This is a genomic window from Paraburkholderia gardini, assembly GCF_907164575.1.
Lineage (GTDB): Bacteria > Pseudomonadota > Gammaproteobacteria > Burkholderiales > Burkholderiaceae > Paraburkholderia > Paraburkholderia gardini.
Genome location: NZ_CAJQYY010000013.1, coordinates 1 through 115,343, shown reverse-complemented (window position 1 = coordinate 115,343; position 115,343 = coordinate 1). Strand labels below are relative to the sequence as shown.

92 protein-coding genes, 1 tRNA gene and 2 riboswitches (1 of these 95 running past the window's edge) are annotated in these 115,343 nt (G+C 62.6%); of the genes, 73 read left to right on the top strand and 20 right to left on the bottom strand.

The genetic code is table 11. The features are described from left to right. The 3 genes from LPA34_RS13005 to LPA34_RS12995 all read left to right on the top strand — a co-directional run. Nucleotides 1-639, top strand: the 3' portion of a protein-coding gene (locus tag LPA34_RS13005) for a glutamine amidotransferase (RefSeq protein ID WP_228978682.1). 78 nt of this gene lie to the left of the window's left edge; the window shows 639 of its 717 coding nt (coding positions 79-717); its start codon lies off the left edge, out of view; its stop codon occupies nt 637-639. Between the two features lie 225 nt (nt 640-864). Next, complete coding sequence (locus LPA34_RS13000) at nt 865-1,977, top strand: NADH:flavin oxidoreductase/NADH oxidase (protein WP_228978680.1); 1,113 nt, start codon at nt 865-867, stop codon at nt 1,975-1,977. A 215-nt stretch (nt 1,978-2,192) separates the two neighbouring features. Continuing rightward, a complete protein-coding gene (locus LPA34_RS12995; protein ID WP_228978678.1) occupies nt 2,193-2,672 on the top strand; it encodes an SET domain-containing protein in 480 nt (159 codons plus the stop codon). 38 nt (nt 2,673-2,710) lie between these two features. Here the strand turns inward: LPA34_RS12995 and LPA34_RS12990 are convergent, their stop codons facing one another. Together LPA34_RS12990 and LPA34_RS12985 are read right to left on the bottom strand one after the other, a co-directional pair. Beyond that, the gene (locus LPA34_RS12990) at nt 2,711-4,210 is read right to left on the bottom strand and encodes a sensor histidine kinase (RefSeq protein ID WP_228978676.1); all 1,500 of its coding nucleotides are present in this window, start codon (nt 4,208-4,210) and stop codon (nt 2,711-2,713) included. Between the two features lie 138 nt (nt 4,211-4,348). Continuing rightward, nucleotides 4,349-5,035: a response regulator transcription factor gene (locus LPA34_RS12985; RefSeq protein WP_133661401.1), complete on the bottom strand. Its 687-nt coding sequence runs from the start codon at nt 5,033-5,035 to the stop codon at nt 4,349-4,351. A 117-nt stretch (nt 5,036-5,152) separates the two neighbouring features. Between LPA34_RS12985 and LPA34_RS12980 the strand changes: the two genes are divergently transcribed. Continuing rightward, a complete protein-coding gene (locus LPA34_RS12980) occupies nt 5,153-5,377 on the top strand; it encodes a DUF3717 domain-containing protein (protein WP_228879868.1) in 225 nt (74 codons plus the stop codon). 97 nt (nt 5,378-5,474) lie between these two features. Here LPA34_RS12980 and LPA34_RS12975 read toward each other — a convergent pair whose 3' ends face one another. Then, a complete protein-coding gene (locus LPA34_RS12975) occupies nt 5,475-5,801 on the bottom strand; it encodes a 4a-hydroxytetrahydrobiopterin dehydratase (RefSeq protein WP_267478212.1) in 327 nt (108 codons plus the stop codon). A 196-nt stretch (nt 5,802-5,997) separates the two neighbouring features. On the opposite strand from LPA34_RS12975, the gene LPA34_RS12970 reads away from it, so the two are divergent. Next, entirely contained in the window at nt 5,998-6,498 is a 501-nt protein-coding gene (locus LPA34_RS12970; protein WP_228978672.1) for an Lrp/AsnC family transcriptional regulator, read from the top strand. A gap of 44 nt (nt 6,499-6,542) precedes the next feature. On the opposite strand, the gene LPA34_RS12965 is transcribed toward LPA34_RS12970, so the two are convergent. Together LPA34_RS12965 and LPA34_RS12960 are read right to left on the bottom strand one after the other, a co-directional pair. Beyond that, on the bottom strand, nt 6,543-7,091 hold the full coding sequence (locus tag LPA34_RS12965) for a class IV adenylate cyclase (RefSeq protein ID WP_228978670.1): 549 nt from the start codon (nt 7,089-7,091) through the stop codon (nt 6,543-6,545). A gap of 188 nt (nt 7,092-7,279) precedes the next feature. Then, nucleotides 7,280-8,179, bottom strand: a complete 900-nt coding sequence (locus tag LPA34_RS12960) for a LysR family transcriptional regulator (RefSeq protein ID WP_228978667.1) — start codon at nt 8,177-8,179, stop codon at nt 7,280-7,282. Nucleotides 8,180-8,309: 130 nt separating this feature from the next. Here LPA34_RS12960 and LPA34_RS12955 point away from each other — a divergent pair, with 130 nt between their 5' ends. The 27 genes from LPA34_RS12955 (at nt 8,310) to LPA34_RS12825 (ending at nt 39,996) form a co-directional block, all read left to right on the top strand. Next, a complete protein-coding gene (locus LPA34_RS12955; RefSeq protein ID WP_228978665.1) occupies nt 8,310-9,830 on the top strand; it encodes a CoA-acylating methylmalonate-semialdehyde dehydrogenase in 1,521 nt (506 codons plus the stop codon). A 740-nt stretch (nt 9,831-10,570) separates the two neighbouring features. Next, nucleotides 10,571-12,271 (top strand): GMC family oxidoreductase, encoded by a 1,701-nt coding sequence (locus LPA34_RS12950; RefSeq protein ID WP_228978664.1) that lies wholly within the window; start codon nt 10,571-10,573, stop codon nt 12,269-12,271. 240 nt (nt 12,272-12,511) lie between these two features. Continuing rightward, entirely contained in the window at nt 12,512-13,291 is a 780-nt protein-coding gene (locus LPA34_RS12945; RefSeq protein WP_228978661.1) for an ABC transporter ATP-binding protein, read from the top strand. Then, complete coding sequence (locus LPA34_RS12940) at nt 13,288-14,046, top strand: ABC transporter ATP-binding protein (RefSeq protein WP_228978658.1); 759 nt, start codon at nt 13,288-13,290, stop codon at nt 14,044-14,046. The genes LPA34_RS12945 and LPA34_RS12940 overlap by 4 nt, the downstream gene beginning before the upstream one ends. Nucleotides 14,047-14,113: 67 nt before the next feature. Beyond that, nucleotides 14,114-15,322: an ABC transporter substrate-binding protein gene (locus LPA34_RS12935; RefSeq protein WP_228978656.1), complete on the top strand. Its 1,209-nt coding sequence runs from the start codon at nt 14,114-14,116 to the stop codon at nt 15,320-15,322. A 149-nt stretch (nt 15,323-15,471) separates the two neighbouring features. Further along, nucleotides 15,472-16,356 (top strand): branched-chain amino acid ABC transporter permease, encoded by an 885-nt coding sequence (locus LPA34_RS12930; RefSeq protein ID WP_228978651.1) that lies wholly within the window; start codon nt 15,472-15,474, stop codon nt 16,354-16,356. Then, a complete protein-coding gene (locus LPA34_RS12925) occupies nt 16,356-17,327 on the top strand; it encodes a branched-chain amino acid ABC transporter permease (protein ID WP_228978748.1) in 972 nt (323 codons plus the stop codon). The genes LPA34_RS12930 and LPA34_RS12925 overlap by 1 nt, the downstream gene beginning before the upstream one ends. Before the next feature lie 544 nt (nt 17,328-17,871). Then, the gene (locus tag LPA34_RS12920; RefSeq protein ID WP_228978649.1) at nt 17,872-19,038 is read left to right on the top strand and encodes an ABC transporter substrate-binding protein; all 1,167 of its coding nucleotides are present in this window, start codon (nt 17,872-17,874) and stop codon (nt 19,036-19,038) included. Nucleotides 19,039-19,251: 213 nt separating this feature from the next. Next, nucleotides 19,252-20,412 carry an ABC transporter substrate-binding protein gene (locus LPA34_RS12915; protein ID WP_228978647.1) on the top strand — a complete coding sequence of 387 codons (1,161 nt, stop codon included), beginning with the start codon at nt 19,252-19,254 and terminating at the stop codon, nt 20,410-20,412. 206 nt (nt 20,413-20,618) lie between these two features. Beyond that, nucleotides 20,619-21,674 carry a branched-chain amino acid ABC transporter permease gene (locus tag LPA34_RS12910; RefSeq protein ID WP_228978645.1) on the top strand — a complete coding sequence of 352 codons (1,056 nt, stop codon included), beginning with the start codon at nt 20,619-20,621 and terminating at the stop codon, nt 21,672-21,674. A gap of 4 nt (nt 21,675-21,678) precedes the next feature. Continuing rightward, nucleotides 21,679-23,463, top strand: coding sequence for a branched-chain amino acid ABC transporter ATP-binding protein/permease (locus LPA34_RS12905; RefSeq protein ID WP_228978643.1), 1,785 nt, complete (start codon nt 21,679-21,681; stop codon nt 23,461-23,463). Nucleotides 23,464-23,468: 5 nt separating this feature from the next. After that, complete coding sequence (locus LPA34_RS12900; RefSeq protein WP_228978641.1) at nt 23,469-24,227, top strand: ABC transporter ATP-binding protein; 759 nt, start codon at nt 23,469-23,471, stop codon at nt 24,225-24,227. 174 nt (nt 24,228-24,401) lie between these two features. Beyond that, a complete protein-coding gene (mnmG, locus tag LPA34_RS12895) occupies nt 24,402-26,360 on the top strand; it encodes a tRNA uridine-5-carboxymethylaminomethyl(34) synthesis enzyme MnmG (protein ID WP_228978639.1) in 1,959 nt (652 codons plus the stop codon). After that, nucleotides 26,357-27,046: a 16S rRNA (guanine(527)-N(7))-methyltransferase RsmG gene (gene rsmG / locus LPA34_RS12890; protein WP_228978636.1), complete on the top strand. Its 690-nt coding sequence runs from the start codon at nt 26,357-26,359 to the stop codon at nt 27,044-27,046. The genes mnmG and rsmG overlap by 4 nt, the downstream gene beginning before the upstream one ends. Nucleotides 27,047-27,104: 58 nt before the next feature. After that, nucleotides 27,105-27,875, top strand: a complete 771-nt coding sequence (locus tag LPA34_RS12885) for a ParA family protein (protein ID WP_228978634.1) — start codon at nt 27,105-27,107, stop codon at nt 27,873-27,875. Nucleotides 27,876-27,957: 82 nt separating this feature from the next. Continuing rightward, nucleotides 27,958-28,848: a ParB/RepB/Spo0J family partition protein gene (locus LPA34_RS12880; protein WP_228978633.1), complete on the top strand. Its 891-nt coding sequence runs from the start codon at nt 27,958-27,960 to the stop codon at nt 28,846-28,848. An 18-nt stretch (nt 28,849-28,866) separates the two neighbouring features. Further along, nucleotides 28,867-30,009, top strand: coding sequence for an SLC13 family permease (locus LPA34_RS12875; protein WP_411178981.1), 1,143 nt, complete (start codon nt 28,867-28,869; stop codon nt 30,007-30,009). A gap of 284 nt (nt 30,010-30,293) precedes the next feature. Next, complete coding sequence (locus tag LPA34_RS12870) at nt 30,294-30,836, top strand: ATP synthase subunit I (RefSeq protein ID WP_228978631.1); 543 nt, start codon at nt 30,294-30,296, stop codon at nt 30,834-30,836. A gap of 143 nt (nt 30,837-30,979) precedes the next feature. Then, the gene (gene atpB / locus LPA34_RS12865; RefSeq protein WP_228978629.1) at nt 30,980-31,831 is read left to right on the top strand and encodes a F0F1 ATP synthase subunit A; all 852 of its coding nucleotides are present in this window, start codon (nt 30,980-30,982) and stop codon (nt 31,829-31,831) included. A gap of 82 nt (nt 31,832-31,913) precedes the next feature. Continuing rightward, nucleotides 31,914-32,183, top strand: coding sequence for a F0F1 ATP synthase subunit C (gene atpE / locus LPA34_RS12860; protein ID WP_007180033.1), 270 nt, complete (start codon nt 31,914-31,916; stop codon nt 32,181-32,183). Between the two features lie 137 nt (nt 32,184-32,320). Next, nucleotides 32,321-32,791, top strand: coding sequence for a F0F1 ATP synthase subunit B (locus tag LPA34_RS12855; protein WP_228978627.1), 471 nt, complete (start codon nt 32,321-32,323; stop codon nt 32,789-32,791). Between the two features lie 2 nt (nt 32,792-32,793). Continuing rightward, nucleotides 32,794-33,333 carry a F0F1 ATP synthase subunit delta gene (locus tag LPA34_RS12850; protein ID WP_228978624.1) on the top strand — a complete coding sequence of 180 codons (540 nt, stop codon included), beginning with the start codon at nt 32,794-32,796 and terminating at the stop codon, nt 33,331-33,333. A 58-nt stretch (nt 33,334-33,391) separates the two neighbouring features. Next, nucleotides 33,392-34,933, top strand: coding sequence for a F0F1 ATP synthase subunit alpha (gene atpA / locus LPA34_RS12845; RefSeq protein WP_228978622.1), 1,542 nt, complete (start codon nt 33,392-33,394; stop codon nt 34,931-34,933). A 187-nt stretch (nt 34,934-35,120) separates the two neighbouring features. Then, nucleotides 35,121-36,011: a F0F1 ATP synthase subunit gamma gene (gene atpG / locus LPA34_RS12840; protein ID WP_228978620.1), complete on the top strand. Its 891-nt coding sequence runs from the start codon at nt 35,121-35,123 to the stop codon at nt 36,009-36,011. Nucleotides 36,012-36,109: 98 nt separating this feature from the next. Further along, entirely contained in the window at nt 36,110-37,504 is a 1,395-nt protein-coding gene (gene atpD, locus LPA34_RS12835) for a F0F1 ATP synthase subunit beta (RefSeq protein WP_228978618.1), read from the top strand. Between the two features lie 90 nt (nt 37,505-37,594). Continuing rightward, nucleotides 37,595-38,020: a F0F1 ATP synthase subunit epsilon gene (locus tag LPA34_RS12830; protein ID WP_090535091.1), complete on the top strand. Its 426-nt coding sequence runs from the start codon at nt 37,595-37,597 to the stop codon at nt 38,018-38,020. 245 nt (nt 38,021-38,265) lie between these two features. Further along, the gene (locus LPA34_RS12825; RefSeq protein ID WP_228978614.1) at nt 38,266-39,996 is read left to right on the top strand and encodes an AMP-binding protein; all 1,731 of its coding nucleotides are present in this window, start codon (nt 38,266-38,268) and stop codon (nt 39,994-39,996) included. A 637-nt stretch (nt 39,997-40,633) separates the two neighbouring features. Here the strand turns inward: LPA34_RS12825 and LPA34_RS12820 are convergent. Then, nucleotides 40,634-41,452 (bottom strand): transporter substrate-binding domain-containing protein, encoded by an 819-nt coding sequence (locus tag LPA34_RS12820; protein ID WP_228978613.1) that lies wholly within the window; start codon nt 41,450-41,452, stop codon nt 40,634-40,636. 241 nt (nt 41,453-41,693) lie between these two features. Here LPA34_RS12820 and hemE point away from each other — a divergent pair, with 241 nt between their 5' ends. The 16 genes from hemE to LPA34_RS12740 all read left to right on the top strand — a co-directional run bounded on the left by hemE (nt 41,694) and on the right by LPA34_RS12740 (nt 65,585). Further along, the gene (hemE, locus tag LPA34_RS12815; RefSeq protein WP_228978611.1) at nt 41,694-42,791 is read left to right on the top strand and encodes a uroporphyrinogen decarboxylase; all 1,098 of its coding nucleotides are present in this window, start codon (nt 41,694-41,696) and stop codon (nt 42,789-42,791) included. Nucleotides 42,792-43,240: 449 nt separating this feature from the next. Continuing rightward, on the top strand, nt 43,241-45,484 hold the full coding sequence (locus tag LPA34_RS12810; RefSeq protein WP_228978609.1) for a primosomal protein N': 2,244 nt from the start codon (nt 43,241-43,243) through the stop codon (nt 45,482-45,484). A 188-nt stretch (nt 45,485-45,672) separates the two neighbouring features. Continuing rightward, nucleotides 45,673-47,103, top strand: coding sequence for a YeiH family protein (locus LPA34_RS12805; protein ID WP_228978608.1), 1,431 nt, complete (start codon nt 45,673-45,675; stop codon nt 47,101-47,103). Between the two features lie 2 nt (nt 47,104-47,105). Next, on the top strand, nt 47,106-47,372 hold the full coding sequence (locus LPA34_RS12800) for a hypothetical protein (protein ID WP_228978606.1): 267 nt from the start codon (nt 47,106-47,108) through the stop codon (nt 47,370-47,372). A gap of 464 nt (nt 47,373-47,836) precedes the next feature. Continuing rightward, nucleotides 47,837-51,778, top strand: coding sequence for a trifunctional transcriptional regulator/proline dehydrogenase/L-glutamate gamma-semialdehyde dehydrogenase (gene putA / locus LPA34_RS12795; RefSeq protein WP_228978604.1), 3,942 nt, complete (start codon nt 47,837-47,839; stop codon nt 51,776-51,778). Nucleotides 51,779-51,865: 87 nt separating this feature from the next. After that, nucleotides 51,866-53,014 (top strand): branched-chain amino acid ABC transporter substrate-binding protein, encoded by a 1,149-nt coding sequence (locus LPA34_RS12790; protein WP_228978602.1) that lies wholly within the window; start codon nt 51,866-51,868, stop codon nt 53,012-53,014. A 504-nt stretch (nt 53,015-53,518) separates the two neighbouring features. Then, nucleotides 53,519-56,461 (top strand): aminotransferase class III-fold pyridoxal phosphate-dependent enzyme, encoded by a 2,943-nt coding sequence (locus LPA34_RS12785; protein WP_228978599.1) that lies wholly within the window; start codon nt 53,519-53,521, stop codon nt 56,459-56,461. Nucleotides 56,462-56,498: 37 nt separating this feature from the next. Further along, nucleotides 56,499-58,328 carry a fatty acyl-AMP ligase gene (locus LPA34_RS12780; protein ID WP_228978598.1) on the top strand — a complete coding sequence of 610 codons (1,830 nt, stop codon included), beginning with the start codon at nt 56,499-56,501 and terminating at the stop codon, nt 58,326-58,328. Between the two features lie 40 nt (nt 58,329-58,368). Continuing rightward, nucleotides 58,369-59,607 carry a cytochrome P450 gene (locus tag LPA34_RS12775; RefSeq protein WP_228978595.1) on the top strand — a complete coding sequence of 413 codons (1,239 nt, stop codon included), beginning with the start codon at nt 58,369-58,371 and terminating at the stop codon, nt 59,605-59,607. A 13-nt stretch (nt 59,608-59,620) separates the two neighbouring features. Further along, nucleotides 59,621-60,265, top strand: coding sequence for a methyltransferase family protein (locus tag LPA34_RS12770; protein ID WP_228978594.1), 645 nt, complete (start codon nt 59,621-59,623; stop codon nt 60,263-60,265). Nucleotides 60,266-60,286: 21 nt separating this feature from the next. Further along, nucleotides 60,287-61,090, top strand: a complete 804-nt coding sequence (locus LPA34_RS12765) for a glutathione S-transferase family protein (protein ID WP_228978592.1) — start codon at nt 60,287-60,289, stop codon at nt 61,088-61,090. Nucleotides 61,091-61,101: 11 nt separating this feature from the next. After that, a complete protein-coding gene (locus LPA34_RS12760; protein WP_228978589.1) occupies nt 61,102-61,578 on the top strand; it encodes a hypothetical protein in 477 nt (158 codons plus the stop codon). Next, nucleotides 61,568-62,605: a DUF2156 domain-containing protein gene (locus LPA34_RS12755; protein ID WP_228978588.1), complete on the top strand. Its 1,038-nt coding sequence runs from the start codon at nt 61,568-61,570 to the stop codon at nt 62,603-62,605. The genes LPA34_RS12760 and LPA34_RS12755 overlap by 11 nt, the downstream gene beginning before the upstream one ends. Before the next feature lie 32 nt (nt 62,606-62,637). Beyond that, entirely contained in the window at nt 62,638-63,942 is a 1,305-nt protein-coding gene (locus LPA34_RS12750; RefSeq protein WP_228978586.1) for an NAD(P)/FAD-dependent oxidoreductase, read from the top strand. A 16-nt stretch (nt 63,943-63,958) separates the two neighbouring features. Further along, on the top strand, nt 63,959-65,122 hold the full coding sequence (locus tag LPA34_RS12745) for an acyl-CoA dehydrogenase family protein (protein WP_228978580.1): 1,164 nt from the start codon (nt 63,959-63,961) through the stop codon (nt 65,120-65,122). Nucleotides 65,123-65,204: 82 nt separating this feature from the next. Further along, a complete protein-coding gene (locus LPA34_RS12740; protein WP_228978579.1) occupies nt 65,205-65,585 on the top strand; it encodes a phosphopantetheine adenylyltransferase in 381 nt (126 codons plus the stop codon). A 54-nt stretch (nt 65,586-65,639) separates the two neighbouring features. On the opposite strand, the gene LPA34_RS12735 is transcribed toward LPA34_RS12740, so the two are convergent. From LPA34_RS12735 to LPA34_RS12705, 7 genes are all read right to left on the bottom strand, one after another. Next, on the bottom strand, nt 65,640-67,361 hold the full coding sequence (locus LPA34_RS12735; RefSeq protein ID WP_228978577.1) for a thiamine pyrophosphate-binding protein: 1,722 nt from the start codon (nt 67,359-67,361) through the stop codon (nt 65,640-65,642). Nucleotides 67,362-67,503: 142 nt separating this feature from the next. Next, on the bottom strand, nt 67,504-68,892 hold the full coding sequence (locus LPA34_RS12730) for an L-serine ammonia-lyase (RefSeq protein ID WP_228978574.1): 1,389 nt from the start codon (nt 68,890-68,892) through the stop codon (nt 67,504-67,506). A gap of 27 nt (nt 68,893-68,919) precedes the next feature. Further along, nucleotides 68,920-70,062 (bottom strand): alginate lyase family protein, encoded by a 1,143-nt coding sequence (locus tag LPA34_RS12725; RefSeq protein ID WP_228978573.1) that lies wholly within the window; start codon nt 70,060-70,062, stop codon nt 68,920-68,922. A gap of 115 nt (nt 70,063-70,177) precedes the next feature. Then, a complete protein-coding gene (gene gcvP, locus LPA34_RS12720; RefSeq protein WP_228978571.1) occupies nt 70,178-73,108 on the bottom strand; it encodes an aminomethyl-transferring glycine dehydrogenase in 2,931 nt (976 codons plus the stop codon). Between the two features lie 67 nt (nt 73,109-73,175). Further along, a complete protein-coding gene (gcvH, locus tag LPA34_RS12715; protein WP_228978570.1) occupies nt 73,176-73,556 on the bottom strand; it encodes a glycine cleavage system protein GcvH in 381 nt (126 codons plus the stop codon). A gap of 63 nt (nt 73,557-73,619) precedes the next feature. Then, nucleotides 73,620-74,738 carry a glycine cleavage system aminomethyltransferase GcvT gene (gcvT, locus tag LPA34_RS12710; protein WP_228978569.1) on the bottom strand — a complete coding sequence of 373 codons (1,119 nt, stop codon included), beginning with the start codon at nt 74,736-74,738 and terminating at the stop codon, nt 73,620-73,622. Between the two features lie 79 nt (nt 74,739-74,817). Further along, nucleotides 74,818-74,965: riboswitch (glycine riboswitch) on the bottom strand. Nucleotides 74,966-75,011: 46 nt separating this feature from the next. Next, nucleotides 75,012-75,112: riboswitch (glycine riboswitch) on the bottom strand. A gap of 162 nt (nt 75,113-75,274) precedes the next feature. Then, on the bottom strand, nt 75,275-76,336 hold the full coding sequence (locus tag LPA34_RS12705; protein WP_228978568.1) for an oxidoreductase: 1,062 nt from the start codon (nt 76,334-76,336) through the stop codon (nt 75,275-75,277). 261 nt (nt 76,337-76,597) lie between these two features. Between LPA34_RS12705 and LPA34_RS12700 the strand changes: the two genes are divergently transcribed. Then, entirely contained in the window at nt 76,598-78,682 is a 2,085-nt protein-coding gene (locus LPA34_RS12700; protein ID WP_228978567.1) for a UvrD-helicase domain-containing protein, read from the top strand. A gap of 134 nt (nt 78,683-78,816) precedes the next feature. Here LPA34_RS12700 and LPA34_RS12695 read toward each other — a convergent pair whose 3' ends face one another. Beyond that, the gene (locus LPA34_RS12695; protein ID WP_228978564.1) at nt 78,817-79,722 is read right to left on the bottom strand and encodes a c-type cytochrome; all 906 of its coding nucleotides are present in this window, start codon (nt 79,720-79,722) and stop codon (nt 78,817-78,819) included. Between the two features lie 295 nt (nt 79,723-80,017). Between LPA34_RS12695 and LPA34_RS12690 the strand changes: the two genes are divergently transcribed. Further along, nucleotides 80,018-80,093: transfer RNA gene (locus LPA34_RS12690), tRNA-Arg, on the top strand. A gap of 202 nt (nt 80,094-80,295) precedes the next feature. Here LPA34_RS12690 and LPA34_RS12685 read toward each other — a convergent pair. Then, a complete protein-coding gene (locus LPA34_RS12685; RefSeq protein ID WP_228978563.1) occupies nt 80,296-80,691 on the bottom strand; it encodes a type II toxin-antitoxin system VapC family toxin in 396 nt (131 codons plus the stop codon). Beyond that, nucleotides 80,691-80,903 (bottom strand): AbrB/MazE/SpoVT family DNA-binding domain-containing protein, encoded by a 213-nt coding sequence (locus tag LPA34_RS12680; protein ID WP_228978561.1) that lies wholly within the window; start codon nt 80,901-80,903, stop codon nt 80,691-80,693. Before LPA34_RS12680 ends, LPA34_RS12685 begins: the two co-directional genes overlap by 1 nt. Before the next feature lie 599 nt (nt 80,904-81,502). On the opposite strand from LPA34_RS12680, the gene LPA34_RS12675 reads away from it, so the two are divergent. The 8 genes from LPA34_RS12675 to LPA34_RS12640 all read left to right on the top strand — a co-directional run bounded on the left by LPA34_RS12675 (nt 81,503) and on the right by LPA34_RS12640 (nt 90,236). Beyond that, entirely contained in the window at nt 81,503-82,393 is an 891-nt protein-coding gene (locus LPA34_RS12675) for a nitrilase family protein (protein WP_228978559.1), read from the top strand. A 75-nt stretch (nt 82,394-82,468) separates the two neighbouring features. Next, the gene (locus tag LPA34_RS12670) at nt 82,469-83,641 is read left to right on the top strand and encodes a substrate-binding protein (protein ID WP_411178970.1); all 1,173 of its coding nucleotides are present in this window, start codon (nt 82,469-82,471) and stop codon (nt 83,639-83,641) included. A gap of 79 nt (nt 83,642-83,720) precedes the next feature. Further along, a complete protein-coding gene (locus LPA34_RS12665; protein ID WP_228978556.1) occupies nt 83,721-84,554 on the top strand; it encodes a branched-chain amino acid ABC transporter permease in 834 nt (277 codons plus the stop codon). Continuing rightward, nucleotides 84,547-86,403 (top strand): ABC transporter permease subunit, encoded by a 1,857-nt coding sequence (locus tag LPA34_RS12660; protein WP_411178968.1) that lies wholly within the window; start codon nt 84,547-84,549, stop codon nt 86,401-86,403. Before LPA34_RS12665 ends, LPA34_RS12660 begins: the two co-directional genes overlap by 8 nt. After that, nucleotides 86,400-87,107, top strand: coding sequence for a branched-chain amino acid ABC transporter ATP-binding protein (locus LPA34_RS12655; RefSeq protein ID WP_228978554.1), 708 nt, complete (start codon nt 86,400-86,402; stop codon nt 87,105-87,107). The genes LPA34_RS12660 and LPA34_RS12655 overlap by 4 nt, the downstream gene beginning before the upstream one ends. A gap of 26 nt (nt 87,108-87,133) precedes the next feature. Then, the gene (locus tag LPA34_RS12650) at nt 87,134-88,417 is read left to right on the top strand and encodes an amidase (RefSeq protein WP_228978553.1); all 1,284 of its coding nucleotides are present in this window, start codon (nt 87,134-87,136) and stop codon (nt 88,415-88,417) included. Nucleotides 88,418-88,449: 32 nt separating this feature from the next. Beyond that, nucleotides 88,450-89,625: a transporter substrate-binding domain-containing protein gene (locus tag LPA34_RS12645; protein ID WP_228978551.1), complete on the top strand. Its 1,176-nt coding sequence runs from the start codon at nt 88,450-88,452 to the stop codon at nt 89,623-89,625. Then, nucleotides 89,622-90,236, top strand: coding sequence for an ANTAR domain-containing response regulator (locus LPA34_RS12640; RefSeq protein ID WP_228978549.1), 615 nt, complete (start codon nt 89,622-89,624; stop codon nt 90,234-90,236). Before LPA34_RS12645 ends, LPA34_RS12640 begins: the two co-directional genes overlap by 4 nt. A 401-nt stretch (nt 90,237-90,637) precedes the next feature. Here LPA34_RS12640 and LPA34_RS12635 read toward each other — a convergent pair whose 3' ends face one another. After that, on the bottom strand, nt 90,638-91,063 hold the full coding sequence (locus LPA34_RS12635; RefSeq protein WP_228978547.1) for a hypothetical protein: 426 nt from the start codon (nt 91,061-91,063) through the stop codon (nt 90,638-90,640). Nucleotides 91,064-91,630: 567 nt separating this feature from the next. Here LPA34_RS12635 and LPA34_RS12630 point away from each other — a divergent pair. The 13 genes from LPA34_RS12630 (at nt 91,631) to LPA34_RS12570 (ending at nt 110,641) form a co-directional block, all read left to right on the top strand. Then, nucleotides 91,631-93,325: a methyltransferase domain-containing protein gene (locus LPA34_RS12630; RefSeq protein ID WP_228978545.1), complete on the top strand. Its 1,695-nt coding sequence runs from the start codon at nt 91,631-91,633 to the stop codon at nt 93,323-93,325. 188 nt (nt 93,326-93,513) lie between these two features. Beyond that, nucleotides 93,514-94,656, top strand: coding sequence for a DegT/DnrJ/EryC1/StrS family aminotransferase (locus LPA34_RS12625; protein ID WP_228978543.1), 1,143 nt, complete (start codon nt 93,514-93,516; stop codon nt 94,654-94,656). A gap of 39 nt (nt 94,657-94,695) precedes the next feature. Next, nucleotides 94,696-95,445 carry a class I SAM-dependent methyltransferase gene (locus tag LPA34_RS12620; protein ID WP_228978541.1) on the top strand — a complete coding sequence of 250 codons (750 nt, stop codon included), beginning with the start codon at nt 94,696-94,698 and terminating at the stop codon, nt 95,443-95,445. After that, entirely contained in the window at nt 95,442-96,629 is a 1,188-nt protein-coding gene (locus LPA34_RS12615; protein ID WP_228978539.1) for an aminotransferase class I/II-fold pyridoxal phosphate-dependent enzyme, read from the top strand. The genes LPA34_RS12620 and LPA34_RS12615 overlap by 4 nt, the downstream gene beginning before the upstream one ends. Beyond that, on the top strand, nt 96,626-97,777 hold the full coding sequence (locus tag LPA34_RS12610; protein WP_228978537.1) for a DegT/DnrJ/EryC1/StrS family aminotransferase: 1,152 nt from the start codon (nt 96,626-96,628) through the stop codon (nt 97,775-97,777). Before LPA34_RS12615 ends, LPA34_RS12610 begins: the two co-directional genes overlap by 4 nt. After that, the gene (locus LPA34_RS12605; protein ID WP_228978536.1) at nt 97,774-98,499 is read left to right on the top strand and encodes a WbqC family protein; all 726 of its coding nucleotides are present in this window, start codon (nt 97,774-97,776) and stop codon (nt 98,497-98,499) included. Before LPA34_RS12610 ends, LPA34_RS12605 begins: the two co-directional genes overlap by 4 nt. 154 nt (nt 98,500-98,653) lie before the next feature. Then, entirely contained in the window at nt 98,654-99,379 is a 726-nt protein-coding gene (locus tag LPA34_RS12600; RefSeq protein WP_228978534.1) for a glycosyltransferase family 2 protein, read from the top strand. A gap of 81 nt (nt 99,380-99,460) precedes the next feature. Further along, the gene (locus tag LPA34_RS12595; RefSeq protein ID WP_228978527.1) at nt 99,461-101,629 is read left to right on the top strand and encodes an O-linked N-acetylglucosamine transferase, SPINDLY family protein; all 2,169 of its coding nucleotides are present in this window, start codon (nt 99,461-99,463) and stop codon (nt 101,627-101,629) included. A gap of 26 nt (nt 101,630-101,655) precedes the next feature. Then, on the top strand, nt 101,656-103,476 hold the full coding sequence (locus tag LPA34_RS12590; protein WP_228978525.1) for an O-linked N-acetylglucosamine transferase, SPINDLY family protein: 1,821 nt from the start codon (nt 101,656-101,658) through the stop codon (nt 103,474-103,476). After that, the gene (locus tag LPA34_RS12585; RefSeq protein ID WP_228978523.1) at nt 103,473-104,414 is read left to right on the top strand and encodes a UDP-glucuronic acid decarboxylase family protein; all 942 of its coding nucleotides are present in this window, start codon (nt 103,473-103,475) and stop codon (nt 104,412-104,414) included. Before LPA34_RS12590 ends, LPA34_RS12585 begins: the two co-directional genes overlap by 4 nt. Further along, a complete protein-coding gene (locus tag LPA34_RS12580) occupies nt 104,411-105,625 on the top strand; it encodes a class I SAM-dependent methyltransferase (RefSeq protein WP_228978522.1) in 1,215 nt (404 codons plus the stop codon). Before LPA34_RS12585 ends, LPA34_RS12580 begins: the two co-directional genes overlap by 4 nt. A 54-nt stretch (nt 105,626-105,679) precedes the next feature. Continuing rightward, nucleotides 105,680-108,166, top strand: a complete 2,487-nt coding sequence (locus tag LPA34_RS12575) for a tetratricopeptide repeat protein (protein ID WP_228978520.1) — start codon at nt 105,680-105,682, stop codon at nt 108,164-108,166. A gap of 6 nt (nt 108,167-108,172) precedes the next feature. Next, on the top strand, nt 108,173-110,641 hold the full coding sequence (locus LPA34_RS12570) for a tetratricopeptide repeat protein (protein ID WP_228978519.1): 2,469 nt from the start codon (nt 108,173-108,175) through the stop codon (nt 110,639-110,641). A 170-nt stretch (nt 110,642-110,811) separates the two neighbouring features. On the opposite strand, the gene LPA34_RS12565 is transcribed toward LPA34_RS12570, so the two are convergent. The 3 genes from LPA34_RS12565 to LPA34_RS12555 all read right to left on the bottom strand — a co-directional run bounded on the left by LPA34_RS12565 (nt 110,812) and on the right by LPA34_RS12555 (nt 113,555). Continuing rightward, nucleotides 110,812-111,108, bottom strand: a complete 297-nt coding sequence (locus tag LPA34_RS12565) for a flagellar protein FliT (RefSeq protein WP_228978517.1) — start codon at nt 111,106-111,108, stop codon at nt 110,812-110,814. Nucleotides 111,109-111,144: 36 nt separating this feature from the next. Further along, nucleotides 111,145-112,563, bottom strand: a complete 1,419-nt coding sequence (gene fliD, locus LPA34_RS12560) for a flagellar filament capping protein FliD (protein ID WP_228978515.1) — start codon at nt 112,561-112,563, stop codon at nt 111,145-111,147. 173 nt (nt 112,564-112,736) lie between these two features. After that, nucleotides 112,737-113,555, bottom strand: coding sequence for a flagellin domain-containing protein (locus LPA34_RS12555; protein WP_228978512.1), 819 nt, complete (start codon nt 113,553-113,555; stop codon nt 112,737-112,739). A 250-nt stretch (nt 113,556-113,805) separates the two neighbouring features. Here LPA34_RS12555 and LPA34_RS12550 point away from each other — a divergent pair, with 250 nt between their 5' ends. Together LPA34_RS12550 and rpsU are read left to right on the top strand one after the other, a co-directional pair. Beyond that, nucleotides 113,806-114,750, top strand: a complete 945-nt coding sequence (locus LPA34_RS12550) for an aldo/keto reductase (RefSeq protein WP_228978510.1) — start codon at nt 113,806-113,808, stop codon at nt 114,748-114,750. A gap of 328 nt (nt 114,751-115,078) precedes the next feature. Continuing rightward, on the top strand, nt 115,079-115,291 hold the full coding sequence (gene rpsU / locus LPA34_RS12545) for a 30S ribosomal protein S21 (protein WP_074262890.1): 213 nt from the start codon (nt 115,079-115,081) through the stop codon (nt 115,289-115,291). Nucleotides 115,292-115,343 lie beyond the last annotated feature (52 nt).

Below are 115,343 nucleotides of genomic sequence, written 5' to 3'. Positions count from 1 at the left end.
GGGCGTCCGGTGCGCTATCTCGATGTCGGCCGTGGACGCATCGAGGCGCCGGATCCGGTGGCGTCTTCGCTGATGGTTATCCTCGGCGGCCCGATCAATGCATGTGACGACGCGCATTACCCGACGCTGATTCCGCTCGTATCGATGATCGAACGGCGCATCGCCGCCGGTCTGCCGACACTCGGCATCTGCCTTGGCGCGCAGCTGATCGCGCGGGTGCTGGGTGCGCGGGTCTACGCAGGCACCCGGCCTGAGATCGGCTGGGCACCGCTCGCGCTCACCGACGCCGGCCGCGCGTCGCCGGTTCGTCATCTGGACGGCGCGCAAACGTCGATGTTTCACTGGCACGGCGATACCTTCGATCTCCCCGCGGGCGCCACGCGTCTCGCTTCCACGCCTGACTGCGAAAACCAGGCGTTCGCGTGGGGCGGCCATGTGTTCGGCCTGCAATGTCATCCGGAAATTCGCGCCGACCGCTTCGAGCCATGGCTGATCGGCAACGCGTCGGAAATCGGTGGAACCGACGGCGTCGACGTGTTGCAGTTGCGCGCCGATACAGCCCGTTTTGGTCCGCGTCTTGAAGAAGCGTCGCGCGCGATGTTCAACGAGTGGCTCGACCACGTGGAGGCGAAATCATGAGCGGTGTTGTGGTTCGCGTCGATGCCGTGTTGACGGGCGTCATCGCGCCGCTCGGTGAGCATGGCAAAGAGCGCATGGTCGGCAAGGGCCAGGAGCACGACACCTGACGCCACGGCGGTAGCCGGGTTTCAGTCCGCTTTCTGCGTGGTCTGCTGTCTACCCCTCTGCAGCGAACGACACGCGGTGCTATGCTCGATCGCTCTTTGTCCTCCATCGCGAGAACCTATGAGTGCGCTCTTCTCTCCGCTCACGCTGCGTGGCGTGACGCTTCGTAACCGTATCGTCGTGTCCCCGATGTGTCAGTATTCCGCCGAACGCGGCGAGGCCAGCGAGTGGCACATGATCCATCTGGGCCACCTCGCGCTGTCCGGCGCAGGGCTCCTGTGTATCGAAGCGACCGCCGTCGAACCGGACGGTCGCATCACACCCGCCGATCTCGGATTGTGGGACGACGCCACCGAAGCCGCGCTCAAGCCCGTCCTCGCCGCAATCCGCAAGCACTCGCATGTGCCCGTCGCGATGCAGCTCTCGCATGCCGGCCGCAAGGCATCGAGCCATGTGCCATGGGCTGGCGGCCAGCTGATTCCGGTGGCCGAAGGCGGCTGGCTGCCGCATGCGCCTTCCGCGTTACCGCACAAGGCCGGCGAAGAGCCGCCGCTTTCGCTCGACAACGCAGGGCTCAACCGGATTCGCGAAGCGTTTGCCGCTTCGGCGCGTCGTGCGGCGCGACTCGGTATCGATGCGCTTGAAGTGCACGCGGCGCACGGCTATCTGCTGCACCAGTTTCTCTCACCGGTCGCGAACCAGCGTACCGATGAATACGGCGGTTCGCGCGAGAACCGCCGGCGTTTTCCGCTGGAGATTTTCGATATCGTGCGGGCTGCGTTTCCCGCCGACAAACCCGTCGGCATACGTGTGTCGGCAACCGACTGGGTTGAAGGCGGCATCACGCTCGAAGACACCATCGCGTTTGCGCACGAGTTGAAAAAGCGGGGTTGCGACTGGATCGATGTGTCGTCGGGCGGTGTGTCGCCGCTGCAGAAGATTCCGCTGGAACCGGGCTATCAGGTGCCGTTCGCGCAGGCCGTGAAGAAAGCCACGGGCCTGACGACGATCGCGGTCGGACTGATTACCGATGCGCGGCATGCCAGCGAACTCGTCGAATCGGGCGACGCCGATCTCGTCGCGATGGCGCGTGCGATGCTCTACGACCCGCGCTGGCCGTGGCATGCGGCCGCGCAACTCGGCGCGACCGTCGAGGCGCCGCCGCAATACTGGCGCTCGCAACCGCGCGACCAGAAGGCGCTCTTCGGCGAGACGACGCTCGGGCAACGCTGACCCGCAACGAAGACGAAGGACGATGGATGGTTTTTGGCGGTTGAACGAAGCCGTCTCTAACGTGTACGATGCCGGTTGTGGCGCATGGGCGTCGCAGGGCTACGCGGCGCCGGTATGGCGCCGCGTTTGCTATCCACGCCAGAAAAACCGGCAGATTCCCCGCTTTACGGGAGCAACTGCATGTTCACCTTCAGTTCTTCACAAGGATTCATTCAATGAGTTCACGCAGGATCGCTGTGCGCCGTTCGGGTGTGCACGGCAAAGGCGTGTTTGCCGTGGAAGCAATCGCTGCCGGCGAACGGTTGATCGAATACAAGGGTGAGCGGATCACGTGGAAAGAAGCGTTGCGTCGTCACCCGCACAATCCGGACGAACCGAATCACACGTTCTATTTCGCGCTCGATAGCGGCCGTGTGATCGACGGCAAGGTCGACGGCAACAGCGCGCGCTGGATCAACCATTCGTGCGCGCCGAACTGCGAAGCCGAGGAAATCGACGGCCACGTGTACGTTCACGCGCTGCGGGATATCGAGGCCGGCGAAGAACTGTTCTACGACTACGGCCTCGTGATCGACGCCCGTCAGACGAAGAAACTGAAGAAGGAATACGAATGCCGTTGCGGCGCGCGCAAGTGCCGCGGCACGATGCTGGCCGCGCCGGACAAGGCGGAAAAGAAAGCGAAGAAGAAAAAGTGAACGACGGGCGGCGCGACATCAGCGCGGCCGCCCGGCACTCACATATCGACCGGCGCCCTGTGCGCCGGTTTTTTTGTCACGCGCTCCGGCACGTCGCGTTCGCCGGCGACGGTATCGGCGACAACCGGAATGCGCACGATGAAGCGGGCGCCGCCCTCGTGCGCGTCTTCGTAATGCACGCCGCCGCCGTGCAGCACCATGATGTCGTGGACGATCGCGAGGCCCAGACCCGCGCCGCCGTCGACGCCCGTATCGCTCTGTCCGTCGCCGCGGAAAAACCGCTTGAAGAGTTCCGCCTGCTGTTTCGGCGGCACGCCCCCGCCGTTGTCTTCGACGACGATTTCCGCCATCGTCCTGCCGTCAACTCGTACCTGTGAGACGCTCACTGTGATGCGTCCGCCGTCATAACGCACAGGCGGAACGTATTTCAACGCGTTATCGAGCAGATTTGCGATCACTTCGTGCAGCAGCACCGGATTGCCGCGCGCGATCAGCGGGTGGTCGTTGGTCGGATCGTCCAGACGCTGAAAGCCGAGATCGACGTGAACCGCGAGTGCGCGCGGTACCCATTCCGCGCCGGTTTCGAACGCGAGCGCGGCCATGTCGACGTTCACGAAGCGCGCCGCCTGTTCGCCCGGCTCCGCGCGCGCGAGCGACAGCAGCTGGTTCGACAGCCGGACCGCGCGATTCGCGGCGGCGCGCAGTTCATGCACGGCGGCGAGCACCTGCTTCGGCTCACGCGCGATGGCGGCCTGCTCCGCGTGCAGCTTGACCGCAGTCAGCGGCGTGCGCAGCTGGTGTGCGGCGTCGGCGATGAATTTGCGCTGCGAATCGAGTGCGGTTTTCAGGCGGTCGAGCAGACCGTTCAGCGCGCTGGTGAGCGGCCGGATTTCGATCGGTACGAAGGTTTCGTCGACCGGTTCGAGCGATGTGTGCGTCTGCCGGTTCAGTGAATCGGCGAGATCGGTGAGCGGATTGAGCTGCTGGTTGACGACGCGCCACACGATCACCCAGCCGGCGAGCAGCAACAGCAGCAGCGGCATCATGATCGCGACGAGAAACTCAGCGGCGATGCGGAAACGATGATGGACCGGCTGGCCGACCTCGACGACGATCGGATTGCCCTGCGGCTGGTTCACGCGCACCTGCGCGACACGCACGCTCGTGCCCTCGTGCTGGGCCTCGAATACATACGCGTAGTGCAAGCGGCGTACGCTCGTGCCTTGCAGCGGCAGTTTGGGATCGCCGGCAATTTCGGTTTCGCCGTTGCTGATGCGATAGACGAGCTGTTCGACCGGATCGGAGAACATCGCCTGCGCGAGCGGCGGCACGGTGATCGACGCATCCGGGCCGGCGATCTGCACCTGACGCGAGATGGCCGTGGCAAGATCAGCGAGTGAACGGTCGACGACATGCTGCGTGTACTGCCATGCAAGCCAGTAAGCGATGAGCCCGCTCATCAGCGCGAGCAGCGAAAGAGGAGCAGCGAGGCGGCGCAGCAGCGAGCGCCGCAGGCTGTTCGCGACCGGATGGGGCATGGTCGAACGCGCAAAAGAGATCAACGCGGATCAGATTACTCCTCGTCCGCGAAAAAAGCCGGGTTTGGCCGGATGTCCCGATTCAACAGGACGCCCGGCGATCGGCCCGGCCCAGTCATGCCGCCCGAAAAAGCGCGGTTACGCAGCCTGGCGAATTTCCTGCAGCAGATAGCCGAAGCCGCGCACCGTGACGATTTCCACACGGCAGGCTTCGAGCTTTTTGCGCACCCGGTGCACGTAGACTTCGATCGCGGTGTCGCCGAGATCGCCGCCGAAGTGCGTCAGGTGATCCTGCAGTTGCGCCTTGCTGACCACGCGGCCGTGGCGCAGCAGCAGCATTTCCAGCACCGCGAATTCGCGCGGCGACAATTCGAGCGGCTTGTCGTCGTTGAAGATGCGGCGGTCGACGCCCGACAGACGCACACCGCCCAGCGAGACTTCCGGACGTGGCATGTCGCCGTGCGGGCCGCTGCGGCGCATTACCGCACGGATACGCGCTTCGAGTTCGGCAGGTTCGAACGGCTTCAGCATGTAGTCGTCGGCGCCGGAATTGAGGCCCTGAACGCGGTCGTTCAACTCGTCGCGCGCGGTCAGCACGATCACCGGCGTGTGACGGTTGCTCTGGCGGAAACGCGAGAGCAGCGTCATGCCGTCGATGCCCGGCAGACCGAGATCGAGGATCACGAGTTCGTGACGGTTTTGCGTGAGAGCCTGTTCGGCGAAAATGCCGTCGTGGACCATGTCGACCGTGAAGCCGGCTTGTTCGAGGCTACTTTGGATGCCGCGTGCGATGGGGCGGTCATCTTCGATCAGAAGGAGTCGCATGGATTTCGCTCAAGTACAATGGGTTTAGGCGTATCGTGCATGCGTTCGCCGGAGCGCCTGCTGCACAGCTTGTGCGGCGTTGCCGTGCGATGCGGTCATCGATTGATCACGAAAGCCATGTCCGTCATTACGATCAACGAACTCGAAGCCGCGATCAACTTCTGGCGCAGCCGCTCACCTTCGAGCGGCGACGAACTCAGCCTGTGCAAGGAGGCAAGCGCGCTCTCCAGGCCGTATGCGCAGATGATTGTACAGCGAGAGACCTGGCTCGCACCGGAACGTTTGGACGCGATTGCCCGGGAGGCCTGGGATTCTTACGTGCGCCTTAAAAACGGCCTGTAGAAGTGAAGGTTTGGTGGCCTGAATACCTGCAAAACCCTTTCATCAACCATGTTCCGGCGGGTTTCCCCTGCCCCGGAGCGGTTTTTCGCTTTTTGCTTCACGAGTGCCGGGTTGACTTTGCGATGCCGTCGATGAAGCGGGCCAGCGCGATATCGCGCCCGGTCACGCCGTTCGCCTCGTGCGTGGACAGCGTGATGTCGACCTTGTTGTAGACGTTGAACCACTCGGGATGGTGGTCCATTTCCTGTGCCTTGATCGCGACGCGTGTCATGAAGCCGAACGCCTCGTTGAAGTCGGCGAACTGGAGACTGCGCGCGATCGCGTCGCGTCCCTCGGCGACCTGCCAGCCGTCCAGCTGGCTCAACTCTGTTGCGCGTGCTTCGGACGTCAGTTTCTGGATCATCGGGAATACCTCGCTCGCCAGGTTGTAAGCGCGTGGGCGCCGTGGCGCCGCGCGTGGGTGAGACTATTTTTTCACGGATAGCGAGGCGCTGCTGAACGCGGCGTCATGCGCCCGGACGTCACCGTAGAGAAGGGTGGAAATGGCGCAAACATGGCGACATAGATGATGTTTATGCAATAATTATGCATAAAATTGCTGTTTAATGCGGAGAACGATCATGCTCGAACTGGATCACTTTGATCTGGCGCTTCTGGAAGTGCTGCAGCGCTTTGGACGCGCGACGCACCAGCAGCTTGGCGAGCAGATACCGCTGTCGCCATCGCAGATCGGCCGGCGGCTGCAGCGACTCGAATCGGCGGGTGTGATCGACGGCTATCGCGTCGTGTTGCGGCCCGAGAAGCTCGGGCTCGGCGTCACCGCATTCACCAGCCTGAAACTGAAGCATCACGGCGATTCGATCATCGAGCAGTTCCAGCAGCAACTCGACGTGCTGCCGGAAGTGCTGGAATGCCACGCCGTGGTGGGCGATGCGGATTATCTGCTGCGAATCGTGGCGCCCGATCTGAACGCGTTGTCATCGTTTGTGATGAAGAAGCTGATGCGCGTGCCCGGCGTCGACAGCGTGCGCTCCAATATCGTGCTCACCACGTTCAAGCGCAATGGGCCGCTGCCGCTCGGCCATCTTTCGCCAGGCGCGCCCGCTGCGCCCGCCACGTAACCGGGCGGGCGTTTCAAGGGTGGCCAGGCCGCTTCGGGTCACCTTCAACGGGCGGTTTCCAGCCCGGTTTCCAGCTCGGTTTCCAGATTAAGCAGGTCCACGTAGGAGACCGGCACAAGATCCGCTTCCGGCACACCGAGCTTCGCGAACAGCGCGTGCGCTTCGGCTTCGCCGCCTGCTTCGTCGTCGTCCTGCGCGAGCACGACCTCCAGTTCGATGAAATCGCCCAGACCGTCGACGCGGTCCAGATGAATCCGCGTGCGTCCCGTCAGATACACGTGGCGTTCTTTCGTGACGATGCCGCGTGTGGTCAGGGCCGTCGCCAGCAATGAGTGCATCGCTTCGGCATTCGTGACCGGGCTGCGCGTGTAATACGAAGCCTTCGGGCCGTCGCGGTCGTCGCGCTGATAGAAGATCAGTTCGGCGGGCGTGCCGTCGTCGAACTGGCGCAGCTTCAGACGTCCACGCGGCACGTCGTAGAAGAAGTCCTGCTGGCGGAAGATCAGCGGCGCGTCCGGCGAAAGCTGTGCGGCGCGTTCGCGTAGTTCATCGAACTGTCTGGCGCGGGCTTTGATCTCGATGTTGCGGGCCATGTGAGACTCCTGTCGAAAGATAGGGCGAGCGGCGACTTCACGTCATTCGGTGAAGCGCGTCGGGATGGGCCAACGGAGAGGCGGGAAAAAGACGGCCATTGCGCGGTGCGCAAAACACGAATCTAGCAAAAAGCGCGTGACACTGTCTTTACATCACCCGGTGCGGCGGAAGCTGTCATGAGGAGCGCTCATATCGTCCACTGCTGCTCGATCAGCTTGATGGCGGCGGCGATGGCCGGTTCGTCCTTGCGGCTCGCGAGCGAGATGAACGTGAGTTCGGTAGGCACCGTGATGCCCTCCACGATCGTCAGCGCGTGGGCGTGCGCCTCGGCGATTGCCGTGGCGTCGCGGGCGAGCGTGAGTCCGACGCCCGATTTGACGAGATCGAGCATCGACGGCTCCTGATCGACTTCAGCCACTTTCACTGGCTTGACGCCGGCTTCGCCGAACAGATGCGACAGCAACCGGTTGTGCGCCGACGCCGGCGGCGTCCAGATCCACGGCAGCGCGGCGAGCGCGCGCCAGTCGCGCGCGCCCTTGACGCGGTCTTTCCAGCCCGGGGGCGCGAGCACACGATACTTGAAGTGCGTCAGCGTGAGCGTGTGGAACGCCGCTTCGCTGCGACTTCCTTCGTCCGCAGGCTGGCCGATGTAATAACCGACGTCGAGTTCGCCCGCGAGAACCTGGTCGCGCACCCAGCCTGACATACCGTGACGCAGCGCGGTTTCGATATGCGGCCAGGTTTCGACGAGCTGCCGGAGAAAGCCGCCCAGCCGCAGGAATTCCGGATCGAGGATGGTGCCGATGCGCAGCCGGCCGCGCACTTCGTGGCGCAGCGCGGCGGCGGCGCGCTGCACATCGCTCGCCGCGTTGAGCGTGCGCTCCGCGTGCGGCAGCAAAGCCTGACCGTCGCGGGTCAGCGTGAGTCCGTGCGATGTGCGCGTGAAGAGCGACACGCCGAGCGTTTCCTGCAGATGCTTGATCTGCAGGCTGACGGCGGGTTGGGTCAGATGCAGTTGCACGGCCGCGCGCGTGAGATTGCCCTCGCGCGCGACGGTAACGAATGCCCGGAGCAGAGTCAGGTCCATATCCTGATATTAGCCTGTCTTATATCGCAATTGAGCATAACTCATTGGATTTAGGGTGCCGGGGGCGTTTACGCTTCGGTGAACCGTGCGTGCAATGCATGCGTGCCGATTTTCATCCAGGAGAAAAGATATGAGCGAGACAGACCAGGGCGCCCGCGTTCGCGCGCTGACCCACGTTATTAATGGGCGCATGGCTGAAGGCAAGAGCGGTCGCTTTGCCGACGTATTCAATCCGGCGCTTGGCAGCGTGAGCGCGCGTGTTCCGCTTGCGAGCGTGGCGGAGGTCGATGCCGCCGTGGCTGCCGCGAAGGCTGCGTATCCGGCGTGGAGCGCGACAGCGCCCATCAAGCGCGCCCGCGTTCTGTTCCGGTTCAAGGAGTTGCTTGACCGTCACCACGATGAGCTGGCGGAGTTGATCACGCGTGAACACGGCAAGGTGTTTTCCGACGCGAAGGGCGAGGTGATGCGCGGCATCGAGATTGTCGAGTTCGCGTGTGGCATTCCGAATCTGCTGAAGACCGACTTCACCGACCAGATCGGCGGTGGCATCGACAACTGGAATCTGCGTCAGCCGCTGGGTGTGGTGGCGGGCGTGACGCCGTTCAACTTCCCGATGATGGTGCCGAGCTGGATGTTCCCGGTTGCGATTGCGTGCGGGAATACGTTCGTGCTGAAGCCGTCGGAGCGCGATCCCTCGGTTGCTGTCCTGCTTGCTGAACTGTTGAAGGAAGCCGGTTTACCGGATGGCGTATTCAACGTCGTTCATGGCGACAAGGTTGCCGTCGATGCGCTGCTGCAGCATCCCGATGTGAGCGCGCTTTCGTTTGTCGGTTCGACGCCGATTGCCGAATACATCTACACGGAAGGCACGAAGCGAGGCAAGCGCGTGCAGGCGCTGGGTGGTGCGAAGAACCATCTGGTTGTGATGCCGGATGCCAATCTCGACCAGGTTGTCGATGCGTTGATCGGTGCCGCGTATGGATCGGCGGGTGAGCGCTGCATGGCGATTTCGGTTGCGGTCGCGGTGGGACACATTGCCGACGACCTGATCGAGCGGCTGACACCGCGCGTGAAGGCGCTGAGGATTCGCAACGGGATGGATTCAGAGGCTGAGATGGGGCCGCTCGTGACGTCGGCGCATCGCGCGAAGGTTGCGGGATTTATCGAAGCGGGCGTTGCGGCTGGCGCGAAGCTTGTGGTGGATGGACGTGGACATCAGGTCGATGGTCATGAGGCGGGGTTTTTCCTCGGCGGGACCTTGTTCGACGATGTGCAGACCGACATGACGATTTATAAGGAAGAGATTTTCGGTCCCGTGTTGTGCGTGGTTCGGGTGCCGGATTTTGCTTCTGCTGTTGCGTTGATCAACGCGAACGAGTTTGCTAATGGTGTGTCGTTGTTTACCTCCGACGGCGGTGTGGCCCGTGCTTTTTCGCGGCAGATCGAGATCGGGATGGTCGGGATTAATGTGCCTATTCCTGTGCCGATGGCATGGCACTCGTTTGGTGGGTGGAAGCGGTCGCTGTTTGGTGATCACCATGCTTATGGGGAAGAAGGCGTGAGGTTTTATACCCGCTACAAGAGCATCATGCAGCGGTGGCCTGACAGTATTGCCAAGGGTGCTGAGTTTACGATGCCGGTGGCCAAGTAGAGGGTCTGGTTTTGTTGTTGTCGTTGTTGTTGGCCTTTCCTTGTATTGGTGTTGGTCTATTAGTGTTGCCCCTGTGCGGGGCGGCACTTACTTTTCTTTGTCTTCCAAAGAAAAGTAAGCAAAAGAAAGGCGCTTCGACAACTCATCTTTTCCCGGTGTGTCATCGTTGGGGAATGGCAACCCATGAAGTGTCGCCCCCGCACTTCATCCGGCATCGGTCCCCGCGCGATTCAGTCCCGCGCGCGTTCCATGCTCGTGACAAGGCTGTCATTCATCCCGCTTCGCACTGCGTGCGCTGCGGTGCGGTCGGTCAAAGTGATGTTTTTGCAGCGCGAGGTGTCGAGTATTAGCAGTTGCGGTTGCATGGGAAGGTTATGCCGATCGGCGACACGCGAAGCGTGGAGTCGGGTGGATGACGGCTTTGTCATCTGCGCTGAACGCGCGCGAGATGGAATCGCGCGGGGACCGATGTCGTGTGAAGTGCGGGGGCGACACTTCATGGGTTGCCATTCCCCGCGTGTGACACCCTTGGAAAAGATGAGTTGTCGAAGCGCCTTTCTTTTGCCTACTTTTCTTTGGCAAGGCAAAGAAAAGTAGGTGCCGCCCCGCACAGGGGCAACGCCAATAGACCGACGCGAATACAAGGAAAGGCCAACAAAAAATAACCACGCGCTGCGGCAAAAAACCCCATCGGTATGTCGTGAACGGCGACCCGAACAAGGAACGACTGGGTGACCACCATGAATGAAGAAACAAACCATCGCGTGCTGGAAGGCGAATTCGACTACATCGTAATCGGCGCCGGCACGGCAGGCTGCGTGCTTGCCAATCGCCTTAGCGAAGATAAAGACGTGCAGGTACTGCTACTGGAAGCCGGCGGCAAGGACGACTACCACTGGATTCATGTGCCGGTCGGCTACCTCTACTGCATCGGCAATCCCCGCACCGACTGGCTCTATAAAACACAACCGGAATCCGGCCTGAACGGCCGCTCCCTCTCTTATCCACGCGGACGCGTACTGGGAGGCAGCTCGTCGATCAACGGCATGATCTACATGCGCGGCCAGCGCGAAGATTACGATGACTGGGCGCGCATCACGAACGACCCGTCATGGGCCTGGCAAAACGTCCTCCCCGTCTTCAAGCGCAGCGAGGACCATCACGGCGGCGCCAGCGAATCGCACGGCGCAGGCGGCCCGTGGCGCGTCGAAAAACAGCGGCTCAAATGGAAGGTGCTCGAAACCTTCGCGCAAGCCGCGCAGGAAACCGGTATCCCGGCCACCGACGACTTCAACCGCGGTGACAACACCGGCGTCGGCTACTTCGACGTCAACCAGAAACGCGGTATCCGCTGGAATGCCTCGAAAGCGTTCCTCCGCCCGGCAATGCAACGCCCAAACCTGACGATCATCACAGGCGCGCACACGCAACGCCTCGTCTTCGAAGGACGCCGCTGCACAGGTGTCGAATATCGTGGCGGCAATACCGACTTCATCGCGAAAGCGCGCTGCGAAGTCGTGCTCAGTTCGGGTGCCGTCAACTCGCCGCAACTGCTCGAGCTCTCAGGCATCGGCAGCGGCGCGCGTCTGCAAAACCTGGGTATCGACGTCGTGCGCGATCTGCCCGGCGTCGGCGAAAACCTTCAGGACCATCTTCAATTACGCATGGCCTTCAAGGTCGACGGCGTACGTACGCTCAACACGGCGTCCGCGCACTGGTGGGGCAAACTGATGATCGGCCTGCAATACCTGCTGCTGCAAAGCGGACCGATGTCGATGGCGCCATCGCAACTCGGCGCATTCGCAAAGTCGGATCCCGATGACCGCGCGCTCACGCGCCCCGATCTGGAGTACCACGTGCAGCCGCTGTCGCTCGACCGGTTCGGCGAGCCGCTGCATCGCTTCAACGCGTTTACGGCTTCGGTGTGCCATCTGCGGCCCACGTCGCGCGGTAGCATCCACATCGGATCGAACGATCCGCTTGCGGCGCCGCTCATCGCGCCAAACTATCTCTCCACCGACCATGACCGTCATGTTGCCGCCAACGCGCTGCGCCTGACGCGCCGGATCGCAGCGGCGCCGGCACTGGCGCGCTATCGTCCAGAAGAAATCCTGCCCGGTATCCAGTTTCAGACGGAAGAAGAACTGCAGCAGGCCGCCGGCCAGGTCGGCACGACGATCTTTCATCCAGTCGGCACCTGCCGCATGGGCGTCGCCGACGATCCCACCGCGGTCGTCGACAACCGGCTGCGCGTGATCGGCGTCGACGGTCTGCGTGTCGTCGACGCTTCGGTCATGCCGACCATCACGTCTGGCAACACGAACTCGCCGACACTGATGATCGCGGAGCGCGCAAGCGAGATGATCCGCGCCGATCGCCGTGCCCGGCGCTCGGGTCTCGAAACAGAGACACATCGCCCGCAGACCGTGTCAATTGCATGACATGCAAGACTTGCACGTAATCGAATGAGGGGTGCGCATAAAACACTAAGTGCAAATCCCGATGAATGCGCTGCATCATTGGCGAGACAATGGCACCCGTGCTGCGTGGTGCGGCATGGATTACCGTCCGCATTGGTGCACCACGCAAACGGGCGACACGGGGGTGTCGTCATAAAACGTCGCGCGGCAGTCAGGCGCGGAAGATCGTAGCAGTTCGCCTCACTCCGTTTGGAAGGGAACATGATTCTCGGCGACACGATTCTTGAGACGCGCGGATTGACCAGGGAATTCAAAGGGTTCACCGCCGTGAGCGGTGTGAACCTGCGCGTGAGCCGCGGGTCGATCCACGCGCTCATCGGCCCTAACGGCGCTGGTAAAACCACCTGCTTTAACCTGCTGACCAAATTCCTTGAACCGACAGCGGGCCAGATCGTCTTCAACGGCGTCGACATCACCCGTGAACGTCCGGCGCAGATCGCGCGGCGCGGCATCATCCGGTCGTTTCAGATTTCCGCGGTATTTCCGCATCTGACAGCATTGCAGAACGTTCGCATCGGGCTGCAGCGCTCGCTCGGCACAGCCTTTCATTTCTGGAAGAGCGAGCGCTCGCTGCGCGCGCTGAACGACCGCGCGATGGATCTGCTCACGCAGGTGGGCCTCAGCGATTTCGCCGATGTGCCGACCGTCGAGCTCTCGTACGGCCGCAAGCGCGCGCTCGAAATCGCAACGACGCTTTCGATGGAGCCCGAACTCATGCTGCTCGACGAACCCACGCAGGGCATGGGCCACGAGGACGTCGACCGCGTGACGGCGCTCATCAAGAAAGTATCGGCGGGACGCACGATCCTGATGGTCGAGCACAACATGAACGTCATCGCCGGCATCTCGGATACGATCACGGTCCTGCAACGCGGCGAGGTGCTGGCCGAAGGCAGCTACGCGGATGTGTCGAAGAATCCGCTCGTGATGCAGGCCTACATGGGTAGCGCGGACGCGGCCCTCGCCGGAGCGCATGCATGAACACAATTGCGGAACGCGAAAGCGCCGAAGTGAGCGGCGCGGCCGGTGCTGTGCCCGCGCTCGCGATCGCAGGCTTGCAGGCCTGGTACGGCGAGTCCCACATTCTGCATGGCGTCGATCTCACGGTGAATCAGGGCGAAGTCGTCACGCTGCTCGGCCGCAACGGCGCCGGCCGCACGACGACGCTGCGCGCGATTATGGGGCTCACAGGGCGTCGCACCGGCTCGATCCAGGTAGCAGGCCGCGAAACCATCGCGATGCCGACGCACAGGATCGCTCACTGCGGCGTCGGTTATTGCCCGGAAGAGCGCGGCATCTTTTCGAGTCTGTCGTGCGAGGAAAACCTGCTGTTGCCGCCGCCCGTCGGCGATGCGGCGCGCGCGATGTCCATCGACGAGATCTATGCGATGTTCCCGAACCTGCAGGAGCGGCGCCAGAGCCAGGGCACGCGCCTGTCGGGTGGCGAGCAGCAGATGCTGGCCGTCGCGCGTATTCTGCGCACTGGGGCGAACCTGCTGCTGCTCGACGAGATATCCGAAGGTCTCGCGCCGGTCATCGTGCAGGCGCTCGCGCGCATGATCATGACGCTCAAGTCGCGCGGCTATACGATCGTCATGGTCGAACAGAATTTCCGGTTTGCGGCTCCGCTCGCGGACCGTTTTTACGTGATGGAACACGGCCGTATCGTCGAGCATTTTGGCGCAGGGGAGCTTGAAAGCAAGATGCCGGTTCTACACGATCTGCTCGGGGTGTAAGCGTCGACGTAGTGGGAACGCCTGAATGCCTCTGAATAACCACAAGCATGGAAACAAGGAGACACGCATGAAACTGAAGACTCTCGCAGGACTCGCGGCACTTTGCTTCGCCAGCACCGCGCTGACGATGGGCACGGCTCAGGCCGCCGCGGGCGACACCGTGAAGATCGGCTTCATCACCGATCTTTCGGGCCTGTACGCGGACATCGATGGCCCGGGCGGCCTCGAAGCGATCCGCATGGCAATCGCCGACTTCGGCGGCAAGGTGAACGGCAAGCCGATCGAACTCGTCTACGCCGATCACCAGAACAAGGCTGACATCGCGGCCTCGCGCGCGCGCGAATGGATTGACCGCGACGGCGTGAACGCGATCATCGGCGGCACGAATTCGGCGACGGCACTCTCGACCAGCCAGGTCGCGGGTGAAAAGAAGATTCCGTACATCAACATCGGCGCGGGCGCGGACAACCTGACGAACGAGCAATGCACGCCGTACACGGTCCACTACGCGTACGACACGATGGCGCTCGCGAAGGGCACGGGTTCCGCCGTGACGAAGCAGGGCGGCAAGACGTGGTACTTCCTGACGGCTGACTACGCCTTCGGCAAGGCGCTGGAGAAGAACACCGCGGACGTCGTGAAGGCGAACGGCGGCCAGGTGCTCGGCGAAGTGCGTCATCCGCTGTCGGCATCGGACTTCTCGTCGTTCCTGTTGCAGGCGCAAGCGTCGAAGGCGCAGGTGCTCGGCCTCGCGAATGCCGGCGGCGACACGATCAACTCGATCAAGGCCGCGAAGGAATTCGGCATCACGAAGACGATGAAAATCGCCGCGCTGCTGGTCTTCCTGACCGACATCCACAGCCTGGGTCTCGAAACCACGCAGGGTCTGCTGGCAACGGACAGCTGGTACTGGAACATGGACGCGAAGTCGCGTCAGTGGGCGCAGCGCTACTTCGCGAAGACGAAGAAGATGCCGACCAGCCTGCAGGCTGCGGACTACTCGGCTGTCACGACGTATCTGAAGGCCGTGCAGGCAGCCGGCACGACCGACAGCGACAAGGTGATGGATCAGCTTCACAAGATCAAGATCGACGACTTCTACGCGAAGGGCTATATCCGCCAGGACGGCAGCATGATTCACAACATGTATCTGATGGAAGTGAAGAAGCCGTCCGAATCGAAAGAGCCGTGGGACTACTTCAAGATCCTCGCGACGATTCCGGGCGACCAGGCTTTCGATACGAAGGCGGAATCGCGCTGCGCGTTGTGGAAGTAAGCGTCGGCTGACGCGCGCCCGTTCGGGCGCGGCAGGCGGCATCGTCGCATGTGACCCGCACAGGTGTGCGGGTCACATGCGGTCGCCCGACGGCCCGCGCGCGCCGAGTGGTTCGCGCGTCTATCGATCTCATCTGGACGACGGGTTTAATGGAAATCTTTGGCATTCCGCTTCCGGCGATGCTGAGCCAGTTGCTGCTTGGACTCGTGAACGGTTCGTTCTACGCGATCCTGAGCCTGGGTCTCGCCGTGATCTTCGGCCTGCTCAACGTGATCAACTTCGCGCACGGAGCATTGTTCATGCTCGGCGCCATGCTCACGTGGATGGGTCTCGCGTATTTCGATCTCCCGTACTGGGTGATGCTTGTGCTCGCGCCGCTGCTGGTCGGGCTCTTTGGCATGGTGATCGAACGCACGATGCTGCGCTGGCTGTATCGTCTCGACCATCTTTACGGTCTGCTGCTGACGTTCGGGCTCACGCTCGTCGTCGAAGGCGTGTTCCGTTCGATCTACGGCTCGTCGGGCCAGCCTTACGACGTGCCGTCCGCATTGTCCGGCGCGACCAATCTCGGCTTCATGTTCCTGCCGAACTATCGCGCCTGGGTTGTCGTCGCATCGCTGGTCGTGTGCTTCGCGACATGGTTTGTCATCGAGAAAACTCGTCTTGGCGCGTATCTGCGTGCCGGTACCGAGAACCCGAAGCTCGTCGAGGCGTTCGGCGTCAACGTGCCGCTGATGATCACGCTCACCTATGGCTTCGGCGTTGCGCTCGCGGCGTTTGCCGGCGTGCTGGCCGCACCGGTCATTCAGGTCTCGCCGCTGATGGGGCAGCCGATGATCATCACGGTGTTCGCCGTCGTCGTGATCGGCGGGATGGGTTCGATCATGGGTTCGATCCTGACCGGCCTGATGCTCGGCGTGATCGAGGGCCTCACGCGTGTGTTCTATCCGGAAGCGTCGGCGACCGTCGTCTTCGTGATCATGGCGCTCGTGTTGCTGGTGCGCCCCGCGGGTCTTTTCGGCAAGGAAAAATGATGCAGAGAAAAGCGCTATACGGGCTGCTGTTTATCGCGCTGATCGCCGCGCCATTCATCGGCGCCTATCCGCTGTTCGTGATGAAGGTGCTGTGCTTCGCGCTCTTCGCGGCCGCGTTCAACCTGCTGATCGGTTACACGGGGCTGCTGTCGTTCGGGCACGCGATGTTCCTCGCGTCGGCGGGCTATACGACGGGTTATGGCATCCAGTCGCTCGGATTTTCGCCGGAGCTCGGTCTGGTTGCGGGCACCGCGGTGGCGACGCTGCTCGGCCTGATCGTCGGGCTCTTCGCAATCCGCCGGCAGGGCATCTACTTCGCGATGGTGACGCTCGCGCTCGCGCAGATGGTCTACTTCGTGTTTCTGCAGGCGCCGTTCACGCATGGCGAAGACGGTCTGCAAGGCGTGCCGCGCGGCAAGCTCTTCGGCGTGCTGGATCTCTCGTCGGACCTCGCGCTGTATTACGTCGTACTCGCGATCATGGTGCTGGCGTTCCTGCTGATCGTGCGGATCGTGCATTCGCCGTTCGGCCAGGTGCTGGTCGCGATCAAGGAGAACGAACCGCGTGCGGTTTCGCTCGGCTACGACACGGATCGCTTCAAGCTGCTCGCGTTCGTGCTGTCCGCGGGACTCGCGGGTCTTGCCGGATCGCTGAAGGTGCTCGTGCTCGGCTTCGAGACGCTCGGCGACGCGTACTGGACCATGTCCGGTCTCGTGATACTGATGACGCTCGTCGGCGGCATGGGCACGCTCTTCGGGCCGCTGCTCGGTGCGACCTTGATTGTTGCGCTCGAGGACCGGCTGGGCGATCTCGGCACCGCACTCGCGAACGTGACCGGCATCGACTGGTTTCGCTCGTTCGGCGAAGCGGTGACGATCGTCACCGGGGTGATCTTCATCGTGTGTGTGCTGGCGTTCCGGCGCGGCATTGTCGGAGAGATCGTGGCGCGGGTCCGGCCACTGCGTGCGTGAAGGCTCTCGTGGCGTCTGAAAATGATTCGGTATCCGATGTAAAAAATAATGGCCTTGCATGTACGCAGTGACGAACCCGAAACATCAGTCTGACGCCAGAAAACGTGCCCCAAATGAGTGCTGCATTGCACCACTAGGGTAAATGCTAGTTGTCCCACGATTCGGGGTTGTTTAATCTTCACGCAGTTCTGAAGCACCGGCGACACGAAATTTGCAGGTGGAGAACGAGGAGACATGAGGCACCAAGTGCCCACACGAAAGCGCTGTTGGATTGATATCCAACAGCGCTTTTTATTTGCCTTTTTAGATATGCACCTGCTTTATTTCCGGTTTATCCCGCGCTGAATCCCCGCAGCATTTCTTCACGCATTTCCCTTTCGCATTTTTCGCTGGATTATCAATGCCCTGAAGCTGCCAAAACGCTTGCAGCCGGGCGCGCGCGTCCGCTACACTCGCCATTCGCCGACCATGTGGTCGGTGTAAAAATTCTCGAATTATTGAATCGGCGCCAATGCGCGCGGATATGACGGGGCAGAGGAGCGGAATGAAGTCGGCAATGCGATGGATCAGCGCGACATGCGTCGCGGCGGGCGTATTGGCAGCATGGAGCGGCGCGGCGTCGGCGCAGGTGAAAATCGGCGTGACGGTATCGGCCACCGGTCCGGCGGCTTCGCTGGGCATTCCGGAAAAGAACACGATCGCGTTGCTGCCGAAGGAAGTCGCCGGCCAGAAGATCGAATACATCGTGCTGGACGACGCGACGGATTCCACGCTGGCCGTGAAGAATACCCGCAAGCTCACGAGCGAAGACCATGTAGACGCGATCATCGGCTCGACCGTCGTGCCGAACTCGCTGGCCATGATCGACGTCGCGGCTGAAACCGCCACGCCGATGATTTCAATGGCCGCCGCGGCCACGATCGTCGAACCGATGGATGCGAAGCGTGCGTGGGTCTACAAGACACCGCAGAACGACATCCTGATGGCGACGGCGATCGCGCAGCACATGGCGAATCACGGCGTGAAGACCGTTGCCTTCATCGGCTTCTCCGACGGGTACGGCGAGAGCTGGTTCCGTGAATTCGGCAAGGCCGCGGATCTCGCGAAGATCAAGGTGGTGGCGAACGAACGCTTTGCGCGCAACGACGCCTCGGTGACCGGCCAGGTGCTGAAGATGATGTCGCAGAATCCGGACGCCGTGCTGATCGCCGGTTCGGGTACCCCGGCTGCGCTGCCGCAAAAGACCTTGAGGGAACGCGGCTACAAGGGCAAGTACTACCAGACGCACGGCGTCGCGAATAACGACTTCCTGCGCGTGTGCCGCAAGGATTGCGACGGCACCTATCTGCCGGCCGGTCCGCTGCTGGTTGCCGATCAGCTGCCTGATTCGAACCCGGTGAAGAAATCCGCGCTGACGTACAGGCATGCGTATGAAGCAGCGTATGGCGCGGGTTCGGTGTCGACGTTCGGCGGCCATGCGTGGGACGCGGGCCTGCTCCTGCAACGCGCGATTCCGCTCGCACTGAAGAAAGGGCAGCCGGGCACGCCGGCGTTCCGCGATGCGTTGCGCGCCGCGATCGAAAGCACGAAGGACATGCCGGCTTCACATGGCATCTTCAACATGAGCGCAAACGATCACGCGGGCCTCGATCAGCGGGCGCGCGTGATGGTCGAGATCGTCGGCGGCAAGTGGAAGCTGGCTACAGACTGATCGAGGGCGAGATAGCGCATCTGAACCCGGAAAAAGGCACGTTCAGTCAGACGTGCCTTTTTTTCTGCGTATCGGTTGTTGCAGTAACGCAGAGGCGTTTTATCCCGAGCAGGGAAAACCATGCTATTCACGCCCGAAGCCGAAAACTAGATTCAGAAACCGGTGTAAAAGCCGGATCAAACAACAGGCAACGCACAGCGTTTGGAGACAGCAATGAAAACAACAGGCAACTGGGTACGCGCAAGCCTCGCAGCAGCGCTCGTATGCGGCGCTACCGCCGCGTCGGCACAGGTGAAGATCGGCGTGACGGTATCCGCCACGGGTCCGGCGGCTTCATTGGGCATTCCGGAGAAGAACACGATCGCGCTATTGCCGAAGGAGATTGGCGGCAAGAGCGTGGAGTACATCGTGCTCGACGACGCATCCGATACGAGTCGCGCGGTGCAGAACACGCACAAGCTGATCGATGAAGATCACGTCGACGCGATCATCGGCTCGACGGTCACGCCGAATTCGCTGGCCATGCTCGACGTGGTGTCGCAAGGCAAGACGCCGATGATCTCGATGGCCGCGTCGGCCGCGATCATCGCGCCGATGGACGCGAAGCGCATGTGGGCGTTCAAGACGCCGCAGAACGACGGCCTGATGGCCGATGCGATCGCCGGATACATGGAAAAGCATGGCGTGAAGACCGTGGGCTTCATCGGTTTCTCGGATGCGTACGGTGAGAACTGGTACACGGTCTTCAGCGCGGCGGCCGCCACGCATCACCTGAAGGTGGTGTCGAACGAACGCTATAACCGCACGGACGCTTCCGTGACGGGTCAGGTGCTGAAACTGGTCAGCTCGAACCCGGATGCCATCCTGATCGCCGGCTCGGGCACGCCGGCCGCGTTGCCCGCGAAGACGCTGAAGGAGCGCGGCTACAAGGGCAAGGTCTACCAGACGCACGGCGTCGCCAATAACGACTTCCTGCGCGTATGCGGCAAGGACTGCGAAGGCGAACTGCTGCCCGCCGGCCCGGTTCTCGTGACCGGGCAGCTGCCGGATTCCAACCCGGTGAAGAAATCCTCGGAAGCGTACAAGACAGCCTATGAGAAGGCCTATGGCGTGGGCTCGCTCTCCACGTTCGGCGGTCACGCGTGGGATGCAGGCCAGATGCTGCAGCACGCGATCCCCGAAGCGCTGAAGAAGGCGCAGCCGGGCACGGAGGCGTTCCGCGAGGCATTGCGTGCATCGCTTGAGAACCTGAAGAACCTGCCGGTCTCGCAAGGCATCATGAACACCACGACGACCGATCACAACGGCTTCGACGACCGCGCACGCGTGATGGTCGAAATCGTCGACGGCAAGTGGAAGCTCCAGAACGACTAAAAAAGTACACGCTTCTCGCATACGGTGGGGCGGCGACGCTGCACCTGCATTCTGTTCGATAAAAATGGCGCCGAGCGCCGCGCCTTACCCGGGCGCGGCGCTCGCGTTTCAGTGCAGGGATGACGAACTCATTCCGACGACAACGGGCCTGCTGTTTCACGCGTCGGCCCCAGTTTCAATTTCGACTTCGACGTTTCAGAGGAAGTATGGATCTATCTATAGCGGCGATCCTTGCACAGGACGGGATCACCACAGGCGCAATCTATGCGTTGCTCGCACTTGCGCTGGTGCTGGTGTTTTCGGTGACGCGCGTGATCTTCATTCCGCAGGGCGAGTTCGTTTCGTATGGCGCGCTGACGCTCGCCGCCATCCAGACGCAGAAGTTTCCGGCCACCTGCTGGCTGTTGATCGCGATGGGCGCGGCGTGCTTCGTCGTCGAGGCGGCAGGACTCGTGCGGCATGCTGAGCGGCGGCGCCACGCAGCGCGCACGCTCGTCACGCTGGCGAGCAAGTATCTGCTGTTTCCGGTTGCCGTCTATGCGGTGACGCGCGGGCTCTTCATGCATCCGCTCCCGATGGTCGTGCAGATCGCATTGACGCTGCTGATCGTGATCCCGATGGGACCGTTCGTATACCGGCTTGCGTATGAACCGATCGCGGAAGCGACCACGCTGCTGCTGCTGATCGTCGCGGTCGCCGTGCACTTCGCGATGGTCGGGGTTGGCCTCGTGATGTTCGGCGCGGAAGGTTCGCGCACAACGGCTTTCTCCGACGCCACGTTCAACGTCGGCAGCATGATGATCTCCGGGCAGAGCCTGTGGGTTGTCGGCACCGCCGTCGTGCTGATCGCGGCGCTGTACCTGTACTTCGACCGCACGATCTCCGGCAAGGCGCTGCGCGCGACGTCGGTGAACCGCGTCGGCGCACGCCTCGTCGGCATCGGCACGACGCAGGCGGGGCGGCTCGCGTTCACGCTTGCCGCGGGCCTCGGCGTGCTGTGCGGCATTCTCGTCGCGCCGTTGACCACCATCTACTACGACTCGGGCTTCCTGATCGGCCTGAAGGGGTTCGTGGGGGCGATCATCGGCGGCCTGGTCAGCTACCCGCTGGCGGCCGCCGGATCGATCCTGGTGGGCTTGCTGGAGTCCTACTCGTCGTTCTGGGCGAGTGCCTATAAAGAAGTGATCGTGTTCACGCTGATCATTCCGGTGCTGCTGTGGCGAAGTTTCGTGAGCCCGCACGCGGAAGAGGACGAGGAGTGACACGATGAAACGGATCATGCAAAACAGGTTCTTCTGGCTGTTTCTCGTGGTGATGTTCGCGCTGCCGGTGCTGCCTCAGCCGATTCGTGTGCCCGAATACTGGGTCACGCTGCTCAACTACATCGGACTGTATTCGATTGTCGCGATCGGACTCGTGCTGTTGACGGGCATCGGCGGGATGACGAGCTTCGGGCAGGCCGCGTTCGTCGGCGTGGGCGCGTATTCCACGGCGTATCTGACGACGCAGTTTGGCGTGTCGCCGTGGCTCGCGCTGATCGTCGGCGTCGTGCTGACGGCGCTGATCGCGCTCGTGCTGGGCGCGGTGACGATGCGCCTGTCGGGCCACTTCCTGCCGCTCGGGACGATCGCCTGGGGGCTCGCGCTGTTCTTCCTCTTCGGCAATATGGAGATGCTCGGCAAGTACGACGGCATTAACGGCATTCCAGTACTCAACGTATTCGGTATCCCGCTGGAGTCGGGGCGGCATATCTATTACCTGATCTGGGTCGTCGTGCTCGCCGCGGTGATCTCTGTTCAGAATCTGCTTAATAGCCGGCCCGGGCGCGCGATCCGGGCGCTTCGCGGCGGTGGCTCGATGGCTGAGGCGATGGGCGTGAACACGGCCTGGATGCGCGTCGTGATTTTCGTCTATGCAGCGGTTCTCGCTTCTGTTTCGGGCTTCCTCTATGCGCATCTGCAGCGTTCGGTGAACCCGACGCCGTTTGGTTTGAACCACGGCATCGAGTTTCTGTTCATGGCGGTGGTGGGCGGCGTTTCGCATGTGTGGGGCGCCGTGCTGGGCGCGGCCATCCTGACGCTCCTGCAGGATTACCTCCAGACATGGCTGCCGAAGCTGCTTGGCGAAAGCGGCAATTTCGAAGTGATCGTCTTCGGCATTCTGATGGTGTTGTTGCTTCAATACGCGCGTCAGGGTGTCTGGCCGTTCGTCGCGCGGTTCTTTCCGCGCGGTCCGCGTGCCCATGTACCCGATCACGCCGAGCCTTTGCCGCAGCGCAGCAAACCAATGGCTGGCGAGACACTGCTGTCGGTCGTGAAGGCGCGCAAGCAGTTCGGCGGCCTGGTTGCGGTGAACGACGTCAGCTTTGAAGTGAAGGCTGGTCAGATCATCGGCCTGATCGGGCCGAACGGTGCAGGCAAGTCGACGACGTTCAATCTGGTGACCGGCGTGTTGCAGGCGACGAGCGGTGAGATCGCGTTCCGTGGCGAACGGATCGATTCGCTGACTTCACGTGAAATCGTCAAACGCGGAATCGGCCGGACGTTCCAGCACGTCAAGCTGCTGCCCGGCATGACGGTGCTGGAGAACGTTGCGATTGGCGCGCATCTGCGCGGCCACGCGGGTGTCTGGCGCAGCGTCGCGAAACTCAACGGCGCGGAAGAAGGCCGCCTGATGGCGGAGGCTGCGCTGCAGATTCGTCGCGTCGGCCTTGAGCAGCATATGTTTGACGAGGCCGGCAGTCTGGCGCTGGGACAGCAGCGGATTCTGGAAATCGCGCGTGCGCTGTGCTGCGATCCGACGTTACTGCTGCTGGATGAACCTGCTGCAGGGCTTCGGTATCAGGAAAAGCAGCAACTGGCTGTGCTACTGAAGAAGCTCAAGGAAGAAGGCATGAGCGTGCTGCTGGTCGAGCACGACATGGATTTTGTGATGAATCTGACGGATCGGCTGGTAGTGATGGAGTTCGGCACCCGAATCGCGGAAGGTTTGCCGCAAGATGTGCAGAAGGATCCGGCCGTACTCGAAGCCTATCTCGGTGGGGTGGAATGATGACGATGCAACCTGATTCCGGCGTGTCGATTCTTGACGTCACAGGCTTGTCCGTTCGCTACGGCAAGGTCGAGGCGCTGCACAATGCGGCGATCAAGGTTCGGCCACGCCAGATCGTGTCGGTGATCGGGCCGAACGGCGCAGGCAAGTCGACGCTGCTGAACGCGATCATGGGTGCGCTGCCGGTGAGCGGGCATGCTAAGGGCGCGATCGCCTTCAGAGGCGAAGACGTCAGCGCCGTGCCTGTCGAAAAACGTGTTGCGCGGGGCATGTGCCTGGTCCCGGAAAAGCGCGAGCTATTTTCCACAATGACGGTCGAGGACAATCTCGTGCTCGGCGCCTGGCGCCGCAAGCGGGCGGGGGAGCGGGATTTTCTCGATCAGCTTGAGCCGGTGTTTCAGTTGTTTCCGCGGCTGAAGGAGCGACGCAAGCAGGCATCGGGTACGTTGTCTGGCGGCGAGCGGCAGATGCTGGCGGTCGGTCGGGCATTGATGGGCAAGCCCGATCTGTTGATGCTCGACGAGCCGAGCCTCGGGCTTGCGCCGCTCATTGTGAAAGAGATTTTTCATATCATTAGCGCGCTGCGGCAGACGGGCGTTGCCACGTTGCTGATCGAGCAAAACGCCCGCGCGGCGCTGCAGATCTCAGATTACGGCTATGTTCTTGAAACCGGCGAACTTGCACTCGAGGGTGCAGCTGTGGATCTGGCGCAGAATCCTCGGGTTATCGAGACGTATCTGGGGCTGACCAAAAAGGTCGCTTAACCGCGGAGGGTCTTGTCTGATTGCGGTTAAAGGTGGTGTGTTTCACGTGAAACACACCACCTTTTTTATCTTTGGCTGAATGGATGAAATTCGGGCCAAAAGCGAACCCGTTATAATTCGCCCATACATTTTCCTTTGAAAGGCTCACGCGACGTACCTGGCGTGAGATCCGCGATGCTTTTTCCCTCAGAATTTGACGTTATCGTCGTCGGTGGCGGTCATGCCGGCACCGAAGCCGCTTTAGCGTCCGCGCGCATGGGCGCGAAAACGCTGCTGCTGACGCACAACATCGAAACCCTTGGACAGATGAGCTGCAATCCGTCGATTGGCGGCATTGGCAAAGGCCATCTGGTCAAGGAAGTCGATGCGCTCGGCGGCGCAATGGCTGCAGCCACGGATGAAGGCGGAATTCAGTTCCGTATCCTCAACTCGTCCAAGGGCCCGGCCGTGCGGGCGACGCGCGCGCAGGCGGACCGGCTGCTGTATAAGCAGGCTATCCGTCATCGTCTGGAGAATCAGCCGAATCTGTGGCTGTTCCAGCAGGCAGTCGACGATCTGATGGTGGAGGGCAATCGCGTCGTGGGCGCGGTGACGCAGGTCGGGATCAGCTTCCGTTCGCGGGCCGTCGTGCTGACGGCTGGGACGTTCCTCGACGGCAAGATTCACGTTGGGCTGAACAATTACACCGGCGGCCGTGCGGGTGATCCCGCTGCGGTGTCGCTGTCCGCGCGCCTCAAGGAGTTGAAGCTGCCGCAGGGTCGTCTTAAAACCGGTACGCCGCCGCGCATTGACGGCCGGACAATCGATTTTTCGGTGCTCGAAGAACAGCCGGGCGATCTGGACCCGGTGCCGGTGTTTTCCTTTCTGGGGCGCGTCGAACAACATCCGCGTCAGGTTCCGTGCTGGGTTACGCATACCAACGAGTGTACCCACGACATTATTCGCAGCGGTCTCGACCGCTCGCCGATGTACACAGGCGTAATCGAAGGCGTCGGGCCGCGCTATTGCCCGTCGATCGAGGACAAGATTCATCGATTTGCGTCCAAGGAATCACATCAGATCTTTCTGGAGCCAGAAGGGCTAACGACGAACGAGTTCTACCCGAACGGCATTTCCACCAGCCTCCCGTTTGATGTGCAACTGGAGTTGGTCCGCTCGATGCGTGGGCTGGAGCATGCGCACATCCTGCGTCCCGGTTATGCGATCGAGTACGACTACTTCGATCCGCGTGGTCTGAAGGCGTCGCTGGAAACCAAGGTGATTGACGGTTTGTTCTTCGCTGGGCAAATCAATGGCACGACCGGCTACGAAGAGGCGGCTGCGCAGGGTCTGCTCGCAGGGATCAATGCAGGCTTGCAGGTTCAGGGCAGGGAGGCGTGGTGCCCACGTCGGGATCAGGCATACCTTGGCGTTCTCGTCGACGATCTGGTTACGCGTGGCGTTTCCGAGCCGTATCGGATGTTCACGAGTCGCGCCGAATATCGCCTCAGTCTGCGCGAAGACAACGCAGATATGCGTCTGACTGAAATCGGCCGCGAGATTGGCGTGGTGGACGACGCCCGTTGGGATGCATTCAGCCGTAAGCGCGATGCTGTTTCACGTGAAACAGAGCGCCTGCGTACGACCTGGGTTAATCCGAAGACGTTATCGGCCGAAGCAGCCACGGCGCTGCTCGGAAAACCAATCGACCACGAATACAGTCTCGCCGACCTGCTGCGCCGACCGGGTGTGAGCTACGACGGCGTTTGCGGTCTGCTAGACGGTACATGCGGACCGACCGAAACGCTGGCTGATGACGATGTCCTGCTCACGCAAATCAAGGAGCAGGTCGAGATTGGTGTGAAGTATCAGGGCTACATCGAACGTCAGGCAGGCGAAATCGAACGCAACGAAGCGCACGAAAGCATGCGACTTCCCGAAGGACTGGACTACGCGGAAGTTCGCGGCCTCTCGTTCGAAGCACGGCAAAAGCTGACACAGTTCCGTCCGGAGACGATCGGGCAGGCGTCGCGGATTTCCGGCATCACGCCTGCTGCAATCTCGCTGCTTATGGTGCATCTGAAGCGAGGCTTTGGTCGCCGGCCTTCAAAGTCCGCGGACAACGGCGCCGACAGCAAGCCGGTGACCCAATGACGGCAGGGCAAAGGACTTCCGAGGTCGCTGGCAGCCGGGAATCGTTGTCGGCGTTGTTGCGTGGAGGAGCGAGCGAACTCGGTCTCGATCTGAGCGAATTCCAGTTCGGCCAGCTGCTCGATTACGTCGCGCTGCTGGCAAAGTGGAACGCGGTGTACAACCTGACCGCTATCCGCGATCCCAGGCAGATGCTGATCCAGCACATCCTCGACTCACTATCGATCGTGCCGCATCTCGCGCCCCGCGGAGCATCGTCGGTACTCGACGTGGGTTCCGGCGGGGGACTGCCCGGGATCGTGCTCGCTATCGTCCTGCCGGACTGGAACATTACGCTGAACGACATTGTTCACAAGAAGACCGCGTTCCAGTCGCAGGCCAAGGCCGAATTGGGACTTGCCAATCTGTCTGTAGTGACGGGTCGTGTCGAAACTTTGCGGCCGGGTGTCGAAGTGCCGGCTAAATTCGATGTAATCGTCTCGCGTGCGTTCGCAGAGCTCTCGGATTTCGTTACACTGGCCCGTCATCTCGTCACGGAGCGCGGTGCGATCTGGGCGATGAAGGGTATTCGACCCGAAGGCGAGATCGGGCGATTGCCGGAAGGGGCACATGTACAGCAGATTATCCGGCTCAGGGTCCCATCGCTCGACGCAGAGCGGCATCTGATCGAAGTCACGATTGATACGTGATTGAGCTGACACCAGTCATTCCAGTCATTCAAAAGTAGTAAAAAGGGACACACCAACGATGGCAAAAATCTTCTGCGTTGCGAACCAGAAGGGCGGCGTCGGGAAGACGACGACAGCAGTCAATCTCGCCGCGAGCCTCGCATCGCAGGGACAGCGGGTCCTGCTCATCGATCTGGATCCGCAGGGCAATGCCACGATGGGCAGCGGTATCGACAAGGCCGCGTGTGAAAACACCGTCTACGAAGTACTGGTCGACGGCGTGACCGTCGCGGATGCGCGCGTCAAACCCGAAGGCGTTTCGTATGATGTATTGCCGGCCAATCGCGAACTCGCGGGCGCCGAGGTCGAACTGGTCAGCGTCAACAATCGCGAGCGCCAGCTAAAGGACGCCCTCGCGCTCGTCGCGGAAGATTACGATTTTGTGCTGATCGACTGCCCGCCGGCGCTCTCCTTACTGACGCTCAACGGCCTGTGCGCGGCACATGGCGTCGTGATCCCGATGCAGTGCGAATACTTCGCGCTGGAGGGGCTTTCCGACCTCGTGGCGACGATCAAGCAGGTGCATGCGAACCTGAACCGCGACCTCAAGGTGATCGGCCTGCTGCGCGTCATGTTCGATCCGCGCATCACGTTGCAGCAGCAGGTTTCCGATCAGCTGAAAGAGCATTTCGGCGACAAGGTATTCGATGTGGTGATCCCGCGTAACGTCCGCCTGGCCGAAGCGCCGAGCTATGGTTTGCCGGGTGTGGTTTTCGACCGGGCGTCGCGCGGCGCACAGGCTTACGTCCAGTTCGGTGCGGAAATGATTGAACGGGTTCGCGCGCTGTAACGCGCGGCGGCGGAGTCCGGGAAGAACAAGGTGGCCAGCAAGGCGACCCTCAAGACAACACAAGGCGGATCGAGGAAGCACGATGAACGCAGTGGCAAGAAAGAAGGGATTGGGCCGTGGACTCGAGGCGCTGCTCGGCGGCAGCGCGGACATCACCGAGGCGGTGAAGATCGACGGCGCGCCTAACGTGCTGCCGCTCGGCAAATTACAGGCCGGCAAGTACCAGCCGCGCACGCGGATGGATGAGGGCGCGCTGCAGGAACTGGCCGCCAGCATCCGCACGCAGGGCGTGATGCAGCCGATCCTGGTACGCCCGGTGTCCGCGGACATGTACGAGATCATCGCGGGCGAGCGGCGTTTTCGTGCGGCGCGTCTGGCTGGGCTCGACGAAGTGCCGGTGCTCGTGAAGGACGTGCCCGACCAGACTGCCGCCGCCATGGCGCTGATCGAGAATATCCAGCGCGAAGACCTGAATCCGCTCGAAGAAGCCCAGGGCATCCAGCGCCTGCTCGACGAATTCCACTTCACGCATGAGCAGGCAGCGGAATCCGTGGGACGCTCGCGTAGCGCCGTGTCGAACCTGCTGCGTCTGCTGAACCTGGCGTCGCCCGTTCAGACGATGCTGCTCGCTGGCGATCTCGACATGGGCCACGCGCGTGCGCTGCTCGCCGTCGACGCCGCGACGCAGATCACGCTTGCAAACCAGGTAGTCAACAAGGGCATGTCGGTCCGCGAGACCGAGAAGCTGGTGAGCGCCACGACCAAAGCCGCGCCGGCTGTGAAAGCGCGTACGGGCCACGATGGCGGGCGCGATACCCGTCGCCTCGAGGAGGAGCTTTCCGATCTGCTCGCCGCCACGGTGAAGATCAAGCTCGGCCGGCGTGGGCGAGGGCAGGTACTCGTCGATTTTGGCGACCTCGACGCGCTGGAAGGCATTCTCATGCGACTGCGCGGCACCGCGACCGCTTCCTGAGCACGCGCTATCGTGCCCGTGGCAGAACGCACGCCAAAGGCGTCTCGAAGCATCATCCGTGAAGTGTTTGCGTTCGCGACGAAAGAACCGGTTCTGTCGGTTCTCATCGTCGCGCTGATCGTTCTGCAGTGCCTGCATCCGCGACCATGGGCCTCGTTGCCGGCGTTAGTCGACTGGCAGACTGTGCTGACGCTCGCCGGACTCCTGATATTGACGAAAGCCGTCGAGTTATCAGGATTTCTGATCTGGATGGCACATCGCGTCGTGCATCGCATTCATTCGGAGCGCGGTCTTGCGTTTCTGATGATTGGCCTTGCCGCTGCGCTTTCCACGCTGCTCACGAATGACGTAGCGCTGTTCGTCGTCGTCCCGCTTGCGTTGTCGCTGCACAAACTGACGCCGTTGCCGCTCAAACGCCTCGTGATTTTTATCGCGCTGGCGGTCAATGCGGGTTCGATCCTGACCCCGCTTGGCAACCCGCAGAACCTGTTTCTCTGGCAGACGGGCGGCGTGTCGTTCGGCGCGTTCGTACTGGGGTTGGCGCCGCTCTGCATCGCATTGATGGTTGTGCTGTATCTGATGGCCGCCGTCTTTTTCCGCGGCAAGGCACTCGATTTTTCGAAGGACGTCGAGCCGCATCCGGTCGACCGGCCGCTCGTGGGCATTGCGGCGGTGCTGTTCGTCGCGTTCGTGCTGCTGGCGGACGCGCATCACGCCGCTATCGGCCTCGCGGGCGTCGGACTGGGCTTCCTGCTGTGGCGTCCCAGGGTCGTGTTACAGATCGACTGGCCGCTGCTGCTGATCTTCGTGTTCATGTTCATCGTGTTGCGCAGCGTCGCCGCGCTGCCGTGGATACACGAGACGATCAGTCGCTTCGATATCGGCGGCTCGCCGTTACATGCATATGCCGCCGGCGCAGTGCTGTCGCAGGGCATCAGCAACGTGCCGGCTGCGATCATGCTGGCCGAGTTCACGAAAGACTGGCGCGCGCTGGCGTTCGGCGTTAGCGTCGGCGGCTTTGGCATCGCGATCGGGTCGCTCGCCAATCTGATCGCCGTGCGTCTTTCAAACGAACGCGGCATGTGGCTCCAGTTTCACCTTTTCTCGATCCCGTTCTGGATCGTCGGCGGGACAATTGGCGCGGGCCTTCTGTTGCATTAATGAGACGGCTGCGAGAGCGTCCTGCCGGGTGCGGAAACGATGTATCTGACCGTTCCGGGCACGTACGATACGGGGGCGCCCCAGCCGCCTTACAGTTGTCATGTCTCCCGCAGTAGACAGCCATTTCCCGCATGATGAAGGCGCGTTTCATGCAGGTTATTGGTCGACGTAAAGTCTTGAATTGCCTGCAACTATCGCTTACAATCGCCCGGATTTATTTGCCAGGCAACCCCGTAAGCGGTGCGTAAGCTCGCGGGCTGAACAAGACTTTACGGAACACTGCGATGGCGGCTCAATCGTCGGATCAGGCGCCCCACGAGGGGCACGACGAACACCGCGCAGCGCACGCCGCGTCCGGGTCTTCGGGGCAGCACGCAACGCATGACGAAGCGTGGGATGTCGAGCAGCAAGATAACAATATCGTTCCGCTCACGCGGACTGAAGCTGAAAAGCTGTTTGGTCCGGATGTGAGTCGCCCATCGCGCGTCACGCCTTTCCGGGTTGTGATGGCGCAAATGGTTTTGTCCCTGGGAGCAACGCTGCTTTGGTGGCTGTTTTACAAGCCGCCGGGTGATGCTGCGCTGTCCGCATTCCTGGGGGGAGCGATCTGCTGGGTGCCGAGCGCGATGTTCGCGGCACGTTTGAGAACATTGAGCGGCGCCGAAACCGCAATGAGCTGGATGATCGGCGAAGCGCTCAAGATGGGGGCGACGATTGCGATGTTTGTAGCTATCGCATTCTGGTATCGCGACGTACGCTGGGTTCCGCTGCTCGTGACTTACCTGGTCGCCCTCAAGACGTACTGGATCGCACTCGCCTGGCGGTGAGGCACTGAACACACGGCTGGCGCACGGCGTCAGCAACAGGCAGGCGGCTTCGGCATGAATCCGCTCCGGCGTGTTCCCGCAACACGGCATCGCGCCGGGAACAGCCTGGAAAGATTTTCGACAATTTGGGTGGCATTAACGATATGGCAGCTAGCGAAGGCACGCGCGCTCTGGATCCGTCCGAGTACATCGCGCACCACTTGCAGAACTTTTCCACCGCGCACCAGACGTCGATTTTCGACATCCACGTCTGGAATCTGGACACGCTGTTCTGGTCGATCGTCTGCGGTCTGATTACGATCCTGGTCCTTCATCTGGCTGCCCGCAAGGCGACGTCCGGCGTGCCCGGCCGTTTCCAGTGCGCGATCGAAATGCTCGTCGAGATGGTCGAGGATCAATCGAAATCGATGATCCACGGCTCGCGCACGTTCATCGCGCCGCTCGCGCTGACCGTGTTCGTCTGGGTCGCGCTGATGAACTCGCTCGACTTCCTCCCCGTTGACCTGCCGGGCCGCGTGATCGGCTGGCTGGGCCTTTCGGAAGTCATTCCGCACCATCGCATCGTCCCGACCGCCGATCTGAACGGCACGCTCGGCATCGCGCTCGGCGTGTTCGTACTGATGATTTACTACAACTTCAAGATCAAGGGCGCCGGCGGCTTCGTGCATGAACTGCTGTCCGCGCCGTTTGGTGCGCATCCGCTGCTGTGGATTCCCAACCTTGCACTGAACATCATCGAGTTCGTCGCGAAAACGGTTTCGCTCGGCATGCGGCTGTTCGGCAACATGTACGCCGGCGAACTGCTGTTCCTGCTGATTGCCCTGCTCGGCAGCATGTGGGGTTTCGGCGCGGACGCCTCGGTACTCGGCTTCATCGGCCACGTGATCGCAGGTACGGTGTGGTCGATCTTCCACATTCTGATCGTTCTGCTGCAAGCGTTCATTTTCATGATGCTGACGCTGGTGTACATCGGCCAGGCTCACGACACCCACTAACGTGGTGCGTCGATTAAAAGAATTGTTTTAGTTTTGTTTCATTAAATCCCAGTTCCAAAAGACTTTTCACAAAGGAGTGATCATGCAAGCTTTCATCGCCAACATCCAGGGTCTGACCGCCATCGGTATCGGCATCATCATCGGCCTGGGTGCAATCGGCGCCTGTATCGGTATCGGCCTGATGGGCGGCAAGTACATCGAAGCATGTGCCCGCCAGCCGGAACTGATGAACCCGCTGCAAACCAAGATGTTCCTGCTGGCGGGTCTGATCGATGCGGCGTTCCTGATTGGCGTTGGTGTGGCAATGCTGTTTGCGTTCGCGAACCCGCTGCTGTCGAAGCTGGCAGGCTGAGGTTCCTCGGAAGTTTGCGCCTGATCTATAACGGATAGGGGCGCAGGGCGGAACGGGTCTGAGGCGCTGATCGACGACAGAATCGATGAGCGCCTTACCGTTTCAATTTCCGACATCGCAACGTTTAAGGAAACACCGTGAATCTCAACGCAACCCTGTTTGCGCAAATGGTCGTGTTCCTGATCCTCGCGTGGTTCACGATGAAGTTCGTGTGGCCGCCGCTGGTCAACGCCCTCGACGAGCGCTCCAAGAAGATTGCCGACGGTCTGTCTGCAGCCGAAAAGGGCAAGGCTGAACTCGAAGCCGCTCACAAGCGCGTCGACCAGGAACTGGCTCAGGCACGCAACGATGGTCAGCAACGTATCGCTGACGCCGAAAAGCGCGCAGTATCAGTCGCAGACGAAATCAAGGCACAGGCACAGGCGGAAGCGGCCCGCATCATTGCGCAGGCCAAGGCTGACGCTGAACAGCAAGTCGTGAAGGCCCGTGAAACACTGCGTGGCGAAGTCGCCGCACTGGCTGTGAAGGGCGCCGAACAGATCCTGAAGCGCGAAGTCGACCAGTCAGCTCACGCTGACCTGCTGAATCAACTGAAAGCCGAGCTCTGATCATGGCCGAACTTGCAACCATCGCCCGCCCGTACGCAGAAGCGCTGTTTGGCGTGGCCGAAGCTGATGACACCGCGGCCTGGTCCACGCTCGTGCAGGAGCTGGCACAGGTTGCGCGTCTGCCCGAAGTGCTGTCGGTCGCTACGAGCCCCAAAATCAGCCGCGCGCAGGTCAGCGAACTGCTGCTGTCCGCGGTGAAGTCGCCGCTGAAGGACAACGCGCAGGCGAAGAATCTGGTGCAGATGCTGGTCGACAATCATCGTCTGACGCTGCTGCCGGAAATCGCCACGCAGTTCGAAGCGTTGAAGAACGCCCGTGAAGGGGCGGCCGATGTGCTGATCGTCAGCGCATTTCCGCTCGAAGGCGCGCAGTTGAACGACCTCGTCGCAAGTCTCGAACGCAAGTTCAAGCGCAAACTGAAGCCGGTGGTCGAAACCGACGCGTCGCTGATTGGCGGCGTGCGCGTGACGGTCGGCGACGAAGTGCTCGATACCTCGGTCCGCGCGCGGCTCGCCAGCATGCAGACGGCTCTGACGGCCTGAAGCGCGTAACGCGCTTGAGCGGCTGGCACGCAACAGAATTGACTATCAGGAGCGAATAATGCAACTCAATCCCTCTGAGATCAGCGAGCTGATCAAGAGCCGGATCCAGGGCCTTGAAGCGAGCGCAGACGTTCGCAACCAGGGCACCGTGATCTCCGTGACCGACGGTATCGTGCGTATCCACGGCCTGTCGGAAGTGATGCAGGGCGAAATGCTCGAATTCCCGGGCAACACCTTCGGTCTCGCGCTGAACCTCGAGCGCGACTCGGTCGGCGCCGTGATTCTGGGTGAATACGAACACATTTCGGAAGGCGACATCGTCAAGACGACGGGTCGCATTCTCGAAGTGCCGGTGGGTCCGGAACTGCTCGGCCGCGTGGTCGACGCACTCGGCAACCCGATCGACGGCAAGGGCCCGATCAACGCAAAGAAGACCGACGCAATCGAAAAGATTGCTCCGGGCGTGATCTGGCGTAAGTCGGTTTCGGAACCGGTCCAGACCGGTCTGAAGTCGATCGACGCGATGGTGCCGGTTGGCCGTGGCCAGCGTGAGCTGATCATCGGCGACCGCCAGTGCGGCAAGACTGCAGTCGCTGTCGACGCGATCATCAACCAGAAGGGCAAGAACCTCTTCTGTATCTACGTCGCGATCGGCCAGAAGGCTTCGTCGATCATGAACGTGGTGCGCAAGCTCGAAGAAACCGGCGCGATGGAATACACGATCGTCGTGGCCGCGTCGGCTTCGGAATCGGCTGCGATGCAGTACCTCGCACCGTACGCCGGCTGCACGATGGGCGAATACTTCCGCGACCGCGGTCAGGACGCGCTGATCGTGTATGACGATTTGACCAAGCAGGCATGGGCATACCGTCAGATCTCGCTGCTGCTGCGCCGCCCGCCGGGCCGCGAAGCTTATCCGGGTGACGTGTTCTATCTGCACTCGCGTCTGCTGGAACGTGCTGCTCGCGTGTCGGAAGACTACGTCGAGAAGTTCACGAACGGCGAAGTGAAGGGCAAGAGCGGTTCGCTGACGGCGCTGCCGGTCATCGAAACGCAGGCAGGCGACGTGACCGCATTCGTTCCGACGAACGTGATCTCGATTACCGACGGCCAGATCTTCCTGGAAACCGACCTCTTTAACGCAGGTATCCGCCCGGCAATTAACGCTGGCGTGTCGGTGTCGCGCGTCGGTGGTGCGGCTCAGACGAAGGTCGTGAAGAAGCTGTCGGGCGGTATCCGTACCGACCTCGCGCAGTACCGTGAACTCGCGGCATTCGCACAGTTCGCATCGGACCTCGACGAAGCAACCCGCAAGCAGCTGGAACGCGGCCGCCGCGTGACGGAACTGCTGAAGCAGCCGCAGTATCAGCCGCTGCAGGTGTGGGAACTGGCTGTCGCGCTGTTCGCAGCGAACAACGGCTACCTCGACGATCTGGAAGTTGCGCAAGTGCTGCCGTTCGAAAAAGGCCTGCGCGACAGCCTGAAGTCGAAGCACGCTGACCTGATCAAGCGCATCGAAGACACCAAGGAACTCTCGAAGGACGACGAAGGCCTGCTGCACACGGCCCTCAAGGACTTCAAGAAGTCCGGCGCTTACTGATCCGCGAGTGACCCGCAAGGCATAAACGGACCTTGAAGCGGCGCGGGCCGCAGGCAACTGAACCCGCGCTGCTTCGATCGCTTTGCATGGGACCCGGGTAACCGCTAAAGCGCTAACCGGGGCCGAAGCTTTGCATGGGACCCGAGTAACCGCTAAAGCGGTAACTCGGGCCGACAAGGAGCAAGCAATGGCTGGAATGAAGGAAATTCGCGGCAAGATCAAGAGCGTGCAAAACACGCGCAAGATCACGAAAGCGATGGAGATGGTGGCCGCATCGAAGATGCGCCGCGCTCAGGAGCGCATGCGCGCTGCTCGCCCGTACGCCGACAAGGTCCGCGACATCGCTGCGCACATGAGCCGTGCGAACCCGGAATATCGTCACCCGTTCATGGTGTCGAACGACGGTGCGAAGACGGCGGGCATTATCCTTGTCACGACCGACAAGGGCTTGTGCGGTGGGATGAATACGAACGTGCTGCGCGCTTCGCTCCAGAAGTTCAAGGAGCTGGAAGCAGCCGGCAAGTCGATCGAAGCAACGGCGATCGGTACCAAGGGTCTTGGTTTCCTGAACCGTCTGCGCGCGAACGTGGTGTCGAATGTTGTCCATCTGGGCGATACGCCGCACCTCGAAAAGCTGATCGGCGCGGTGAAGGTGCAGCTCGACCTGTACTCGGAAGGCAAGATTTCGGCGGTGTACCTCGCGTACACGCGCTTCGTCAACACGATGAAGCAGGAGCCGGTGATCGAGCAACTGCTGCCGCTGTCGGCAGAAGACTTCGAGCGCAAGGACGAAAGCGGTGAAAGCGCCACACCGAAGTCGTCGTGGGACTACATCTATGAGCCGGACGCGCAGGCAGTGGTGGACGAGCTGCTGGTGCGTTATGTCGAAGCGCTGGTCTATCAGGCCGTCGCGGAAAACATGGCATCGGAGCAGTCGGCACGGATGGTCGCGATGAAGGCCGCTTCGGACAATGCGAAGACGGTCATCAACGAACTGCAGCTCGTGTACAACAAGAGCCGTCAGGCAGCGATCACGAAAGAACTGTCGGAAATCGTCGGTGGCGCTGCTGCGGTCTGACCGTCATGGTCAGGGCACGCGGGCAAGCGCCTCGCGGCGAGCCCCATCGAAACTGCGCCTTTGCGCGAGTGAAGAATTGAGTATCTAAAGGAAAAGCGATGAGTACTACTGCTTTGGTAGAAGGCAAGATCGTACAGTGCATCGGCGCGGTGATCGACGTGGAATTTCCGCGTGAATCCATGCCGAAAATTTACGACGCGCTCATTCTCGAAGGTTCGGAACTGACCCTCGAAGTTCAGCAGCAGCTGGGCGACGGCGTCGTTCGTACCATCTGTCTGGGTGCCTCGGACGGCCTGCGTCGCGGCACGACGGTGAAGAATACCGGCAAGCCGATCAGCGTGCCGGTTGGCAAGCCGACCCTCGGCCGGATCATGGATGTTCTCGGTCGCCCGATCGACGAAGCCGGCCCGATCAACTCGGACGTGACGCGCGGTATTCACCAGAAAGCGCCGAAATTCGAAGATCTTTCGCCTTCGACGGAACTGCTCGAAACCGGCATCAAGGTTATTGACCTGATCTGCCCGTTCGCGAAGGGCGGCAAGGTTGGCCTGTTCGGCGGCGCCGGCGTGGGCAAGACGGTGAACATGATGGAACTGATCAACAACATCGCGAAGGAACACGGCGGTTACTCCGTGTTCGCGGGTGTTGGTGAGCGTACCCGTGAAGGGAACGACTTCTATCACGAAATGAAGGACTCGAACGTTCTCGACAAGGTCGCGCTGGTGTACGGCCAGATGAACGAGCCGCCGGGCAACCGTCTGCGCGTCGCGCTGACGGGTCTGACGATGGCTGAGCATTTCCGTGACGAAGGCCTCGACGTGCTGTTCTTCGTCGACAACATCTACCGTTTCACGCTGGCCGGTACCGAAGTGTCGGCACTGCTCGGCCGTATGCCATCGGCAGTGGGCTATCAGCCTACGCTCGCTGAAGAAATGGGCAAGCTGCAAGAGCGTATTACGTCGACCAAGACGGGCTCGATCACGTCGGTGCAGGCCGTGTACGTCCCTGCGGATGACTTGACCGACCCGTCGCCGGCTACGACCTTCGGCCACCTTGACGCAACCGTCGTGCTGTCGCGTGACATCGCTTCGCTGGGTATCTACCCGGCAGTGGACCCGCTCGATTCGACCTCGCGTCAGATCGACCCGAACGTGATCGGCGAAGAGCACTACTCGATCACGCGCGGCGTGCAGCAAACGCTGCAGCGCTACAAGGAACTGCGCGACATTATCGCGATTCTGGGTATGGACGAACTGGCGCCGGAAGACAAGCTCGCGGTTGCGCGCGCTCGCAAGATCCAGCGTTTCCTGTCGCAGCCGTTCCACGTCGCTGAAGTGTTCACGGGTTCGCCGGGCAAGTACGTGCCGCTGAAGGAAACGATCCGCGGCTTCAAGATGATCGTTGAAGGTGAGTGCGATCATCTGCCGGAGCAGGCGTTCTACATGGTCGGCACGATCGACGAAGCCTTCGAAAAGGCCAAGAAGATCCAGTAAGGCTTGAGTGCAGGCAACGAGGCGCGGGTTTTGCGGGTATCAGGGTAGAAGCCGCGCCGAACGCATTACGCTCAACCAGGAATCGACACCATGGCAACTATCAAAGTAGACGTCGTCAGCGCCGAAGAACAGATCTTTTCGGGCCAGGCGAAATTCGTCGCGCTACCGGGCGAAGCGGGTGAACTGGGCATTCTGCCAGGCCACACGCCGCTCATCACGCGGATCCGTCCGGGTGCGGTGCGCATCGAGGCGGAAAACGGCGAAGAAGAGTTCGTGTTCGTCGCCGGCGGCATCCTTGAGGTCCAGCCGGGCGCAGTGACGGTTCTGGCCGACACGGCAATCCGCGGCAAGGATCTCGACGAAGCCAAGGCCGAAGAAGCGCGCAAGCGTGCTGAAGAGGCGCTGCAGAACGTGGGTTCGAACCTCGAATACGCTACCGCGCAAGCGGAACTCGCGTATGCGACGGCTCAGCTCGCTGCGATCCAGCGTCTGCGCAAGCTGCGCGGTCAGCATTGATCGCAAGGCAGCACGCAGCAGAAGTAAAAAAGCAGCCCTTCGCGGCTGCTTTTTTTATCCTTCACTTGACGTTTACGGAAAGGTAAGCAGAATCACAAGCTGATTCCTGCGGTAGAAGGGCGCAAGCGGCAACAGCAAAGCTGCGGGTAACACTTGATGCCGCGCGGTCACACGCCGGTGGCACAATCGGTTTCAAATTCATTTCAACCGGGCGACACGACGCGTCGCTCACGGAGACAGACACCATGGCAATCCAGACTGGAGGCGAGGGCGCACTCATCGAGCCGAAGGACAACCTCTCGTACGTTCGCGGCTCGACGGAGATTGCGCTGAGCGAGGCAACTGTCGGTCAGTTTCTGCTGGACACGGCGCGCCGCTTTCCTGACCGTCCTGCCGTGGTGTTCCGCGAGCAGCGCATCCGGTGGACCTGGAAGGAGTTTTCCGACGAAGTCGACATTCTCGCCGCCGGCCTGCTGGCATTGGGCATTGAGAAGGGCGACCGCGTCGGCATCTGGTCGCCGAATCGCGTCGAATGGCTGTTGACGCAGTTCGCCACCGCCCGTATCGGCGCGGTGCTGGTCAACATCAACCCGGCGTACCGGTTGGCCGAACTCGAATACGCGCTGAACAAGGTGGGTTGCAAGGCGATCGTTTCCGCGCACAGCTTCAAGTCGTCGATGTATCTGGAGATGCTGCAGACGCTCGCCCCTGAACTGGCTACGCACGCGCCCGGCGAACTGCGCGCGGCGCGCCTGCCGGACCTGCGTTATGTGATCCGCATGTGCGACACCGAAACACCAGGCATGCTGACGTTTTCCGATGTCATCGAGCGGGGTCGCGCTTCGCTCGATGTCGCGAGGCTCGACGCGATCGGCGCCACGTTGTCGGCGCATGAGCCGATCAACATCCAGTTCACGAGCGGCACGACGGGCAATCCGAAGGGCGCGACGCTCACGCACAGCAACGTCGTGAACAACGCGCGCTTCATCGCGATGGCCATGCGGCTAGGCGAAGAGGACAGCCTGTGCATTCCGGTGCCGTTGTATCACTGCTTTGGCATGGTGCTGGCGGTGCTCGCGTGTGTCTCGGTGGGTGCGAACATGGTGTTCCCCGGCGAGGCATTCGATCCGCTCGCGACCTTGTCCGCGGTCGCCGAAGAGAAATGCACAGCGCTTCATGGCGTGCCGACGATGTTCATCGCCGAACTCGACCATCCCGAATTCGCGCGCTTCGATCTGGGCCGCTTGCGCACGGGCATCATGGCGGGCTCGCCGTGCCCGATCGAAACGATGAAGAAAGTGGTGTCGAGGATGCATCTCGGCGAAATCACAATCGCATACGGCATGACGGAAACGAGCCCGGTCTCGTTCCAGAGTTCGACGAGCGATCCGCTCGACAAGCGCACGACAACCGTGGGCCGCATCCAGCCGCATCTCGAAGTGAAGCTTGTCGATGCGAGCGGCAACGTGGTGCCAGTCGGCGAAACCGGTGAACTGTGCACGAAGGGCTACTCGGTGATGCTGGGCTACTGGGGCGACGAGGCCAAAACACGCGAAAGCATCGTCGACGGATGGATGCACACCGGCGATCTCGCGACGCTTGACGCGGAGGGCTATTGCAACATCGTTGGCCGTCTGAAGGACATGCTGATTCGCGGCGGCGAAAACATCTACCCGCGCGAAATCGAGGAATTTCTGTTCCGTCATCCGAAGATTCAGAGCGTGCAGGTGTTCGGCGTGCCCGACGCGAAGTACGGCGAGGAAGTGTGCGCGTGGATCGTGCTGCGTCCGGGCGAGTACGCCACTGTGGAAGATGTGCAGGAATTCTGTCGCGACCAGATCGCGCATTACAAGGTGCCGAAGCATATCCGCTTCGTCGACGAACTTCCGATGACCGTCACCGGCAAGGTGCAAAAGTTCGTGATGCGCGAACGGATGATCGACGAATTGAAGATCGCCGCCGATAAAACCGCTTGATCTGAACGCAGCAAGGCGTCGCGCGCGAGCATATGTGGCGCCTTGCCGGAATTGTGTTCCTGGAACAACTTGATAGCCGCAACGTCCACGAAAATCCGCTGAGAAAGCGGGAGCAAACGTTTGAGCAGACGAAAAAAAAGCGGGCCTGGAGCCCGCTAAAAACCACACGCTACGGGGTTAGCGCGAGGAGACCAATGAAGGAACCTGGTGGGACGACGCATATAACGCCGACCACGGCCCCAGCAGGGATGCCCCTTTATCAGGGCTTCGGCAAAGCCGACCGGCACAGTGCATCGTATCCGCTCACACTACGCACCCAGCCACATCCGTGTTGAAACCGTTGAAGGGCATTGTGGGCGAATAAGTCTGCTGGCGCGGTAACAAAGTGTTTCAGGTTGTAACGCCCGTCAGACAAGGCTCTGCGGGATTACTTTCCGATCCGAACTGTTTTAGACGTTACGCTTACCGGTAGTAAATTCCGGTTCCCTGACAACGCCGCCAACGTTCTCGATAAACCATACTGCGCTTTTTTATCACGCGTTGGGAGCCGGGGATTTCCCGGCATTGGACGCCGCTCGCAATCACGCGATGCGGCGCCAGCAGACGCTTCGTCGCAGGCTGCTGGCGCCGCCGAAAGCTACTTCAGCCACTTGTCCTGAATGGCCTGGTATTCGCCGGTCGCGCGCGCCAGATGCAGCCACTGATCGACGTACTGCTGGAACACAACGTCGCCGCGCGGCACCATCCATGCTTTTTCACCGTACTGGAACGGCTTGTCCGGATGCACCGAGCATAAGCCCGGGTTGAGCTTTTGCTGCAGCAAGGTTTCGGACGCATCGGTGACCATGACGTCGGCCTTGCCGGCCAGGATCTGTTTGAACACCGTCACGTTGTCCGGATAGACGGTCATGTTCGCGTGCGGAAAAAACTGCTTGGCGAAGCGCTCGTTTGTGCCGCCCGGATTGACGATCACGCGCGTCGACGGCTGGTCGATCTGCGCGACGGTCTGATACTTGTTGACGTCGTCGCAGCGCACGATCGGCGTCTTGCCGTCGATCATGTAGGGCTCGGTGAAGAACGCGCGTTTTTGCCGGTCGAGCGTCGTCGATACACCGCCGATCGCGACATCGCATTTCGCGACGAAGTCGTTCATCAGGTTCGACCACGATGTCTTCACGAATTCCACCTTCACGCCGAGCGAGTGCGCGAGCGATTCGGCCATGTCGATGTCGATCCCCTCGAACTGGCCGTCCGGCTTGTAGAACGAATACGGCTTGTAGTCGCCGGTCGTGCAGGCGCGCAGCGTGCCGCGCGCGACGATTTCGTCGAGACGCGACCCCTGTGGCGCGGAGGCGACGCTTGCAGCGCTGTTCGTTTGCGCGGACACCGGGCTCACGGCGGTCAGTGCGCCGGCGCAGATCACCGCGCCGGCCCATGCGAGGGCGATTTTATTCATCGAGTCTCCTTCGTTCGTCTGTTATTGGAAGTTAAACGCGGGTAAGGCCGTTGATGATAGCCCGGCAATACGGGCTTGATAAGGTTGCTGTCGCCGGGTGAGGCGCTGGATGAGTCCGCCCGCGACCGGGCCGCAAGCCGGCGCACGAGCGCAACAGACGGGCGCGTTTATTCACTGCATCCAGCGCGATACTGGCGGCGGCGTCCGGTAAAATGGCCCTTTGCCTCCAGTCGCCCGCAACGTGGTCAATACTCTTCTGAACGACACTTTCCTGCGCGCGCTCCTGCGCCAGCCGACCGAATACACGCCGATCTGGCTGATGCGGCAGGCGGGTCGCTACCTGCCGGAATACAACGCAACGCGCAGCCGCGCGGGCAGCTTCCTCGGCCTCGCGAAGAATCCCGATTACGCGACGGAAGTCACGTTGCAGCCGCTCGACCGCTATCCGCTCGACGCCGCGATTCTCTTCTCCGACATCCTGACGATTCCCGACGCAATGGGTCTCGGCCTCGACTTCCAGACGGGCGAAGGCCCGAAGTTCGCGCATCCGGTGCGCACGGAAGACGATGTCGCGCGCCTCGCGGTGCCGGATATCGACGCCACGCTGCGCTACGTGACGGACGCCGTCAGCCAGATCCGCCGCTCGCTGGTCGACGCGCAGGGCCGGCAACGCGTGCCGTTGATCGGCTTTTCGGGCAGCCCGTGGACGCTCGCGTGCTACATGGTCGAAGGCGGCGGGTCGGCCGACTTCCGCACCGTGAAATCGATGCTGTATGCGCGCCCTGACCTGATGCACCGCATTCTCGACGTGAACGCGAAAGCGGTCGCGGCGTACCTGAACGCGCAGATCGAAGCCGGCGCGCAGGCCGTGATGATCTTCGATACGTGGGGCGGCGCGCTTGCCGACGGCATCTATCAGCGTTTCTCGCTGCACTACATCCAGCAGGTCGTCTCCCAGCTCAAGCGCGAGCATGACGGCGCGAAAGTGCCGGTCATCACGTTCACGAAGGGCGGCGGCCTGTGGCTCGACGAGATCGCCGCGACGGGCGTCGATGCGGTCGGACTCGACTGGACCGTGAATCTGTCGAAGGCGCGCGAGCGCGTCGGCAGCAAGGTGGCGCTGCAGGGCAATATCGATCCTTCGGTGCTGTTCGCGTCGCCTTCGGCGATCCGGATCGAGGCGCGCGCCGTGCTCGACAGCTTCGGCAACCATCCGGGCCACGTCTTCAATCTGGGCCACGGCATCTCGCAATTCACGCCGCCGGAACATGTCGCCGAACTCGTCGACGAAGTGCACCGGCACAGCCGCGCGATTCGCGCTGGCAGCGTCCCGGCGTGACGCCAGGAGTGTGAAAATTTTGTTGCGGTGCGATGAAGTGGGCTCTCGACATAAGGGTCGCGATGCGTCAACGAGGCCGTCGTGCGGCCATCTCGCAATTGTCAAGACTTGACTTATGCACATTTGTCTCGCTGCGGCGCAGTAGAGGGTTGCGTCGCTGTTTCGGGCCCGCAAGTTGTGTGCGAGTTTGATCTGCGCCTTGACTGGCAAGGGTTTCAGTCAGTATTCGAGATATGTGCGGTAGCCCGCGGAACGACGGCGGGGCGCCATTTTCGAGCCGCTATAACAGAGTTCTCAACAAAGTTATCCACAGGCCCGGCGGACCGATTGCAATTCTTCAGCAGAATCCAAAGCTTGGCGTTGAAAGTGAGGTTTTACTTTAACTTCGACGCTTTCGCCTCGACTGATCGCCTGATCCGATTTGACCCGCTTTGCAGGGTGAGCGCAGGGTGAGCGACGTTTTTGTGCGCGTTGCGCTCGATCATCCCCTGCCGACGCTCTTCGACTACCGGTGCGACATCGAGCCGCCGCCGGTGCCCGGCATGCTCGTGAGCGTGCCATTCGGCAAGCGCGATACGGTTGGTCTCGTGTGCGAAGTGAGCGATCGCAGCGACGTGCCTGCCGACCGGGTGCGCGCAGTGAACGCGGTGTGCACGGCGTGCCCGCCGCTTTCCGCCGCGTGGCTCAAGCTGGCGGACTTCGCGGCCGACTACTACCAGCGTGGAATCGGCGAAGTCGCCTTGCCAGGCCTGCCTCAGGCGCTGCGCGACGCGACGCGCTGGGCGCGGCTGCTCGCGCCGGAAGAGCGCTATCGTCTGATGCCGGCGGGTGGCGACGCGTTGCCCGACGCGTTGCCGGCGCGCGCCAGCGCGCTGCGCCGTCTCGCCGGGGTGCTGGCCGAAGCCGGCTCGCTATCCGCCGCGGATGCGCGCGCACTGCATCCGAAGGCCGTCGCGACGCTGGATGCGTGGCTGGCGGAAGGCTGGGTCGAGCGGGATGTGATCGAAGCCGCCGACGTGCGCGCGGCGCCACCCGCCGATACGTCACCGGTCACGCTGCCGACGCTCACCGACGAACAGGCCGCCGCCGTCGAAGCCATCCGCGACGCGGCCGGCTTCGCGCCGTTCCTGCTGCACGGCGTAACCGGCAGTGGCAAGACCGAAGTCTATCTGCGGGCGCTGGCCGGATTGCTCACCGCCGATCCGCACGCGCAGGCGCTGGTTCTCGTCCCCGAAATCAATCTCACGCCGCAGTTCGAAGCGGCGTTTCGCGCGCGCTTCGCGGCGCTCGATGCCGGCGCGATCGTCACGCTGCACAGCGGGCTTGCCGAAGGCGAGCGGGCGCGTCACTGGTTCGCGGCCCATGCGGGACGCGCGCGTATCGTGCTCGGCACCCGGCTTGCCGTGCTGGCTTCGCTGCCGAAGCTGGCGATCATCGTCGTCGATGAAGAGCACGATCCGGCTTACAAGCAACAGGAAGGGCTACGGTATTCGGCGCGCGATCTGGCGATCTATCGCGCGAAGCAGCTCGGCATTCCGGTCGTGCTCGGCTCCGCGACGCCTTCGCTCGAAAGCTGGTGGCAGGCGGATCAGGGGCGTTACACGCGGCTGACGCTATCGCGCCGCGCGGTGGCCGACGCCGTGCTGCCCGCTATCAAACTCATCGATCTCGAGGAAGAGCACCGGCGCGGACGTGCGTCGATCGACGGGCTATCGGGTCCGCTGATCGCGGCGCTGAAATCGCGGCTGGAACGCGGCGAGCAAAGCCTCGTGTTTCTTAACCGGCGCGGCTACGCCCCCGTGCTTTCGTGCGATGCATGCGGCTGGGTCGCGGGCTGCCCGCGATGTAGCGCGTACGTCGTGCTGCACAAGCCGGAGCGCGCGATGCGCTGCCACCACTGCGGCTGGGAATCGCGCATTCCTCACGCGTGTCCGGATTGCGGCAACGTCGACATCGCGCCGCTGGGACGCGGCACGCAGCGCGTCGAGGAAACGCTCGCGGAGGTCGTGCCCGGCGCGCGCGTGCTGCGCATCGACGCCGACAGCACGCGCCGCAAGGGCAGCGCGCAGGCGCTTTTCTCGGACGTGCATGCTGGCGAAGTCGACATTCTGGTCGGCACGCAGATGATCGCGAAGGGACACGATTTCCAGCGCGTCTCGCTGGTGGGCGTCGTGAACGCCGACACCGCACTCTTTTCCCACGACTTTCGCGCGAGCGAGCGGCTTTTCGCCCAGCTGATGCAGGTGAGCGGCCGCGCGGGCCGCGCCGGTCTGCCGGGCGAAGTGCTCGTGCAGACGCGTTATCCGCGTCACGCGCTGTATCACGCGCTCGCGCGCCACGATTACATCGGCTTCGCGAAGTCGCAGCTTGGCGAGCGCCGCGATGCTCATTTGCCGCCGTTCGTCTATCAGGCTTTGCTGCGCGCCGAAGGCCGCACGCTCGAAGCGGCGCTCGCGTTTTTGCAGCAGGCCGCCGCGCAGCTATCGACGATTCCCGCGGCCGGACGCGTGACCGCCTATGACGCCGTGCCGCTGACCATCGTCAAGGTGATGCATGTGCATCGCGCGCAGTTGTTGATCGAAAGCGCGTCGCGCGGCGCACTCCAGGCGACGCTACATGCGTGGCAGCCGATGCTTCGCACGCTCAAGGGCGTGTTGCGCTGGAACCTCGAAGTCGATCCACTCGACATCTGACGCCGCTCGCGCATCCGGCCGATCCGGCGTTCCGCGGGCAAATCCCGTGCGGTCATATCGATAGAGCGAAAGGTCGTTTCGCTTTCGGATATCGCTCGACTATATTTCGCCCGACCGGCGCAATTTTCACAACAATCCGAACCCGACCAACCCTTGCGCCGATGCACCTCAACTTCCGGGGCTTTGCGATGAGCGATACAAACCACAGCCTGCCGGCGGGCGCGCAGCCCGCAGCCGCGGACCGCACCGGGCGCACGACGCGTGGCGGCGGCGGTCTCTTTTCAACCGAAGACTGGTGGGCCGTCTGGATCGGCCTCTTCGTGATCGTGATCGCGTGGGCGCTGTTCGCGTCCGGCGGCAGCATCAAGTGGCTCGCGGTTGCGCCCGTCAAATGGGCGAGCGTCGGCGCCGCCGGTGCGGACCTCGTCAGGCATCTGCCGAACTACGTCGCGCTGTTCGTCGTGTTCGCCGTGCTGTTCAGCGTCAGCCTCGCGGTGCTCAAACAGAACGTCGCGCACTTCCTGCCGTCGTTTCTGATCCTGTTTGTCGTGTCGGTGCTGATATTCGAACTCGGAGCGTGGGCCAGCGCAGCGAAGTACAACCTCGAACCGCCACTGGTCGCGCTCGCGCTCGGGCTCGTGATCTCGAACGTGTTCCGGCTGCCGGAGTGGTTTTCCGCCGGCCTGCGCGTCGAGTTTTACATCAAGGTCGGCATCGTGCTGCTCGGCGCGACCCTGCCGTTCACGCTGCTCGTGTGGGCCGGACCGGTCGCGGTCGGCCAGGCGACGATCGTCTCGCTGATCACGTTCTCCGTGATCTTTTTCACGGGCAAGGCGCTCGGCCTCGACCGGCGCTTCGCGGCCGTGCTCGGTGTGGGCGGCGCGGTGTGCGGCGTGTCGGCGGCGATTGCGATCGCGGGCGCGGTGCGCGCGAAGCGCGAGCAGGCTTCCGTGGCGATCACACTCGTGATCCTGTGGGCGATCGTGATGATCTTCGTGTTGCCGATCGCGTCACGCTCGCTCGGCCTGCCGACCGGCGTCGCGGGCGCGTGGATCGGCACATCGGAATTCGCCGATGCAGCCGGCATCGCCGCCGCGCAGGCCTACGGCGACTTCGCGAAGAGCGCCGGCGGCGCGATCGCGGGTGCGCCTGATGCGGCGTTGCAGGCATTCACGCTGATGAAGGTGGTGGGCCGCGACATCTGGATCGGCATCTGGGCGTTCGTGCTCGCGATCGTCGCGACGACGCGCTGGGAATCCGGAGACAGCACCGTCAAATCCCGCGCTGACGCTGGCGAAATCTGGGCGCGCTTTCCGAAATTCGTGATTGGTTTCGTGATCGCGTCCGCGCTCGTGACCTGGATTGCCAGCCACTATTCGCTTGCGGATTACCGCAAGGTCGTGACGCCGGAATTCGTCGGGCCGATTACCGCGCTGCGTACGTGGGCGTTCATCTTCTGCTTCCTGAGCATCGGGCTGACCACGCGCCTGCGCACGCTGACGGCGACCGGCCTGAAGCCGTTCCTCGTGTTCACGGCAGGCGTGGCGGTCAATATCGCCATCGGCTACGTGCTGTCCGCGCACGTATTCGCATCGTACTGGAATAGCCTGGGACAGTGACCGTGAAGCCGGACGGCACCTCGACACTCGCGCGCGGCGCGCCGGAAACGGCCGCGCTGCGCGACGCAAGCCGGTGTTGCGCCGGATGCCGGCACCGCGCCGACGACCGGCATTCTCTTGAACAAAGCATTCCAGGCCTCACCGTCTTCAGTTCGGGTTTCGGCGCGAGCGTGGCGGCGAGCCGGCTGTGTCGTCTGCACGACCAGCTCGTCTCGCCTGACGACACCTGCAGCCAGTTCGACCCGACGCCCGCCCGTATTTCTGGCTGAGCGAGGCCGGCTCGCGCGTCACTCAGGACGCGTTTTTTGCCGATCGCCCGCCACGCGGGTTCACGCGTGCCGTTTCCATCCGTTTTGTCGCCGAACACGATGCGCCGCGAATAAAAAACACCGCACACAGCGCGCACATCGTCCAGATTCCCGTCACCACCATCCACTTTTCCATTTCCATCACCTTCCCTGTGAGCAAGACGCCTGTTGCGCGGCGTATGTCTGTATATCGGCGCGGCGCGGGATTCGATAAGGGTAGCGACGAAAAGAATCAGGCCAGGGAAAACACCGATCGCAACCGGGTACATCCGGCACACCCCGACCCGGCGCAAACCCCGGTGGCATAAGGGATTGCGAGGGGTGCAACCTTTCCCCGCGAGCGGTTGCACCTTTTTAATTGAAGGCGTACGATTCGCCAACTTTCTAGTCTTTCGCCGATGGTCAAATCGGCATTCGAAGGAAACATGGCGAGCACTACCCTTGGCGTCAAGGTTGACGACCTCCTCCGTTCCCGGCTGAAAGAAGCCGCCACACGCCTCGAGCGCACGCCACACTGGCTGATCAAGCAGGCGATCTTCGCGTATCTGGAGAAGATCGAGCAGGGTCAGCTGCCCCCCGAACTGTCGGGTCTGAACGGCGCGGTCGATCTGGCCGGGAGCGCAGTCGTCGATTCCGACGAAGAGAGCGCCTCGCATCCGTTCCTCGAATTCGCGCAGAGCGTGCAGCCGCAGTCGGTGCTGCGCGCGGCGATCACGGCGGCGTATCGCCGTCCGGAGCCGGAGTGCGTGCCGTTCCTGCTGGGTCAGGCACGTCTGCCCGCGAACCTCGCCGGCGACGTGCAGGCGATGGCGGGCAAGCTCGTCGAAACGTTGCGCACCAAGAGCAAGGGTGGCGGCGTCGAAGGGCTGATCCGCGAATTCTCGCTGTCGAGCCAGGAAGGCGTCGCGCTGATGTGCCTCGCCGAGGCGCTGCTGCGCATTCCCGACCGCGCCACGCGCGACGCGCTGATCCGCGACAAGATCAGCAAGGGCGACTGGCGATCGCACGTCGGCCAGGCGCCGTCGCTCTTCGTCAACGCCGCGACGTGGGGTCTGATGATCACCGGCAAGCTGGTGACGACCAACAGTGAGACGGGTCTTTCGTCGGCGCTGACGCGTCTGATCGGCAAGGGCGGCGAGCCGCTGATCAGGAAGGGCGTCGATATGGCGATGCGCCTGATGGGCGAACAGTTCGTCACGGGCGAGAACATTTCCGAGGCACTGGCCAACAGCCGCAAGTTCGAGGCGCGGGGCTTCCGCTATTCGTACGACATGCTCGGCGAAGCCGCGACAACCGAAGCCGACGCACTGCGCTATTACGCATCGTACGAGCAGGCGATCCACGCGATCGGCAAGGCCGCTGGTGGACGTGGCATCTATGAAGGCCCGGGCATCTCGATCAAGTTGTCGGCGCTGCACGCGCGCTACTCGCGCTCGCAGCAGGAACGCACGATGAACGAGTTGCTGCCGCGCGTGCGCGCGCTCGCGATCCTCGCGCGCCGTTACGACATCGGTCTGAACATCGACGCCGAAGAAGCCGACCGCCTCGAAATCTCGCTCGATCTGCTCGAGGCGCTGTGCTTCGATCCGGAACTGGCCGGCTGGAACGGCATCGGCTTCGTGGTACAGGCGTATCAGAAGCGCTGCCCGTTCGTGATCGACTACATCGTCGATCTGGCGCGCCGCAGCCGCCACCGCATCATGGTCCGCCTCGTGAAGGGCGCGTACTGGGATAGCGAAATCAAGCGCGCGCAGGTGGACGGTCTCGAAGGCTATCCGGTCTACACGCGCAAGATCTATACGGACGTCTCGTATATTGCCTGCGCGAAAAAGCTGCTCGGCGCGCCGGATGCCGTCTATCCGCAGTTCGCAACGCACAACGCGCATACGCTCGCGGCGATCTATCACCTTGCCGGCCAGAACTACTACCCTGGCCAGTACGAATTCCAGTGTCTGCACGGCATGGGCGAGCCGCTGTACGAGGAAGTCACCGGCCGCGACAAGCTGAACCGTCCGTGCCGCGTGTACGCGCCAGTCGGCACGCATGAAACGCTGCTCGCGTATCTCGTGCGCCGGCTGCTGGAAAACGGCGCGAATACGTCGTTCGTAAACCGCATCGCCGATGAAACCGTCGCGATCAAGGACCTCGTGGCCGACCCGGTCGACGAAGCGTCGAGGATCACGCCGCTCGGTGCGCCGCACGCGAAGATTCCGCTGCCGCGTCACCTGTTCGGCGGCGAGCGTCTCAATTCGATGGGCCTCGATCTGTCGAACGAGCATCGTCTGGCGTCGCTGTCGTCGGCGTTGCTGGCGAGCGCGCACCATCCGTGGCGCGCGGCGCCCATGCTCGCCGACAACGACATCGCCAACGGCGCCGCGCGCGACGTGCGCAACCCGGCCGATCAGCGTGACCTCGTCGGCACGGTGGTCGAGGCAACCCCGGAACATGTGAGCGCCGCGCTCACGCACGCCGTTGCAGCCGCGCCGATCTGGCAGGCGACGCCCGTCGAGGCGCGTGCCGACTGTCTCGCGCGCGCCGCCGATCTGCTCGAAGCGCAGATGCATACGCTGATGGGTCTCGTCGTGCGCGAAGCGGGCAAATCGTTGCCGAACGCCGTCGCGGAAATCCGCGAAGCGATCGACTTCCTGCGCTATTACTCCACGCAGATCCGCACCGAGTTTTCGAACGACACGCACCGCCCGCTCGGACCGGTGGTGTGCATCAGCCCGTGGAATTTCCCGCTGGCGATCTTCATGGGTCAGGTTGCAGCAGCGCTCGCCGCCGGCAATACCGTACTCGCCAAGCCCGCTGAACAGACGCCGCTGATCGCCGCGCAGGCGGTGCGCATCCTGCGCGAAGCCGGCGTGCCGGCGGGCGCGGTGCAACTGCTGCCGGGCGACGGTGAAACGGTCGGCGCGGCCCTGGTGGCCGATGCGCGCACGCGTGCCGTGATGTTCACCGGCTCGACCGAAGTCGCGCGCCTGATCAACAGGACGCTGTCGTCGCGCCTCGACGTCGACGGCAAGCCGATTCCGCTGATCGCCGAAACCGGTGGCCAGAACGCGATGATCGTCGATTCGTCGGCGCTGGCGGAGCAGGTCGTCGCCGACGTGCTGCAGTCGTCGTTCGACTCCGCCGGCCAGCGGTGTTCGGCGCTGCGCGTTCTCTGTCTGCAGGACGACGTCGCGGACCGCACGCTCGAAATGCTGACCGGTGCGATGGGCGAACTCGCGGTGGGCAATCCGGATCGTCTGTCGATCGACGTCGGTCCGGTGATCGACATCGAAGCAAAGCGCGGCATCGATGCGCACATCGCCGCGATGCGCGAGAAGGGCCGCAAGGTCGTGCAGCTGCCGATGCCGGAAGGCTGCGCAGCCGGTACGTTCGTGCCGCCGACGCTGATCGAACTCGACAGCATCGACGAACTGAAGCGCGAAGTGTTCGGCCCGGTGCTGCACGTGGTGCGTTATCACCGTAGCGCACTCGACAAGCTGCTCGACCAGATCCGCACGACGGGCTACGGGCTCACGCTCGGCGTTCACACGCGGATCGACGAAACGATCGCGCATGTGATCGGCCGCGCGCACGTCGGCAATATCTATGTGAACCGCAATGTGATCGGCGCGGTGGTCGGCGTGCAGCCGTTCGGCGGCGAAGGCCTGTCGGGCACGGGGCCGAAGGCGGGCGGCGCGCTGTATCTGCAGCGTCTGCTGGCCAAGCGTCCGGCGGGTTTGCCGAAGTCGCTCGCCGCGGCGCTTGTGGTGGATGCACCGCAGTCATCCCAAAAAGTGGATGGAATGGGGGACAATCCGGCTGCCGTGTTGACGGCATTGCGCGACTGGCTGATCGGCGAAGGTCAGGCGACGCTCGCCGCGCGCTGCGACGGTTATCTGTCGTACGTGCTGGCCGGCGCGACGGCCGTGTTGCCGGGGCCGACCGGCGAGCGCAACACGTACACGCTCGGCGCTCGTGGCACCGTGCTGTGCGTGCCGTCGACCCACGGCGGTGCCCGCGCGCAGTTTGCCGCGGTGCTGGCGACAGGAAACCGCGCGCTTTTCGAAGGCGCGGCGGGCGAGCAGCTGGTCGCCGCGTTGCCCGCGGGATTGAAGCAACACGCGAGCGTGAAGAAGACCGCCGAGGCCGCTTTCGATGCAGTGCTTTTCGAAGGCGACAGCGACGAGCTGCTCGCGCTGGTAAAGGAAGTCGCGAAACGGCCGGGGCCGATCGTATCGGTGCAGGGCGTGGCGGCACGCGCGCTGGAAAGCGGCGATGAGGATTACGCGCTTGAACGTCTGTTGACGGAACGTTCGGTCAGCGTAAATACGGCAGCAGCAGGCGGCAATGCGAATTTGATGACGATTGGCTGAGCGAACCTCGACGATCAATTCAAAAAATGGAAGCGGCACGGTGACCCCGATGTCGCTCCACTCACACCTGGTACCAAAGGAGAAGCTATGCAACACACGATGAAAGGGCTGACAGCTGCGACGCTCGTCGCGGTCATGTCGCTGGCGGGGACCGCGCAGGCACAAACGGCTGAAGACGTGAAGATCGGCTTTGCCGGTCCGATGACGGGCGCTCAGGCGCACTACGGCAAGGATTTCCAGAACGGCATCACGCTGGCTGTGGAAGAAGAGAACGCGACGAAGCCGGTGATCGGCGGCAAGCCGGTGCACTTCGTGCTCGACTCGGCCGACGACCAGGCTGACCCGCGCACCGGCACGACGGTCGCACAGAAGCTCGTCGACGACGGCATCAAGGGCATGCTCGGCCACTTCAACTCGGGTACGACGATCCCGGCTTCGCGCATCTACGCGAACGCAGGCATCCCGGAAATCGCGATGGCGACGGCGCCTGAGTACACGCAGCAAGGCTTCAAGACGACGTTTCGCATGATGACCTCCGACACGCAGCAAGGTTCGGTGGCTGGTACGTTCGCAGCGAAGTCGCTTGGCATGAAGAAGATCGCGATCGTCGACGACCGCACCGCATACGGCCAGGGTCTGGCTGACCAGTTCGAGAAGGCCGCGAAGGCATCGGGCGCAACGATCATCGCGCGCGAGTACACGAACGACAAGGCCGTCGACTTCAAGGCAATTCTGACGAAGCTGAAGGCCGCGAATCCGGACCTGATCTATTACGGCGGCGCGGATTCGCAAGCGGGCCCGATGGTCAAGCAGATGAAGACGCTTGGCATGAAGGCGCCGCTGATGGCCGGCGAAATGGTCAAGACGGACACGTTCCTGAAGATCGCGGGTGACTCGGCGAACGGCACGGTGGCGTCGCTCGCCGGCCTGCCGCTGGACGAAATGCCGGGCGGCAAGGACTACGTCGCGAAGTACAAGAAGCGCTTCAACGAAGACGTGCAGACGTACTCGCCGTACGCCTACGACGGCGCAATGGCACTCTTCAATGCAATGAAGAAGGCAAACTCGACGGATCCGGCAAAGTACCTGCCGATGCTCGCGCAGACGTCGATGCCGGCCGTGACGTCGAAAGACCTCGCTTACGACAGCAAGGGTGACCTGAAGAACGGCGGCATCACGCTGTACAAGGTTGTCGACGGCAAGTGGACGACGCTGCAAAGCGTGGGCGGCAAGTAACAGCCGCTTCGTCAAGGAATAGCGCTGCGAAAACGCGGCGCGTGCTTCACAACCCGGATCCCAGTCTTTCCCCTGCGATCCGGGTAGCTTCGAAAACACCCTGCGAGCGAATCCGGCTCCCAGGGTGTTTTTTTCGCGCGTGGACTCCCAGCCCGCCCGCCGGCTTCTTCCATCTCCCGCCTCTTTGCCTCGAGCAGGCAACGCCTCGAATCTCTTAAATAAGCCGATATTCATAAGAAGCGCCTCAATTTTATTTGTTTTGGATAGCTTATTTTGTAATCGCCAAAACCTTGATCCAGATTCAGTCGTCTGATTTACGGGGAGCCTGGCTAACGGTTAATCTTGATCGCACGGAAGTCTCACGTTGCGATTAAATTACTTAGTAAAGCTAATGATGGCCTGTTTATATTTCGATAAATCAAGACGAAAGAGACGGGAAACCAGAATTTGAAGCGCCTTTGGGGCGCGGCTTGAACTCGCTTGATTCAGAAAATGGATGGTTCAGTGTCAATAAAGACAGAGCAGGAAATAACTGCATGGCTGATCGCCTATACGCGGGCGCATTTCAACGCTGCATGGAGCGGTGGCGCGGCCAGCCTGGCTGATCTGGGCATCGACTCGCTGTCCGGTGCCGAGCTGCTCAGTTCGCTGGAGCGCTGGCTTGAACGCTCGATTCCGGTCGACTTTCTTGAATACGTAACCGATTCGGCCGGACTTGCCAATGCGCTGGTCGAACTACAGCAAGCACCGAAATCCGGTTCGGGTTCCGCAAGCGCATTTGAATCTTTCGTGAATCCGTGGCTGGCCAGAAAGCTGGAGCAGATCCAGATAGACAGGTCGTTCGTGCGCGCTGGCGGTGCGTTTCTCTACGACCAGGAAGGCGAACAATATCTCGACTTCCTTGCGCAATACGGCGCTGTTCCTTTTGGGCACCATCCTGAGGATATCTGGCGCGCGGTCGATACGCTGCGCATCGACGCGGAACCGGTTTTCGCGCAGCCATCCTGTCTCGTGTCGGCTGGACTTCTCGCGAAACGGTTGATCGAACTGGCGCCGCCGGGGCTTCGATATGTGACGTTCACGAACAGCGGCGCGGAGTCGGTGGAAGCCGCGCTCAAGATGGCTCGTCATGCCACGGGTCGAACGCACATCCTTTCGACGAGAAACGCTTTCCACGGCAAGACGTTCGGCGCATTGTCGGCCACTGGCAAGCCGGACTATCAATCGCATTTCGGCCTGCCACTCGCAGGATTCGACCATATCGAGTACGGCAACGCCGCCGCGCTCGAACAGCATCTTGCTTCCCGGGCAGGCGTCTATGCCGCGTTCATCGTCGAGCCCATCCAGGGCGAGGGCGGCGTTCACGTTCCGCCGAAAGGATATCTGGCCGCAGTCGAGACAATCTGTCGGCGACATGGCGTCGTACTGATTGTCGATGAAGTACAGACCGGGCTCGGACGTACCGGTGCGATGTTCGCCTGCGAGTACGAAGGCGTGCGCCCGGACATTCTCCTGCTGTCGAAGGCGCTGGGCGGCGGTCTCGTCCCGGTCGGTGCCGTGCTGTGCACCCAGGCGGTATACAGCGAAAAGTTCGCGTTGAAGCATTCGTCGACGTTTGCGGGCAACGCGCTGGCGTCGCGCGTCGGGCTCGCCACGCTGGAGCGGCTCACGCGCAACGGGGGTGAATTGCTGCGTCACGTGCGCGTCGAAGGCGCCCGTCTGAAGCAGCGGCTGGAGGCGATGCGCACGCGTTTTCCGTTTTTGATCGACGAGATCCGCGGGCAGGGATTCATGCTGGGTATCCGTCTGAATACGGATCGTGCGCGCTGGCCGGAGAACTTCCTCGGCATCGCCGCGCAGCAGGGCGAACTGGCTCAGTTTGTCGCGAGTTACTTGCTGAATGTCGAGCGGGTCCGCTTCGCGCCGACGCTCAATCGAGGCGATGTGCTGCGCGTCCAGCCGCCGCTGACGGCGACGCGCGAGCATTGCGACAGGGCCGCTGACGCGCTCGAGCGCGCGTTTAGCGTGCTGGCGAGCTGCGATACAGGCCGTTTCTATCGTGCGCTGCTGCGGCGCGAGGCACCCGCATGCGCGACAGCCGGGGCGGTCGACAAGCCTGAGGCGTCCGGGCTGCCCGATATCACTGAAGTCACGTCGTCGTCGTCGGACGCGTCGCGCGCTACGGCGCATCTTCTTTCGCATGATGCGGCAGACGAACATCGCTTCGGGTTTCTGATTCACCCGCTCGACGCGCAAAGCTATGCCGACTACGACCCCAGCCTGAACATCCTGAACGCGGACGAACTGGCGGAGTTCGCGGCAAGCATGGACGGCCTGATCGATCCCGTCGTCGGTTCCAGTGCGCGGATCGAATCGCTGGCAGGTGCGAAGGCGCGGGGCGATTTCATCATGATCAGCCACACCGCGGCGCAGTTGCGTCAGCTTTCTCAACACGAGGCCATCGCGGTGCTGAACAGGGGCATCAGGCTTGCGTGCGAGCGCGGCGCGCGGATTGTCGGCCTCGGCGCCTACACGTCCGTGGTCAGCGGCGGCGGCGCGCAACTGCTGAATCAGGACGTCGCACTGACATCGGGCAATTCATACACCGTCGCCGCGGGCGTCGAAGCACTCGACGACGTCATGCATCGCACCGGCCGTCAGTGGGACGCGAGTGCGGCCGCGGTCATCGGCGCGGCGGGTGCGATCGGATCGTGCATGGCGATCCTGCTGTCGCGCCGCGCTGCACGAATGTTGCTGATCGGCAATCCGGCACACACGCGCGAGATCGGGCGCGCCCGGCTTCTTGCCGTGGCGCGCATGATCGTCGACGGTGCGCTTTCGCCATGCGACGAAACCTTTCTCCCCGACTCTGTTGCCGCGCAGATCAGGCGTGCCGCGGTGCAGGCGAACGCCGCTTCGTGCCAACCCGACACCGATGCGCTGATCGCACAGCTGGAAGAGCAGGGGACGCTCGTGCTCACAGGCGACATCCGCGCGCTCGGCGAGACGGACGTCGCACTCGCGGCAACCAGTTTTCCCGGCGACGTCATCGACGAGACCCTGCTGCGACCGGGAGCCATCGTGTGCGACATCTCGAGGCCACGCTCCATCCCGGCTTCGATCGTCGATGACCGTCCCGACGTACTCGTGATCGACGGCGGAGTCATCGCGTTGCCGGGCTCCCCGCGTATCGGTCCGTATGGCATTGCGTCCGGCACGGCGTTCGCGTGCATGGCCGAAACGATGCTGCTCGCACTCGAAGGACGTTTCGAGAACGTGAGTATCGGCAACACGCTGGATGTGCGGGAGATCGCGCGACAACAGCAACTCGCACGCAAACACGGCTTCACGCTCGCGGGTCTCCAGAGCTTCGGCCGGCCTCTGGCGGAAGACCAGTGGCAACGCTTCATCGACCTCACCGCACAACGTGCACTGCCACTGGCCTGAGCCCGCGTGCCGACATATCCGTTTCAAGGAGATCCCCATGACCGCATCGAACCAACCGCTTCAGCTTCTGGTTCCGGCCGCGCCGTACGGCAGTTCGAGCCTCGTCGAAGTCGCGCGCGGCCACGCGCATGCCAATCCGGCTGGGCAGCCGTTTACCTACATCGACTATTCGGGCTCGCAGCCTGAGGATCAGTCGATCACCTGTTTGCGCTTCGATCAGCGAGCGAGGCAGATTGCCGCGCTACTGCAAACCTCGGGCAAACCGGGTGACCGCGTACTGCTGCTTTACCCGGCGGGGCTCGACTACCTGTGCGCGCTGTTCGGCTGCCTGTATGCCGGCATGATCGGTGTGCCCGCGTACCCGCCGCTGAACCCGCGTCTGCGCGACCGGCTTGCCGCCGTCGCACGCGATTGCGGCGCGAGCGCCGCACTGACGACTGCCGCAACGCTCACCCAGCTGGACGATGGGGCCGGACCGCTCGCCCGGCTGCGCTGGTTCGCGACCGATACCGATCTCGCGATCGGATCTCTCGAAGACGCATGGCGCGATCCGCATGCAGGCCGCGAACAGATCGCGATTCTGCAATACACGTCGGGTTCGACAGGCACGCCGAAAGGCGTCAAGGTCACGCACGGCAATCTGCTGCACAACGTCTACCTGATCGCGCTGCATATGCAGTTCAGGCCCGACGATCGCGTTCTGACGTGGCTGCCGCCGTATCACGACATGGGACTGATCGGTTCGATGCTCGCGACATTCTGCGCGGGCGTGCCGGTCAGCTTCATGGCGCCGGCCGCTTTTCTGCGCCGCCCTGAGCGATGGCTCAGCGAACTGTCGAAGCGACGTTGCACCATCAGCGGCGCGCCCAATTTTGCTTACGAGCTGTGTGTCGACAAGGTCACCGACGAAGCGCTCGGGATGCTGGACCTGTCGAGCTGGGAGCTGGCGTATTCCGGTGCGGAGCCGGTGCGGGCCGACACGTTGAACCGTTTCGCCGAACGCTTCGGGCCGCGCGGATTCCGGCGCGGTGCCTTCTATCCCTGTTATGGCATGGCGGAGACCACGCTCTTCGTGACCGGCAAGCGGCGCGACGAACCGCCCCGTACGCTGTCGATCGACAGCATGGCCTATGCGAACGAGGCGCGGGCCATCGCGCAGGAGAGCACCTCGCTCAACACGTTGGTGCGCGAACTGGTCAGCTGCGGCAGGCCGGCAACCGGTCTCGACGTGCGCATCGTCGATCCGGACACGGCACTCGAGCGTGCCGACGGATGCGTCGGCGAAATCTGGGTCGCGGGGCCGTCAGTGACAGCGGGGTATTGGGAGCGCCCGTCCGCGACTGCCGCGGTATTCGATGCTCCTCTGCACAACCGCGCGGGCGCCTATCTGAAGACGGGCGACCTCGGCTTCATGCGTGATGGCGAACTGTATGTCAGTGGCCGTCTCAAGGACCTGATCATCATTCGTGGCGTCAATCACTATCCGCACGACATCGAACGTACCGTCGACCAGTGCCACGAGGCGATGCGTCCGGGGTGCGGCATCGCGTTTTGCATCGCCGTCGGCAATGAGGATCATCTTGTGTTCGCGCAGGAAATCAACCGGCGCGACGAGCTTCGCGTCGACGAGATCGCCGCCTGCATGCGAGACGCCATCTACCGGCATCACGGCATCCAGCCCTACGCGATCGTTCTGATCGCCAACGGCAGCATTCCCAAGACAACGAGCGGCAAGCTGTCGCGCCGTCCCTGCCGCGAGCAGTTCCTCGAAGATCGTCTTCAGGTCGTCGCGCAATGGACGAACCCGCGTTTCGTGGATACGGGCACTGCCCGCGACGCACGCCATGAAACGCCGCTTCCCGTCTGAACCCGTTCGTCCCCATTCGCCTCTTTCTCAGGAGAATTTCATGTCAGCGCTTTCACCGGACACGGCCGCTTTTGCCCCCGCATTCGATCCGCTCATTCCTCATCCCCTGCACGTGCGGGATCCCTATCACGTCTATGCGCAGCTGCGCGAGCATGCACCGATGTATCGCTCGCCCCATGGCGTATGGGTTGCCAGCCGGCACAGCGAAGTCTCGTTCATGCTGAAGGATGCGCATTTCGGACGCGGGTACTTCTACTTCGAGAACATGTCGAAGCGGCTCGGTCCAGGCATCGTCGAGCAGCCGGTGTACGCATCGGCCCGCAACATGATGGTGATGAAAGACGGCGACGATCACCTGCGCGTGCGCAACGCGGTCGCACGTAGTTTCTCCCACAAGCGGATCGAGGCGATGCGTCCGTTCATGCGGTCAGTGATGAACGGTCTGGTCGACGCGGCACTCAAAAAGACCGCGTTCGACGTCATGCTGGATCTTGCTTTTCCCTTGCCGAGCGCGGTGATCTGCCACCTGATCGGTATCCCGGAACAGGACTGGCCGAAGTTCAGCCAGCGCAGTGCCAACGGTTCGCGCGCGCTCGAACCCGCACCGTTGAGTCCCCTGGAACTGTTCGAACAGAACAAGGCTGTCAACGAAGCTCACGAGTATTTTCAATGGCTGGTCGAATTGCGCCGGCGCGAGCCTGGTGACGATCTGACGTCGCAGCTCATTGCGGCCGAGGCGGACGGCCGGATAACGCGCGCCGAGACGATCGACAACCTGCAGATGATCTTCGTCGGTGGCCAGGAGACGACGGTGAACACGATCGGCAACGGGCTACTTGCACTGTACCGGCACCCCGACCAGCTACGCGCGCTGAAAAGCGACATGACGCTGCTGCCCGACGCGGTCACCGAGATGGTCCGCTACGACTCGGCCGTGCAGATGACGCCGCGCCAGGCACGCGAAGACATCGAGGTCGCGGGTGCCCCGATCAAGGCTGGCGAAACGATCCTCTGCATCCTGGCGTCGGCGAACCGCGATTCGGCGGCCTGGGCGGACGCCGACCGTTTCGACATTTCGCGCAGAAGCAGCTACCCGCTTTCGTTCGGCGGCGGCCCGCACTACTGCCTCGGCGCGCAACTCGGCCAGGTCGAAACCGAAGTCGCGCTGCAAACGATTTTCGAGCGCCTGCCGGATCTCAAACCGGAGATCGACAATCCGCGCTGGTTGCCTGGCACCGTGGTGTTTCGCGGGTTGCAGTCACTGCCTGCTACCGCATGACGAGGGGCCTCACATGATTCGCAAATTCATGACTGGACTCGTCGCGGTGACGCTTGTTTTTCTCGTGCCTGCCGCGGTTCTTCAGCCCGCCGCGCTCGCTTCGTCGAAGCTTTGGGCGATGGTGGGGGCGGGGTTGCTCGCCTCACTGACGCAGCCTGCCTACAGCCCGCTCGATCGCGACGCACCGCCCGAAGATCGAGGTACGGCAAGGCAGCTCGTATGGACGGTGTATCTGGTGATGCTGGGCGGCGTGGTCGAATGTCTCGTGTGGCGCTACCCGGGAAGCATGGCCTGGGACACGCTTGCCGTCGTCGCGTTCGCGGCTGCCATCGCCGGCGCGCTACTGCGCGCATGGGCTGTCGCGGAGCTCGGGCGCTTCTTTACCTGGCACGTGCGCGTGCAGTCAGGCCAGCAGGTGATTTCGAGCGGTCCGTATCGCCTGATGCGTCACCCGAGCTACACGGGTGCCTGGTTCCTCTACACCGGCATGCTGCTCGCCATGCATGCGCCGGTCGCCGCCGCGCTGGCCGGTGTGCTGCTACTGGCCGCTTTCGTGCGACGCATCCGCTATGAAGAAGGTTTGATGCTGCAGACGTTTGGCGCGCAGTACATCACCTATTGCAGTCGCGTGAAGCGACTGGTTCCGCTCGTCTGGTAACTCTGGGAATAAACGACCTCTATGTTCACTCTTCATCATTCACCGTTTTCCGTTGCATCGCAGAAGGTCCGGCTCGCACTCGCCGAGAAGCAGCTCGAATGGAGCGACCGTATCGTGGATCTCCTTGCCGGTGAGCATTGCAGCGAAGCCTTTCGTCGTCTGAACGGGCGGGCGGAAGTGCCGGTGCTCGAACACAACGGGCTTGCGTTGACCGAATCGTGGTTCATCTGCGAGTACCTCGACGAAGCGTTCCCGCAATACCCGCTGATGCCAGTCGCGCCAGCGCATCGTTATGCGGCGCGGCAATGGAACCACTGGATCGACCGTGAACTGCACCACGCGTCGGGCATCGTGACGTGGGCCGTGCTGGCGCGTCCGCTGTTGTTGCAGCAGCATCCCGAGGCTGTCAGCGCATTGCTTCAGGCGATCCCTGACGAATCGGTGCGCGCGTGGCGCCGTAGCGTGCTCGAGCACGGTCTCGATGCGCCGGAACTGAAGGACTGCATCGAACGGCATCGCGCATTCTTCATGCGTATGGAAGCGCAACTCGCGGACACCCATGCGTGGCTCGCCGGCCCGGCCTGCAGTCTTGCCGATCTCGCCGCATTGCCCTATGTGATGCGCGCGGAGCACGTGGGTCTCGGCGGTCTGATGACCTTCGAGGCGCATCCGAATCTGCGTTCCTGGTACATGCGAATGCTGACAAGACCGTCCATGCAGCCGTCGTTTGTACGATATCTCGATCCTGAACTGCAAGCGCTCATGACGAAGCTTGTGGTGGCGGCGCACCCGAAGCTCGAACAGCTCATGCGGCAGGCCGGCTGAAGGGGGATGCCATGGACCAGCAGAACCTCTTTGAAACGCCCGTGACATACCGGCTGCTGCGGCTGGAGAACCTGGTGGCGCTTGCGATCTGTGTCGGGCTGCTTGTCGCTCATCTGACGCAGATCCGCTGGTGGGCATTCGTGCTTCTGTTCGCTTATATCGATGTCATCGGCTACCTGCCTGGCGCGTTCGCGCACCGGCACGCGCATGGCAGACGTATTCGCCGCATGTTCTATGTGCTGTACAACAGCACGCACTGCGCGGTCTCGGGACTGCTGGTAGCGGTGCTGTGGGCATGGCTGGTCCAGCCCGAATGGGCGCTGCTCGCCATACCGGTCCACCTGTGCGGCGACCGCGCGCTGTTCGGCAATTTCCTGAAGCCCTTCGGCGTGAGCTTCGAGCCGGCCGTTCATCCCGCGTTCGCGCATTTCAGGACGAGCTACGTCAATGCATCCGCGACGAGGCGAGGAGGTCCGGATGCAGCATGACGCACCCGCTGAAGTGCTTGACGCCCCTCCATCGAACGATCCAGTCGATGTGCTGCGACGTCATGCGGACCACCCGTCGGCGTTGCTGGCAGTCAATCAGGAGACGTTGCGGTTTCGTGCACCCGATATCGACGGGCTGATCGCGTACCGGCCGGCAGGCCGCCATCATCTGGTGATGGTAGCCGGCATCACGGCTGCGCCCGGGCAGCGCGCCGCGTTGCTCGACCGGTTTCTCGACTGGGCGCGCCGCGAGCGACGCAAGGTTGTCGCAGTCCAGATGTTCCGCGACGACGCGGTCCTGTTCGCGAGTCGCGGCTTTCGGGTCAACCAGATCGGCGCGTCGTACAGCGTGAGTCTTGATCGCTTCAGGATTTCAGGCACGCCGTTCATCAAGCTGCGCAACAAGATATCGCGGGCGCGCCGCAGTCACGTCAGCGTGCTCGAACTCGGCGCCGATGTGCCGGTGACTCCGCACATCAAGGAGGCGATCGCCGCGATCGACCGCGAATGGATCAAGGACAAGGGCGCGAAGGAGCTGGCCTTTCTCATCGGCGAAGTGGGTGCGCTCGACCGCCTCGACCGCTCGGTCAGGCGTCTGTTCGTGGCGATGCAGAACGATGAGACGGTGGCATACGTGCTCTACACGGCGAGCTTCGGCCGGCATACGGGCTGGATGCACGACCTCACGCGCCGAAAACCCGATGCGACGACGGGCGTGATGGAGCTGATCAACATCACGGCAATCGAGCGCTTTAAGGCGGAAGGCGCAGGGATGCTCAATTTTGGCTTTACGCCGCTCACATCGCTTGCCGACGAACACGAAATCGCGGGCGCGCACAGTCGCGCGACGGCGTGGACGTTCCGGAAGCTGGCGCGGCACGGCAGCTTCATCTATCCCGCAGAAGCGCAACTGCAATACAAGCTCAAATGGGCGCCGGATCTCATCCAGCCCGAGTACATCGCGTTTCAGAACGGCGCGACCGCCAGCGGATTGTGGCAATTCCTCCGCTTGACGAGGGCGATCTAGTGGCTTCCGTCGCGCCGTTTCATGAGCGTCGGGTGGACGCACCCTCCACTGTGTGGCTTCCCTTTCCACTTGACGAAGCCGCGCCCGCGCCAGCCGGCGACATAACCTGCGAAGTCGTCATCGTGGGCGGTGGCCTGACCGGGCTTTCGACTGCGCTCCATCTCAAGATGGTCGAGCCGAGGCTCGACGTCGTGCTGCTCGAGGCCGGCCGTATCGGGTACGGCGCGAGCGGGCTGAACTCCGGCCAATGCGCGCCGCGGATCGGTCCGGCGATCGAGCGTCAGGTGCGATCGCTCGGGCCTGATTTCGCGCACGCGGCCTACGCGTATTCGCTCGACGCCGTGGAGTTGACGGCCAGTCTGGTGAACACCTGCGCCATCGACTGCGATATGCACGCGGCCGGCCAGTGGCAGGTGGCCCTCCGTGACGTCGATGCTGTCGCACTCGAAAGACGCGCCGCAATTTATCGCGCGCTCGGCTTCGACGTGCCGTTGCTCGGCGCGGATGCGATCCGCGCGTCGCTGCCGGATTCGCGACGGATATGCAACGCGATCGCATTTCCGGCCCGGTTGCTGAATCCCGGCCGGCTGTGCATCGGCCTGAAGCGCGCTGCGCTTGAACGGGGCGTACGTATTTTTGAGAACACACGGGTTTCGCGTTTTGCGCGTGACACCGGCACGCTGCATGTTCGCGCCGGCTCGATCAACGCTTCACGGGTCGTGTTCGCTGTCGATGGAGGCATCGGCGGTATCGGTGGTCTGGGCGGGTTTCGACGGGCCGTTCTACCCGTCGCGGCGTTCGCCGCGGTGACGCGTCCGCTCTCTGCCGTCGAGCGTGATGTTATCGGCTGGCGTCAGGGGCAGGGTCTGTACGACGCGCGTCCGATGTTCAACTTTCTGCGACCTCTCGCTGATGGCCGCTTGCTGATCGGTGGCGGTTATCGCTACGCGCGCGACGAAAAGGTCGATCTCGACCTGCACGCGCGGAGCGCGCCGGACCTTCCTGGGCAGTTGCCGCTTTTCTTTCCGTCGCTGCGTCCGATTACGGCCGATGCCGTCTGGCACGGTCTGCTCGGCTGCACGCTGAATGAGTGGCCCATCGTTAAAGCGCTCGATGCCGGGCGCCGGTTCTGGCATGTCGGCGCGTGGAACGGACACGGCGTTGCGCTCGCCGTCGCGGCCGGCCGCGATCTCGCACATGCAATGGCGGGCCACACCGCTATCCCGTCCGTTCCCTGGGCGTGCCCGCGCGCCACCGGCCTGCCGCGTGCGGTCGTTCGCACGGTTCTTCCGCTGTATCTCGGATGGCTTCGTCATTCGAGCCAAATCACTATCTGAAAAGAGGTAACCACTCATGTTCTTGCAGGATTCACGTGTCATCCTGGAGCAATACGCGCCGGGACTTGAAGCCGAACTCACCGGGCACGGTCTGCTCGCGATGGAATCGAAGGACCCGCGGGAGATCAAGGCATTGATCCGCCAGTACCGCCTGCCGCGACTGTGGGTATCGGCATCGCTGGGCGGCGCGGCGATTTCGCCGTACGACGGCATTCGCATGCAGCGGGCGATCGGCGCCCTTGCGCCATCGATGGCCCTCATGCTGACGATGCATAACTTCACGGTCAGCGTGTGCGGTGCGCTGGCCGACCACGTGCCGTCATGCGCGCGGATGCTGCACGATGTCGCACACGACAATCTGCTGGTTGCGTCCGCGTTCGCCGAAGGACGGCGTGGCGCGGGTATCCTGGATTCGACCGTCTTCATGGTGCCGGACGGCGACGGTTTCCGGATCACCGGCAGCAAGAAGCCCTGCACGATGGCGAACAGCATGGACATCATCACGGTCGGCGTCGCGGTGCAGGGGGCCGACGGCAGCAAGCGCACCGGGATGGCGATTCTGCCGTCGAGCGCGCCGGGCGTCACGCGGCACAAATTCTGGAATGTCCCGCTGCTCGCCGCCGCGGATAACGAGGAACTGCGTTTCGACAACGTCAGGGTTCCGGCCGAACAGGTGCTGCTCGCATCTGAAGGCGACACGGAAACCGCCGGGATCGTCGCGGTCGCGGAAGCGATGGGGCTGTGCTGGTTCGAGATCGTCGCGTCGGCGAGTTACCTGGGCGTAGTAAGCGCAATGGCCGCCCGGGTGGTGACGGATCGTCGTGTCGAGGAGTCGGAGCGGGTGCTGCTTGCCGGTGAACTGGAATGCGCCCAGGCGGCGCTGGATGGTGCCATTCACCTGATGCAGACCTGCCCGCCCGACGAGGCATTGCTTGCCCGTGTGCTGATGATCCGCTTCGGTGTTCAGCGAGCCCTCGAGCGATGTGCGATGCACGCGGCGGAGCTGGCAGGCGGTCTTGCCTACATCCGCGACGGCGAAATCATGACGTTGCTTGCCGCAAGCCGATGCCTCGCGTTCCATCCGGTCGGTCGCAAGGCGGCGCAGCCGATGATCGCCGCGTGGCTGGATTCGGCCGCCGAGGTCGACGCTTTGTCTGGAGCGTCTGGTTCACGGGACTAGCGACATGCCATATGCGGGGGCGCGGCGCAGGCCAGTGGCCCCGCAGCCGTCTCATAACATAACCAGGGAAAGCGGGAAAAACATGAAATATCTGATCGCCGCGCCGCTGATCATCGTCGGCATCATTCATCTGTTGCCGGTCTCGGGCGTGTCGGGTGTTCGTAGCCTTGCCAGTCTTTATGGCATCGCACTCGATGAACCCAGTCTCACGGTCCTGATGCGTCACCGCGCGGTGCTGTTTGGATTGCTCGGCGCGTTCCTGATCTATGCCGCGTTCGACGCCCGATTGCAGCCGCTGGGTTATATCGCGGGCCTCGTCAGCGTCGGCGCCTTTCTGTATCTGGCGTGCTCGACCGGACACCTCACCGCGCAACTGTGGCGCGTCGTGCTGATCGACGTGCTTGCGACAGTTGCGCTGGTGATCGGCGCGGGCGCGCGGTGCTGGCAGGCGCACGCCGCCTGATTTTCCGACCGCCTGTCGTCTTGCGGTCGCGGATCTCGTGGCATCCGGCGCCTGCTACACCTCGCCGCGCAGTTTCCTTCCCTGCTCGCGAATCTGCTCCAGCGTCGCGCCGGGCGTGCTCGCTTCCTGCGGCATGCGGATTTCGATGAGCGCGGGGCGCTTCGCCGCCTGCGCACGTTCAAGCGCCGGCAGAAAATCTTCCGTCCGCTCGACGAGTTCACCGTGCGCACCGAACGAACGGGCGAACGCGACGAAATCCGGATTCGTCAGGCCGGTGCCGTGCACGCGGTTCGGATAGTTCTTTTCCTGGTGCATCCGGATCGTGCCGAAGTGGCTGTTGTTCACGACGATGAAAATCACGTGCAGGTCGTACTGCATCGCCGTCGCGAGTTCCGACGCGGCCATCATGAAGCAGCCGTCGCCCGCGAGCGCGACGACCGCGCGATCCCGATACATCGATTTCGCTGCAATCGCCGCCGGCACGCCGTAGCCCATCGCGCCGCTGGTCGGCGCGAGCTGCGAGCGGAAATGACGGTACGGGAAATGCCGGTGCAGCCACGTCGCATAGTTGCCGGCCCCGTTCGTGAGAATCGCGTCGTCGGGCAGATGGGCGCGCAGCTGCTGCATGATTTCGCCCATCTGTACGTCGCCGGGAATCGTGCGCGGCTTGCGCCAGTCGAGATACGCCGCATGCGCGGCTTGCGCCGATCCGGCCCAGCGGGGCGTGGATGACGGCGTCAGTTCCGCGAGCAGCGCGACGAGTTCCGGCATGCCCGAGACGATCGGCAGATCGGCCGCATAGACCCGCCCGAGTTCCTCGGCGCCTTGATGAACGTGGACGAGCGTCTGCTTTGTCTTCGGGATGTCGAGCAGCGTGTAGCCGTTCGTCGTCGCTTCGCCGAGGCGCGGGCCGATCGCGAGCAGCAGGTCGGCGTCGCGAATGCGCGCGGCCAGCGCCGGATTGACGCCGAGACCGACGTCGCCCGCGTAGTTCGGATGCTCGTTGTCGAGCGTGTCCTGATAGCGGAACGCGAGGCCGACCGGCAACTGCCAGGTTTCGACGAAGCGGCGGAAGTCCGCGCACGCCTGCGGTGTCCAGCCGCTGCCGCCCGCGATCACCATCGGCCGCTCCGCGCGTTCAAGCAGCGCGCGCAGCTGATCGATCTGCGCGTTCGACGGCGATGCCGCCACGCGCTGATATTTCGGCGCGCCCGGCACGACCGGGCACGCGTCGCTCAGCACGTCTTCAGGCAGCGACAGCACGACGGGCCCCGGACGGCCGGACGTCGCGATATGAAACGCGTGGCTCAGGTATTCGGGAATGCGGCGGGCGTCGTCGATCTGCGCGACCCATTTGGCCATCTGGCCGAACATGCGACGGTAGTCGATCTCCTGGAAAGCCTCACGGTCGAGATGCTCGCGCGCGCACTGGCCGATCAGCAGGATCATCGGCGTCGAGTCCTGAAACGCGGTGTGCACGCCGATCGACGCGTGCGTCGCGCCCGGGCCGCGCGTGACGAGCGCGACACCCGGCCGGCCGGTCAGTTTGCCGACGGCTTCAGCCATGTTGGCGGCCGCTGCCTCGTGGCGGCAGACGATCGTCTGGATACTGCGGGTCTCGTCGTGCAACGAATCGAGAATCGCAAGAAAGCTTTCGCCCGGCACGCAGAACACGCGTTCGACGCCGTGCGTCAGCAACGCATCGACAACAAGACGCGCACCGGTGGTGGCGGAGCCCGCGGAATCAGTAGCAGCAGAAACGTTCGGCAACGACATTGCGAGAAACCCTCCAGTCAGTTCATTCGGGCCAGAAACCGCCGGGCTGTTCAGGCGCGCGGCGCTGGCCGGTGTCACGGTTGGCGGCTGCGCGCTGCATCAACACGATGCGCGCGCGGCCTTTTTATTAAAACGACTCGCCTCAGCACTCGACGATATTCACCGCGAGACCGCCACGCGACGTTTCCTTATATTTGGTTTTCATATCGGCGCCGGTTTCGCGCATCGTCTTGATGACGGAATCGAGCGACACGTAGTGGCTGCCGTCGCCGCGCAGCGCCATGCGCGCGGCGTTGACCGCTTTCACCGAAGCCATCGCATTGCGTTCGATGCACGGAATCTGCACCATGCCGCCGACCGGATCGCACGTGAGGCCGAGATTGTGTTCCATGCCGATTTCGGCGGCATTTTCGACCTGAAGCGGTGTGCCGCCCATCACGGCCGCGAGCGCGCCGGCCGCCATCGAGCATGCGACGCCCACTTCGCCCTGGCAGCCCACTTCCGCGCCCGAAATCGACGCGTTCAGTTTGTACAGGATGCCGATCGCGGCAGCCGTCATCAGGAAATCGACCACACCCTGTTCGTTCGAGCCGGGCATGAAGCGCGTGTAGTAATGCAGCACAGCCGGAATGATGCCCGCCGCGCCGTTGGTCGGCGCCGTGACGACGCGCCCGCCCGCGGCGTTTTCCTCGTTCACGGCGATCGCGTACAGATTGATCCAGTCGACCATCGACAACGGATCGCGCAGCGCCAGTTCCGGATTGCCCGACAGCGTGCGATACAGCTGCGGCGCGCGTCGCTTCACATGGAACGGACCAGGCAACGTGCCGTCCGCGTCGGGATTGCCAATGCCGCAGCCGCGCGCGACGGACGATTGCATCACCGCCCAGATCTTCAGCAGACCGTCGCGCGTTTCCGCTTCGGTATGCCACACGCGTTCGTTTTCCCACATCAGTTGCGCGATCGACTTGCCCGTCGAGGCGCACATCGCAAGCAACTCGTCGCCGGAGCGAAACGGATGCGGCAGTTGCTCGACCGCGCTCAGCACTTTCGTATTCGGCGCGCCGGCCGTCACGACGAAACCGCCGCCCACCGACAGATACGTCGATTCGCGCAGCGTCGCGCCTTGTGCATCGAACGCGTGGAATTTCATGCCGTTCGGATGTTCGGAGAGCGCCTGACGGTAGAACGAGATGTGGTCTTTCAGAACGAACGGAATTGCGTGCTTGCCGAGCAGCGATAGCGTGCGCTGCTCGCGCACCGCTTCGAGACGTTCAGCGATGGTGTCCGGATTGACCGTGTCGGGTGCATCGCCGAGGAGGCCGAGCATCACGCCGCGATCCGTACCGTGGCCTTTGCCCGTCGCGCCGAGCGAGCCGTACAGATCGACCTTCACGGATGCCGTGGCCTCCAGCAGCCCGTCGCGGTCAAGACCCTGGGCGAACATCAACGCCGCGCGCATCGGACCGACCGTATGCGAACTGGAAGGACCGATGCCAATCTTGAAGAGGTCGAACACACTGACTGCCATTACTGCTCCCTGCAAATAAAGATCGTGTTAGCGTGCCGCGAGCGGCAGGCACACGGCGAGCCACGCGGGCGGCGTCGGTGCCAGTTGCAGCGCGACCGGCGTGAACCGGCCATCGAGTCGCGCGGCGAGGTGAAACAGTTCGGTTGCGTTCTTCGGGTCCCATTGGCCCGAGTAGCCGGGCAGGCCGGCCTCACGACGTTTCACGTCGAACGGCACGTCCGTATGCACGAATTCTTCGTGCGTTTTCGCACCGGTCGCGTAGGGCTTCAGCCAGTCGAGCGCGGCATTGAGCGACGCGCCGTTCGCTGCTTTCTCCGGCAGCCAGTTGCGGTTGTGGCGGCGCGCGGCAAGCGCGGCGGTGACGAGCGGTTGCAGATCGTACGTGACGTAATGCAGTGCATCGCGTTCGGCGAAATCGACGGTCGAACCGTCGGGCGCGATGTTGTCGCCGATGTGCTCGATATACAGACGCTGCGCCGCGTTGATCATCTTGCGATTGTCGAGCGTGAACGCCGCCATCGCTATCAATTTGACCCGGTGGCTTTGCCAGTTGTTCCGGAACGAACCCTTGAGCGGACGCGGCTGCGCGTCGATCTGTCCGATGTAGCCGTTCGCGAGCTTCGTGAGGAACGCCATCGCGGCGTTGCGCGTCTTCACGGGCAGCGCGCTGGCGGTCATGTCGTACGCGAGGATCAGGCCGTCGAAGTGTGTTTCGTCGACCGGATTGAAAGTTGGCTGGTAGGTTGTCACCCACGCGTACAGCAGACGGTCGACGAGCTTCAGATACCGTTCGTCGCTGGTGGCACGCCAGGCGAGCGCGGCGTCGCGCAGCAGGTCGAGATCCTTTTCGGCTTCCACGCTCTGGTCGTAGATGCCCTGGTGCGGCAACGTGCCTTCGGTATGCAGTTTCGCGAGCGCGTGGGGCGGGTCGTTCAGATGTAGCAGCACGTTGCCGACCAGCGCCTTCACACCAGGATCGGCGTTGGTGCGCTCGCTGGTTTGCAGCGCGGGTGCGGCGCAGAAATTCATCGCCGCATGAGCTTGCCGCTCGCTCAGCATGAGTGCACCGCAGGTGAGAAGCAGCGTCGCCAGCGATGTGCCGGCGGACTGCCATGAACGTGCTTGTGTTGCTTTTATCCGGCCCTGCATCAATCGCACCTTTCGCGCCATGCGAAACTCCCTGGTCAGGCTGATTCGGTGTGTGATGTTAGCCGTTCCCGGTCCCGAACAACAGAACCGCGCGCCGTGAAACGGCGACGCGCGGTTTCCCATGACGCGGCAGGTATTACTCGTAGTCCGCCACCGGCACGCACGAGCAGAACAGGTTGCGGTCGCCATAGACGTTGTCCGCGCGGCCAACCGGCGGCCAGTACTTCTGCGCGATCAGCGACTTGAGCGGATACGCGGCTGTCTCACGTGCATACGCATGCTTCCAGTCGTCGGTGACGACGACCTGCGCGGTATGCGGCGCGTGCTTCAACGGATTGTCCTCGCGATCGGCGCGGCCTTCCTCGACGGCGCGGATTTCGTCGCGGATCGCGATCATCGCTTCGATGAAGCGATCGAGTTCTTCCTTCGACTCCGATTCCGTCGGCTCGACCATCAGCGTGCCCGGGACCGGGAAACTCATTGTCGGCGCGTGGAAACCGTAGTCCATCAGACGCTTGGCGACGTCGTCGACGCTGATGCCGCTCGAATCCTTGATCGGTCGCAAATCCAGAATGCATTCATGCGCGACGAGTCCGCCCGGGCCCGAATACAGCACCGGGTAGTGCGGCGCGAGCCGGTTCGCGACGTAGTTCGCGTTGAGGATCGCGACTTCGCTGGCGGCGGTGAGGTTCTTCGCGCCCATCATCGCGATGTACATCCACGAGATTGGCAGGATCGAAGCGGAGCCATACGGTGCGGCCGACACAGCGCCGATACCGCTCGCGTCGCGCTCATAGCCCGACGACGTCTGGTTCGGCAGGAATTTCGCCAGATGCGCGCCGACCGCGACCGGGCCGACGCCCGGTCCGCCGCCGCCGTGCGGAATGCAGAACGTCTTGTGCAGGTTCAGGTGCGAGACGTCGCCGCCGAACTGGCCCGGCGCCGTGAGACCGACCATCGCGTTCATGTTCGCGCCGTCCACATACACCTGGCCGCCGTGCGCGTGCACGATCTCGCAGATTTCGCGCACATTGGCTTCGAACACGCCGTGCGTCGACGGATACGTGATCATGATCGCGGCGAGCTTGTCGGCGTGCTGCGCGGCTTTTTTCTTCAGGTCTTCGATATCGACGTTGCCCTGCGCATCGCACGCGACGACGACGACCTGCATGCCGGCCATCTGCGCCGAGGCCGGGTTCGTGCCGTGCGCCGAAGCCGGAATCAGACAGACGTTGCGATGGCCTTCGCCGCGCGACGCGTGGTACGCGTGGATGATCAGCAAGCCCGCATATTCGCCCTGCGAGCCTGCGTTCGGTTGCAGCGAAACGGCCGCGTAGCCGGTCGCCGCGACCAGCATCTGTTCGAGCTGATCGATCATTTCGCGGTAGCCGACGGTTTGCTCGGCCGGCGCGAACGGATGGATCTGGCCGAATTCCGGCCACGTGACCGGCAGCATTTCCGACGTCGCGTTCAGCTTCATCGTGCACGAGCCGAGCGGGATCATCGAGCGGTCGAGCGCGAGGTCCTTGTCCGACAGGCTGCGCAGATAGCGCAGCATTTCCGTCTCCGAATGGTGACGGTTGAACACGTGATGCGTGAGGTATGCGCTCGTGCGTTCCAGCGATGCCGGGAACGAATCCGCCGCACCCAGTGCCGCGTCCAGCGCGTCGACCTGCGGCACGTCGTTCACGAACGCCGCCTGCGCGAACGCTGCCAGCAGATCGACGAGATCGCCGCGTTTCGTGGTTTCGTCGACCGAAACGCCGACGCGTGTTTCGCTCACGCGGCGCAGGTTGATGCCCTTCGCCGTCGCTGCGTCGTGCAGCGCCTGCGTGCGCGCGCCGGTTTCGAACGTGAGCGTGTCGAAGAACGTGTCGTTGACGGGCGTGTAGCCGAGCTGCTTCGCGCCTTCGGCGAGCAGCGCGGCGATGCGGTTCACGCGCAGCGCGATCGTCTTCAGACCCTGCGGGCCGTGATAGACCGCGTACATGCTCGCCATGATCGCGAGCAGGGCCTGCGCGGTACACACGTTCGACGTGGCCTTCTCGCGGCGGATATGCTGCTCGCGGGTTTGCAGCGCGAGACGCAGCGCCGGATTGCCCTGCGCATCGACGGTCACGCCGACGAGGCGCCCCGGCATCTGGCGCTTGAACTCGTCGCGCACGGCGAGATACGCCGCGTGCGGGCCGCCGAAGCCGACCGGCACGCCAAAGCGCTGCGTGTTGCCGACGGCCACGTCCGCGCCCCATTCGCCCGGCGGCGTCAGGACGGTCAGCGCGAGCAGGTCGGCGGCGACCACCACATGGCCGCCCGCCGCGTGGATGGCGTCGGCCAGCGCGCGGTAATCGCGCACGTCGCCGTTCACGCCCGGGTATTGCAGCAGCACGCCGAACGCGTTGGCGCCGGCGGCATCGGCCGCCGGGCCCACCTTCACTTCGATGCCGACCGGCTTCGCGCGGGTCTGCACGACTTCGATGGTTTGCGGCAGGACGTCGTCGGCGATGTAGAACACGTTCGACTTCGGCTGGCCGACGCGTTGCAGCAGCGTCATCGCTTCGGCGGCGGCGGTGGCTTCGTCGAGCAGCGATGCGTTGGAGATCGACAGGCCGGTCAGGTCGATCACCATCTGCTGGAAGTTCAGTAGGGCTTCGAGACGCCCCTGCGAAATCTCCGGCTGATACGGCGTGTACGCCGTGTACCACGCCGGATTTTCCAGCACGTTACGCAGGATGACCGCCGGCGTATGGGCGTTGTAGTAGCCCTGACCGATGTAGGAGCGGAACACCTGGTTCTTGTCCGCGAGTTCGCGCAGCGCGGCGAGCGCTTCGGCTTCGCTCTTCGGCTGGGCGAAGGGGCCGAGCGGCAGCGTTTCGCCGCGGCGGATCGTCTTCGGAATCACGGCGTCCATCAGCGCGGCGCGCGACGCGAAGCCGAGGGCTTCGAGCATCGCCTGCTGATCGGCGGAATCCGGGCCGATGTGCCGTTCGGCGAAGGCGTCATGCACTTCGAGCGCGGCGAGCGAGAGAGGGGTGCGGTTCATCAGACGATCCGGGTGTTCGAGCTTCATGAGGTGTTCCTGGCAGTGCGGCGCGCCGGCTTGATGTGCCAGGCGCCGCACCTGACGTGTTGAAAAATTACTCGCCGATGGACTTCGAATACGCGTCGGCGTCGATCAGACGGTCGGTCGCGGCGCCGGCGGCGGGTTTGACCTTGAAGAGCCAGCTGTCATACGGCGCGCTGTTGACGGAATCCGGCGTGTCGGCGAGCGCCGTGTTCGATTCGACGATCTCGCCCGAAACCGGCGCGTAGATGTCCGAAGCCGCCTTCACGGATTCGATCACCGCGACGGCGTCGCCGGCCGTCACCGTGCGGCCGGCTTCCGGCAGTTCGAGAAAAACGATATCGCCGAGCGCTTCCTGCGCGTGATCGGTGATGCCGACCGTCAGCGTGCCGTCGGCTTCGGTGCGGACCCATTCGTGCGATTCGGTGTATTTCAGATCGGCCGGGATGCTCATCGGATGCTCCTGTTGCGTTATTTGCTGGCTGGATTGGGCTTGAAGAATGGACGCGCGCGTGGCTCAGGCGGCGAGCACCTTGCCATTGCGCACGAACGGCAGTTTTACCACGCTTGCGGGCAGCGCTTTGTCGCGAATCCGCACATGGACGACGTCGCCCGGCTGCACGCCCTTCGGCACGCGCGCAAAGGCGATCGATTCCTGCATCGTCGGCGAAAACGTGCCGCTTGTGATTTCGCCGTCGCCGTGGGGCGTGACCACCGTCTGGTGCGCGCGCAGCACGCCGCCCGCCTTGCCGTTTTCCTTCTGCAGGATCAGGCCGACGAACGCCGAGCGCGAGCCGTGCGCCTCCAGTTTCGCGCGCCCGACAAAGTCGCGCGCATTCACGAGATCGACCGTCCATGCGAGGCCGGCGTCGAGCGGCGAGACGCCGTCGTCCATATCCTGGCCGTACAGGTTCATGCCCGCCTCGAGGCGCAGCGTGTCGCGCGCGCCCAGACCGCAGGGGCGCACGCCCTGTGCCTGCAACGCTTTCCACAGCGCGTCGACGTGCGTGGCCGGGACGATGATTTCGAAGCCGTCTTCGCCCGTATAGCCGGTGCGCGCGACGGTCAGTTCGCCAAACGGCGTATCCGCGACGCGCGCGGCGTTGAACGGTTTCAGCGCTTCAGTGGCGGGGCGGGCGGCTGGCACGGTTTGCCAGACCTTTTCGCGTGCGTTCGGGCCCTGTACGGCGACGATCGCGTAGTCGCGGCGCGGCGCGATTTTCAGGCCGGCGCCGCGTTCCGCGTTCAGCCGGTTGAACCAGGCGATGTCCTTGTCGGCGGTGCCGGCGTTCACGACGACGCGGAAATGATCCTCGCTGAAGTAGTACACGATCAGGTCGTCGATCACGCCGCCTTCGGGATTCAGCAGGCACGAGTAAAGCGCGCGACCGGGCGTTTGCAGTTTGGCGACGTTGTTCGCCAGTGCGAATTCGAAGAAGGGGCGAACCTTGTCGCCGGTGAAATCGACGACGCACATGTGCGAGACGTCGAACATGCCGGCATCGGTGCGCACGGCGTGGTGTTCGTCAATCTGCGAGCCGTAGTTGACGGGCATGTCCCAGCCGCCAAAGTCGACCATGCGGGCGTTGAGCGCGCGATGCGTCGCGTGGAGCGGGGTGTGTTTGAGTTCGGTCATGGGGCCTCGGGCGTCTCGCGAATCAGGAAAGGCCATGCATCCGGTCGCTCGCGGCCGTGTGCCTGCGATCGACCGGATGCATGACCCCTCTGTCCTCGATACCTGAGAGATTGCGCTACCGGATCAGTGAATCTGTCACGGTGAACGCGCGCCCCTTCGGTGGGCAGCCTGCCGGTCGCGCGATGGAATCGCAACGATGGCTACTGCCGCTCTCCAGAGTGCGAAAAACGTCCGTTTGCGACGATCAGAGATTGATCTGACGAAACGGGTTCTTCGACGCAGTCGGTCCTTTTGCCTGAGAGTTTGCGGGTGTGCCCCTTCGGCGGCGCGGCCTGCGATGTCCAGCGGCCAGCACGCTCTCCCGACGCGTGCGGCGAATGTACGCGAGCCCCTCTACCTTGTCAAATTGAGACGGCGCGGCCCGCGCCGACGCTGCGTGAGCCGGGTTTGCGCACCAGAAATCCTGGCTGTGGCCGGCGTCGCCCGATGACAGGCCGGCCGGCTGGTTTCTGGCGATTTGCTCTCTTTCGACGCTGTCAGGCGGTGCGCGCGCCGATGCGCTGGAACGGCAGGCGACGGCCTTCGCGCGCGCTCTGGTTCGCCAGTTCGATGATGGTCATGACGTCGACCGCTTCTTCGGGACAGATCGGGAACGCCTGGCCGTCGTGGATCGTGGCTGCAAGCGACCGGTAGAAGTTCGCGTATTCGCCGTCGCGTGTCGGCAGTGGGCGCTCTACTTCAAGCTCGCCATCCAGTTCGCGCAGAACGCCAGGTTCATTGCCGCCGCCGAATTCGACGTCGCCCGGATGCAGACCGGCTTTCAGCTGGTCTTCCTGCGTATCGAGGCCGAACTTCACGTAGCTGCCGCGCGTGCCGTGAATCGCGAAGCGCGGCGGCGCGATGGCCGCGAGCGCCGTGGCGTGCAGCACGATTTCCTTGTCCGGATAGCCGAATTGCAGGTGGACATAATCCGGCGCCGTGCCTTCGTCGCGATGAATGCCGACCGTGGCCATGATTGTCGACGGCACGCCGAACAGCACCAGCGCCTGGTCGATCAGATGCGGCCCGAGATCGAACAGCAGGCCGCCGCCGCGCGCCGCTTCCTCACGCCAGCGTGGCTTGACGAGCGGCCGGAAGCGGTCGAAGTGCGATTCGAAATGCGTGATGCGGCCCAGCTCGCCGCTCGCGACCAGATCGCGCACCGTCAAGAAATCGCCGTCCCAGCGGCGGTTGTGAAAGGGTGCGAACACGAGCTTCTTCTGGCGGGCGAGGTCGGCGAGCGTGCGGGCGTCGGCGGCGGAGAGCGTGACCGGCTTGTCGACGACCACGTGTTTGCCTGCTTCGAGCACGCGCTTCGCGAGATCGAAGTGGGTGTCGTTCGGCGTCGCGATGACGACGCACTCGATATCGGGGAGCGCGAGCAGCGCGTCGAGGTCCGGCACGACCGACGCGTCCGGATAGTCGGCGAGTGCTTTGGCGGGCTGGCTCGTCGCGATCGCCGCGACGCTTGCGCGGCCGCAGTTGTCGATCACGGGCGCATGGAACGTGGCGCCGGCAAAACCGTAGCCCATCAACCCTGTTTTCAGTGACGAAGACATGCGAATTTCCTGCAGGAGCGGCGCGCGGCGGGGGCGGCGCGCAACGCTGTAATTGTGACACGGCGGCCGGTGTTAGCGTTCTCCCGCATGGCGTCAGCGGGGCTTTCATCCGTGTTAACATCGCGGGTCTCGTGCTGGCGGCCCGAGCCGGGAAAGCGTGGCCTGGCAAGCGCTCACACGCATCCGGTACTCCGCCAGGCCGCGTGCCTCCGGGCGGGTCTTCATCCACTCGCTCTCAACCGCACTACCTTCCAGTCAACGATGTCCGCAGGCCTGAACTCCGCCCAGAACGAAGCGGTGCGCTATCTCGATGGTCCATGTCTCGTGCTCGCCGGCGCGGGCAGCGGCAAGACGCGCGTGATCACCCAGAAAATCGCGCACCTGATCGAGGCCAAGGGGTTCGAGCCGCGCCATATCGCCGCCCTCACGTTCACCAACAAGGCCGCCGCGGAAATGCGCGAGCGCATCGGCAAGCTGCTCGAGGGCAAAACGCTGACCACGCCCGGCAAGGAAGGCCGCAAGGTGCCCGTCAACCAGCTGACCGTGTGTACGTTCCACTCGCTCGGCGTGCAGATTCTGCGTCAGGAGGCCGAACACGTCGGCCTGAAGCCGCAGTTTTCGATCATGGATTCCGACGACTGTTTCGGCATGGTCCAGGAGCAGGTCGGCTCGACGGACAAGGGTTTGATCCGCAAGATCCAGTCGATCATTTCGCTGTGGAAAAACGGTCTGATCATGCCCGAAGAGGCGATGACGCTCGCCTCGAACGAAGACGAGCATCAGGCCGCGATCGTCTATCGCAATTACGTCGCGACGCTGCACGCGTATCAGGCCGTCGATTTCGACGACCTGATCCGTTTGCCCGCCGAACTCTTCGCGCGGAACGAGCAGGTGCGCGACCGCTGGCAGAACAAGCTGCGCTATCTGCTGATCGACGAGTATCAGGACACCAACGCGTGCCAGTACGAGCTGCTGAAGCAGCTGGCCGGCCCGCGCGCCGCGTTCACCGCGGTGGGCGACGACGATCAGGCGATCTACGGCTGGCGCGGCGCGACGCTGGAGAATCTCGCGCAGCTCGGCAAGGATTTCCCGAAGCTGCATGTAGTCAAGCTCGAGCAGAATTACCGGTCGACGGTGCGCATCCTGACCGCCGCGAACAACGTGATCGCGAACAATCCGAAGCTCTTCGAGAAGACGCTGTGGTCCGAGCACGGCATGGGCGACACGATTAGTGTCACGCCGTGCAACGACGAAGAGCACGAGGCCGAGTCGGTCGTGTTCCGGCTGTCCGCGCACAAGTTCGAGCGGCGCGCGCAGTTTCGCGACTACGCGATCCTGTATCGCGGCAACTTCCAGGCGCGCATCTTCGAGCAGGTGCTACGGCGCGAGCGGATTCCGTACGTGCTGTCGGGCGGCCAGTCGTTTTTCGACAAGGCCGAGATCAAGGACATCTGCGCCTATCTGCGCCTCATCGCCAACGCCGACGACGATCCCGCGTTCATCCGCGCGATCACCACGCCGCGGCGCGGCGTCGGCAATACGACGTTGGAGGCGCTCGGCTCGTTCGCCGGACAGGCGAAGGTGTCGCTGTTCGAGGCCGTGTATATGGGCGGCATCGAGGCGCGGCTGTCGGCGCGTCAGGTCGAGCCGCTGCGGACATTCTGCGATTTCATGCAGCGTTTGACGGACCGCGCCGATACCGACGCCGCGACGACCGTCCTCGACGACCTGATGGACGCGATCCATTACGAAGCGTATCTGTACGACGCGTTCGACGAGCGCCAGGCGCAGTCGAAATGGCAGAACGTGCTGGAGTTTCTGGAGTGGTTGAAGCGTAAGGGCACGAAGCCCGAGCCCGAAGCGGGCAGCGAGGCGACCGGTTTCGATAACGCCGACGGCCTCGCCGACACCGGCAAGAACCTGCTGGGCCTGATCCAGACGGTGGCGCTGATGTCGATGCTCGAAGGCAAGGAAGAAGACCCGGACGCCGTGCGTCTCTCGACGGTACATGCATCGAAAGGGCTCGAATATCCGCATGTGTTTCTGGTGGGCGTCGAGGAGGGCATCATGCCGCACCGTGGCGGCTCCGACGACGGTCCCGTCGACGAAGGCCGTATCGAGGAAGAGCGCCGGTTGATGTATGTCGCGATCACGCGCGCACAGCGCAGCCTGCATCTGAACTGGTGCAAGAAGCGCAAGCGCGCGCGGGAAACGGTGGTGTGCGAGCCGTCGCGATTCATCCCCGAGATGGCGCTCGACGAAGGCCCGCCGCCCACGCCCGAAGAAGCGCCGATGTCGCCGAAAGACCGGCTCGCCAGTCTCAAGGCGTTGTTGCAGAAGCCCTGAGGTTCGTTTTTTGCGCGGTTCAGGGGTTTTGCAGCGGACAAAACGGACGAAACGGGCGAAAAAAAAATCCCTGCGACGCGCGATGCGGTCGCAGGGATTTTTGTTTTGCCCGCCGGGTCGGACTGAAACCCGCGTTACTTCGCCGCGCTGACCATGTAGTCGACGGCGGCTTTCACGTCGGCGTCGGACGCGTTCGAGCCACCCTTCGGCGGCATCGCGCCCTTGCCGTGGAGCGCGTAGTTGTAGACCGTCTCCATCGAATCCTTCAGACGCGGCGCCCACGCTTCCTTGTCGCCGTACTTCGGCGCGTTGAGCACGCCAGTCGCGTGGCAGGCCTGACACACCTGCGTGTAGAGCGTTTTGCCGGCCTGCGAGGCGTCCGCGCTCTGCGCCGCGCCAGAAGCGGGCGCTGCTTGCGGGACGTTCGCCATGGCAGCCATTGCTGCTGCGGCCTGCGCTGCGCCAGCATCTGAGGCACCTGTCGTCGCTGCACCCGAAGCGGCTGCAGCACCCGATGCGCCTGCGGCAGCGCCGACAGCCGGCACGGGTGGGTCGGCGAAATTGGCGCCTGCGTTGTTCGCCATGTAGGCGACGGCGCGGCCGATTTCGTAATCGCTGTAGTCGTCCGGGCTCGTGCCGCCGCGCGCGGGCATCGCGCCCTTGCCGGTCAGCGCCGTGTGCCACAACGTATCGAAGCCTTGCGCGATGCGCGGCGCCCAGTCGGCGGTATTGGTGAATTTCGGTGCGCCCGCGGTGCCCGCGGCGTGACAGGCAAAGCAGACGGCCTTGTAGACTTCCTCGCCGGTTTTGTAGACGCGCGGCGCGTTGGCGTCGCGGATGTCGACCTGGGCTAGCGGGGTGATCCGCTGGTCGACCGCGGCGTCGGTGAGCCCGTCGGTGCCGGCGCCGGTGCGCGTGCCGTTATCGACGTAGTAGGCCAGCAGAACGATGATGACGATTGGGATTGCAAATCCGGCGATGATCGCAGCGAGTAGCTGTGCGGGTGTCTTGATCGGATTTCCGTGGGGTGCTTCGCTCATGCTTGTCTCGTCTCCGGGGATATTGTGAGCGGTACAGCGTGACGGCAACGACCTGTTCTTTTATTACGAGGACGATTATAGACGCAACGTTTCGACGGCGGCGAGCCGGCAGGACGCTCTTCAGTAGGCGTTTACGCGAATCTTTCGTATCGCGCCGGGATGTCGCGGTGACATGTCGAAGGCCGCCGGACGGGCTTCAGCGGGCGGGGCGGTGGACGGGTCACCCGAAACCCGGTATGCTCTCGGTCTCGCTTTGGCGCCGCTTCCGTTGATTTTGCGGCGTTTTTCGTGAAATGCGCCCGTAGCTCAATGGATAGAGTACTGCCCTCCGAAGGCAGGGGTTGCTGGTTCGATCCCAGCCGGGCGCACCATATCTGATAAGCCTTCCAGCGATTTTTCCTTCTGTGGCGTTCACCAATTAGTGTCGTTTACGGCACGGGCTGGCTGTTTTTTCCACAAATATCAGCCTGCGGATGGACGATTTCGCGATCACCGCCTCCAACGCCGCTCCCTGCCATAGCACGCCTGGCGACGTCACTTCCTGACTGAAATTGCGTCCACGCGGGCAAAGAGTCACGAGCGGGGCGGCTTTTGGACGAAGACGGTGCCCGGCAGACCGTTGAAATGCGCGTCACACGTGAGCAGATCCGCACCCTGCTGCCGGGCTGTCGCATAGACGATCGCATCGGCTGTCGCCAGTTTGTATTCGCGATGCAGTTCAGCTGCCAGCAATGCGATGGCCGTGTCCAACGGAACGACCATACATTTCTGTGTGTAGGCAATGACCTGATCGGCTTGTTCTTCACCGACCTCGCGCACCAGCCATTTCGACAATTCGAGCTGCACGATCGTCGGCACGATGCAGCGAGACTTGTCCGGAAATTCCTTGCTCAGCTTCTTGCCTGGCGCACTGCCGATCAACCACTCGATCCAGGCCGAGGTATCAATCACGCGCATTGATGTTGCCATTAGTAACGGTCCTTGCGGTCGCGATAGTTGTCTTTGCTGGCACCCTTCGCGATGCCGACCAACTGTTCCAGTTCGGGTACGGGCATGACTAGCACGCCTTTGCCCTTTGGAATGAACACGAACTCTTGCCCGGCCTCCCAGTGCTGTTCTTCACGAACCGCTTTGGGAATGGAGATCTGAAATTTGCTGGATAGCGTGGCAGTGGCGGTCATTGTCTTGCCTCATATTGATCGATATGAATTCGGTAAGAATACGCCTGTTTCCGTGACATGCCAAGATGGTGTGAACGGCAGGTTACGTCGCTGCATAGCCCACTGATCAACAATCCTTACAAGGATTTCGGCAACTTCTCCTCTCTTACCCGGCTTCTCGTTGTAACCAGATCGCAGCCAGCTTCGGCGATGCAGCTGCAGTTAGTGGCGCCAGGTGATCCGCGACCAGGTTCGTATACCGCTGCACCTCTTCATCGTTCGCATTCTCCAGACTCCTTCACCAACTGCAACAGTGTCGAAGAACTCGCCGATCTATCCGCAAATCCGGTAGGCGCGGCGCAAGCACAGCAAGCCTCAACACCCGCAGTGCGCACCGGACGCCGCGCCACACAAGAGCAGTGCTTTCCCTGGCGTCGTGACATGAACGATTCGCTTGACATGCTCAATTTGGCTTCTTAGAGTCGCTCCCACTGAGGCGTCATGTTGAATGACGTCTCCACGGCAACGTTGCCGTGCGACATATGGATGGCTATGCAGCCCCCGAATTTGCGTTTTTGAACGCCGATTCGGGGGCTTTTTGTTTTCAGGAGATCAAAACGATGTTGCAGTACGACCCCGCAGAACAGAGCCCCGGCGGCTTCGTCGTCGCCTGCGTGCAAATGGAGCCGCGCGTCGGCGCAGCGCGCGATAACGTTGCCCGCGCCATCGCGCGGATCGAGACGGCGGCGAGCAACGGCGCATCGCTGATCGTGCTGCCGGAGCTCGCCAACAGCGGTTATGTGTTCGCGGACCGCGACGAAGCCTTCGCGCTCGCCGACTCATTGCCCGACGGTGAAACGGCGCAGGCATTCGACGCGCTCGCGCGCCGTCTGAACATCCATATCGTGACCGGTATCGCCGAACGCGCAGGCGAGCGCCTCTATAACTCGGCGCTCTTTACCGGACCGAACGGCCACATCGGCGTCTATCGCAAGCTGCATCTGTGGGACAACGAAAAGCGCTTCTTCGAGCCCGGCGATCTCGGTGTTCCCGTGTTCGACACGCCGCTCGGACGCATCGCCGTTGCGATCTGCTACGACGCGTGGTTCCCCGAAACCTTCCGCCTCGCGGCGATGCAAGGTGCCGACCTTGTCTGCGTGCCGACCAACTGGGTGCCGATGCCGGCGCAGCCTGACGACCGTCCGGGCATGGCGACGACGCTGACGATGGCGGCCGCGCACAGCAATGGCATCGCGATTGCCTGTGCGGACCGCGTCGGCATCGAGCGCGGCCAGCCGTTCATCGGGCAGAGCCTGATCGTCGGCGGCGACGGCTGGCCGCTCGCGGGCCCGGCAAGCACCGATCGCGAAGAGATCCTGTACGGCGTGATCGATATTCACCGCACGCGCTCGGGGCGCACGCTGAATTCGCACAATCATGTGCTGCGTGACCGGCGCGCGGATGTGTACGACCCGATGCTCGGCACCGGCTGGCCGACGTCGCGATCGTGAAGCGGCGCGTGCCATTCCTGCCGGCTGCGTTGTTCCATTTATTCCATGAACTCACCACAACTGCGAGGAAGCATCATGAGGCCATTCAATAAAACAATCGCCGCTGTCACCGTCGCGGCGGCCGCCGCCAGCTTCGGTGCCTGCATGGCCGCGTCGGCGGCCGAGCCGATCCGGATCGGCGTCGCAGTCGGTCTGTCGGGCGCGAACAGCGTCGTCGCGCCGGCGGTGGTTCAGTCGTCGCAACTCGCTGTCGCCGAGATCAACGCGGCGGGAGGCATCCTCGGCCGTCAGGTCGAACTCGAAATCGCCGACGACGCATCGGGCGCGGTCGGCGCGCAGAAGGCGTACGACACCCTCGTATTCCAGAAGAACGTCGACGCGATCATCTCGATGGAAACCAGCGCCGCGCGCAACGCCGCGCTGCCGATCATCGCGCGCGGCAAGAAGCCGTTCATCTACACGTCGTTCTATGAAGGCCGCTCGTGCAGCCCGTGGATGCACGTGAACGGCTGGGTGCCCGAGCAGGTCGTCGCGCCAATCGTCGACTACTTCGACAAAAGCAAGGGTGCGAAGACGTTCTACCTCGTCGGCAACGACTATGCATTTGGCCGCGGCATGCTCGACTTCACGAAGAAGTACATCGAGCAGCACGGCGGCAAGGTGACCGGCGAAGCGTATCTGCCGATCGACGGCACCGACTGGACGCCGGTACTCTCGAAGATTCGCGCTGCGAAGCCCGATGCGCTGATCAGCGCGACCGCCGGTGGTGCGCCGAACGTCGCGCTCGTGAAGCAGCTGAAGAGCAGCGGCCTCACGCTGCCGTACGGCAACCTCGCGATCGACGAAGGCACGGCGAAAGGCATGGGCGACGTCGCGACCGGCGTCTTCATGACGGCCTCGTACCTCACCAGCATCGATTCGCCGGAGAACAAAAAATTCATCGCCTCGCTCGACCGGAAATTCGGCAAGGACGTGAAGACGCCTAACGAATTGTCCGAGCCGCAATACGAAGCGTTCTTCCTGTACAAGGCGGCCGTCGAGAAAGCGGGTTCGACCGATCCGGCGAAGGTCGTCAAGGCGCTCGACGAGGTGTCGTTCGACGGCCCGCGCGGCCCCGTCAGGATGAACAGAAGCCGCCACGCGCCGCTCGCGATGCGTCTCGGGCAGATTCAGGAAGACGGCTCGGTGAAGGTGCTGCAGACGTTCCCGGACGTCGACCCCGGCATGCAGTGCCCGAACATCAAGTAGTCGTCGCCGGCAACACCGCTGTGCCCGCCCGCCGGTGACGGCAGGCGGGCGGCAGAGGGCAGGCGAGCATGGAGAAGACATGATATTGACACTGGATATTTTCACAACGGCAGCCGTGCTGTTCATCGTGACCGCCGGCCTGATGGTGATTTTCGGCGTGATGAAAATCGTCAATTTCGCGCACGGCGCATTGTTGACGATCGGCGCCTACGCGAGCTTCGTCGTCACGCAGCTCAACCTCAATCCGTGGTTCAGCGTGCCGCTTGCGATCGTGGTCGGCACGGTGGTCGGCATGCTCGTCGAGCAGGTCATCGTCAAGCCGCTCTACAAGCGGCCACTCGACGCGATTCTCGCGACCTGGGGCCTCGGTATCGTAATCGGACAGATCATCACAATGGCGTTCGGCCGCGAAGTGCAGTTCGTGCAGACGTCGGTCAAGGGCGCAGTGTCGATAGCGGGCACCGAATATTCCGCGTACCGTCTGCTGCTGGTGCCGATCGCGCTCGGACTGTGCGCAGCGATGACGCTGCTGTTGTCGGGCACGCGCTTCGGCGTGAAGACGCGCGCCGTGATCATGAATGAAGACCTCGCGCGCGGTCTCGGCATCCATTCGGGCCGCATCCGTTTCATCACGTTCAGCCTCGGCGCCGCGCTCGGTTCGCTCGCCGGCACGCTGATCACGCCGCTTTCGAGCGTCGATCCGGACATGGGCGTCGCGTGGATCATCAGCGCATTCATGCTGGTGATGGTCTCCGGCTACTCGATGGTTAGCCTGCTGCTCACGTGCGTCGTGTTCGGCGCGTGCCAGGTGCTCGTCAGCACGTTCGTGAGCCCGGTGCTCGGTGGCCTGACGATCGCGGTGCTCGCGGCGCTGACGCTGCGGATTCGTCCAGAGGGGTTCGCTCGTGGCTAAAGTCAACATGTCGCTCGATCATCAAGACGCCGATTCAGCCGGGATGGCCGTGCGTGCGCGCGAGCAGCGCAGGCACCAGTGGCGCGATTTCGCGACGGTGGTCGGACTCGCGGTCGTGTTGCTCGCGGCCGGGCCGTTCGTGTTCGGCGCGTATCTGCTGAACATCCTGATCCAGGCGTTTTTCTTTTCGATCGTCGTCGTCACGGTCGACATCCTGTGGGGCTACACCGGCTATCTGACGTTCGGCCAGTCCGCGTTCTTCGGTCTCGGCGCCTATGCGGCCGGGCTGGTGTTTACGCACGGCGGCTTTTCGGCCGCGAGCGTCGCGCTTGCAGTCGGCGTGGCGATCGTCGCGACCGTGGCGGTCGCCGGGCTCGTCGGCTGGCTGTCGTTCTATCGCGGCGCGTCGCCGTTTTTTGCGACCGTGATGTCGCTCGTGCTGCCGCTCGTGCTGAGCCAGCTGCTGCTGTCGGGCGGCGTATGGACCGGATCGAGCTCGGGGCTGACCGGCTTCGACACTTTCGATCTGCCGCTGAACGCGTGGTACTGGATCGCGGGGGCGGCGTTGCTGATCGTCGCGACGCTCGCGTGGCTGTTCGTGCGCAGCGACGGCGGCCGTCTGCTCGCCGCGATTCGGGATAACGAAGCGCGTTGCTCGTATCTCGGCATCAACACGTCGCTGATCAAGATCGTGTTGCTGATCGTGACCGCGGTGATCGCGGGCCTTGCCGGCTTCGGCTATGGATCGTTCAGCGGCGTGGTCGCGCCCGAACTGTCGGGCTTCGTGCTCGGCACGCAACTGATCGTCTGGGTCGCGCTCGGCGGCCGTGGCACGTTGTGGGGGCCCGTGATCGGCTCGCTGCTCATCAATGTCGCCAGCGCGTATCTGAGCAGCAGCATGCCGTTCGCGTGGCAACTGATTCTCGGCGCGGCGTTCGTCGTCGTGATCGTGCTGTTGCCGCAGGGCCTGGTGCCGCTGCTGATCAGGCCGTTCAGGCGTTTCACGACGGGCGCGGCTGCCGCACCCGTGCTGATCGAACGTGCGGTGCGTGCGTCACACGAACTCGCCGCTGGCGAGCCCGCGCTGCAAATGAGCGGGGTCGCGCGGCACTTCGGCAGCCTGAAGGTGCTCCAGGGCATCGACCTGAACGCGAACGGCGGCGAACTCGTCGGGCTGATCGGGCCGAACGGCGCGGGCAAGACGACGCTGATGCGCTGCATGAGCGACGGCGCCGAGCGTTCGGCCGGGACCGTCGCGTTGTGTGGCAGCGACATCGGCGAATTTCCGCCCGACCGGTGCGTGCGGCTCGGTCTTGGCCGCAAGTTTCAGAACGCGAACGTGTTCGAAACGCTGACGGTGGCCGAATGCCTGCGCATCGCCGGCACAATCGTCGAGCGGCCGTCGTTTTTCCGGCGCGCGACCACGCTCTCGTTGCCGCCGTACGCGCTGGAGGTGGTGCGCACGACGCATCTGGACGGCAAGCTCGGCGCGGTGACGAAGGACCTGTCGCACGGCGAGCAGCAGGCGCTCGAACTCGCGATGGTGCTCGCGCTCGAGCCGCGCATCGTGCTGCTCGACGAGCCGACCGCGGGCCTGACGAAGGTCGAGCGCACGCAGATCGGCAACGTGCTCGCCGCGCTCGCGCATAAGTATGGCTTGTGCTGCCTGCTGGTCGAGCACGATCTCGATTTCGTCGCCGAGGTCGCGACGCGCATCGTCGTGCTGCATCAAGGGCGCATCGTCATGCAAGGCAATTTCGATGAGGTCGTCAATTCGGAGCTGGTGAAGACGATCTATGCGGGTAGCGCGCACGGCGACGCGGCCGCGGCGCAGCGGGAGGCAACATGAGCGAAATCGCACTGGACGTGCGCGACGTGACGAGCGGCTACAAGGATTCGATCGTGTTGCGCAAGCTGTCGATAACCATCGCGGCTGGCGAAGCCGTCGCGCTGCTCGGCAAGAACGGCATGGGCAAGACGACCTTGCTCAAGACCATCATGGGTTATCTGCCGAAAAAGAGCGGCGCGATCCATGCGCGGGGGCAGGACATCACGCGCCTCGCGCCGCACCGGATTGCGCGCGCCGGTATCGCGTACGCGCCGCAGGAGCACGCGCTGTTCCACGATCTGAGCATTCGCGACAACCTGCGGCTCGGGCTCGAGAAGGCGTCGACGTTCGACGAGCGCTTCGCCGGAATTGAACTCGTCTTTCCGGTGTTCAAGAGCCGTTTGCGTCAGTATGCAGGCACGCTGTCCGGCGGCGAGCAGAAAATGCTGCTGGTCGCGCGTGCGCTGATGATGCGGCCGTCGATGATCCTGCTCGATGAAATCACCGAGGGCTTGCAGCCATCGGTGATCGACCGGCTCGCCGACGCGCTGCTGTGGGAGCGGCAGCGCCACGGCACGACGCTGCTGCTGATCGAGCAGAACGTATCGTTCGCGCTGAAGGTTGCCGACCGCTATGCGGTGCTCAAGCAAGGCGGGATCATCGACGAGGGCGACGCGAAGCAGGCAGCGGCTGCCACGTCGATCTTCTCGCATTTGCGCGTTTAGGCCAGGATCTTCGCAAAAGCAGACGCATGAAAAACGAACTCAATTTTTACCGACCGCGCGCAGCGCTCGATCTGCTCGCGCGCATCGAGCGCGATGCACGCGAGCGAGGCCGCGCGATGCGCGAATCCCTCGATCGCATCGACGAGGCCGAGCCGCAGGTGCGCGCGATGACGGCGCTCGCGCAGCGTGACGCGGCGCTGTCCGCAGCCGACGCGGCGAGGGGGCCGCTGGCCGGCCTCGCCGTCGCGGTCAAGGATATTTTCGACACGAGCGAATTCATCACCTCCTATGGTTCGCCGATCTACGCGCAACACCGCCCGGGCGCCGATGCGGCGATCGTCACGATGCTGCGGCGTCTCGGCGGCGTCGTGATCGGCAAGACCGTGACGAGCGAATTCGCTTACATGGCGTCGACGGTCACGCGCAACCCGTGCGATCTCGGGCGCACCCCGGGTGGCTCGTCATCGGGCTCGGCCGCCGCCGTCGCCGCAGGCTTTGCGCCGTTTGCGATCGGCACGCAGACGGGGGGCTCGACGATTCGCCCGGCGTCCTTTTGCGGGATCGCCGGCTATAAGCCGACCTTCGGTATGTTGCCGACGGCGGGCATGAAATGCTTCTCGTGGTCTATCGATACGGTGGGCCTCTTTGCTGCGACGGTGCGCGACGCCGCATATTTCGGCGCGGCGTTGTCGGGCCGCGAACTGGCGGTGTCCGATGCGTATGCACTCGAAGCCCCGGTGTTCGGCGTACCGGAGGATTATCCGTGGACGGCGCCGACAGACAATGCGAATGCGGTCCTCGATACGGCGTTTCGCGCGATCGAGCGGGCGGGCGGCCGGATTCGCCGCATGCGTTTCGCGCCATGGATGACACAGATGATCGCGGCGCACGATACGATCCAGAGCTACGAAGCGTACCGGACGCTCGGTTTCGAGTACGATCGACATCGAGCCGCCCTGACGCCGATGCTCGCAGCCTTTCTCGAGCGCGCGGGGACCATCGATACGGCGCGCTACGTCGATGCATTGACCGCGCTGCAGCACGCACGTGAGCGGCTGCCCGGGTGGTTCGACGGCATCACCGCGCTGCTCACGCCGGGCGCGCCGGACGAAGCGCCCGACGGCCTCGATTCGACTGGCGACCCCGCTTTCAACCGCAACTGGACTCTGCTCGGTTCACCTTGCGTGAGCGTGCCGGGGCTGTGCGGTGCGCGCGGCGCTCCGCTCGGCGTACAGGTGATCGGCCGGCACGGGGACGATGCGCGCTGCCTCGCCGCGGCTGCATTCGTCGAGCGCGCGATCGCTGCGTAGCGGACCACCGAAATCAAAGGAGATATAGCGCCATGCAGTCGAATTCACGCCAGTCGGCGAGACAGTCGGGTGCGGAAGCCGGATGGCGAGTTGGCGTGCTGTACTCGCGCACTGGCGTGACGGCCGCGACCGGGTCCGAACATTTCTACGGCACGGTGCTCGCGATCGAGGAAATCAATGCGGCGGGCGGCGTCGACGGACGCCTGCTCGATCCGGTCGCCTACGACGCGCGCAGCGATCCGGACGAGTATCACCGGCTCGCGTCGCGCATGCTGCAGGACGACGACGTGACGGTGATCTTTGGCTGCTCCACGTCGTCGAGCCGCAAGGCGGTGCTGCCCGTGATCGAGCGCTACAACGCATTGCTCTGGTATTGCTCGATCTACGAAGGCTTCGAGTATTCGCCGAACGTGATCTATACCGGCGCGGTGCCGAATCAGAACAGCATGCAGCTCGCCGCATATCTGCTGCGTAACCACGGCCAGCGTTTCTTTCTGGTCGGCGCGGATTACATCTATCCGCGCGAGTCGAACCGCATCATGCGCGACATGGTCGAGCAACACGGGGGCGAAATCGTCGATGAAGTTTATTTGCCGAGCGATGCGGAGCCAGACGCGCTCGACGAAGTCGTGCGGCAAATCAATGCCGCGCAGCCCGACGTCGTGTTCTCGACGCTGATCGGGCGCGGCGCACGCAAGTTCTATCAGCTGTATCGCGAGCGCGGCATCGATCCCGCGCGCATTCCGATCGCGAGCCTGACGATGACCGAGGGCGAGACGCATATGATCGGCCCCGAGCTGTGCGGTAGCCATATCGTCTCGGCGAGCTATCTGAACACGCTGAATCTCGATGGCAACAAGCGCTTCCTGAAATCATGGCGCGCGCGTTTCGGCGATCAGCCCGCGAGCATGTGGTCGGAGATGGCGTACAACCAGGTCCATCTGTTCGCGCTCGCGTTGGCGCGAACCAAAAACCTCGACACCGCGAAGCTCGTCGAATCGATCCATGAAGTCGAGTTCGATTCGCCCGAAGGCGTGCTGCGCATCGATCCCGAAAACAATCACGCGATCCTCACGCCGCGCATCGCGGTCTGCCGGCCGGACGGCGCGTTCGACATCGTATGGGAAGGACGCAGCCCGATCAAACCCGATCCTTACCTCATCTCGTACGGACTCGCGGAATTCTGGCTCGACGGAGAACAGGCATGAGCACGTGGGCGCACCGGTTCTTCGATGATCTGCGCACGCTGCGCGTGCTGGTGATTCATCCGCCTGGGGACGACCGCAACGTGCTCGTCGAGCAGCTGCGCCGGATCGGTTGTCCGGTCAGCGTGCTGTGGCCGTTTCCGTCGCAATTGCCGGCTGACGCCGATGCGGTATTTTTTCTGGTCGGCCCGGAAACGCGCAGCGCGGGGAACTGGTGCGCGGCCGATACGCAGGCGACGCTGATCGCGCTGTCGAATTACGAAAACCCGACCGCGCTCAAGATGCTCGTCGATACCCAGGCGCATGGCGTGATCACGAAACCGTATCGTTCGACCGGCATCCTCAGCACACTGGTGCTCGCGCGCGCTTCGTCGGGCTACCAGCAAAGGCTGCAAAGCAAGATCGGCAAGCTGGAAGAAGCGATCAAGGCGCGCCGCCATATCGAGCGCGCGATGCGCATTCTGATCGACACGCATCGGCTAAGCGAGAGCGAAGCTTATGAACATATCCGTTCGCGTGCGACCAAACTGCGCGCGACTGTGGGTGAGGTTGCGATGATGGTGATCGATGCGCAGGAGGCTTTGGAGAAGCTTGGTCTCGACAAGCCTTCTTGATTGTGATGGGAGCGGTGTCGCGATGTGCGTTGCGGTGCGTGGGGGTATCGCGGCCTGGTCGCGAGTTTGTTTCGTCATTCCATAATCCGAAGTCTGCGTCATCCCAACCTGCGTAGATTGGGGATGCCTGGCTGCGCGGGCATGCCACCTTTGCCGGTTGTCTGTCCCCGGAAGAGCTGAGCCGGTCCTAACTTCGCCGCACACACGAACAACTTCCGAGGGCGGCATTTGCCCTGGCCAATGACCTATCTCTCTCGCAATCGTAATACACACGAATCCATTGGCTACAACCGGGTAGCCACCACGCCGACTTCGAGGCAGCGTTATCGAAAAACGCAACGTTGCCAGGATGTGCAAACGGTATAGGCGCGCCGCCGCACGTCACTGGCAACTGACTGGTTTCAGGCAGGACCGGGGCAGACAGAACCCTGATATGTCATGGTGATCGTGTAATGTCGATTCCATTGAAGGGGCGGTGTGCCCGGAACGCTCCACTCCGCGTACTCGCCATTCATGGTCGTTGGTTGCATAATTTGAACGGTACCGAATGTCGCTATCTGCATCGAAACTCCGGCCGAGAGACTGCCGTACCATTGCACTTCGTTGCCGTTTTGGAACCAGTTACCATTCCACGGCCCCTGGGTCGTCGAATACCAGGTATTGTCGGCATTCAGGCAGACCATCTGCGTGCTGAAATGCCCACCACCGGGCTGGAAATAAGAGTCGAGTTGCCAATAGCCTGCGGTGACAGGATCAGCGTGGGCGATTCCGGCGAAACCCGAACATATGGCCGCGACCGTGGCTAGTTTCTTTAATGCGTTGTTCAAGATGAATATCCTCGGGCAAATTTGTTTTTGATCTCAATGTCCGATGACACGACGGCGGGACAGTCGCCGGCGAGCATCTGATAGATGTTGAGGCGTTCGGCGTCTCGGAGATACGAGGGAAAAGGGGGGGGATTACCCGCCTTCTATTCAAATCGAGCGTATTCGTTCGTGTTAGAAAGCGCAGAAGCTGCTTTGAAATCGACTCAACTGCAGATTCGAGAAGTCAAACGCAGACGGTGTGAACGTCGTGTGTGATGGGAGACTGGCGACGAGCGAGCCGTTGCGCTGGTGGCGTCCGGCTATTCAACTATGCCTGCAGCGTGAATTGTCCGGCTCAGCCTGCCCGCCAACGGTATAAAGCGAATTGCCGTCTGTCTTCAGAAGAGGGAATAGCCCCGAAACCCCCGCCTGTTTGCCTGATTGAACTGTAGCAGTCGGCGCTAAGCTCTTTTGCGCCGACTGGTCCCGGCTTGCGGCCGTCTGTCCACGCCAACTGCGCGTGGGATACCGACGCTGCCCGCATCGTGAGCTTCGTGGACACATCAACAACAGTAAGGATTCGTTTCAATGGCTACCGTCAGCATTCTGATCCCAGCGTACAAGGCGCAGTTTCTGGACAGGGCGCTCATCAGCGCGCAGCAGCAGACGTTCGCGGACATCGAGATTCTCGTCGGCGACGATACCCCTGATGCGGCGCTCGAACCATTTGTCAGGCGTTTCGCCGATCCGCGTATCCAGTATTTTCATCACGGCTTTCAGAAGGGCACGCGCAACTCGCAGGCGCTGCTGCAAAAGGCGTCCGGCAAGTACATCAAATGGCTGTATGACGACGATGTCCTGATGCCGACCTCCGTCGAAGTGCTCGTTGAAGCGTTGCGCGCGCATCCCGAAGCGCCGATGGCGTTCCACGGTCGCGTGATTATTGATGAAAACGATGCGGTGACCCACGTTCCGCCGCCGTTGCTGAAGGAAGGCGAACGAGGTCTCATCGATCGTGCGTTTCTCGTGAGCGAAATGGTTGGCAAGCTGAACAATTTCATCGGTGAGCCGAGCAACATTATGTTCGACCGGGAGCGCGCCGATGTGTCGAGCGTCTTCGACTATCGTTCGGTGAAGCTGGATTTCCTGGGCGACGTGGCGATCTATCTCAATCTGTCGCAGCATGGCCCGCTCGTCGCCGTGGGCGGTTACTGGAGTGCCTTTCGCCGGCACAGCGGGCAAAGCTCCGCGTCGTCGAGCCCCAACTTCAGCGCTGGACTTTACGAGTGGGAACTAATGGTTCGCGGTGAAGCCGCCGCGGGCTCGCTCGACGCTGAATCGCTTGCCTTGGCGCAGCAATTGCTCAAGCAGACGTATTCGAACTGGGCGTCGCTGCCCGAGTTGTCGCGACTGCATGCGAATCTGGACGAACTGACGGCGTCACCGGCGGAGGGTTTGTTCACGTCGCCGCGCTTCCGGGCGGATCTGGAAAGCGCCCGCACTTTGGTCGCCTCACGCGTCGCCGCGCGTCGCTCGCGACCGGCACCGGCGCAGCGGTTTTGCGTCGTATGCGATCAGACCGTGACGGAGTGGAAGCCGCATCCTCTCGCCGGCCAGGATCGGGACTTCATGCAGCAGGTGGAATCGGTCGGCTCAACGCTCGAAAAGCATTTGTGTCCGAACTGCTATTGCAATGATCGCGATCGCCATCTGTGGCTGTACGCCGCTTACTCGGGCATTTTCGAGAATGCGACGGAGAAGCGCATTCTGCACATCGCTCCTGAAGCGACGCTTGAGCCACGCATTCGTGCGTTGAATCCGCTGGAATATATCGGCGGCGACCTTTTTCCGCGTTCTGCCGAGCACCGAAAAATCGACGTCGAAGCGCTTGAGTTCCCGGACGGCTATTTCGATCTGATCATCTGTAACCACGTGCTTGAGCATGTCGACGACCCGTCGGCGGCGCTCGCCGAGTTCAATCGGTGCCTGAAACCAGAAGGCCATCTGATCGCCCAGACTCCCTATTCGCCGGTCCTGAAACACACGTTCGAGTTGAACCGGCCGGTCCAGCCGGCGTTCGCCACGCGCTATTTCGGTCAGAGCGACCACGTGCGTCTGTTCGGGGCCGACATCGTCGATTATTTCCGCGCTGCGGGGCTCCATGGCGACCTGTATCCGCACAAGGCCGTTCTTGGTGAGATCGATCCAGACTATGTCGGCTGCAATGGCCGCGAGCCGTTCTTCCTGTTTTCCAAGGGGCAAGTGCCTGTATTCGCAGGCTGAGGCCGCGGTTCGGCGGCATGTGTTCGGTTGAATTGGCGGGAATTCGGCCGTCTGTTTGACCGATCGCGGTTCCGGGGCGAGTGACACACTTCATATAGTCGACCGCGCGTTCGTCGCCGCCATAAGGTGAGCGGCCCTGTCCGCGCGGCGCCCCGGGACATGCGCCCGACCCGATTTCAGGCCTGTCCATGAGCGATCCCAAATCGACCTTCGTCCCCGTCACGCAGCCTTTCCTGCCGCCGCTTGACGAATTCCAGCCGTACCTCGAGGACATTTGGAAACGCAAATGGGTGACCAATAATGGCGCCTATCACCAGCAACTTGAACAGGAGTTGTGTGACTATCTCGGCGTTGAGCACCTGTCGCTCTTCTCCAATGGCACGTTGGGACTGATCACGGCGTTGCAGGCGCTGAAAATCACCGGCGAAGTGATCACGACGCCTTTCAGTTTTGTCGCAACATCGCACGCCTTGCACTGGAACGGCATCAAGCCTGTGTTCGCAGACATTTCGCCTGTCAGCCTCAATCTGGATCCGGACAGGATCGAAGCACTGATCACGCCGCAAACCACCGCGCTGCTTCCGGTGCATGTCTATGCGAATCCATGCGACGTCGAACGCATCGAGGCAATCGCCGATACCTATGGTCTGCGTGTGATCTATGACGCAGCTCACGCGTTCGGTGTGCGCATCAATGACCGGTCGATCCTGAACTATGGTGACATGTCCGTTCTCAGCTTCCACGGCACGAAGGTCTTCAATACGTTCGAAGGTGGTGCGATCGTCTGTCGGGATGCAAAAACCAAGCGTCGTATCGACAATCTGAAGAACTTTGGTTTTGTCGACGAGACGACGGTCGTTGCGCCAGGTATTAACGGCAAAATGAATGAAGTGCAGGCGGCGTTCGGGCTCCTGCAGTTGAAGCATATGGATCAGGTGAACGCACAGCGCGCGCGCATCGACGCACGTTATCGCAACGCATTTCGTAATGTGCATGGACTGAAAATGCATGAGATCCCGGAAAACTGCACGAAAAACTTCGCCTACTTTCCGATCCTTGTGACGCCCGAGTTTCCTGCCACCCGCGATGACCTGTACAACGAGTTGCGCGCGAACCAGATCGCTGCCCGGCGCTATTTCTATCCGCTGATCAGCGAGTTTCCGATGTATCGCGGCTTGCCGTCGGCAGGCCCGCACAACCTGCCGGTCGCCACCACGGTCTCGCGACAGGTGCTGTGCCTGCCGATTTTCCCGGCGCTGGCCGAAGCTGACCAGGATCGCGTCATCGAGACGGTTCTATCGTCCGCGTGGCGCAACCGCCGTGCGAGCTAGGTCGAACGACAGCCGCCAACACCGCTCCCAGGGAACGTCATGTCAAACGGAATGCAAAGATTGCCGCGCAACTATCCCATCGTGGATTACGACCAGCATGCCCGGACCTGTCCGCCCGACGATTTCTGGGCGCAGGTCAAGCGTACGGTGCATGGCAAGGCTGTATCGGACGAGCATATCGATATGATCGTCATGGCGATCCGCGAGCGCCTCTCGCTTGAATCGCATGATGTTGTCCTCGATCTTGCATGCGGCAACGGTGCACTGTCGCAGCGACTGTTCGACGCGTGCTCGGCACTAACCGGCGTTGATCTGTCGGACTACCTGATCGAGGTGGCGAATGCGCATTTCGCCGAGGCGCCGCGCTTCACGTTCGTCGCGGGCGGTGCGGCCGACTATCTACGCGATGAGCATGTGCCGGAACGTTTTACGAAGGTGCTGTGCTACGGCAGCTTCGCGTACTTCTCACAGGACGATGCGGTTACATCCCTCCGTCTGCTGCGCGAACGTTTCGTCAACGTGAACACGATCTTCATCGGCAATCTGCCCGATCGCGACCGCGCCGGGGCGTTTTTTGCGATGCGCGCACCGGAGCCGGGCGAACTCGACGATCCGCATGCACAGATTGGTATCTGGCGCTCGAAAGCATCTTTCGCCGCTATGACTGCTTCGGCGGGATGGGACGCGACGTTCTCATCGATGCCCGAATCATTCTTTTCGATGCACTATCGGTACGACGTGGTACTGCGTCGACGCGCGTCTTTTGAGTCAGGCGGAGCGACCCAATGAATCGTCGGCAAAGCGCAGCTGACCTGGCGCTTTTCGGCGCGGCACCGCTCTTTGCCGTTCCGCGTTCGACATCGAATCTGGTCCAGCCGGAGTTCGAACGGTTTCTCGATTACGCGCGTACATCATTCGGGCAACCGGGGGGGACGACGCGGCACCTTGAGGAACGCCTCTCTATGTTTCATCATGCGGATTACTGCGTGAGCTTCTGCAGTGGCTTCTGGGCGCTTGCCGCGAGTATTGTCGCGCTGGCGCGTCCGGGACGGCGGGAAGTTGTGATGCCATCTCTGACGTACCGTCGCATGGCCGACGTGGTCGCGTGGACCGGTCTCGTTCCCCACTTTTGCGAGGTCGATGCAACTACCCTGGCAATCAGCGCGACGACGGCCACCATCTGCATCAACGACGACACTGCGCTGATCCTCGGTGTGCATCCGATCGTCAACTGCTGCGATGTACAGGGGCTAACCGAACTGGCGGCGCAACGCGAACTGCCTTTGCTGTTCGATTCCGTCGAGTCCGTTTACGAGTCATGCGACGCGGGGAAGATCGGCGGTTTCGGCAATGCCGAATGTTTCTCGCTACACGCGAGCAAGCTGCTGAATGGTTTCGAGGGAGGTTACGTTACGACCAACGATGCGGCGCTGGCATCAAGGCTTGCAGCATCGCGCGATGGCCGGACGCTGGAGCGTGGCGCACTGGACGCCCGACTTGCCGACACACACGCTGCGATGGCGCTGGCCAACCTCGATGAGCTCGATGCACAGATCGCGCGCAATCGCGAGCGCTATAAGCGTTATCGTGCCGCGCTGCCAACGGTGCCGGGCATCCGTCTGCTCAACTTTGACGAATCGAGCCGAACAAGCTACAAGAATGTCGTCGTCGAACTGCTCGACGACTGGCCGCTTTCGCGGGCATTGACCATCGACATACTGAATGCCGAGCGCGTGCTGGCGCGTGCGTATTATTCTCCACCGCTGCACAGCAAGCCGATGGCGTATCCGTACATTCCTGCTGATTTGCCACATACCGACGAACTTGCCACTCGCTTCGCATTGATGCCGTGCGGTGATTTCGTTTCGCTCGACGACATTGATACTGTGGTTGCATTGCTGCATTTCATCCACGTGAACGCAGATGAGATTCGTGATCTGGCTGCGCTCGCCGCTGCGGGGGCGAGCATATGACCCTGCTTCAGGCGGCAGTTCCACATCCTTCGCCCATATTTTCGCAGCGCGTGATGCTTGGCCAGCACAACGTGCCCTCGTGGGACCGCTACGAAGCGGCCATGCGCGATATCTTCGAGCGTCGCTATTACACCAATCAGGGGCCGCTTGCGCGACGTTTCGAGGAGCGCCTGCAAGATTTCCTCGTCGTACGTCACGTGGTTTGCGTGACGAATGTGACCATCGGCTTGATGATGGCAATCGAGGCTCTTGGTGTGCATGGGCGCGTGCTGGTGCCGGGGGTAAGCAACACCGCTGCGCGGCACGCGCTGGCATGGTGTGGTGCGGAGCCTGTTTTCTGCGACGTCGATCCGGTCAGTGGGCATCTGTCGGTCGCTGGCGCACAAGCGGCGCACGACGATCAGATTAAGGCGCTGCTCGGCGCCAATCTGTGGGGCGACGCGTCAGCCGCGCCCATGTTGACCGCGTTCGCCGCCGCGCGCGGTATGCCGGTCTTATTCGACTCCGCGCATTCGTTGGGCTGTGAAATTGCTGGGCGTCGCGTCGGCACGTTTGGCCAGATCGAGGTGCTCGGGTTTGGCGAGGGCGATATTCTCAACGCGGCGGGGGGCGCCTGCGTGACGACTGACGATGATGAACTCGCCGCGCGTCTGCGAAACATCCGCAGCAGCTACGGCGCGGGAAGGCCGGTGCCGGTTGTAAAAACCTCCAATGGACGGATGTCGGAAGCGCAGGCCGCGCTCGGTCTTCTCAGTCTCGACGACTTCGCGGTCAATCGGAAACGTAACCGGATACTTTTCGATGCGTATCTCAGCCAGTTACGCGGCGTCGCTGGAATACGTGTGGTCGAACCTCATGGCGCCGCAGTGTCAAATCATCAGTCGCTTGTCTGCGCAGTCGACGAACGCGTGTTTGGCCTGTCGCGAGACCGGCTGATTGACCGGTTGTCCGCCGACAATATCGAAGCCCGCGCGGTTGACGTTGCACAGGACATCGATGGCCTGGCCAGGCCCTTGCCAACAACTGGGCATATCGCTGCGTCGTGGTTGATGTTGCCGATCGGCGCACACGTCGACGTCGCGATGGTGGCGACCGTTTGTGAAATCATTGGCACGGCGTCATTGCAGGCCGATGGAGCGAGCGTATGAGGCTCGGCATCATGCAACCGTATTTCTTTCCGTACCTCGGACATTTCGCCCTGATTGCGGCCGTCGACGAATGGGTTGTCTTCGATGTTACGCAGTACACGCCGAAGACGTGGATGAACCGCAATCGTATTCTTCATCCCAAGGAAGGCTGGCAGTACGTGACGGTGCCGCTCGCGAATTCCTCAGTCTCGATCAAGACGCACGAGGCGCGCGTCCTGAACCTGGCAGACGCGAAAACGAGTCTGCTCGGCAAGCTATCGACTTTTCGCCGGCATGCGCCATTCCATGCCGAAGTCACGAGGCTCGTGCAGAGCACCTTCGAACGCACGGAGAGCGATTCGCTGTGTGCGCTCAACGTGAACGCGTTACGGGCGGTGTGTGAATACATCGAGCTACCGTTTTCGTCGCGTGTGTGCTCTGAACTTGAACTGGAGTTTCCGGACCAGATGGGCGCGGGCGATTGGGCGCCGTTAATCTGCAATGCACTCGGCGCTACTGAATATGTGAATCCGATCGGCGGCCGCGATCTTTTCGATCCCGCCTCATTTGAGCGCATCGGAGTGTCACTGCTGTTCGCCGGGTTCGATGAACTGAAGTACGAGCCGTCACCGTTTCAGTACGAACCGCATTTGTCGGTCCTCGACGTGCTGCTCTGGAACGCGCCTGACAAGGTCGCACGGGCATTGCGTAACCACACGGTGCTGCATCACGCATCGGCGTGAGGTCGCCGGTATATCCGTGCCGGCCGGCAGGGCGGGTGCCGCATGGTCTTCCGTTGTTCGGGAATAGCGTGCGTTTTTGTGCCCTTATCCACTGATCAAGACCCGGCGTTCGCCCCGAGAATGGTGGAACTGTGCGGGGAATGTCCCATCGCGCATGTTGGCTCGATCGTTTTTCCTGAATTTCTCGTTTATGAAGCCCATTCGACTGGTTTGCGGGACGCGCGCTTCGCACGATGATTTCGTGCGGAAGTCTGCATTGGGGCGCTCGTTGGCGCTGCGCCGCTACAGCAGTAATCCGCCGCAACTTCTGCTGTTCGACAACAACACGGCCGGACTGTCGACGATTTACAACCACGCGATCCAGCTTGCCAAAAACGATCCCGCGATCCTTGTCTTCGTTCACGACGACGTTCACCTTGCCGATTTCTTCTGGGCTGACAGGATTCGCGAGGCGGTTGAACGCTTCGACGTGGTTGGGCTCGCAGGCAACATACGTCGCGTGCCATATCAGCCCGCGTGGTTTTTTGTTGACGCGCAGTTTACGCGCGACCAGCCACAGTTTTTCAGCGGCGTCGTAGGCCATGGAACCGGATATCCATGTAACGAAATTTCGACGTACGGCCCCCCCGGCCAGGAGTGCAAGTTACTTGACGGTTTGCTGCTCGCGGCAGACAGCGAGCGCCTGAGCGAGACCGGTGTGTGCTTCGACGATCAGTTCGCCTTTCATTTCTATGACATGGATTTTTGCCGGCAGGCCGAGTTGAAGGGTTTGAAAATGGGCACCTGGCCGATCAGCGTGGTTCACGAAAGTGGCGGCGCGTTTGGCACGCCGACATGGCGTGAGGGTTACGAGCGATATCTGCAGAAATACCAGAGCTAGACCCGCGAAACGGACGGCACTCGCCATGTGAATGCCGTGAATGAGGCGCGGCGGTGTATTGGGGGAAAGTTTAAAAACGCAATGGAACACGCGAACGACGAAGAGCAGCGGACAGGGGAAAGCGGACACCGGGATGCGCAGACCGTGCGCCTTCTGGCGGCTGACCTCGGCGATGAACCTTCGTCTCATTCCATCGCCGACACGCTACAGGCGGCTTTCGCGCACCATCAGGCGGGACGCTTTACCGATGCCGCCGCTCACTATCAGCAGATTCTTTCCTGCGAGCCCGATCACGCCGATGCGGTGCATTTCGCTGGACTGCTTGTCTGCGATACAGGCGACATCGCTACCGGCCTCGAATGGATCAGGCGGTCGATCCGGCTGCATCCCAACGCGATCTATTACAACAACCTCGGCAATGTGCTGACCCGCCGCGGCGAGCATCATGCTGCGATCGTGGCCTATCGCGAGGCGCTCGCACTCCGTTCAGATTACGCAGAAGCGCACAGCAATCTCGGGAACGCGTTGCGCGAGGCTGCCGATCCGGTTTCCGCGATCGACAGCTGCGTTGCCGCGCTCGCACTTGCGCCCGGTTTCGCCGAGGCCTGGAACAATCTCGGCAACGCATTCAAGGATCACGGCGATGACGATGCCGCGATGAAGAGCTACTCGAAAGCGCTCAGTCTGAGACCCGACTACGCCGAGACGCATAACAACCTCGGCAACGTGTACGAAAAGCGGAGCCGCCTTGTCGAGGCGACGGCCTGCTACCGCCGGGCGACTGCCTTGAAACCGTGGGTAGCGACAATGCACAACAACCTGGGCAACGTGCTGCGCGATCAGGGGCTGCTCGATGACGCTGTTGTCAGCTTCCGCCAGGCCATCACGCTCGATATCGATCTGCTGGTTGCGCGCAGTAATCTGCTGCTGCAACTCAACTTCATGCCGCAGGTTTCGCTCGACGAACAGATCGCAGAAGCGCGCCGCTTTGGCGACTGGCAGATCACACATGCGAAGCGGCTGACGCATGAGGCACCTGACGCAGAAGCATCGAAGCGTCGCCTGAAAATCGGCTTTGTTTCGGGTGATTTGAGAACGCATCCCGTCGGCATTTTTCTGGAAAATGTCGTCGCGCAGATCGATACGACGCAGATTGAGCTGGTCGCCTACGCCACGCAACGCGGTGAAGACTCGCTAACCGCGCGCATCAAGCCGCATTTCGCTGCGTGGCATTCCCTTGACGGCGTCGATGACGAAACCGCCGCGCGCCGGATTCGTGCCGACGGCATCGACATTCTCGTCGACCTGTCGGGGCACACGACGCACAACCGTCTTTCGATGTTCGCATGGAAGCCGGCGCCGGTTCAGGTGACCTGGCTTGGCTACTTCGCGACAACGGGCGTCGCCGCGATCGATTACATCCTCGGCGACTGGCATGTTTTGCCCGACGACGAGGCGCCACACTTCGTTGAACAGCCGTGGCGCATGCCCGACAGCTACGTGTGCTTCACGCCTCCCGCCTTTGAAATCCCGCTCGGGCCGCTATCGGTGTCGACAGACGGTGCGATCACGTTCGGCTGCTTCAACCATCTCGTGAAGCTGAACGATGTCGTCGTCGCGTTGTGGGCGCGCGTGCTGCACGCGGTTTCGGGTTCCCGTCTGTATCTGAAGACGAAGCAGCTTGACGATGCTTCAGTGCAACAGGCCACGCGCGCGCGCTTCGCCGCGCATGGCATCGACGCCGCGCGTCTGATGCTCGAAGGGCAGTCGCCGCGAGGCGAGCTGCTCGCGACATACAACCGCGTCGATATCGCACTCGACCCGTATCCGTATCCCGGCGGCGTGACCACCGTCGAAGCGTTGTGGATGGGTGTGCCGGTGCTCACGCGTCGTGGCGACCGGTTCCTGTCGCATGTCGGCGAAAGCATCCTGAACACGGTTGGCCTCGCCGAATGGATCGCCGCCGACGATGACGATTACGTCGCGAAAGCTGTCGCCTTTGCCGCGGGTCGCGATCAGTTGATGCGCCTGAAAGCGGGTTTGCGCGAGCAGCTTCTTGCCTCGCCACTGTGCGATGCGCCGCGCTTCGCGCGGAATCTCGAAGGAGCGTTTCGTGGCATGTGGCGCGAGTACGTCGCCGATCCGCGGACGCATTCGCACGATCGCGCAGGCGCGCCGTCGTCCACAGTCAACCCACACCAAAATCCACTTGAGAACGTCCCGAATCACGCGGGACGCATTACCCCATGAGCGACTCCGGTAACCAGGATCTGTCCATGTCCGAAAACGCACGCGTTTCCGGACAACTCACGCCGACGCCGCAGACGCTCGAACTCACATTAGCCGAAGCGATCGCGCACTACGAGGCGGATCGTCTGGCCGAAGCGCAGACGCTCTTTCGCCGCGTGCTCGCGATCGATCCGGAGCACGCCGACGCGATGCACCTGCTTGGCCTCGTCGCGAATCGTCAAGGGCAGTACGAGACGGCCACCGAGCTGATCATGGCGGCAATCACGCGCAAGCCGCAGGCGCTGTACTACTTCAACCTCGGCAACGTGATGCAGTCGAACAACCGGCCGGCTGCTGCCGCCGAGTGCTTCCGGCAGGCCATCGCGATGAAGCCGGATCACATCGACGCGCACAACAACCTCGGCAATGCATTGCGCGCGCTAAAAAAACACGAGGCGGCGGTGCAGTCGTTCTGCAACGCGATCAACCTGGCGCCGGAGCACGCGCAGGCTTACAACAATCTCGCGAATACGCTGATGGAACTCGGCGAACTCGACGCAGCCATCGAGGCGTATCGCAGCGCGATCGCGCTGCGTCCAGATTTTGCCGAGCCGCACAGCAACCTGCTGTTCGCGCTGAACTACCTTGCCAGCACGACGCCGCGGCAATACCTCGATGAAGCGCTCCGCTTCGCCGCGCAGATCCGCACGCAGGCGAAACCGTGGAAGGACTGGCTGGTCGATCTCGCGCCGCGCACAGCACGCGCACTGCGTGTCGGCATCGTGTCGGGTGATCTGAAAAGGCATCCGGTGGGCTATTTCATCGAAAGCGTCGTGGCCGAACTCGATCCGGCGCGGATCGAGCTCATCGCGTATCCGACGCGCACACTCGAAGACGACCTGACCGCGCGCATCAAGCCGCGTTTCAGCGCGTGGACGAGCATCGCCGGCATGAGCGACGAAACCGCCGCGCGGCGCATCCGCGACGATCGCATCGACGTGCTGCTCGATGGCGCCGGTCACACGATCTACAACCGTCTGCCGCTCTTCGCATGGAAGCCCGCGCCGGTGCAGGTGAGCTGGCCTGGCTTTTTCGCGAGCACGGGTCTCGACACGATCGACTACGTGCTCGGCGACCGTCACGTGTTGCCGGTCGAAGAAGAAGCGCATTTCGTCGAAAAGCCTTGGCGGCTGCCGGACAGCTACCTGTGCTTCACGCCACCGCGGGACGACGCGAAAGTCGGCGCGCTGCCGATGCTGGCTAACGGCTACGTCACGTACGGCTGCTTCGGCCAGTTGACGAAGATTACCGATCACGTCGTCGCGTTGTGGGCGCGTCTGCTGCACGCGGTGCCGGACGCGAAGCTGTTTTTGAAGGCGGGGCAACTCGATACGGCGCACGTTCACGAAACGACGTTGCGTCGCTTCGCGGCACATCGCATCGACGCGTCGCGTCTGATTCTCGAAGGCCGCTCGCCGCGCGCGGAGTATCTGGCCGCATACAACCGCGTCGATATCGCGCTGAGTCCATTTCCATATCCCGGCGGCACGACGACAGCCGAAGCGCTGTGGATGGGCGTGCCGGTGCTGTGCCGTCGCGGCGACCGTTTCCTGTCGCACATCTGCGAAAGCTTCCTGCATTCGGCGGGCCTCGACACATGGATCGCCGCCGACGACGAAGACTATCTCGCCCGCGCCATTGCATTTGCCGCTGACGGCGCCAGCCTCGCCGCGCTGCGCGCCGGCCTGCGCGAGCGGGTGGTCGCGTCGCCGCTGTGCGATGCGCCGCGTTTTGCCCGGAATCTCGAAGCCGCCTTGCATGGCATGTGGGCGCAACACCTTACCGCTGTCGTGGAGATCGCAGAATGAATAACCAGTCCGCCCTGATTACCGGCGGTGCCGGCTTCGTTGGCTCGCATCTGTGCGATCGCCTCGTCGCCTCCGGCTTCGACGTGATGTGCGTCGACAACTTTCACACGGGCAGCAAGCAGAACATCCAGCATCTGATCGGCCGCGTGAACTTCGAGCTGATCCGTCACGATGTGTGGCTGCCGCTGTACGTCGAGGCGGACCGCGTGTTCAACATGGCGTGTCCCGCGAGCCCGGTGCATTACCAGAGCGATCCCGTCTCGACCGTGAAGACGGCCGTGCTCGGCGCGATCAACATGCTCGGCCTCGCGAAGCGCTGCGGCGCGCGCATCCTGCAGGCGTCCACGAGCGAAGTCTACGGCGACGCGCAGCAGCATCCGCAGCAGGAAAGCTACTGGGGCAACGTGAACCCGACCGGCCCGCGAGCCTGTTACGACGAAGGCAAGCGCTGCGCCGAAACGCTCTTCTTCGATTACCACCGTCAGCACGGCGTGGATATCCGCGTCGTGCGGATCTTCAACACGTACGGTCCGCGGATGCGTCCGGACGACGGCCGCGTCGTGTCGAACTTCATCATGCAGGCGCTGCGCGGTGACCCGATCACGCTGTACGGCGACGGCGGCCAGACGCGCTCATTCTGCTATGTCGACGATCTCGTGGAAGGTCTGCTGCGGATGATGGATCAGAACGAGGAAACCGGTCCCGTCAATATCGGCAACCCGTCTGAAATCACGATCCGCGATCTCGCGGAAACGGTGCTGCGGCTGACGGGTTCGAAGAGCCGCATCGAGTATCGTCCGTTGCCGCAGGACGATCCCATTCAACGACGGCCCGACATCACAAAGGCACGCCAGCATCTCGACTGGCAGCCTGGCGTCGGCCTGGAAGACGGTCTGAAAGAAACGATCGCCTACTTCAAACACCTGGTGAAATCATGAGTCTTGATCTTGTGGGGACGACCTGTCCCGTTTGCGCCCACTCGGTCGCGGCGCGCTTTTTTCCGGCGGGCGCACAGACGCTCGCGACGCTCGCCTGGCCCGCATCGGCCGAAGCGGCGCGTGCGTTGCCGCGTCATGCGCAGGATTTCGTGCAATGCCCGTCGTGCTCCCATGTGTGGAACCACAAGTTTCATTACGACGCGATTCCATACGAAAGCAACCCGAACCGCATGTTCAACAGCGGCGGCATCTGGAAAGGTCACCTCGCCGATACGCGCGACGTGCTGCTGAATCATCTGCCGGCCGCGCCGCTCGTCGTCGAGATCGGCTGCGGTGAAGGTCACTTCGTGCGCGGCCTTGCGCAGGCGCGCGAAGCGGGCCGCTTTATCGGCTTCGATCCGAACGCGAGCCCGGAGACGGGCAAGGGCGTCGAGTTTCATGCGCGTCTGTTCGATCCGCTCGTCGACATGAGCGCGTTCGCGCCGGATGCGGTTGTGATCCGTCACGTCCTGGAACATCTCACCGAACCGGCGAAGCTGATCGAGCAGCTCGCGTGGGGCGCGGCGATGCAAGGCCCGGAAGGAAAGGATTGCTGGCTGTTCGCCGAAGTGCCGTGTATCGACCGCGTCTTTGAAACGAATCGCCTTGCCGACTTCTTCTACGAACACGTATCGCATTTCACGACCGAATCGTTCCGCACGTTGATGTCGCGTGCGGGTGAGATCGTCGCGCTTGAACATGGCTACGACGGTGAAGTCGTTCATGCACTGGTCAAGCTCGGCGTGCCAGCGCAGGCGCGCACGCGCGCCGAAGCAGCAATGCGTTTCGCCGCGGGTACCGTGAAAAGCCGCGAGACGATCGCGCAGCAGCTATCGGGCCTCGCGGCTTCGGGCAAGCGCGTCGCGATCTGGGGTGGAACCGGCAAGGCGGCGGCCTTCATCCACCAGTTCGGCGCGGACGCAGTGCGCTTTCCGCTGGTTGTGGATTCCGATCCGCACAAGGCCGGCACGTACGTGCCGGGCACCGGCCAGAAGATCGAATTCCGCGACGTGCTGAAGTCGTCCAGCGTCGACGTCATCGTGATTCCGACGCAATGGCGTGCGCGCGACATCATCGCGGAAATGTCCCGCGAAGGTATCGCTGTGCAAAGCGTGATGATCGAGCACAACGGCGCGCTCGTGGATTTCGGCGCTGAATCGCATCCGTATTGATTGAACCGGGCGACGCGCGATGCGTCGCCCTTGCTGACGCACGAGCCCAGATACATGCAGAACAACTCCCAATTTCTCGCGAACGCACTGGCACATCATCAGGTGGGCCAGCTCGCCGAAGCGCGGGCGCTGTACGGACGGATCCTGCAGACCGAGCCGGGCAATCCGGACGCGCTGCATTTTCTGGGGTTGCTCGCGTGTCAGCTGGGTCAGCACGATGTGGGTCTTGGGCTGATGGAACAGTCGATCGCAGCGCATCCGAACGCAACCTACTACAACAACATCGGCAACATGCTGGGCCAGAACGGCCGTCTCGCGGACGCAATCGAAGCTTACCGTCGCGCGGTCGCGCTCAAGCCAGACTATCCCGAGGCGCACAACAACCTCGGCAACGCACTGCGCGAGGCGAGGCAGCCCGAGGCGGCGGTAGAGAGCTGTGCGCGGGCCATTGCGGGGCGCCCAGGTTACGCGGAAGCGCACAACAATCTCGGTAACGCGCAGCAGGATATGGGCGAGCTGGAGGCGGCAGCGGCGAGCTACGGTGAGGCGATTCGCCTTAACCCGGATTACGCCGAGGCGCACAACAACCTCGGCAACGCGCTTCGCGCGCAGGACAAAACGGACGATGCGATAGCGAGCTATCGCACGGCAGTCGCGTTAAAGCATGATCTGCGGATTGCACATCACAGTCTCGGTCTGTTGCTGAAAGCGCGTGGCGAACCGGAAGAGGCGATCAGAAGCCTGCGCCACGCGCTGGACCCGACCGACGCGGACGCGCACAACAGCATCGGCACTGTCCTGCGCGACATCGGCGATCTGGACGCCGCGCTCACGCACTTCGACACGGCGATCGCACTGCGGCCGGATTTTGCCGAAGCGCATTGCAATCGTGGCGGCGTGCTGCGACGGCAGAGCCGGTTCGAGGAATCGGTGGAAAGCTGTATCCGCGCGATCGAACTCGCGCCGACGCTCGCCGAGGCGTACAACAGCCTTGGCATCGCGTACTACGGTCTCGACCGGCTCGAAGCGGCCACGCTGAGTTACAGACACGCGATCGAACTCGACCCGAATAACGCGGATGCGTATCACAACCTTGGCGTCGTTCTGCTGAAGCACGACAAGCCTTACGAAGCGCTGGAAAGCTGTCACAAGGCGCTCGAGCTCGCCGACGTCTCCGCGCCGATGTACATCAGTCTTGGCGACATTCTGCGTGCACTCGGCGATCTCGATGGCGCAATCGACGCGTATCTGAAAGCGTTGCCGCTCGATCCCGATCCGGTTCAGACGTATAACCGTCTGTTGTTCAGTCTGGCGGGCTCCGCGAAGTTCGATACCGACACCTATCTGAAGCATGCGCGCCGCTTCGGTGAATTGATGTCGATGGGCGTGAAACCATATGCGCACAAACCGTCGCATGACGGCTCGCGCCTGCGCGTCGGCATCGTGTCGGGCGATCTGCGCGCGCATCCGGCGGGCATTTTCCTGGAAAGCGTGTTCCGGTATGTGAACCCGGCGCGTGTGGAGCTGATCGCCTACGCGACCTATACGCTCGAGGACGAAGTCACCGCGCGTCTCAAGCCGCACTTCAGCACATGGCGCGTGCTGGACGGACTGAAAACAGAAGAAGCGGCACGCGTGATCCGTGACGACAACATCGACGTGCTGGTGGATCTGTCGGGCCACACGGCGTACACGGGACTGCCGATTTTCGCGTGGAAACCGGCACCGGTTCAGGTGAGCTACCTCGGCTTCTTTGCTTCGACGGGCAGCGAGTCGATCGATTACTTCCTCGGCGACCGATACGTGCTGCCGCCGGGTGAGGAAGCACAATTCGTCGAAAAGCCGTGGCGCTTGCCGGACAGCTATCTGTGCTTCACGCCGCCTGTGGACGATGTGAAGATCGGCCCGCTGCCGATGCTTGCAAACGGCGGCACGGTGACGTTCGGCTGCTTTGGCAAGCTGATGAAGGTCAGCGACGAAGTCGTCGCGCTGTGGTCCCGTCTGTTGCATGCAGTGCCGGGTTCGCGGCTGTTCCTGAAATCGCATGGGCTCGACACGAAGGGTGCACAGCTCACTACTTTCCGGCGTTTCGCCGCGCACGGTATCGATGAGTCGCGATTGATCCTCCAGGGCGCGTCAAGGCGAGTGGAGTATCTCTCGACGTACAACCAGGTCGATATCGTGCTGAGCCCGTTTCCCTATCCGGGTGGCACGACGACAGCGGAAGGACTGTGGATGGGCGTACCGGTGCTCTGCATGAAGGGCGACCGATTCCTGACGCACATCTGCGAAAGCCTGCTGCAGACCGCGAATCTCGCAGACTGGATCGCCGTCGACGAGGAAGACTATCTCGCCCGGGCGATTGCCTTCGCGTCCGATCCATCGATGCTGGCTGCGATGCGCGCGGGGCTTCGCGAACATGTGCTGGCGTCGCCGTTGTGCGACGCGCCGCGTTTCGCGAGGAATCTCGAGGACGCGTTTCATGGCATGTGGAAGCAATATGCCGATGATGTCATGGCAACAACACTCGCTACGGATTGACCGGTCATGCAAGACAATCTTTCACTTCTCGCGACAGCGCTTGCACACCATCAAACAGGGCAGCTGACCGAAGCGCGGGCGTTGTACGGCCAGATCCTGCAGGTCGAGCCGGATAACGCAGACGCGCTCCATTTTCTGGGGTTGCTGGCGTGTCAGCTGAATCAGCACGAGGCCGGTTTCGTCCTGATCGAACAGTCGATTGCGATGCACCCCAACGCGATCTACTTCAACAACCTCGGCAACGTGCAGCGCGAGAAGGGCCGGCTTGAGGACGCAATCGCCAGTTATCGGCAGGCCATGACGCTCAAACCCGATTATCCAGAAGCGCACAACAACCTGGGCAATGCACTGCGCGAGGCGAAACAGCTGGAGGCGTCGATACAGAGTTGTGCACAGGCTATCGCGCTACGTCCAGGTTACGCAGAAGCGTACAACAATCTCGGCAATGCGCTGCTGGACATGGGCGAACTCGATGCGGCCGTGGAGACGTACGGAAAGGCGATCGAATATCGTCCGGACTATGCTGAGGCGCACAACAACCTCGGCAACGCGCTTCGTGGACTTCAAAGGCCGGATGCAGCAATCGCGAGTTATCGCATGGCGGTCGAACTGAGGCCTGATTTGCGCGTCGCGCATCAGAGTCTGGGTCTGATGCTGAAAGCGCGTGGCGACCTGGACGGCGCGGTCAGCAGTCTGCGCCGCGCGCTGGACCTGACCGATGCAGCGGCCCACAACAGCCTTGGCGCCATGCTTTGCGACGCGGGTGATCTGGACGCCGCACTCACGCACTTCGACCAGGCGATCGCGTTGAAGCCGGATCTGGCGGACGCGCATTGCAATCGCGCCGGCGTGCTGAGGCGACTGGGCAGGTTTAACGAATCGGTGCAAAGCTGTACTCGAGCCATCGAATACGCGCCGTCGCTCGCCGAGGCCTATAACGTTCTCGGCGGCGCGTACTTTGGTTTGAAAAAATTCGAAGCCGCAGCGTCAGGTTACCGGCACGCGACGGAACTCGATCCAGGCAACGCCGAGGCGCATCATAACCTCGCCTGGGCATTGATGATGCTCGAGAAGCCGGACGAAGCGCTGACGAGTTGCCGCCGTGCACTGTTTCTGGCTAATAACGACGCGCGAATGTTCCTCACGCTTGGCGAAATCCTGCGTGCTGTGGGCGATCTCAACGGCGGCCTCGCGGCCTATCGCAACGCGCGCGACCTCGATCCAGGACTCGACGCCGCGCATCAGGGCGTAATTTTCAGTTCGGCAAGCGCAGCGTGTTCATCTGCGGAAACGCTGAAAATCGATGCGCGCAGGTATGGAGAACATGTGGCCGCGCGGGCGCAACCTTTCCGTCATCGCGCAAAGCGGCCTGCCGGTCCGCTGCGAGTCGGGTTCGTTTCAGGCGATCTGAAAACGCACCCGGTCGCGGTATTCCTCGAAACCGCACTCGAGCATCTCAACCCGGCACGCGTCGAGTTGATCGCATATGCGGCCCAGGTATCGGAAGACGCGACGACAGCGCGACTGAAGCCGTACTTCACCGCGTGGCGCGACATCACTGCGATGACTGAGCAGGATGTAGCCCACAGGATCCACGCGGACGGCGTTCATATCCTGCTGGATCTGTCTGGCTACACGTCGTCCAACCGGTTGTCGGTCTTCGCGTGGAAGCCTGCGCCGGTGCAGGTAACGTGGCTCGGGTTCTTCGCAACGACGGGGATCGAAGCGATTGACTACATTCTCGGCGACCGGCACGTGCTGCCGGTTGAAGAGGAATCTCACTTCGTCGAAAAGCCCTGGCGGCTACCGGACAGTTACCTCTGCTTCACCCCGCCGCAGCCGGATATCGCCATCGGACCGCTGCCGATGCTTGCAAACGGTGCCGTGACGTTCGGTTGCCTGAACAGTCTCAGCAAGATCGGCGATGACGTTGTTGCGCTCTGGTCGCGCGTGCTGCATGCGGCTGCCGGTTCGCGTCTGTTGCTGAAGGCCCCGCAACTCGATCAGCAGCTTCTGCGCGACAGCATTTCGGCGCGTTTCGCGCGCCACGGTGTTGCCGCGGAGCGTCTCATTCTCGTCGGTGCTACGCCACGCAACGTGCATCTCGATATGTTCAATCAGGTCGATATCGCGCTCGATCCTTTTCCCTACCCGGGTGGTACGACGAGCGTCGAAGGGCTGTGGATGGGCGTACCTGTGCTGACGCGGCGTGGCGATCGTTTCCTGTCGCATGTAGGCGAAAGCATTCTGAATACGGTGGGATTGCCGCAGTGGGTCGCCGCGGATGATGACGACTACGTCGCGAAGGCGATCTCGTTCGCGGCAGATCGCACAAGCCTCGGCGCGTTGCGTGCAGGCTTGCGTGAGCGACTGCTGGCATCGCCGCTGTGTGATGCGCCGCGCTTCGCGCGCAACCTCGAAGACGCGTTCGCGGCGATGTGGAATACGTATGCTTCGGACGGTTCCACTGGCTGACGGAAATCGTCGCCGGCTATGATGCGATGAAATCGCGGCAGCATCAGGACGAAAAAAAAGCCGCAAGTGCGGCTTTCCGAAGCAACTCAAAGATCCCGCATTTGTCATGCGGTGTTCGTTGTATTCCCTTGTTTTATTCTTTGCGCCGTCCGGTCACGGCTTTTGCCGCCTTAAAGCATGCCCGTCGTGTGATACAGACGGACCGCCTTGATGCGCCCGATCGCCGCGCTGTGCTGCGAGGCGATCCGGTCCGATCCAGTTTTCGCCTGTTCCGTGATCGCGACGTCGATGCGCTGGATCGTGCGAATCTTATCGAGTGCCTCCGGCGTCTGCGTGGGGCTCAGCGACATCAGGAGCGGCGAGCGTTCTTCGACGAGCGCGGCGGCGCGCAGCCAGTCACCTTCAACGGCTGCGGCTTCGATTGCCTGGCTCAGGTCGAGCGCGCGGTCCAGCGGTTCGTCTGCCATACGTTCCATTCCTGATGTCGACGTCATTGCGCGGGCTTACTTATTGGTCGCGAGCGCACCCGCGCTGCTTGTTCCGCCGAAGAGCTGTGTGAGGTACTGCGTGTTGTTCTGCATCTGCGACATCAGCGTGTTCAGCGCGGTGAACTGCGCGTTGTATTGCGCGGTCAGGGTGGTCTGATAATCCGTCAACGCCGTCGCCTGATCCGAAAGGTTCGACAGGTCGCTGTTCAGCGAAGCGGTGCGCTGGTCGATCGTGCCGCTCGACTGGACGTACGTGTTCACGAACGAATTCAGCGTCGTGCCGATGCCGTTCGTTGTGTTGAACAGTCCGGCAAGCGCCGGGCTGTTGGAGGTCGCGGCTGCCGTGAGCGTACTCTGGTCGACGGCCATCGTGCCATCCGGTTGCAGGTCGATGCCGATCGACGAGAGACTGAATGTGTTGCCACCCGTTGTTACGCCGCCGCTGATCAGGTTGGCAAGACCGTTGTTGATCTGGTTGAGCATCGAGTCGCCCAGCAGCGGACCGGCCGTCGCTGAGGTCGTGTCGTAGCCGGACAGGCCAGCAGCCGTGGTGACATAGTTGTTGTACGCCGTCACGAAGTCGTTGATTGCCTTCGTGGTTGCGGTCGGATCGGTTGCAACCGTCACGGTCTGCGGCGTGCCGATGGCGGCCGCCGACAGGACGAGCGTCACACCGCTCAGCGCGTTCGTCACGGTGTTGCTGGCGCTGGTCACGGCATTGCCGTCGATGGTGAACTGCGCGTCCTGACCCGTCGTCACCGTCGTGTAACCGGAGGAATTCAGTTTGGAACTGAGGCCGCTGCCTGCCGTCACCGAGACCGTGTTAGCAGCACCCGTCGCCGTCGACTGGATGACCAGATGCTGTCCATCCGCCGCCGTGATGACCGACGCCGACACACCCGGATTATTCGACGAGCTGTTGATCGCGCTCGCGATGTCCGACAGCGACTGGCCCGACGTCACGTTGAGCGACATCGTGCCGGTGCTGCCGAGACCGATGGTCAGCGTGCCGCTGCCGATCGTGTCGCTACTGGTGAACGCCTGCGAAGAAATCTTGTTGGCCGTCGCTACTTGCGTTACGTTGACCGTGTAGTTGCCGGCGACCGCACCGGTGGTCGTCGTTGCAGTGAGCGCGCTGCTGCTGACGGTTGCGGCGACGCTCGACAGCGTCGAGCCGTCTGCCAGGCCGCTCAGTGTGGTTTGCAGCGACGAAAGTGCCGATTTGAGCGAGCCAATGGCCGACACTTCGGTATTGTCGAGCGACTGTTTGTTCACAATCGTCGCGTTTTGACCGGCTGTTTTCGCAGTGACGAGAGCTGACACGAGCGAGTCGACATCGAGCGTCGACTTGGTCGAACCGCTGATGATGGACTGGGCCGCCTGCGCTAGCAGACTGGTTACGTCGGTAGTAGATGAGGACGCCGTCGTGGTCATACGGATGCTCCGTTCGTCGATGCGAAAAAAGTCAGGTCAATGATACTGAAGCGTAGAAACGGGTTGTGGGAGGCGAGCCTCCCACGGGTCCAACCTGTATTCCTTGCGGGAGCCGCGTATGGCTGCGGCTCCCGCAATGCGACGCCGTAGCGCACGCCGCGCTTCAGTCAGTCTTACTGGAGAAGCTTCAGAACCTGTTGCGGCAGCGAGTTTGCCTGAGCCAGCACCGAGATACCAGCTTGTTGCAGCACTTGAGCCTTCGACAGGTTCGCCGTTTCCGTCGCGAAGTCCGCGTCGGTGATCTGCGAACGCGCTGCGCTCATGTTCGTCGCTTGCGTGGTCGTCGTCGTGATGGCGGCCGTCATCGTGTTTTGCGTTGCGCCGAGCGTTGCCTGGAAGGTATTGACGCTTGCCAGTGCCGCGTCGATCGAGGTCATTGCCGTTTGTGCCAGTGCTGCCGTCGAAACGCTCAGCGTGGTCAGGCCGAGGCCGCCTGCGTTCCACACCGTCGTACCGAACGATGCGGTGATCTGCTGGCCCGCGAACGCGCCGATCTGGAACGTCACGCTACCGGCGTTCGACAGAACTGCCTTGCCGTTGAACGTCGTTTGTGCCGCAACACGCGTGATTTCCGTCAGACGCGCCTGAACTTCCGAATCCAGGTTGGAGAGGGCCGACGAATCCAGCGAGCCGTCGCCTGCTTCCACTGCCAGCTGGCGGATACGTTGCAGGTTGTCGACTGTCGATTGCAGTGCGCCGTTGGTCGTTTGCACCATCGACACTGCGTTGTTCGCGTTTGCGGCGCCCTGGGTCAGCGCGTTGATCGACGCCGTTTGCGACGTTGCAATTGCGTTACCTGCTGCATCGTCAGCAGCCGTGTTCACGCGCTTGCCCGACGACAGACGGTTGATGGCTTGCGCCAGAGCGCTTTGCGAGCCCGACAGATTGTTCTGTGCCGTCAGCGACAGAATGTTGGTGTTGATATTCAGCATTTGCTTCCTCGTTTGGAAAACGCCATGTAATTAGGCTGGTTCGGGTTCGGCGTAGCGCGTTTGACGAGTGGCGCTGCCCGCCTTTCCTGGTTGTCGGCGGCGCGCGAACAAAACTTTAGGGGCTGGAGAGAAAAGAGGGAGGGAACGGGCCCGCCCGAGACCAGGAAAAACCCCGGAGAGCGCCTCCCTGTGCGGATCCGCGAGACAGCGTATGCTTGTCGGTCCGGATGCATTTCCCCTGGGAGAAGTCATGCAAAAACGCAATATCGGCACGTCGCAGGTACAGGTCGCACCGCTGGTTTTCGGCGGAAACGTGTTCGGCTGGTCCGCCGACGAAGCCACTTCGTTCTCGATTCTCGACGCCTTCGTCGACGCCGGGCTCGACTTCATCGATACCGCCGACGTCTATTCGGCCTGGGTGCCGGGGCACGAGGGCGGCGAATCGGAAACCATCATCGGCAAGTGGCTGAAGCAGGGCGGAAGGCGCGACAAGGTCGTGCTCGCGACCAAGGTGGGCATGCTCGGTGCGCGAAAAGGACTGTCAGGCGGCAACATCCAGGCCGCAGTCGAAGATTCGCTGCGTCGCCTTCAAACCGATTACATCGATGTGTATTTTTCGCATCTCGACGACGCGGAAACGCCGCTCGCCGAGACGCTCGGCGCCTACCAGCGCCTGATCGAGGCGGGCAAGGTGCGGGTGATCGGCGCCTCCAACTACAGCGGCGCGCGAGTTGAAGAAGCGCTCGCGGTCGCGCAGCAGAACGGCTTGCCGAAGTATCAGCTGCTCCAGCCGGAATACAACCTGTATGATCGCGCTCCGTACGAAACAGAGATCGAGCCGGTTGCGCTTGCACACCGGCTGGGTGTCGTGACGTATTACAGTCTTGCGAGCGGCTTTCTGTCGGGCAAATACCGGTCGAAGGCGGACCTCGGGAAAAGCAGCGCTCGCGGCAGCCGGGTCGAAAAATACCTGGACGAGCGCGGCCTTGGCATCCTGAAGGCGCTCGACGAAGTCGCCGGACGGCATGACAGCACGCCCGCCACGGTGGCACTGGCGTGGCTGATAGCGCGTCCGGGCGTGACCGCGCCGATTGCCAGCGCGACCTCGGTCGGCCAGTTGAAAAGCCTTGTCGCGGCAGTTCATCTGAGGCTCACGGACGCCGATATCCGCCGTCTGAACGACGCAAGTGCCTGAACGCATTCGTGAAAGTCATGGTGGGCACGAGTTTTTCCTGATATCATCGGGAGTGAATTGAGATCTTTGCCTGTTTCGTGGTCGATTTGTAGTTGAACGTCGGCGGTGAACCGGGCATCAGACGCGGCGCTGTTTATGCGTCTGCCCGCGTTCTCGCGGTGAACTCCCCACCTCTCTTTTCTGGCCTCCGTGGCCGCTTTGCCTCTCGTTTTCGTCCATGGTTTCGTTTGCCTGTTATTGGCCATGAATCGAAACGACCGGAGTGCCGGCGCGTGAGCGGGTTGCCGCCACGCAATCAACCGTATCAAGCGATTTAGTTAGGAATTACATGACGACGATTCTTCTGAAAGAAAACGAGCCGTTCGAAGTGGCGATCCGCCGCTTTCGTCGCGCAATCGAAAAGAATGGCCTGATCGCCGAGCTGCGTGAACGCCAATCGTACGAAAAGCCGACGACGGCACGTAAGCGCAAGAAGGCTGCTGCTGTGAAGCGCCTGCACAAGCGCCTGCGTAGCCAGCAACTGCCGAAAAAGCTGCACTAAGCACGCTTTCACGCACGGCCAGACGGCGGTGTAGCTTCGAAAGAAGCTACAC

What these genes read in the sequence shown, in the direction of transcription:
- LPA34_RS13000 (WP_228978680.1), top strand. Translation starts at nt 865, where the DNA reads ATGAGTGCGCTCTTCTCTCCGCTCACGCTGCGTGGCGTGACGCTTCGT.
- LPA34_RS12995 (WP_228978678.1), top strand. Translation starts at nt 2,193, where the DNA reads ATGAGTTCACGCAGGATCGCTGTGCGCCGTTCGGGTGTGCACGGCAAA.
- LPA34_RS12990 (WP_228978676.1), bottom strand. Translation starts at nt 4,210, where the DNA reads ATGCCCCATCCGGTCGCGAACAGCCTGCGGCGCTCGCTGCTGCGCCGC.
- LPA34_RS12985 (WP_133661401.1), bottom strand. Translation starts at nt 5,035, where the DNA reads ATGCGACTCCTTCTGATCGAAGATGACCGCCCCATCGCACGCGGCATC.
- LPA34_RS12980 (WP_228879868.1), top strand. Translation starts at nt 5,153, where the DNA reads ATGTCCGTCATTACGATCAACGAACTCGAAGCCGCGATCAACTTCTGG.
- LPA34_RS12970 (WP_228978672.1), top strand. Translation starts at nt 5,998, where the DNA reads ATGCTCGAACTGGATCACTTTGATCTGGCGCTTCTGGAAGTGCTGCAG.
- LPA34_RS12965 (WP_228978670.1), bottom strand. Translation starts at nt 7,091, where the DNA reads ATGGCCCGCAACATCGAGATCAAAGCCCGCGCCAGACAGTTCGATGAA.
- LPA34_RS12960 (WP_228978667.1), bottom strand. Translation starts at nt 8,179, where the DNA reads ATGGACCTGACTCTGCTCCGGGCATTCGTTACCGTCGCGCGCGAGGGC.
- LPA34_RS12955 (WP_228978665.1), top strand. Translation starts at nt 8,310, where the DNA reads ATGAGCGAGACAGACCAGGGCGCCCGCGTTCGCGCGCTGACCCACGTT.
- LPA34_RS12950 (WP_228978664.1), top strand. Translation starts at nt 10,571, where the DNA reads ATGAATGAAGAAACAAACCATCGCGTGCTGGAAGGCGAATTCGACTAC.
- LPA34_RS12945 (WP_228978661.1), top strand. Translation starts at nt 12,512, where the DNA reads ATGATTCTCGGCGACACGATTCTTGAGACGCGCGGATTGACCAGGGAA.
- LPA34_RS12940 (WP_228978658.1), top strand. Translation starts at nt 13,288, where the DNA reads ATGAACACAATTGCGGAACGCGAAAGCGCCGAAGTGAGCGGCGCGGCC.
- LPA34_RS12935 (WP_228978656.1), top strand. Translation starts at nt 14,114, where the DNA reads ATGAAACTGAAGACTCTCGCAGGACTCGCGGCACTTTGCTTCGCCAGC.
- LPA34_RS12930 (WP_228978651.1), top strand. Translation starts at nt 15,472, where the DNA reads ATGGAAATCTTTGGCATTCCGCTTCCGGCGATGCTGAGCCAGTTGCTG.
- LPA34_RS12925 (WP_228978748.1), top strand. Translation starts at nt 16,356, where the DNA reads ATGCAGAGAAAAGCGCTATACGGGCTGCTGTTTATCGCGCTGATCGCC.
- LPA34_RS12920 (WP_228978649.1), top strand. Translation starts at nt 17,872, where the DNA reads ATGAAGTCGGCAATGCGATGGATCAGCGCGACATGCGTCGCGGCGGGC.
- LPA34_RS12915 (WP_228978647.1), top strand. Translation starts at nt 19,252, where the DNA reads ATGAAAACAACAGGCAACTGGGTACGCGCAAGCCTCGCAGCAGCGCTC.
- LPA34_RS12910 (WP_228978645.1), top strand. Translation starts at nt 20,619, where the DNA reads ATGGATCTATCTATAGCGGCGATCCTTGCACAGGACGGGATCACCACA.
- LPA34_RS12905 (WP_228978643.1), top strand. Translation starts at nt 21,679, where the DNA reads ATGAAACGGATCATGCAAAACAGGTTCTTCTGGCTGTTTCTCGTGGTG.
- LPA34_RS12900 (WP_228978641.1), top strand. Translation starts at nt 23,469, where the DNA reads ATGCAACCTGATTCCGGCGTGTCGATTCTTGACGTCACAGGCTTGTCC.
- mnmG (WP_228978639.1), top strand. Translation starts at nt 24,402, where the DNA reads ATGCTTTTTCCCTCAGAATTTGACGTTATCGTCGTCGGTGGCGGTCAT.
- rsmG (WP_228978636.1), top strand. Translation starts at nt 26,357, where the DNA reads ATGACGGCAGGGCAAAGGACTTCCGAGGTCGCTGGCAGCCGGGAATCG.
- LPA34_RS12885 (WP_228978634.1), top strand. Translation starts at nt 27,105, where the DNA reads ATGGCAAAAATCTTCTGCGTTGCGAACCAGAAGGGCGGCGTCGGGAAG.
- LPA34_RS12880 (WP_228978633.1), top strand. Translation starts at nt 27,958, where the DNA reads ATGAACGCAGTGGCAAGAAAGAAGGGATTGGGCCGTGGACTCGAGGCG.
- LPA34_RS12870 (WP_228978631.1), top strand. Translation starts at nt 30,294, where the DNA reads ATGGCGGCTCAATCGTCGGATCAGGCGCCCCACGAGGGGCACGACGAA.
- atpB (WP_228978629.1), top strand. Translation starts at nt 30,980, where the DNA reads ATGGCAGCTAGCGAAGGCACGCGCGCTCTGGATCCGTCCGAGTACATC.
- atpE (WP_007180033.1), top strand. Translation starts at nt 31,914, where the DNA reads ATGCAAGCTTTCATCGCCAACATCCAGGGTCTGACCGCCATCGGTATC.
- LPA34_RS12850 (WP_228978624.1), top strand. Translation starts at nt 32,794, where the DNA reads ATGGCCGAACTTGCAACCATCGCCCGCCCGTACGCAGAAGCGCTGTTT.
- atpA (WP_228978622.1), top strand. Translation starts at nt 33,392, where the DNA reads ATGCAACTCAATCCCTCTGAGATCAGCGAGCTGATCAAGAGCCGGATC.
- atpG (WP_228978620.1), top strand. Translation starts at nt 35,121, where the DNA reads ATGGCTGGAATGAAGGAAATTCGCGGCAAGATCAAGAGCGTGCAAAAC.
- atpD (WP_228978618.1), top strand. Translation starts at nt 36,110, where the DNA reads ATGAGTACTACTGCTTTGGTAGAAGGCAAGATCGTACAGTGCATCGGC.
- LPA34_RS12830 (WP_090535091.1), top strand. Translation starts at nt 37,595, where the DNA reads ATGGCAACTATCAAAGTAGACGTCGTCAGCGCCGAAGAACAGATCTTT.
- LPA34_RS12825 (WP_228978614.1), top strand. Translation starts at nt 38,266, where the DNA reads ATGGCAATCCAGACTGGAGGCGAGGGCGCACTCATCGAGCCGAAGGAC.
- LPA34_RS12820 (WP_228978613.1), bottom strand. Translation starts at nt 41,452, where the DNA reads ATGAATAAAATCGCCCTCGCATGGGCCGGCGCGGTGATCTGCGCCGGC.
- LPA34_RS12805 (WP_228978608.1), top strand. Translation starts at nt 45,673, where the DNA reads ATGAGCGATACAAACCACAGCCTGCCGGCGGGCGCGCAGCCCGCAGCC.
- putA (WP_228978604.1), top strand. Translation starts at nt 47,837, where the DNA reads ATGGCGAGCACTACCCTTGGCGTCAAGGTTGACGACCTCCTCCGTTCC.
- LPA34_RS12790 (WP_228978602.1), top strand. Translation starts at nt 51,866, where the DNA reads ATGCAACACACGATGAAAGGGCTGACAGCTGCGACGCTCGTCGCGGTC.
- LPA34_RS12780 (WP_228978598.1), top strand. Translation starts at nt 56,499, where the DNA reads ATGACCGCATCGAACCAACCGCTTCAGCTTCTGGTTCCGGCCGCGCCG.
- LPA34_RS12775 (WP_228978595.1), top strand. Translation starts at nt 58,369, where the DNA reads ATGTCAGCGCTTTCACCGGACACGGCCGCTTTTGCCCCCGCATTCGAT.
- LPA34_RS12770 (WP_228978594.1), top strand. Translation starts at nt 59,621, where the DNA reads ATGATTCGCAAATTCATGACTGGACTCGTCGCGGTGACGCTTGTTTTT.
- LPA34_RS12765 (WP_228978592.1), top strand. Translation starts at nt 60,287, where the DNA reads ATGTTCACTCTTCATCATTCACCGTTTTCCGTTGCATCGCAGAAGGTC.
- LPA34_RS12760 (WP_228978589.1), top strand. Translation starts at nt 61,102, where the DNA reads ATGGACCAGCAGAACCTCTTTGAAACGCCCGTGACATACCGGCTGCTG.
- LPA34_RS12755 (WP_228978588.1), top strand. Translation starts at nt 61,568, where the DNA reads ATGCAGCATGACGCACCCGCTGAAGTGCTTGACGCCCCTCCATCGAAC.
- LPA34_RS12745 (WP_228978580.1), top strand. Translation starts at nt 63,959, where the DNA reads ATGTTCTTGCAGGATTCACGTGTCATCCTGGAGCAATACGCGCCGGGA.
- LPA34_RS12740 (WP_228978579.1), top strand. Translation starts at nt 65,205, where the DNA reads ATGAAATATCTGATCGCCGCGCCGCTGATCATCGTCGGCATCATTCAT.
- LPA34_RS12735 (WP_228978577.1), bottom strand. Translation starts at nt 67,361, where the DNA reads ATGTCGTTGCCGAACGTTTCTGCTGCTACTGATTCCGCGGGCTCCGCC.
- LPA34_RS12730 (WP_228978574.1), bottom strand. Translation starts at nt 68,892, where the DNA reads ATGGCAGTCAGTGTGTTCGACCTCTTCAAGATTGGCATCGGTCCTTCC.
- LPA34_RS12725 (WP_228978573.1), bottom strand. Translation starts at nt 70,062, where the DNA reads ATGGCGCGAAAGGTGCGATTGATGCAGGGCCGGATAAAAGCAACACAA.
- gcvP (WP_228978571.1), bottom strand. Translation starts at nt 73,108, where the DNA reads ATGAAGCTCGAACACCCGGATCGTCTGATGAACCGCACCCCTCTCTCG.
- gcvH (WP_228978570.1), bottom strand. Translation starts at nt 73,556, where the DNA reads ATGAGCATCCCGGCCGATCTGAAATACACCGAATCGCACGAATGGGTC.
- gcvT (WP_228978569.1), bottom strand. Translation starts at nt 74,738, where the DNA reads ATGACCGAACTCAAACACACCCCGCTCCACGCGACGCATCGCGCGCTC.
- LPA34_RS12705 (WP_228978568.1), bottom strand. Translation starts at nt 76,336, where the DNA reads ATGTCTTCGTCACTGAAAACAGGGTTGATGGGCTACGGTTTTGCCGGC.
- LPA34_RS12700 (WP_228978567.1), top strand. Translation starts at nt 76,598, where the DNA reads ATGTCCGCAGGCCTGAACTCCGCCCAGAACGAAGCGGTGCGCTATCTC.
- LPA34_RS12695 (WP_228978564.1), bottom strand. Translation starts at nt 79,722, where the DNA reads ATGAGCGAAGCACCCCACGGAAATCCGATCAAGACACCCGCACAGCTA.
- LPA34_RS12685 (WP_228978563.1), bottom strand. Translation starts at nt 80,691, where the DNA reads ATGGCAACATCAATGCGCGTGATTGATACCTCGGCCTGGATCGAGTGG.
- LPA34_RS12680 (WP_228978561.1), bottom strand. Translation starts at nt 80,903, where the DNA reads ATGACCGCCACTGCCACGCTATCCAGCAAATTTCAGATCTCCATTCCC.
- LPA34_RS12675 (WP_228978559.1), top strand. Translation starts at nt 81,503, where the DNA reads ATGTTGCAGTACGACCCCGCAGAACAGAGCCCCGGCGGCTTCGTCGTC.
- LPA34_RS12670 (WP_411178970.1), top strand. Translation starts at nt 82,469, where the DNA reads ATGAGGCCATTCAATAAAACAATCGCCGCTGTCACCGTCGCGGCGGCC.
- LPA34_RS12665 (WP_228978556.1), top strand. Translation starts at nt 83,721, where the DNA reads ATGATATTGACACTGGATATTTTCACAACGGCAGCCGTGCTGTTCATC.
- LPA34_RS12655 (WP_228978554.1), top strand. Translation starts at nt 86,400, where the DNA reads ATGAGCGAAATCGCACTGGACGTGCGCGACGTGACGAGCGGCTACAAG.
- LPA34_RS12650 (WP_228978553.1), top strand. Translation starts at nt 87,134, where the DNA reads ATGAAAAACGAACTCAATTTTTACCGACCGCGCGCAGCGCTCGATCTG.
- LPA34_RS12645 (WP_228978551.1), top strand. Translation starts at nt 88,450, where the DNA reads ATGCAGTCGAATTCACGCCAGTCGGCGAGACAGTCGGGTGCGGAAGCC.
- LPA34_RS12640 (WP_228978549.1), top strand. Translation starts at nt 89,622, where the DNA reads ATGAGCACGTGGGCGCACCGGTTCTTCGATGATCTGCGCACGCTGCGC.
- LPA34_RS12630 (WP_228978545.1), top strand. Translation starts at nt 91,631, where the DNA reads ATGGCTACCGTCAGCATTCTGATCCCAGCGTACAAGGCGCAGTTTCTG.
- LPA34_RS12625 (WP_228978543.1), top strand. Translation starts at nt 93,514, where the DNA reads ATGAGCGATCCCAAATCGACCTTCGTCCCCGTCACGCAGCCTTTCCTG.
- LPA34_RS12620 (WP_228978541.1), top strand. Translation starts at nt 94,696, where the DNA reads ATGTCAAACGGAATGCAAAGATTGCCGCGCAACTATCCCATCGTGGAT.
- LPA34_RS12615 (WP_228978539.1), top strand. Translation starts at nt 95,442, where the DNA reads ATGAATCGTCGGCAAAGCGCAGCTGACCTGGCGCTTTTCGGCGCGGCA.
- LPA34_RS12610 (WP_228978537.1), top strand. Translation starts at nt 96,626, where the DNA reads ATGACCCTGCTTCAGGCGGCAGTTCCACATCCTTCGCCCATATTTTCG.
- LPA34_RS12605 (WP_228978536.1), top strand. Translation starts at nt 97,774, where the DNA reads ATGAGGCTCGGCATCATGCAACCGTATTTCTTTCCGTACCTCGGACAT.
- LPA34_RS12600 (WP_228978534.1), top strand. Translation starts at nt 98,654, where the DNA reads ATGTTGGCTCGATCGTTTTTCCTGAATTTCTCGTTTATGAAGCCCATT.
- LPA34_RS12595 (WP_228978527.1), top strand. Translation starts at nt 99,461, where the DNA reads ATGGAACACGCGAACGACGAAGAGCAGCGGACAGGGGAAAGCGGACAC.
- LPA34_RS12590 (WP_228978525.1), top strand. Translation starts at nt 101,656, where the DNA reads ATGTCCGAAAACGCACGCGTTTCCGGACAACTCACGCCGACGCCGCAG.
- LPA34_RS12585 (WP_228978523.1), top strand. Translation starts at nt 103,473, where the DNA reads ATGAATAACCAGTCCGCCCTGATTACCGGCGGTGCCGGCTTCGTTGGC.
- LPA34_RS12580 (WP_228978522.1), top strand. Translation starts at nt 104,411, where the DNA reads ATGAGTCTTGATCTTGTGGGGACGACCTGTCCCGTTTGCGCCCACTCG.
- LPA34_RS12575 (WP_228978520.1), top strand. Translation starts at nt 105,680, where the DNA reads ATGCAGAACAACTCCCAATTTCTCGCGAACGCACTGGCACATCATCAG.
- LPA34_RS12570 (WP_228978519.1), top strand. Translation starts at nt 108,173, where the DNA reads ATGCAAGACAATCTTTCACTTCTCGCGACAGCGCTTGCACACCATCAA.
- LPA34_RS12565 (WP_228978517.1), bottom strand. Translation starts at nt 111,108, where the DNA reads ATGGCAGACGAACCGCTGGACCGCGCGCTCGACCTGAGCCAGGCAATC.
- fliD (WP_228978515.1), bottom strand. Translation starts at nt 112,563, where the DNA reads ATGACCACGACGGCGTCCTCATCTACTACCGACGTAACCAGTCTGCTA.
- LPA34_RS12555 (WP_228978512.1), bottom strand. Translation starts at nt 113,555, where the DNA reads ATGCTGAATATCAACACCAACATTCTGTCGCTGACGGCACAGAACAAT.
- LPA34_RS12550 (WP_228978510.1), top strand. Translation starts at nt 113,806, where the DNA reads ATGCAAAAACGCAATATCGGCACGTCGCAGGTACAGGTCGCACCGCTG.
- rpsU (WP_074262890.1), top strand. Translation starts at nt 115,079, where the DNA reads ATGACGACGATTCTTCTGAAAGAAAACGAGCCGTTCGAAGTGGCGATC.